Here is a 115343-nt window from a genome sequence, read left to right on the forward strand (position 1 = left end):
ACTGTGGTCACTGCGACATCTGTCTTCTAAAAAATGAAAGTGGCCTGCGGCAGTACGAGTTCGATGAAATAGAATCATGCATTCTTGAAATAGTGGGAGAAAATCGCCTTACTCCTGCGGAAATTGTACAGCAATTAAACCAAGAGCCTGAGAAAATAAGTATTGTAATCAAATATCTGTTAAACGAAGGAAGATTATTTATTGCAGACGGAATGATATATGCGAAGAAATAATTACCTTTATACTTTCATTCAGTTATTCACCTATAAAAAGACAACATCTTATGGCGAATTTTTTTAAGACTTTTTTCACTGGAACTAACCCAGAAACAGAAGAAGATAAAGCAAAAGAAAAGAAAAAAAACTTCGAGTTATTCAAATACGATGGAATGCGTGCTGAACGTATTGGAAACACAGATTATGCCATCAAGTGTTACCAACAAGCTCTTGACATTGAAGAAGATTTTGAAACTCTTGGTTATCTTGCAAAAGTCTACATTCAGCATAATGAACTGGAAGAGGCCATTAAACTGCTTCACCAAATGATCGGGATTGACTCTAAAGTTGCATCCACCTATCTTACTCTTGCCAATGTGTATTACCTTCTCGAAGATTATCGCAATACAATAGACAACTGTCTTCAGACAATTCAACTGGAAGAAAATAATATGCCTGCGTACCTGCTCCTTGCCAGGGGAAATCGGGGAGAGAAGGACTACATTAACGCCATTGCCCATCTGACAAAAGCAATCGCTCTAAAGAATGATTTCGCGGAAGCTTATCTATTGCGGGCAGAAGTTCTGAAAGAGATGAATATGTTTGCCGATGCTATGGAGGATGTTGAAAAGGTACTGAAACTTGTACCTGAAGAGGAATCAGCCTACCTGCTTCGCGGAAAACTGAAAGAGATGACTATGAAAACAGAAGAGGCAACTGCCGACTATAAGTATGTGATTGACCTGAATCCTTTCAACGAACAAGCGTACTTGTATCTGGGACAGCTGCTTATTTCCGAAAAGAAGTATGCAGAAGCCATTGAACATTTTGATGAAGCCATTGAACTAAAGGCAGATTTTAGTCAGGCATACCATGAACGCGGACGTGCCAAATTCCTGAATAACGACAAGGAAGGTTCATTGGAAGATATGAAAATAGCAATGGAATTGAACCCCAAGGCAGAAGAGAATCTGGAAGGACAATTTGATAATTTCTCGAACATTTATAAAGGGGCCTCTATTTTTTAGGGGAGTTTATCAAAACAAAAATCTGCTTATTTTGAAAAAAAATAGATAATATTGCTTGTTATTTCAATTAATGTAGTAATTTTGCTTCCGAATTAGAACAAAAGACAGATATGAAGTCATTTACTTATGCATACTTTTTCTTTTATTACTTTTACTTTAGCAACAAAGTAGAGCGGGAATTTGTATGTCTAAGTTAAAACATCAGATAAGATAAAACGAAAAATAACATCAGAATCCCGCTTCATCGAAGCGGGATTTTTTTTTAATAGGTATCGTCAACAATGAAAAAGATTGCTATACAAGGAACACTAGGTTCATTCCATGACATTGCAGCCCATAAACTCTTCCCCGGTGAGGAGATAGAGCTTAAATGCTGCGCCCATTTCAGGGATGTATTTGCAGCAGTGAAAGCAGACAGTCAGGCCCTTGGCCTGGTTGCTATCGAGAATACCATTGCCGGAAGTCTGCTGCAGAACTATGAATTACTGCGAAAGAGCCATTTACAGATTGTGGGTGAATATAAGTTACGAATCTCTCACTGCCTTGTATGCTTGCCCGACGAGGACTGGAATGATATTGTCGAGGTTAATTCCCACCCCATTGCACTGATGCAGTGCCAGGAATTCCTCAACAACCACCCCCGTTTCAAGGTTGTTGAAGCTGAAGATACAGCAAAGAGCGCGGAGATTATCCGGAAAGAGAATCTGAAAGGACATGCCGCCATCTGCTCCAAAGCCGCAGCCAAGCTCTATGGGATGAAGATACTTCAAGAAGGTATTGAGACAAACAAACACAATTTCACCCGTTTTCTTTTGGTTGCGGACCCCTGGATAGCCGATGACCTCCGAAAAGAGTTGAACATCAACAAATCTACCATTCTTTTCTCATTGCCTCACACCGAAGGAAGTCTTTCTCAGGTTCTCTCCATCCTTTCTTTCTACAACATCAATCTTACCAAAATACAATCATTACCCATCGTTGGCCGGGAATGGGAATATATGTTCTATGTAGATCTTACATTCAGCGATTACCTAAGGTATCGTCAGGCTATTGATGCCATTACCCCACTAACCAAAGAACTAAAAACACTAGGAGAATATGAAGAAGGAAAATCAAGTACCAAATTATAATATCGTTCCGGCCTCAAGATTGGCTGGTGTGAGCGAATACTACTTCTCACGAAAACTGAAAGAGGTAGCACAGATGAATGCGGAAGGAAAACAGGTTATCAATCTGGGCATCGGAAGTCCGGACCTTCCCCCTTCGGCGGAAACATTACAAACTATGTGCGAGCATACCATGCGCAAGGATACTCATGGCTACCAACCGTATGTAGGGATTCCCGAACTCAGGAAAAGTTTCGCAGAGTGGTACAAGAAATGGTACAACGTAGATTTGAATCCGGCTACGGAAATACAGCCATTAATAGGTTCGAAGGAGGGTATTCTCCATGTTACACTCGCTTTTGTCAACCAGGGAGATGCCGTTCTGGTACCCAATCCGGGTTATCCAACCTATACTTCACTAAGTACCTTGCTGGGTGCCGAAGTACGTCCATACAACCTCAAGGAAGAGAATGGGTGGATGCCCGACTTTGAAGAACTGGAAAAGATGGACCTGAACAACGTTAAGTTGATGTGGACCAATTACCCCAATATGCCGACTGGTGCCAATGCTTCGATGGAACTGTATGAGAAATTGGTAGCTTTTGCCCGTAAACACAACCTGGTAATTGTGAACGACAATCCATACAGCTTTATCCTGAACGACCATCCGCTGAGCATTCTTAGTGTACCGGGAGCCAAAGAGTGCTGCATTGAGTTCAACTCGATGAGCAAGAGCCACAACATGCCGGGATGGCGTGTGGGTATGCTGGCTTCCAACGAACAATTTATCCAGTGGGTATTAAAAGTAAAAAGCAATATCGACTCGGGCATGTTCCGTCCGTTGCAACTGGCGGCAGCCAAAGCATTGGGGTGCGACGCCACCTGGTATGCAGAAATGAATAGTGTTTACCGTCAACGTAGAAAACTGGCAGGCGAGATTATGAATGCCCTGGGATGTACTTATGATGAAAGTCAGGTAGGATTATTCCTTTGGGGAAAAGTACCTGAATCGTGCGAGAATGTGGAATCACTGACCGACAAAGTGCTTTACGAAGCGAATGTTTTCGTCACTCCTGGATTTATCTTCGGAAGCAACGGAGCCAGATACATCCGCATCTCTCTTTGTTGCAATGAAGATATGCTGGCAAAGGCATTGGAAAGAATCAAAAAAATGAATAAGTAAAAAACAAATAAATATAGTCAAGATGGAACTAGAATCTATTTTATTACCGGGTATGGAAGCAAAACGACCAATCGTAATTGCCGGTCCATGCAGTGCAGAGACAGAAGAACAAGTAATGGATACTGCTAAGCAGTTGGCAAACAAGGGCATTAAGATTTTCCGTGCAGGAATCTGGAAGCCACGCACTAAACCGGGAGGTTTCGAAGGAGTTGGTGTAGAAGGCCTTTCCTGGTTGAAAGAGGTAAAGAAAGAGACTGGTATGTATGTTTCTACAGAGGTTGCAACTGCCAAGCATGTATATGAAGCGTTGAAACAAAACATCGATATTCTATGGATAGGAGCGCGTACTTCAGCCAACCCCTTTGCCGTTCAGGAAATTGCTGATGCCTTGAAAGGCGTTGATATACCGGTATTGGTTAAAAACCCGGTTAATCCCGACCTTGACTTATGGATCGGAGCCCTGGAACGCATCAACAATGCAGGACTTAAACGCCTGGGTGCCATCCACCGCGGATTCAGTTCTTACGATAAGAAGATATACCGCAACCTTCCTCAATGGCACATTCCCATTGAACTGCGCCGTCGTATCCCAAATCTTCCTATTTTCTGTGACCCCAGCCACATCGGCGGGAAGCGTGAACTGATTGCCTCTCTGAGCCAACAGGCAATGGACCTGAACTTCGACGGGCTGATCATCGAATCACACTGCAACCCCGATGTTGCCCTTAGCGATGCCTCTCAACAAATAACCCCCGACGTCCTGGATTACATCCTGAATCTTCTGGTTATCCGTACTGAAACACAAAGCACCGAAAGTCTGGCAGAACTAAGAAGACAGATTGACGACTGCGACAATGCACTCATTGAGACGTTGGCAAAGAGAATGCGTGTGAGCCGTGAAATAGGAACGTTCAAAAAAGAGCATAACATGACAGTACTTCAGAGCGGACGTTACGATGAAATTCTATCCAAACGGGGAGCACAAGGTGCAGAGTTCGGAATGGATCCCGAATTTGTAAAAGCTGTGTTCGAGGCTATCCACGAGGAATCAGTACGTCAACAAATGGAAATAATCAACCAGTAAGAAACAACAAAAATGAGGATATTAATTCTTGGAGCCGGAAAGATGGGCTCTTTCTTTACAGATGTATTAAGTTTCCAACATGAAACAGCAGTATACGATGTTAATCCACAACAACTCAGGTTTGTGTACAACACCTATCGTTTCACTACGCTGGAAGAGATCAAGGAATTTGAACCCGAACTGGTTATCAATGCCGTTACCATCAAATATACGCTCGAAGCATTCAGACAGATTCTGCCTGTATTAACCAAAGATTGTATTTTAAGTGATATTACAAGCGTAAAGACCGGACTGAAAAAATTCTATCAGGAAAGTGGCTTCCGATATGTATCCACTCATCCCATGTTTGGCCCTACATTTGCCAGCCTCAACAACTTGTCAAGTGAGAGTGCCATCATCATCTCTGAAAGCGACCATCTGGGGAAAGTTTTTTTCAAAGATCTGTATAGCACACTTGGCCTCAACATCTTTGAATACACATTTGATGAACACGACGATACAGTAGCTTACTCACTCTCCATTCCGTTTGTTTCCACTTTCGTCTTTGCAGCCGTAATGAAACACCAGGAAGCCCCGGGAACCACCTTCAAGAAGCACATGGCCATAGCTAAAGGACTGATGAGCGAGGATGACTACCTGCTTCAGGAAATTCTTTTCAATCCTCGTACTCCTGCACAGGTTGAGAACATCCGCCGCGAGCTGAAAGAGATATTGGAAATTATCACTGCCAAAGATGCAGATCGTCTAAAGAAGTACCTCACTAAGATTCGTAAGAATATTCAGTAATCAAGAGTTTATAAAAGCCGGCATTTCTATACCCGATATAGATTTGCCGGCTTTTTTATTTTCTTAAGATTCGGTATAGTTCATTCGTTGTCTCGCCCGTGCCAAACAATCCTAATGAATTTTCAAATGTCACCATCTATAATGCACAAAACACTCATCCTACACTCATAAAATAGATTAATTATTATTAACAAAAATATTTCATTTCCTATTAATTCATCATTAAGTCATTATGAGTTTTAAAGAATGTGAATCATAGCAGAACTAAACATTATACCCAAATGTTTATATTTGACATGCATTTTTTCAATCAACGTTTATACCTATTTGACTATGAAAATTAAATTTACACTCACAGCTATTATTGCGTGGGTATCATTATTTACTTTCGGGCAAATAACAATACCTAAAAATGCAACTTTCGTAACACCGAAAGTTACGCAGCAATTAAAAGGATTGTATCAGACTAAGAACCTTAAAACCCTTAACCTCCTGTTCCCAGGAGAAAGAGTAACCTCTCAAGCTCCGGATCTGAAATCTTCAGCCGCCAAACAAAAGCTAGACAGCATAGTGAGCCACAAGTGGGATGCTACCAATCAGTGGGTTAAATATACCAAAGAAGAACATGCATATGATGACAATGGCAGATGGGTTACAGGGGTTTATTATAGCTGGAACAGTGATATCAATCGATGGGCAGAAGGCATTAAAGATGTATACACTTATAATGCCAACAACAAATGGGCTTCGAGTATTAACTACAACTGGAACACCAATACAAACCAGTGGGTTAATAATTCAAAAAATGAATATACCTACAATGCCAATGGTTATTGTACACAACTTCTCGCTTCTGAATGGAAAGCTTCCAGCAGTCAATGGGTCAACAACTCAAAAGATGAACTTACTTATAATAGCAATGGTTATTGGACACAAGGTATTGTTTCAGAATGGGATACGATAGCCAACCAGTGGGTTAATGGTTTAAAATACGAATGCGCCTACAATGTTTACAATAAAATCACTGAAATCATTGTTTATTATTGGAATGCAGAAACAAGCCAATGGACAAACTTCATGCTGTTTGAATTTATATATTATACTGCTGATGGAAAGTTAAAAGAAAGCAATGTTCATTTTTGGGGTGAACCAATCTATTCTGCTGAATGGTATCTGGTTACAAAAAATGAGTATACATACGACAGCAATGAAAGATTATTTACAGAGATCATCTCTGAATATAATATCGATATTATTTGGGGGTACGAATTGTCTAATAAATCGAAATATGAATATAGTTACGATGCCAATGGAAACAGAACTCAAAGCTTTGTTTCGAAATGGGATATTGACACCAGCAGTTGGTCCTCCTACTCAAAAGAAGTAAACAGTTACGACTTAGCATACAACTTCACCGATTTACTTTTACCTTCTGAATATTTTGTACTAACTATTCCTTCTTCAAATTTAACGCCAGACATTATAAACAAACCTCTTGAGGATATTGAATATCTTTGGAATAAGACATCCACAAATTGGGACAATAACACCAAAGACATTTACTATTATTCTGATTTGAATGGCAGTGGAATAAACGAAGTTACAACAGATAATCTCATTATTTATCCAAATCCTGTTTCTGAAGGATTCTACCTAAACCTTTCTGAGAAGAATATAAAAGTTTCAATTTATGATTTTAGTGGCAACCTTCTTTTCACAAAGCAACTATCCGGCAACGAATACATCAACGTAAGCACCCTTCCACATGGAATTTATATGATAAAAGTCACAACAGACAAAGGCATAATGACCAAGAAGTTTGTTAAGAAATAGCTCATACATTGACAATGTCAAAAAGTACGCCCCGTTAATCACTCACGTGATGGCGGGGCGTTAATCCTTTTCATTAAGGATCATTAATTAACTGTTCTATAAGGTAAGTTCTATGTTACCTGCTCAAAGGTAATACTATTTATTTATTGACAAATAATATTTTTAAAAGAATATTCATTTAATTTATATTAAATGCTTTAATTTCAGCAAATAAGCCAAGAATGAGATAAAATTTTATTTTCAGATGGAATTATTTTAAAGCAGATATTATTTTATTCAATGTTCAAAAGTTAGCTGCAACGGATAATATAATTGAATGATGGATCGTCAAATGAAGTAAATATATTAATAGGTAAATATTCAACGCACAAGCTGTCGGTGCTTTTGTCTTAGCTTCGTTTAAATTGGTATAAATTCTTAAAAATGAAATCTTTTGATACTATTTATTTTTCATATCCTTTTTTAAAAAAAATGAAGTAGAAATCTCAGAAAATGGACTTTTGCAGAAAAACGACATAAGATTTTGGATGAGAGACAATAAAATAAGGTAGAAGTAAATATTGACGCTTATTTAATACAGAAGCCAATTTGAGAGAGAGAGATTATTATAAAACGGCCAACCGGCTACAGCGGTAAGCAGATTAGAAGTCTATCGGCATCAGATTATCAAAGACATAAAGAGAAACTAACCAATTCATAGTGAAAAGTTAATCCAATTATGTACAAGACCAAGGTGAATCATCTACAAGATCGAAAGTAATCATGTACAAGATTGAGGGGCAATCTTGTACATGATTGAATTAGTTCAACCTTTTAAAAAGGTTAGTTCATGGTTACACATTCATTAAATATTGCTTGAAAGAAGCATAATCCTTCGCCAGAGGAACGCTCTTCTTCTCGCCATGCATAAAAGCTTGAAGTTTGGCAGGAATATTCACCTTCTCTCCTATTATTTTTTCCACCGTATCCAGGAACTTGGCCGGGTGGGCTGTTTCCAGGAACACGCCGGTTTCGCCCGGTTTCAGGTTCTCGGCAAGAGCACGGTATCCGCAGGCTCCATGAGGATCGAGCAGATAATGAGTTTTATTATATACCCACTGCACTGTTTCACTAATCTGCTCATCTGTATAAGTAGCTCCACTTATCTCCTTTACTATGGCTTCGTGGCTACCTCCGTATAGATCGAGTACACGTGCAAAGTTGCTTGGGTCGCCCACATCCATGGCATTGGCAATAGTCGCCACCGAAGGTTGTGGTTTATAGTCACCCGTTTTCAGGTACTGGAAGAAAATATCGTTCCGGTTGTTGGAGGCTATAAATCGGGTAACGGGCAAGCCCATCCGTTTGCCGAAGAGCCCGGCGGTGATGTTACCAAAGTTTCCGCTTGGCACGCAGAACACTGCATTGTTTGCCCTGCCCAGTTTTTTCAGTTGTGCATAGGCGTAGAAATAGTAGAACGATTGTGGCAGGAATCGTGCCACATTGATGGAGTTGGCCGAAGTCAGTGACAAGTGTTCGTTGAGCTCCTGGTCCATGAAGGCCGACTTAACCAGCGCCTGACAGTCGTCGAACGTTCCGTCCACTTCGAGAGCGGTGATGTTCTGTCCCAGTGTGGTAAATTGTTTCTCCTGTATTTCGCTCACTTTTCCTTTGGGGTATAGTACATATACATGAATGCCTTCCACGCCTAGGAATCCGTTGGCTACGGCACTTCCGGTATCACCCGAAGTGGCAACCAACACATTCACGTTTTTCTGCCCCTGCTTTTTGATAAAATAGCCCAGCAGACGGGCCATGAAGCGTCCGCCCACATCCTTGAAAGCCAGTGTGGGGCCGTGGAACAGCTCCAGCGAATAGATATTGGGGGAAACCTCAACCAGAGGAACATCGAAGCTGAGCGTGTCGTACACAATCTGTTTCAAAGTTTCGGCAGGGATATCTTCTCCAAAGAAGGCATCTGCCACCCGATATGAGATTTCCTGAAAACTCAGGTTCTCTATTTGATCAAAAAAGTCTTGTGGAAGCGGTTTGATTGACTCTGGCATAAAAAGTCCTTTATCAGACGCCAGACCTTTTACCACTGCTTCCTGTAAATCGGCAATAGGTGCCTTTTTATTAGTACTATAATATTTCATCGCATTAGTTTTAATCATGATTCAAGAATGCGTTAATAAATTCATTTTCTTTTAATAAACCGTAAGCCCCCTCTTTCACGGAGAATTCATCGTACGTTTGCACGGAATCGGGTTCAATACCCGGATACCAGATCAGGAAAGGAACCGGTTCGGCGGTATGGGTACGCAGTTCGCAAGGAGTAGGATGATCGGGCAATATGGCAATGGCCACCGGCTCATCCCAATTCTTCACTGCTTCGTAGATGGGTCCCACGGCACGGGCATCGAAATTCTCTATGGTTTTCAGCTTCAGTTCCACATCTCCCTCGTGGCCAGCCTCATCGCTAGCCTCGATATGCAGGTAAACAAAGTCGTCGGTACGAAGCGCTTCGAGTGCCGCCGCCACTTTATTCTCATAGTTGGTGTCGTAGAGTCCGGTTGCCCCTTCTACATCAATGCGGCGAAGACCGGCATAGTAGCCAATACCGTGAATCAGATCGACAGCCGATATTACTGCTCCCCTCTTGATGGAAGGGAAAGTTTCTGTAAGTGGTTCCATTTGTGGACGATAACCGCCTGACCATGGCCAGATACTGTTTGCGGGATCTTTTCCTTCTGCCATTCGTTTCAGGTTCAACGGATGATTGCGAAGCAATTCCTGGGATTTGAGAATCAATTCATTAATCAGGTCTGTCGTTTCCTGTGCTTCCGGTTGGGCAGCCTTTACAAGCAGCGGACGGAAAGGTTTCAACGGCACGTCGTGGGGTGGGGTGCAATCCAGATGTTTGTTTCCTCCCTTTATCACCAGTAGGTGGCGATAAGACACGCCTGTATGAAAGCTGACACGCTCGTCGCCCAGCTTCTCCTGCAGGAATCGAATCAGCACATCGGCATCTTCGGTGGTGATATGGCCGGCAGAATGATTCTTCAAGATATCTCCTTCAACACATACCAAGTTGCAGCGCATGGCCATCTCCCCCGGTTTTAGCTCTACACCGATGCTGGCAGCTTCCAGCGGGCCGCGACCTTCGTACACTTTTGGCAAATTATAGCCGAGTACCGACATGTTTGCCACCTCACTTCCGGGATGAAACCCCGGAGCTACTGTAATCAATTGGCCGGTTTTACCCATTTTTGCCAAAAGATCCATGTAAGGCGTCTTTGCATATTGCAAAAGCGTCTTATTTTCCAGTGAAGGAACCGGCCAGTCGGCCATCCCGTCACCTAATAAGATTATGTGTTTCATATTATCTTATGTTTGCGATGCTCATGATATCGGCAAATACTCCTGCCGCGGTTACACCTGCTCCTGCTCCATACCCTTGAATCATCATTGGATATTCGCAATATCGCTCGGTAGTGAGCAATATGATATTGTTGCTTCCTTCGAGTCCGTAGAAGGGATGACGGAAATCCACCTCCTGCAGTCCCACAGAGGCTTTTCCTTCCTCGAACCTGGCAACAAAACGCCAGTGTTTCTTTTCACTTTCCAACACCTTTCTTCTTGCTTCGAAATCAGCATCTAGTGAAGGAACTTTTTCCCAGAATTCCTCAAGGGTACCTTTAAAGAATTCGTCGGGGATAAAGAGATTCTTTTCCACATCGGTCTGCTCCAGTTTATACCCTGCCTCACGTGCCAGAATCACCAGCTTACGGATTACATCCTTTCCACTGAGATCGATGCGCGGGTCGGGTTCCGAATACCCCTCTTCCTTAGCCATCCGGATGGTACGACTAAAAGGGATGTCGGCACTGATCTTGTTAAAAATATAGTTCAGGGTACCGGATAGTACCGCTTCAATCTTCAGAATCTTATCACCGCTGTTTCTCAAGTCGTTAATAGTATTAATTATCGGCAGTCCAGCGCCCACATTTGTTTCGAACAGGAACTTCACGCCACGGTGACGGGCAATTTGTTTCAGTTCGAAATAGTCTTCATATCTGGAGGAAGCAGCTATCTTATTGGCAGCCACGACAGAAATATTGTGTGAAAGCAACTCTTTGTATATCGAAGCAACATCGGCACTCGCGGTGCAATCCACAAATACGGAGTTGAATATATTCATTCCAATTACCTCGTCACGAAGAATAGCTGGTGAATTGGGGATTCCTTTTGTTTTCAGATCTTCCCTGAAATTTGCCAGGTCGATCCCTTCCCGGCAGAAAAGAGCTCGTGTATGGTTGGAGATGCCTACCACATTCAGCTTCAATCCGTTTTGCTGCATCAGTTTCTGCTGCTGGCAACGGATTTGCTCAATAAGGCTTCCGCCCACCGTACCGACACCGCAAATGAATAGGTTCAGTACCTGGTACTCTGATAGAAAAAAAGAGTCGTGGATTACGTTGAGGGTTTTACGAAGGTACCGAGCATCTATCACAAAGGATATATTGGTCTCGGAAGCTCCTTGGGCACATGCTATCACATTGATGCCGTTGCGCCCCAGCGTTCCAAACAGCTTTCCGGCAATGCCAGGAGTGTGCTTCATGTTCTCACCCACAATAGCCACTGTTGCCAGTCCGCTTTCGGCTGTCACCCAACTAATTTCGCCCATTTCAATCTCTTTGGCAAACTCCTCGTTCAGCGCCTTGCATGCCAGTTCAGTATCTGCGGTTCTCACCCCGATTGAAGTATTATTCTCGGAAGAGGCTTGCGAAACCATAAATACGCTAATTCCGTTTTTTGCCAGTGCCTTAAAGATGCGATAGTTCACGCCAATAACACCTACCATACCCAAACCTTGCACAGTTATCAGGCTGGTATCATTGATGGAGGAGATTCCTTTGATGGCCTTACCACCGGCAGCCGACTTCTCTTTCACAATGATGGTTCCCGGAGCTGAAGGGTTGAAGGTGTTTTTAACAATGATAGGAATCTCTTTATGGCAGACCGGATAAATTGTTGGCGGATATACCACCTTGGCACCGAAGTTACACAACTCCATTGCTTCCACATAGCTCAGTTCGCTAATGGGATATGCGGCACTGATTACTTTTGGATCTGCTGTCATAAAACCATCCACATCCGTCCAGATTTCCAGAACGGAGGCGTCTAGAGCAGCCGCAATAATTGAAGCGGTATAGTCTGATCCCCCTCTGCCCAGATTGGTTACGTCACCGCTTACCTTATCCGAAGCAATAAAGCCACCGACTACAGATACCGGATGAATTGCATTAAATGTCTCTTTAATCAATGCATTTGTTAGCTCCTTGTCAAGGGTGTGCTTGTTGTGCTTAAACTCAGTTTTGATAAACTTCCGCGAATCGTACCATTTGGCACCGTCAATCAGCTCGGCCACTATTATGGATGACAATCGCTCGCCATAACTCACAATGGTATCGGCTGTTTTTGCTGAAAGGTCCTTAATCAAACTGATTCCCTGGAAAATATCCTTCAGTTCATCAAGAAGGGCACGTACCTGCCTTTGAAGAGCTACCTGACGTTCACCGCTCGGAATTACCTCTTTCACCATATTGACGTGACGCATCACAATTTCACGAAACTCCTTTTCGTACGACGGATCGCCTGCTGCGGCAATTTTCGAGGTATTAATCAATTGGTCGGTTATGCCTCCCAATGCTGATACTACCACAATGACGGGTACTTCTGACGACTCTACTATCTTCTTAACATTTAAAATGCTGTTCACGGAACCTACGGATGTTCCGCCGAATTTCATTACCTTCATGTTTATAATTTTAGGAACTCTCCACCTCACAAGGCAGGAGTTGATTGAATTTACTTATATAATAAGATTTGATTTTTGAAAATGCTTGCTGATTGCAAGCGTGATTCACGTAGAAACACAATAACTATCCCTTACCCCCAGGGGGTCATGGTACACATGGACGTGGTATGCGGATAGTAATTTACCATATCTGTATTTCTTCGTTAATTAGATGAGTTTCGCAAAAATACAAATTATTATTATCTATCTATCACTTTTTGAGAAAAATTTGTGATAAAAAGCAATATAATCTTCATTTTAGCCATCTTTTATCAAAAACAAGAATGTTTACCGACTGAAAATCAACAAATACTTTTCTATCATTTTGTTATATTTTTTAGAGAATATAACTATATTTGCGTCAAAAATATGGCAATTTTGAAAGGATGAAGCAAGAGAACACTTCCGTATTGATAATTTACACCGGTGGAACAATCGGCATGATTAAGAATGCCGAGACAGGGGCTTTGGAAAACTTTAATTTCGAACAACTGCAGAAACATGTTCCCGAACTTAAAAAGCTGGATTTCAATCTGGATTCCTGCCAGTTTGATCCCCCACGCGACTCTTCGGACATGGAACCGGAAGCATGGGCTGACCTGGTGCGGATTATCTATGAAAATTATGAAAAATACGACGGATTTGTAATTCTTCATGGCACCGACACCATGGCTTATAGCGCTTCCGCCCTCAGCTTTATGCTCGAGAATCTGAGCAAACCGGTTATCTTCACAGGTTCGCAACTACCCATCGGGATGCTTCGTACTGATGGAAAGGAAAACCTGATGACCAGCATTGAGATAGCTGCTGCCAAATACAGAGGCAAACCGCTGGTTCCGGAAGTATGCATCTTCTTTGAGAACCATTTGATGAGAGGAAACCGGACTTCTAAAATCAATGCAGAGAACTTCAATGCATTTAAGTCATACAACTATCCGCCACTAGCTGAAGCTGGTATACATATAAAATATGAACCGTCGCTGATACACCGATACACTAATGGCAAGCCGCTTACACCCCACCTGGTTCTAGACACCAATGTGGTGATTCTGAAACTATTTCCCGGTATTCAGGAAAGCACAGTGGAGGCAATGCTCTCTCTACCTGGACTGAAAGCAGTGGTACTAGAGACATATGGATCGGGTAATGCTCCAAGAAAACCTTGGTTTATCAAACAACTCATAGAAGCTACAAAGCGAGGCATAGTGATTGTTAATGTAACGCAATGTAGCGCTGGAAGTGTGGAAATGGATCGTTACGAAACAGGATTGCAACTATTACAGGCAGGAATCCTGAGCGGATATGACAGTACCACGGAATCGACCGTAACCAAACTGATGTTCCTGCTGGGACACGGATTGCCCCCTGAAGAGGTACGAAAAATGATGAAGATATCCATCGCCGGAGAAATTACCGTTAAATAATCTGTTTCTGAAAATTATTCGGTATTTTTGCAATTAATTGTAGCAGATAGAATTAATGGCAAAAGATAAAACCGTATATGTATGCTCCAACTGCGGGCAGGATTCACCGAAATGGGTAGGCAAATGCCCTTCCTGCGGTGAATGGAACACCTATGTGGAAGAAATTGTCCGCAAGGAGGTTACAAACAAACGTCCGGTATCAGGAATTGAGACCCCAAAAGCCAGGCCAGTATCTTTATGCGACATAACCACCTCCGAGGAGCCCCGCATAGACATGAAAGATGAGGAGCTGAACCGGGTATTGGGAGGCGGACTGGTGCCGGGCTCGCTGGTGCTTATTGGCGGTGAACCGGGAATTGGGAAATCAACCCTGGTGTTGCAGACGATACTTCGGATGAAAAACCGACGCATCCTCTATGTTTCGGGGGAAGAGAGCGCCCGACAGTTGAAACTCCGGGCCGACCGCATTCAGCAACACACCGCCGATTGCCTTATTGTCTGCGAAACATCCCTGGAACAGATTTATACTCATATAAAGAACACACAGCCCGAGCTGGTGATTATCGACTCTATCCAGACTATTTCAACCGAAAGTATTGAATCGTCACCCGGGAGCATTGCCCAGGTTAGGGAGTGCTCGGCTTCAATCCTGAAATTTGCCAAAGAGACTGGCACACCGGTAATACTGATTGGGCACATCAACAAGGAGGGTAGTATAGCCGGTCCTAAAGTACTGGAACACATTGTGGATACGGTACTGCAATTCGAAGGAGACCAGCATTACATGTACCGTATTCTGCGTTCTATCAAAAACCGCTTTGGAAGCACATCCGAACTGGGTATTTACGAAATGCGGCAGAATGGGTTACGCCAGGTGAGCAATCCGTCGGAACTACTTCTCTCGCAAGACCATGAAGGGATGAGCGGAATTGCCATTGCCTCAGCCATTGAAGGGGTGCGCCCTTTCCTGATAGAGACACAAGCACTTGTAAGCTCTGCTGCATACGGCATGCCGCAACGGTCGGCTACCGGATTTGATATCCGACGGATGAACATGCTGCTGGCAGTGCTCGAAAAAAGGGTAGGATTCAAACTGGCACAGAAAGATGTCTTTCTGAATATAGCTGGAGGACTGAAAGTTAACGACCCGGCAATCGATCTATCGGTAATCAGCGCCATTCTTTCTTCGAATATGGATACGGAGATTGAGCCAATGGTATGCCTGGCTGGTGAAGTGGGTCTTTCGGGAGAGATTCGTCCGGTGAACCGTATAGAACAACGTATTGGCGAAGCGGAAAAGCTGGGATTCAAACAGATGATTCTCCCCAGACACAACATGCAAGGACTGGACAAAAGCAAAATCAACATTGAATTGGTACCGGTCAGAAAGGTAGAAGAGGCTTTCCGTTGCCTGTTTGGATAATTAAAGAAATAAAGATGATACAAGAGATACAACTAAGGATATTACCCGAAATTGCTGCCAACGAGCAGCGACTAAAAGAATACATAGCTAAAGAGAAGGGAATTTCCCTGAAACAACTGAATGCTGTACGGATATTGAAACGCAGCATCGACGCACGGCAGCGGACGGTTTTCATCAACCTGAAAGTGCGCACCTATGTGAACGAGATGCCCGCCGATGACGAGTTTAACCACACCGAATATCAGAATGTGGAGAATGCTCCGCAGGTAATTGTGGTGGGAGCCGGCCCTGGAGGACTATTTGCGGCACTTAAGCTGATTGAGCTAGGCATAAAACCAATCGTGGTAGAACGTGGAAAGAACGTGCGTGACAGGAAAAAGGATATCGCCCTGATTTCTCGTGAACATATTGTTGATCCGGAATCAAACTACAGTTTCGGGGAGGGAGGTGCCGGTGCCTATTCGGACGGAAAGCTTTATACCCGAAGCAAGAAGCGGGGCAATACAGAGAAGATACTTAATGTATTCTGCCAGCATGGAGCAAGCACTTCGATTTTGGTTGATGCCCATCCTCACATTGGTACGGATAAACTTCCCAAAGTGATTGAAAACATGCGCAACACCATTCTGGAGTGCGGCGGAGAGGTGCACTTTGAAACAAGAATGGATGCATTGATTATTTCGAGTAACGAGGTGAAAGGAATAGAAACCAATACCGGGAAGAGCTTCTTGGGACCAGTAATTCTGGCTACCGGACACTCGGCCAGAGATGTGTATCGCTGGCTGAATGCCAATAATGTGGCCATCGAGGCGAAAGGAATTGCTGTGGGAGTTAGATTGGAACATCCGCAAATGCTGATTGATCAGATTCAGTACCACAACAAGAACGGGCGGGGCGACTATCTTCCGGCTGCAGAATACAGCTTTGTGACTCAGGTTGAAGGACGGGGAGTATACAGTTTCTGTATGTGTCCCGGCGGATTTGTGGTACCTGCAGCCAGTGCTCCCGAGCAAGTGGTAGTTAACGGCATGTCGCCCTCAAACCGAGGTTCCAAATGGAGCAACTCGGGCATGGTGGTTGAGATTCATCCCGAAGATTTTCCAGAATATGCCAAATACGGTCCGCTGGCTTTAATGGAGTTTCAGGAAGAGCTGGAACATCAGTGTTGGATTCAGGGAGGCATGCGCCAAACGGCACCAGCACAACGAATGGTGGATTTTACACGGGGAAAACTGGGGACTAACCTACCCGAATCTTCCTATAGCCCGGGGCTGATAAGTTCGCCTCTTCACTTCTGGATGCCTCCTTTTGTTGCAAAAAGACTTTCGCAAGGATTCCAGCAGTTTGGACGTACTTCGCATGGATTCCTGACCAACGAAGCTACCATGATTGGAGTGGAGACACGTACTTCATCACCGGTACGCATTATCCGCGATTCGGAATCACTACAGCATATCACGATGAAAGGATTGTTCCCCTGCGGAGAAGGAGCCGGATATGCGGGTGGCATCGTATCTGCCGGTATTGACGGAGAACGTTGTGCGGAAAGTGCGGCTAAATATATCAAAGCGGAATAATTAATTTACTTAATCGGACGAAAGAATATGGAGAACCTGGAGATTGCAATTATCGATGCCAATACACTAACCTGCATGGGATTGAAAAACCTGTTGGAAAAGCTGTTATCCGGAGCCATTATCCGTACATTCCCTGACTTCCCGGCATTTGCCGATGATACACCGGATATGTATACGCACTATTTCATCTCTTCGCAGACCTATATTCTTTACAATCCTTTTTTTTTGCCCCGTAAGGAGAAGACAGTGATTATGATGCACGGAGCAGGCACTCATACTTTCCCGGCCTCAAACCACATTGTTAACATCTTCCTGCCGGAACAAAAACTAACCGAGGAACTGATGAAATTCTTCTCCGACAATCCGGAAAACATGGAGAGACTACCGGCTGAAGAAGATTTATCGGCCCGGGAGATTGAGGTCCTGATTTTAATAGCCAAAGGACTGATTAACAAAGAAATAGCAGAAAAACTCAACATCAGCCTTACCACTGTAATATCACACCGGAAAAATATCACAGAAAAGCTTGGCATCAAATCAGTTTCCGGACTTACCATCTATGCCGTGATGAACGGATACATTTCACCGGACAGGATATAGATTCTCGGATTATTGATTTATGGCTCCGCAGGAAGGACACTCCCCTTTCTCCTTCATCAGTGCTCCGCACTTACCACATCTATATTTATAGGTCATCCGGCTATTAATCTTTTTTATCAGGACATAGAAGAACATGAACAGGCAGATATATCCCACATAAAAAGAAGTGGCAATAATAAAGAAAAAATAACAGAATATGCAGCAGACAGCCAACCCCAAGAGATAAAGGAGAGCCGATGATATGGAAAGCTGATGGAACAGCTCTTCCAGGGAGGCAAAGAAGACAATTATATAAGCCCAGACACTCAGAATGAATATACTCAGGATGAAGGGTACCTTGAAGGGATTCAAACTGGGGTTGAAATAAAAATGTTGCCAGGTGTCAGGTGCAAACATCTGCATGGTTTCGTAAATGGTTGCTGAAAATGCCAGTAAGAAGCAGAGCATCAATGGATATACGCTATTGATATCATTAAAATAGACTAATAGGAGTTTCTTTTTCCGATAAATTCGGAAAAGAAAGATAGCCAGCGCCAAGGCTACAACTGCAAGAGAGTAAGAGGCATGGGTATGGCTGAAGAGGAAGATTGATTGAGAACCGATATTGACCGGAACCAGCTGATTTACCACATCCGATTTATGAATCCACCCTTGTGTCTTTTGATCCCGGGCTACCTTTACCCAAACGGAATCAACCGTATCGGAGGGCTGTACCATAAACTCGGCCACCACCACCCGGTCGCCCTTGGAAATGGTTACAAACTTATCTTTAAAGGGCAGTTGGGCAAGCTTAACCGTATCCGACCAAACCTCAAAATTCTTGTTGAGCGTATAATGATACTTATAAAGATAGGAAAGAGAATCCTTGGTTTTCTGTGAAATCTCCTCTTTGTCGAGATCTGGATGTTTATACTCACAGGAATAAAAAAGCGTTGAACCAAAAAGGAACAGAAAAAAAACAAGACGATGCATACCGGAAAACAGTTTTTCCACTTGGAGAAACATCTTTAGTACGTTTCTTAATGATCTGTTCTGAAATAAATCCATCCCTCTCTCTTTCATAACTTTATTATTCGTTAATCACATTCATTTCACATTTTTTGCAATCGAATGACAAGCGGAACCTCTTCTCCTTGTAGGTCAGGTAGTAAGGTTCGGCATAGGGCGACTTTGCACCTTGATGGATAGGACAATAGCCCATGTTATAGCGGATACAGTACTTACAAAACATAACCGTGGCACCTTCCACCGGAGTTTTTTCAAAAGCAGGCTGTATTTCCTTCACTCCATGATCCCGATAAAATGTCTCAGCTTCAGCATTCATCACATTCCCCAGATAAGTGAGCTTTTTCAAAGGGAATGGATGGCTTGTGGGCTCTATTTTTTTATTCGAACGACGAAAATTAATTTTCCGGGTTTGAAGCAATTTTTCAACTGTCTCTCTTCTTAATTCGGCAAGAACCGAAGCCGGTATAAACCAGTTTTCACTAAAATCCACATCAATCCGAATTGCTTCGAAAGGAGTATTACCGAGTTTGCCCAACTGATTTCGTAGGTTTTCCTCCTGAGGGGTACGAGCCAGTTCTTTCTCTCGCGGAAGAGTGACGCTAACAGCGTTTCCATCCTCGTCTTTGGCCGAAAGGGTAAATCCAAAATTATTTTCCGACAGCGTAAATTCCGCAGCTATTTTTCGTTCTGCCGATTTACGTGCAAGCATCTTTTCGAACTCCTGATCAAAATTGCGGTAAAGTACCGTACGAGGTTTTACCTTTGGCATCTCCTGTGGAAAGAGCTTGTTGGTCTCCACCCGGTTGATACGAAATCCCGAAAGTTCCCCCTGCTCGTTGATAAAGCAGACACCATCGCCGTTGTTGAAAGACTTAACACCAGCTACAGTAAGATAGTTGCCTCGCAATTCCTTTACAGTACCCATCTCCTCGCCCAGTGATTTAGGCGTATCCATCGATGAGAGTTCCTTTGATCGGTTGAACAGAAAATAATTTGTAAATCCCCTGCTGAAACTTTTATTCAGCTGAGGATTAAATTCATATTTGCAATGTCCCGAAGAAGCTCGGGTATATTCTTCACGCCGTTCTATAATTTCATCCAATTTCTGGCGATAATAGGCGGTTACATTCTTAACATAAGAAACATCTTTTAGACGTCCTTCTATCTTTAAAGAAGAAACACCGGCATCCAGCAGTTCTTCCAGATGATCAGACTGATTCAGATCCTTGAGCGATAGAAGATGTTTGTTCCGTACAATCACCTTTCCGTTTGCATCAGTCAGATTAAACGGTAAACGACAAAACTGTGCGCATTCTCCCCTGTTGGCACTTCTTCCAAAGACAGCCTGACTTACATAGCACTGTCCGCTATAGCTTACACACAAAGCCCCGTGCACAAAAGCCTCCAGCGAAACATCACATGCTTCATGTATTTCCCGAATTTGTTTCAAAGAAAGTTCACGCGCCAGAACCACCTGCTCAAATCCGGCATCAGCCAGGAACTTCACCTTTTCAGGATTCCGGTTATCCATCTGTGTGCTGGCATGCAAGGCAATCGGGGGAAGATTCATGCGAGTAATCGCCATATCCTGCACAATCAGAGCATCCACTCCCACCCGATAAAGTTCCCAAATCATACTTTCGGTCTCTTTCAGTTCCTCATCATAAAGAATGGTATTTAGTGTTACATAAATACGGGCATTAAAAAGATGAGCATGTTCTACAAGCCGGGCTATATCTTCCAACGAATTACCGGCAGCAGACCGTGCACTGAACTTAGGCGCACCAATATAGACAGCATCAGCTCCATGGTTGATTGCCTCCAAACCACACTCCAGATTTTTTGCAGGCGACAGCAGTTCAATTTTACGTGGCTTTTTCATCGGATATCATCAATATTGTAAGGAGTTTCCTGGTACACAAAATAGTTCAGCCAGTTGGAAAACAACAAATTGGCATGTCCCCGCCAGCGAACCAAAGGAGTATTTTTAGGGTTGTCATCGCGATAGTAGTTACACGGCATTTCAATATCAAGTCCCTTTGCCAGGTCGCGTTTATACTCTTCATCAAGAGTTAACGGTGAATACTCCGAGTGACCGGTTACATAAAATTCGCGTCCATTCTTTCCCATTACCAAATACACTCCGGCATCGTCCGATTCAGAAAGAATCTCCAGTTCGGAAACTTTCTCGATATCCTCCTTACGAATTTCAGTATGGCGGCTGTGAGGCACATAAAAGATATCATCAAACCCACGGAAAATGGGGTTAAGAATATCATTCGGTGTATGAGCAAACACACCAAACATCTTTTTGTATAACGGATATTTGGGCACTCCGTAATGATGGTACAATCCGGCCTGTGCAGCCCAGCAAATATATAGCGTAGAGGTAACATGAGTTCGGGTCCAATCAAAGATTTCAGTTATCTCATCCCAATAATTAACCTCTTCATAATCCATTTGCTCCACCGGGGCACCGGTAATAATCATTCCATCGTATTTCTCCTTCTTCATTGTTTCAAAATCCTTGTAAAAAGTCATCATATGCTCTATCGGAGTATTCTTCGAAGTGTGACTTTTAAGTTTCATGAAAGAGACTTCCAGTTGAAGCGGCGTGTTGGACAACAGGCGGATTAAATCGGTTTCTGTGGTTATTTTCAGCGGCATCAGATTGAGAATCGCAATCTTCAGCGGACGAATATCCTGCTGACTTGCCCGGGAATTATCAATAACAAAGATATTCTCTTCCTTGAGCAACTCAATAGCTGGTAATTTATCAGGTAAATTTAACGGCATCTTTTCTTACTACTTTTTTGTATAACAGTTGCAAAAGTAATCAAATCTCAGCAATCTTATTCAGATCAACCAACTAATTAATCTAAACAGAATCTACAATTAACCTTTTATTAAAATGAAAATTGAATAGTCCACATAGAAAAAGAGGATGCCCAAACCATTTTAGACATCCTCTTTTATCATTTCTCTATCAAAGTTTATGTTGATATAGTTCTGCCATCACTTTATGATATCGACTTTCAAGTGTCATATAATTAAGATGAGCCCTGAAAATTGTAGCAGCGTCAACGCTATACTCAACAATGGAAATCTGCTTCTTACGCAGCGCCTCACTAAGCAAAGGCATTGATGTTTCCATTATAGACTGGTTGTACTCTTTCATGGAATTTCTCAACATCTGCGCATCTTTATAGAGCTGCAACAATCTTACCTCTGTCTGTTGGGAAAGGCTTTCCTTCTTGAGGTCTACATATACAGATTGTGCTTTAGCCTGTTTCACTTTGTTTTTATTCTCAAACAGAGGAAGAGAAAAGCCCACAATCATTCCGTTAAACTGTTGCCCCAATCCGGTGTTTCTTCGGTACCCCAACTCCAGCTTAGGCAACCACTGTGATTTGTTCACCGCAAGCTGCTGTTGCGCAACCTTTTGTTCTCTTTCCAACGAAAGAAGTTCTGCATTTCCTGACAGTGCTTCCTGCTTTAATGAGGCAAAATCGGTTATATTTTCCTCCGCAATATAGATTGTATCCGAAAACTCTACCGGGATATTCCCATTCAATGCCTGAAGTTCCAATAATTTTCCACGTCGCTGTGCTTCATTAAATTGATATTCTGTACGTGCATTCAGCTGTTCAAGCTGAATCTTGTTAGTTTCAAGGGCATTTGCATCTCCCAGTTCCAACCGTTGTTTATACAAATCAGCTATCTCATCTCCTAGTTTCAGCCATTTCTCGTAAAGAGCCTTCTGTTTGTTCAACAAAATCAGGTCCAGACAAATCTGTTTGGCCGAAAGAAGTATCTGTTGCCTGAGGCTTCCTTCCTGCCTGTCAAACACATCCCCTTTTAAACGGATTAGTTCGCTACGCCGACTGTAAAGAGTTGGAAAATCGAACTCCTGTGAAACATTCAGTTCGGAGGCTTTTCCCAAAGAAGAAGGTGAACCGAACTGGTAACTGTAGGAAACAGACGGATCAGAAAGGTTATTCTCTGTCTTTGCTTCCAGTTTTCGGGAAACGGTTAGCTGGCTTGAAGCCTTTAATTCCTTGTTATTCGCTTCAATGCTTTTAAGAATTCGCCCAATGCCGTCTGCCTGAGGTTTTGCTCCGGAAGCAGCAAGCAATAGCATAAAAAGAATCACTATTTTTTTCATAACTCTATTTCTTCTTTTTGTTCATACTCAAATAAACACCCGGAATGATGAACCCATTCAGGAAGGTGGACGTCAAAAGCCCTCCCAAAATCACCTTTGCCATCGGACTCTGTATTTCGTTACCAGGTAAATCACCATTCAACGCTAAAGGAATCAATGCCAGAGCCGAACAAAGTGCTGTCATCAAAATAGGATTTAACCGATCGAGAGATCCCTGAATAACACATTCGTGAAGAGAATGTCCCTGATCACGAAGATGGTTATAATGAGATATCAGCAACATTCCGTTTCTGGTTGCGATACCAAACAGGGAAATAAACCCAATGATTGCCGGGATACTTATCTCTCCTGTGGTTATCAACAGAGCAAAGACTCCTCCAATCAGGGCCAGAGGCAGGTTAATCAACACAATAGCCGATTGTCTTGCACTCTTAAATTCATGAAAGAGAATCAGGAAGATAACTACTACAGAGAGGATTGAAGTCAGCATTAGAATCCTTGAAGCAGCCTGCTCACTTTCAAACTGTCCGCCATACTCAACATGATAACCTTCCGGAAGTTTCACATTCTGATCGATTCGTTTCTGAATATCATTCACTACGCTGCGTAAGTCTCTTTCAGATACATTGGCCGATATCACGATTTTCCGTTTCACATTTTCACGGTTAATCGTATTTGGTCCCATGGACGAAGTAACTTCTGCTATATGTTCAAGCGGAATCTTAGTTCCATTGGCATCAATCATGAGTCCGCGTATCTTTTCCGCTTCATCTTTGTCATTATCTCTCACCTTCACCGTTAAATCAAAGGTCTTTCCTTCTTCATAAACCTGTGAAACAACCTCTCCTGCCAGGGAGACATTGATAAATTCCGAGAACTCGGGCAATGAGATTCCATACTTAGCCAACATCTCTCTTCTGGGAGTTATTTTTAGCTGTGGACGCTCAATCTGCTGTTCCACATTCAGGTCGGCAATACCCTTAACATCCTTTATTACAGATTTTATTTGATTCCCTATCCCGAACATTTTATTCAGGTCATCACCAAAAAGTTTGATCGCAATCTGTGCTTTACTTCCCGAAAGCATCGCATCAATACGGTGAGATATTGGTTGACCAATTTCAATATTCGTTCCCACAAGGGAAGAGAGTTTCTGACGAACATCAGCCACCACCTCTTCACGCGAGCGTTCCTTCAACTCGAACGGTGCCTCAATTTCTGAGACATTCACACCCAAGGCGTGTTCATCGAGCTCGGCTCGTCCGGTTTTACGAACAACAGTCTTTATCTCAGGAATCTTCATCAGCAGTTGCTCTGCCCTACGACCGATATTGTCCGATTCCTCAAGTGATATACCCGGTAGGCTACTTACATTGATGGTAAACGACCCTTCATTGAACGGCGGCAAAAAGCTTCTTCCCAAAGTGAAAGATAAGACAAAAGCCACAAGAAACAGTCCAAAGGTTCCACCTATCACCAATCGGTTATGATTCAATGACCAGTTCAATGCCCGTTCGTAGATTCCCTTCAGATACCTCGCTACAAAGGCTTCTTTAGGAATTCCGTCATTCTTCTCACGACCTAACAGATAGCTGCAAAGCACCGGAGTTAAAGTAAGGGCAACAATGGTAGAAGCTACCAACGATATAATGAAGGAGATACCCAGTGGTACAAGCATACGTCCTTCCATGCCTGAAAGGAAGAAGAGCGGCACGAAGCTGACAATTATTATCAACGTTGAGTTCAAAATCGGAGTACGCACCTCTTTTGAAGCCTCGAATACAACCGAGAATATTGTTTTCTGCTTATCCTTGCCCTTCATCCGGTTTTCCCTCAGCCGTTTATAGACATTCTCCACGTCTACAATCGCATCGTCAACCAGCGATCCAATAGCTATCGCCATTCCTCCCAGACTCATCGTATTGATGGTCAGCCCCATATAGTGCATTGTAAGAATGGTGACCAACAGAGAAAGAGGCAACGTAATCAACGAAATAAATGTTGTCCGCACATTGGCCAGGAAAAGAAGTAGCACAAGTACCACAAAAAAGGAGCCCTCGTACAATGATTTCTTCACATTGCCGATTGAACTGTCAATAAAGCGGGATTGACGGAAACTATCAGTGGAAACTTTCACATCGGCCGGCAGATTTTTCTGTAAATCTTTAACCGCAGCTTCCAGTTTTTCAGTCAAATCAATTGTACTGGTATTGGGTTGTTTAGTTACAGTAATCAGCACTGCCGGTTTCCCTTTCTCGGAGGCGACTCCAAGCTTGGGCTCTTTTCCTGATACACGAACGTCGGCAATGTCCTGTAAGAGCACCGGCATTTCACCATTCCTCTTTATCACGGCTTTTGAAAGTTCCTCAAGTTTAGACGTGGAAAGCACACCCCGCACAATATATTCATTTCCGTATTCATAAATCACCCCGCCGTTGGCATTTTGGTTCATGCCCCGGGTGGCGTTCATCACTTCATCAATCGTCACATTATAATGCTTCATTCTGGCTTGGTCCAACAATAGCTGGAATTCCTTGATATCACCACCCAGTACAGCCACTTGTGCCACACCTCCTGTAGAAAGAAGTCGTGGACGAATGGTCCAGTCAGCAATGGTTCTCAAATCAAGCATCGAAGTTGAATCGGCAGTTAAGCCAATAATCAGCATTTCTCCTAAAATAGAAGATTGTGGCCCCAGAGTGGGTTTTCCAACATTAGCCGGCAACGATTCACTTACGGCAGCCAGCTTTTCTGAAACAATCTGCCGGGCCAGATAAATATCCGTCCCCCAGTTAAACTCCACCTGAACTACAGAAAGACCTGTAGTCGAAGAAGAACGTACGCGGCGTACATCCGTCGCACCGTTCACTGCCGTCTCAACCGGAAAGGTAACCAGCCGCTCCACTTCTTCAGGAGCCATACCTTTTGCTTCGGTCATTACAACAACCGTTGGTGCATTCAAATCAGGAAAAACATCCACTTCCGTATGCAAAGCGGTATAAAAACCAGCCACAAGCAATATAACGGAAGCAAACAACACAACCATCCGGTTATGTAGGGAATAGTGTATTATTTTATTAAGCATGACACACCTCCCTCATTAATGTTCGTGTGAATGTGCGGGGATAGCACTACTGGCCGATGCTAGTTTTACCTGATAAGCTCCTTTCGTAACCACCCTATCACCCGGTTTAATACCAGAAAGAATCTCAACCTTTATACCATCATCAGCACCCAGCTTCACCTCTTGTTTTTTATAGCCCTCTTCATCCAGTTGCAAATAGACAAAGAAAAGTCCTCCTTCATCAGTCAGAGCCGTTCTGGGAACAGTCAAAACATTATTTTTAGGAGAAGATAACAAATAGACCTCTACAAAAGCTCCGGGTATAACCTCGCCTTTATTATCAAATTCAAAAGTAACCGGGATATAAAACGAAGTGGCATCAGAAGCCTTGCCAAAAGAAACAAGACGTCCGTTCAGCTCTTTCAATCCGTAAACTTTTTCATCGTATGGTGTTTTAAAATTGGCGGATGTAATCGTTTTTAAGGAAGAATAATGCTTTTCAGACAACTCAGCCCTCAGGAATAGCTTCTTATTCTGTGTCACACTTGCAATTTGCTGACCTACTGACACGTAATCCCCCTCTTTAACCAAAATCTTATTTACGAAGCCCGATATAGGAGATTTCACAGCTTGTCCATTCGCAGAATGATTCTTGCTTATCGCCTCAAATGTAAGACGAGCATTCTCATAATTTTCTTTTACCATATTAAATTCTCGTTCAGACACAATCCTGCTCTTCAACAATTCTTTCGAGCGGTCGTATTCTTGCTTCGCTATCTGGTAAGAGCTACGGGCTTTATTAATCGGATCGCCATCAACAATCTCTTTGGAGGAGATGGTAAGCAACGAAGTCCCTTTACTTACCTTCGCTCCTTCTGTGAGCAATGTTCTAAAGGAGACAATCCCTGCCGCAGTAGCTACCACAGTAGCCTCATCACCTTGTGCCGGCATCACCTGCCCGCTTGTTTTTATAACCTGACAGAAACTGGAAGGTTTAATCACTTGTACCTCCACCCCGGCCGCATCCGCCTTGACTTTGGGTAGTATTATTTCATCGGAATGCTTTTCAGCTCCTTCCTCTTTGTGTTCGCCATTTTGTTCTTCCTGTTCGTGTTCGTGCTCATGCCCTTTGGATGCAGAGTTCCCATTACAGCTACCTAATAGGAATGCACAAAGAGAGCACATAAGAAATATCTTTTTCATTATGCAATCTGTTTATAATTAATAAAGGAAATAAAAATGAAAGGGAGGTACGGATTAGCAGAGAGCTACCGCACTCATTGTTTAGATTACCGGAGGTGCACGAAGAGAAGCAAGGCGGTGAAATCCGGAACCATATAAAGGCTCCGAAAAACAGACTAACCGGTCTGAAATCTTTAATTTTGGAGGAAGTAACGCAACTTGTATATCCTCTAAGAAAAGAGTGAAAACCGGAAAATCTTGTAATTGTGTAATTGAATAGTTATGATGTTGAACAGAGAAGTGAAGTTTGGTAACGCAGTATCCTTCACAATCAGGATCTTCCTGATGATGCTCCGAACCAGGATTCTCATCATTCAAGAAACAAATCTCCTCACCATTATGGTGATGATGGGGCAACACCGGAACAATCAGCACCAACATGCTAACCAGTATTAACAACCAACTGATATGTCTTCTCTTTTCCATCCGTTTGTTTTAGAAATACAAAGATAATACAATATAAGTCTTCATTGCCGGAAAAAAGTTGAAATTAACCAAAATACTCATTAAAAAATCACTTTTGTACTCTACAATGAAAATATAGAACTACTTTCATGAAATAAAAAAGAGGTAAAAACCTGTCTATTGGGTTTCTACCTCTTAAATACTATATTAGGAAACAACTACTTTTTTACCAAATGGAGACTCTCTTTTCAACAGGAAGGAACATCGGATCTTTCTCTGTAATGTTGAAAGCCTTATACCAAGCATTGATGTGAGGAAGGGCTCCATCCACACGCCATTTACCCAATGAGTGAGGGTCAGACTTGGTTCTTGTCAAGATGGCTTCCGGGCGGATATTACCAGCCCATACTCCTGCATAAGCAAGGAAGAAGCGCTGTTCGGGAGTAAACCCATCAATAGTTGGCAGCGATGCATTTGCTGTAGCCTTTTTAAAGGCTTGGTAAGCAATCTGCAAACCACCATGATCGGCAATGTTCTCTCCAAGAGTAAATTTCCCGTTGGCATGAACACCTGGTGCCACCTCAATTTTATCGAAGAAATTAACCATTACAGCTGCTCTTTCATCAAAGTTTTTGGCATCTTCTGCAGTCCACCAGTCTTTCAGGTTACCATCCTTATCATATTGTCTGCCCGAATCATCAAATCCGTGTGTCATCTCATGACCAATAACCACTCCGATGGCTCCGTAATTAAACGCATCATCTGCATTCATATCAAAGAATGGGTATTGCAGGATTCCAGCCGGGAAGCAGATTTCATTTGTTGTAGGATTATAATATGCATTTACCGTTTGAGGAGTCATATGCCATTCATCTTTATCCACAGGTTTACCGGCTTTTGAAATGTTATATTCAGTTTCGAATTTGTTTGAACGTTCAATGTTTGCCCAGTAAGAGTCATTCTTTATCTGCAAACCAGAATAATCCCTCCACTTGTCAGGATATCCAATTTTTACATGAAATGCCGATAGCTTTTCAAGAGCTTTTGTCTTGGTAACATCGCTCATCCAAGGCAGATTCTGAATACGTTCACCCAAAGATTCCTGAAGGTTCTTCACCAGAGTCACCATTCTTTCCTTGGCAGCAGCGGGGAAGTATTTCTTCACATACATCTGTCCCACAGCTTCACCCAAAGAGCCATCCACAACTGCCACGGCACGTTTCCAGCGAGGTTTCATCTCTTTCACGCCATTCATGGTTTTGCTGTAGAAGTCAAAGTTAGCTTTATAGAAATCGTCGCTCAGGTAAGAAGCAGATGCATCAATCAGTTTCCACTGCAGATATGCAATCTGTTCTTTCATAGGAACAGTATTAATGATGTTCACCACTTCCTTCACCGAGGCAGGTTGACCCACATTGATGTCTTTCAACCCTTTCAGTCCGAAACCGGCAAAAAAGCCATCCCATCCAAACGACGGAAATTCCTTTTTAAGGGTAGCAATTGTCATCTTATTATAGTTTGCATGAGGGTCTCTCAGCTCAACCTTTGTACGAGCAGCCTTTGCCAAACGAGTTTCGATTGCCATTACCGAAGTCATAGCCTTCTGGGCATACACTTTATCGAATCCAGCCAGTTGGAACATCTTAACAATGTGCTGTTTGTATTTATCACGAATCTCTTTAGTCTTGGCATCATTATCAAGGTAATATTCCCTTTCGCCCATGCTGATACCGCTCTGATATGCATGCACCATATTCATGGAGCTGTTCATATCATCTGCGCCCACATACACACCAAAATAGGGATCTAATCCTATTTCACGCATATCTGCCAGCAAGGCGTAAATTCCGGATTTCCCTTTTAATGCGGCAATTTTTTTCAAATATGGTTTGATAGGAGCAGCTCCTTCTTTATTCAGCTTCTCGCTATCCATAGCGATATTGTACAAATCACCAATTTTCTGAGCCACCGTTCCTTGTTCATTCTTGGTTTTGGCAAGCTCTTCAATCAAGCCTTTCAGCTGTTCACGGTTATTTTCGGCCAGCTTATCAAAAGAGCCGAAACGCGAATATTCACCTGTCAACGGATTATTTTTCATCCAGCCTCCACAGGCATATTGATAAAAGCTGTTTCCAGGTAAGGTCGACTTATCAAGATTATTGAAATCAACTCCAGGAGTCAGCTGAGCTTTCAGTTCACAGTTCCATGTCGAACTCATCAGACAAAAAGCTACAAGTGGTAAATAATTCTTCAATCTCATATATTTTAAATTTAGTCATCAGCAATGATTTAATTGTTTGACGCAAAAGAATAGCAAAAAGTCACAGTTCAATTTCTAATTATGCAAAAAATATCCAGAAAAGTTTTATTCCCCTTTAGCTTCCTCCAATTCCATGGAAGCCACTTCCCATTCTTCGACCACACTATCAAGTTCCTGTTTCAGTTTCTGATGCTCTGCATAAAGCTCCATATCCGAGGCCCCTTCGGGTGTAGCCATTTTCTGCTCAACCCCTGTAATCTTCTCCTCCAGCTCCTCTATCTTATCTTCGCAATCACTAACCTGTTTCTCCAGTTTCCGAAGTTTTTTGTTGAGTTCCTTCTGCGCTTCGTAAGACAATTTGTTTTCCGAAGCAGCCTCAGCATCTTCTTTTTTTGTTGTAGGAGAAGCAGACAGAGACGGTTTGCTCTGCAATTCGTTAAGACTCTCCATCTTTTTCTTTTGAAGAAAATCATAAATACCTCCTAAATGCTCCTTCACCAGTCCGCCACCAAACTCATACACTTTAGTAACCAGACCATCAAGGAACTCCCTATCGTGCGATACAATAATCACTGTTCCGTCAAAATCGCGTATTGCATCTTTCAGCACATCTTTGGTACGCATGTCCAGGTGATTGGTCGGTTCATCCAGAATCAACAGATTCACCGGTTCCAGCAGAAGTTTTATCATAGCCAGACGGGTACGCTCCCCTCCCGAAAGCACCTTTACTTTCTTATCAGAAGCCTCTCCACCAAACATAAAGGCACCAAGAATATCACGAATTTTAGTGCGGATATCCCCTGTGGCAACATAATCAATCGTATCGAACACGGTAAGCGATTCATCGAGCATCTGAGCCTGATTCTGAGCAAAATAACCAATCTGCACATTATGCCCGATGGTCAGTTTCCCCTGATAGTCTATTTCTCCCATGATACATTTCACCAAGGTGGACTTACCTTCACCGTTCTTCCCAACAAAAGCCACCTTTTCTCCACGGTTGATTGTAAGATTCACATCGTGAAAAACAACATGGTCTCCATAACTTTTTACGAGGTCTTCCGCTATGACCGGATAATTCCCCGAACGCAATGAAGGCGGGAATTTAAGCCTCAGCGAAGAGTTATCCTCCTCGTCAACCTCAATCCGCTCAATCTTTTCAAGCTGTTTAATGCGGCTTTGTACCTGCACCGCTTTTGTAGCCTTGTAGCGGAACCGTTCCACAAAATCTTCCGTTTCCTGAATCTGCTTTTGCTGATTTTCATAAGCCCTAAGCTGTTGCTCCCTCCTCTCTTTACGGAGTTCAACAAAATGTGAGTATGAAACCTTATAGTCATATATCTTTCCACAGCTTATTTCAATAGTCCTATTGGTCACCGCATCAATAAACGCCCGGTCGTGAGAAACCAGCACCACTGCATTACAGCGGGTAGACAAAAAGTTCTCCAACCATTGTATGCTCTCAATATCGAGGTGGTTTGTCGGCTCATCAAGCAAAAGTACATCCGGTCTTCTGAGAAGCAGCTTAGCAAGTTCTATTCGCATACGCCATCCACCGCTGAACTCTGAAGTAGGACGCGAAAAGTCTTCACGACTAAAACCCAATCCTCCCAACGTTCTTTCAATTTCAGCTTGATAGTTGGTGCCCCCCATCATCAGGAAGCGTTCATTCTCATGAGTAAAGCGGTCTATCAACTTGTGATAGCCCTCCGATTCGTAATCAGTCCTGTCTGCCAGTTCCTGATTCATCCGCTCAATGCTTGCCTGAAGCTCAGAAATATGTTCAAAAGCCAGTTCCGCCTCTTCCATCACGGTATGCTTGTCGCTTAAAATCATTACCTGCGGAAGATACCCGATGGTTACATCTTTGGGAGCAGAGACCGTACCTGCCGTAGGAACCTGCAACCCTGCAAGAATCTTCAGCATGGTAGATTTACCCGCGCCGTTTTTCCCAACCAAAGCAATGCGGTCTTTCTTATTAATCACATACGATACGTCGTCAAAAAGCGCCCTTGCGTTAAACTCAACTTTTAATCCTTCTATTGAAACCATTTTCTGTTTGTTTCTTTTTTTACTAACATGCAAAGATACAACAAAAACGCGATTCACATTCAGCAAAACCAGTTTTGAAAAGTATAAAAACATGAATTATATACCAAAAAGAGAGAAATCTGGCCAGTATATTTGGATATTAAAAAGATTTCATATTAATTTGCGCATAACCTTGAAAGATGTGCAGATTATGCAATGATCTGAACCTTTCCAGGAAGTAACGAAGCACTGTAAGTGCTGCATTTTTAAAATGCGCTTTACAGTTATAGTTAAATAACAATAAACCTTAAAATATTATGAAGACATTTCAATTAATTCAAGTTCTCGGGCTTTCTGTGCTTATCGGAGCATTATACACAGTGGTAAAGTTAGCAGCAATGGTTTACAACAAACTCCGATTCTAATATTTCCGGGAATTATCAGCCTTCCTATTCAAACAAATAGAAATAAGGACAACAACGGCAAGATGCATTTCTTGCCGTTTGTTTTTTGCAAAAGATTCGCCACCCGGATCTTATTTTATTTCCATTTCAGATTATGAGGATATGAAAATAAATAGTTATTTTGCATCTGAATACCATTTCATAAGCACAGCATCAACAAACTAAGAATGCTAAATTTAGGAAAGAGCCAAATGACTACTGATACTCAATATAAAAGCAAGACCAGAAAACCGCTGACCATCACAATTATGGGAGGAGGAAACAGAGGAAAGACCTATGCAGAATACGCATTGAAATACCCTGATGAGCTGAAAGTTCTTGCAATTGTAGAACCCAATGAAATAAATCGGGAGTATTTCACTTCCCTCTACCAAATTCCCGAGCATCTCTCTTTTGCCGACGAAACCAGTTTTTTTGCACAGAAAAAACTTTCGGATGCTATATTCATTGCCACGCCCGATCATTGTCATTATTCACAGGCTATAAATGCCCTAAATAACGGCTACCATATACTGCTCGAGAAACCCATTGCGCAAAACCTTAATGAGTGTTATGACATTGCCGCCCTTGCCGAAAAGAAGAATCTGCTTGTCGGAGTCTGCCACGTTCTGCGATACAGTAAATGTTTCCAGAAAGTAAAACAACTGATAGAAAGCAAAGAGCTGGGAGAGATTATCAACATCATCCATTTCGAGCCCGTTGGACTGGAGCGGATGGCACATGCCTTTATCCGCGGACAGTGGCGTAAACAAGAAGATGCCGGACCCATTATCATCACCAAATCCTGTCACGATCTGGACTTAATCCAGGGATTGGTAGGCAAAAAATGTAAATCGATTGCTTCATACGGTGCGTTAAACTACTTTAAGCAAGAGAATGCCCCAAAAGGAAGCACGGACCGATGCATCAACGGATGCCTTGTGGAAGAGAGTTGCCCCTATTCCGCGGTAAAAATTTACCTGAAAGAGCGCAGCTGGCTTCGTAACTTTGCATTAACTGCAGACGAAAAAATCAACGAAGAGATAATCCGGAAAGAGCTGAAAGAAGGGCTTTACGGCAGATGTGTGTTTCATTGCGACAATACGGTTATTGATAGCCAGGTGGTATCCATGCTTTTCGAAGATAATGTAACGGCCAACTTCACCATGTCTGCCTTTACAAAGAAAGAGTTTCGCACTACCCGCATTCTGTTGACCAATGGCGAAATCTTTTCGGACGAGAAATCGATCACTTACTCCAACTTCCAGGAAGGGACCGAAAAAAGAATCCAGATAAACGAGACTTCCAAGCATGGCGGAGGAGACCATGTTATCATCAAATCGTTCATCAATGCCTGCCGGGAAAACAGCAAGGAGCTGCTACCTTCAAACATCGACGACTCAATCGAAGGGTTCAGAATGGCTATTATGGCTGAAGAAAGCAGGATAAAAAAGAAGATGATTGAATTATAGGTATTTACTGCCAAAAAAAAATTAAAAATCCACCAATATAACAGGCACAAGAAAGAGAGATAATCCATACTGACGTCATCACTATGGAAGTTTCTACCCAAAATGTTAGATGCAACCGGATAGGTATGAGAAGAATCTGTTGTAACCTTAAAGCACTTCGATAATTTGGTACGCAAACCCATTTTTTTCATATGGCGTGCCACCGTTGGTCTTGAAACAAAAGCGCCGTCTGCCTGAAGGTTCTTTGCAAGCCTGGTGCTGCCATTCGACCTTTAGCCCTGATATAGTAGGTTCGGATCTCTTCATTAAGTTTTTTATACTTGTGAGCATTAATCCCTTCTGGAATTGACAACTTTGAGCGGACACAGATTTAAGTTATCAATTCCATCTATCAAGAAATTTCTTGTCTCGATTAATTTTAGGATCTTTCTTTGAATATAAGATTTTGATAGTGTCCCCAATCATATAATAATCATCGTCGACACTTCCTGTATATGAACTACCCTTGATTTCAAAAGTATATGTACATTTGACTTTACCTTTACTTCCAACTTTTCGTACATCAGTAACAACAGCATTTGTTTCAACACCTTCATCTATTAAATAGTTGTTTTCAATGGTTTTTCTTATGCCTATTATAAAAACATTTACAAAAAAACACAAAGTTATAAACCATGTTATATTACTTTTAAAACTCCAATTATTTTTCTTCATCTCGTTATCATTTTATGGTCTATATTCGTGAGTATAATCGTATTCTGCCGGTTGTTCCTGACCTGTAATTCTGTACAATAACCTCATATCGAAGGGGTAATAACTTTTGGCTGACCTGCTACAATCATAAGACCATTCTGAATATTTTAAAATTTGCCACACACAGGGAAGTCAGGAAGCTCACACTCTGAAGCGGGCTTTTATTCATTAGTTACTATAAAGTCATTTTTTAATATACAATCCGTTTAAATTTAAAGCAGTGTAAATTTTATTGTGGGATTTATCTTCAATAAAAGCCATTTTTGTATTATTTACACTGTAACCCCTTATTCCTAAATTTGGAATAACCGCTTTACCAAACAGCGAATCAGGAGGAAAAACCGCTTTTAGATTTAAAATATAAGAATGACCTACTTTTATTTTTTCACAGTCAAAAACAGTTGTATTATCTGCATAGCTGATAATTTTGAATGTAGAATCATTACGTACTGCATAAATTGTGTAAAATGACTTTTCATTTTTAATCTTTTTTATTTTGTACAACGAGGTTGATTCTCTGTTAATCGAAAAATTATGGCTTCCTTGTGTCGCAGAACAAGCAACACATAAACCCATTATAAATAAAATTATTAAGTTTTTCATATTAGGTATCTTAAGGTAATGTTTGTATCACGCTTGACTTTTTATTTTTTACTCCAGTTTCTTTATTGGTATTTCCCAAATCATATGACCCATTAAATTCTGGGAGTAACCATTCCGAAGTAAAAAAGCAAACTAATATTAGAGAAAAAGTAATCATAATTATCCTTACTTTCTTTTTCATTTTCTTATCCTCCCAGTTCTGTGATATTCATCGCTATAACACTTGTACATCAGCGCGTTCCATTCCTTATGTGAGATCAGCTTTATTTAAAATAAGTCGCGCGTTATGTAATCCTCATTATCAAATCCTGCGTGGTAGTTACCTGCTTCACGTTCCGTTTCACCCCGCCGGCATCATACAGATACACTGTTGTGTTCCTTTGTATATTCCGGCCAATCTCCTTACTTTTACCCTCTTACTACTGAAGTTAAAGTGATTATTGATATGATAAAATTAAGTATTCCAATCATTGCAAAAATAGTTATTAAGTAATAATCCTGTTGAAAAAAAAGTAATAATATTAAAGCCATGATAGAAAATACAATAGAATATATAATCAAAGTAATTGAGTAAGTTATTCCAAATAGCTTACTCTGGAATTGATAACTTAACTCTGTGTCCGCGCTAAGTTATCAATTCCAAACCTTTTTTAATTGATTCTGTAATGACCTATTTTATTTTGTAAAATAATCAATCAGCATATGATTTTCTTATAATAAAACAACATACAAAATATTAACCAAAAATAAAATAGTGATGATAAACTAGTTATGTACTGTATTAAAAATCTAAATTCATCTTTTGATTTAATGGTTAAGATAGCCAAACTATCACTTTGCCATGTCAGCTTCCCTTTTTTAGGACGGTAATTAATTACAATAGTTCGTTATAAATTCGTTTGACTTAAAATATGTGTTATGCGGCAATAGCCGCAAACTCAATTAGTTCTTTGACAAGCTTGTCATTTAAGTTCTTGTTCGGTCTTATACCGGACAACGCAATAAATATTTGAAGCAGGAAAGCATTGTGCATCATGGTTTTAATAGACAACATTGAAAATGGTTTATCATTTCTGATAGCGTATGCTTTAGCTAAATTGACTGTCGCCAGAGAAGCATTAAAATTGAAATTCATTCTTTTTATGTTTCTGCTTTGACTATTGCATAGTCCAGTATACCCCTTGGCATCGCGAAATAGGTATGAGAAGCTTCACATAACCTATTCAAGCAATTGAAACAAAATTTCCCACTCAAATACTTCTTTGGGGAGAGCGTAAACGCAATCAAAACACAGATATGGGTAACACTTATTGCAAATTTACTCTTATCAGTCATAAAGAAGCGCATAAAACGGGAGTGGAGTTTCTCAAATCTTGTAACAATGATAAGGCAAACACTAATGTACTATATCAACATATATAGTTTTTGTGAGAATCCCGAAAAGGCTTGGTTGCAGATCATTAATCAGTCCAATTCACCCCCTCCTGAGCCATCTCTTTTTGATTAGGGGGCTTACTTTTTTTAGTAATGCCCGAACTGCCCTTAAAATAGGCAGATCGGGTCGACTATTTATACGCTTTACGTTTTTACCGGACAGCAATAATTTTCTTATCATCATCAATAATTATTTCTTACCAAAAACATTAATTAGAATTACTAATACTATCCAAAGCCCAATAATTACTAAACCAATTTTAAAAAAGAACCAAAATATTTTGGATAAACCGTATACAACGTCTGCTGTTCCATATATCAAATCCGAACAACTTGTAAACAATAATATCGATAATATTATTGGAATACATAATCTAACTTTATCAAAAAAAGGATATTTATTCATCTTTTTTTATTCATATATTCTACATCAACATCAAAAGTCTTGGAACCTTTAGGTCTTGTTACGTCAAAAGGACTATATATTACTTCATCAGGAAATTTATTGTTAAAATCAGAAGCATCATTAGGTAGCTTTGAATAAACAGAACTTGCCCTATTATAAAACTTGGTGTATTCATTGATATTAAAGACTCTATTTACTGTGAACCGTTTTTTTATTAGGTCTCGAGTCTTATAGAAATCATAAGAAAACAAACTCGTATTTGATTTATTCAAACTAAGCTGAGATGCAAAATCGTACGCAGTTGCATTAGGGTTATTTATTACAGCAACCATAATATCATTTGGTTTAGTTGGATTAAACGACGATTTTGATTGCCCAAACACAAATGTAGTCAATAATAACAGAGATAAAATTGCCATGTGTCTTTTCATAATATTTATAAGATTTAATTTTTTGGGAATATATAACAAAATTAACCTATTTACAAATATAATTAATATTTTCAACAACGCATCTTTTATAACATTTTTCACAAAACCTTTATAACGCATCAAGGAAAAATCAAAGAACTATAACATTTTGTACTTCTCAATAATTGTGTAACTAAATAATATACTTGACGGTTGTTTTGGATCTTTTTGACCGCAATCCTATCGGGCTGGGCTTGCAAACTTTTTCCGGATAAAAAGTTTGCAAGTCCGATGAATCAATTATCTTAAGATTCTATCTTTGGATATTATATGCAAACTAAACCAAGATGAGGAAGTTGAATTTTTCAAAGCAAGCACATTACCATCTGGAAGATAAAAAGAAGGAATATAGTAATCACGAAAGACACCATCAGGAAATTTAAATCTCACATTTTCTGGAACTGGAGTAAAGTTTTGTTTCAAAAAAATCATAGCATCATTTAATGAAAACATCTCATAAACATCGAAAACACATTCTTCATGGTTGCCAAAAACAGACTTACTATTTGTAATGGTAAAAGTTGATAAAAATGATTTTCTTTCAGCTTTTATATGAACTGCACCTCCGTCAATGTATTTAGTCACATTAAATCCGTGTTTTTTTCTTCTGTTATAAATTTCAGTTTCATTTATATTAAAACACGAGTCAAAATATTCTTTTTTAAGTTCAAATCGTTTACTAAATAATCCCATAATAATTTAAATTATTGTTTGTTAAATAAAAAAAATTACAGCTTTACTCCGCAACATATAATACTACCCATTTTCTGACCACAAATATATAAACTTAATTTAAATTTTCTCTTTTTTATTTGTTTTTTATTTTCAATATCTACACTAAAGTTTTATATAGATTCATGCAAGGCCGCGCAAAGCGCGTTCACCTTGGGCTCTCAGGAATCGGAATAAGCCTTTTTCTTTGGATTGAAAATAAAAAACTTACTATGCAGCCGAATAAATATCTACGGGAATATACCGTTCAACACCTTGATGGGCGCGCCTGTAATTGTAATAATCCATATATTGACGGATCCCCCGGTACAACTCAAGGCCATCGGAGCAGGGATTCAGATATATGTATTCCTGTTTGATTGTCCTCCAGAAACGTTCTATCCATATATTGTCCTTTGCTCGCCCTTTTCCACCCATGCTTGTTTGTATGCCGTTTTTCTGAAGCATCTCACACCAGTCAGCACACGTAAATTGAGAGCCTTGATCGGAATTGATTATCTCCGGCTTTCCATAACGTCTGATAGATACTTCTACCTGATTCAGACAAGCGCCTTTATCCAAGGTGTTTGAGAGAGACCAGCCAATTATATAACGACTGTAAACATCAATAATAGCAGTCAGGTACATAAACCCGTTTTTCATCGGAATATAAGATACATCAATGGACCAGACTTGGCTTGTTTTCGATATATTCAGCTTCCGAAGTAAATAAGGATGAATGTATTTTCTGGAACCCGGTTCATTATTGTCTTATACAATTTATATTTATTGCTCTATAATCACTGCTGTCCCGTTAAGATTCCCAAAGTGATAATTGGTTATCATCGGACTGCATTTTTAAGTTAGTATTATTGTTAAATAAATCATTTATAGATTCTCTCTCAAATAGAGTTAGCCCTATTGTCTGGGAAAATATGTAAAGATTTTCTTTTACTCCAAGGCTTTTCTTTGCAATTGCAAGTAATATGTAAGTGCATATAGCAATCCATATTTGGCAGTATACAGCATTACTTGTTGTTCCATAGAAAGTCTTAATGTGAAGGTGTTGTTTGATCCATTTAAAGCAAAATTCGATCTGAAACCGAGTTCTGTAAAGTTCAACAACATCTTTTCCCGAAAGAGTGGTATCTGTCGAGAAATAGATTTTATGGGATTTGCCGTTTTGAGTTTTTCGAATTACTATTCTTACTGCTTTATTCAGCGCTTTGGAATGAACAATTGCTGTATAGAATTCATCTTCCAGATCCATTTCTACTTTTTCAAATCGTGTAAGCTCAAGGTTCTTAAAATCAATTTTGCCGTCAAACTTTTTAGGTCTTCCTTTTTTACCGGTTCTCTCTGCTGTTGTGATGTACATCAGATTCGCATCATCTCTGAATCGGGAAATGAGAAGGAATCCCAAGCTGTCAAGTCCGTTCACAAATGTTGATTTGGCAAACCAAGCATCGGCTACAACATGTTTGGATTGGTTTAGAAGAATCTCTTTTTCTTTTTCTAAAGCGAAGAGATACCAGTCTACAAGCATCCAATTTGCTGTATGTAATGTGTTGGGATCAGGAGTCTGAACCGTATAAAGTAAAACACACTCATTTATATCTGCATCAATGAGCCCCACACCCAATATTTCTAAACCGCGCATAGCCTTGGCATTACAGCCTGACCAGAATCGCCCGATATATGGAGTCTTTTTCCCGCTTTTCGTGATAAAGTTGGGATCAATGGCAATTGCCTTACGGCTACCTGTAAGTATGTCTTTTGAGAGGATGCTGTTAAACTCGGCTCAATTGAAATCTTTAGTGAAATTCTGTCTGAAACGTTGTTCGCAGGACTCACTATACCTTCCTAATTGCAGGAAATTGATTTTATGAGGAATTATTATGTATAACATAAGCGTTTCGATTAAGAAGTCTTTAAAACTTTTGTTTAACTTTGCATCCATTCTCGAAAGAATATCTTTGCAGATATCCATATATTGGTTAAGTATGTTTGATTTCAATTGGTAATATTTACAGTGTCAGAACCATAAATTTACTAATAATCAGCTACTTAACCTTTTATTTTAACGACAACTTATCAACATAAATATTTGAGTTATAAACAGATATATAGTTTTTTACCGAACTATTGTTATTAGACGGCTAAATTAATAATATTATTATCAGTTTCATACTTTCTTTTGTATTCATTGGGTGACATGTCACCCAATGAATGGTGCGGACGACACTCATTATAGTCCTCCATCCACTTCTCGGTTATTTCCCTAACATCAGTTAGTGTTCTAAAGATATATGCATCTAACACCCCTCTTCGGTAACTACCGTTGAAACGCTCTACATAACTGTTTTGTGTAGGACATCCCGGTTGGGTATATTTGATCGTTATACTATTAGCTTTGCACCAATCCTGGAATTTATTTGAAATATACTCAGGACCATTATCACATCTTATTGCTTCAGGCTTTCCCTTAAGCCATATCACTTTCTCTAATATTCTTATAACACGTTCAGCCGGCATTGAGATTGATATCTCTTGAGCTATGGCAGAACGATCAAAATCATCCAATATATTCAATACACGAAACTTACGACCGCACTCCAAACTGTCACTTACAAAGTCCATTGACCAAGTTTGATTGGGAAGACCTGGCGTAACAAGAGGCTGCTTAACTCTTGCCGGTAATCGTTTCTTTAGCCTTGAGCGCTTATTAAACCTCATCAGTTTATAAACCCTATACACACGTTTATGATTCCACTTTTTGCCTTCCCGAAGCAATCTTGAATAGATTTTCCAGAATCCGTCGCCAAACTCTGAGGCTTCTCTAATGGAATCAATGACCTCATTATCATCCTTCTTTTCAGCATAATAGAAATACGAACGATGAATCGACATTAACCTGCATGCCCGAGTGATGCTGATATCGTAATCCGTTACTATTTCTGCTACAACCTCTTTCTTTACCTCGGGCTCTATAGCTTTTTTTCGATGACATCCTTTAGGATCTTATTGTCTAAAGCTAAATCAGCATACATCTGCTTTAGGCGCCGATTCTCTTCTTCAAGTTCTTTCAAGCGCTTAATATGGCTTGAATCCATGCCGCTGTACTTTGATCTCCAATTATGAAGAGTAGCACGAGATATACCATATTCACGACAGATAACATCAGCAGATAGACCACTATCAAGTTGATTGACTGCTTTTACGATTTCATTCTCATTGTGTTTTGACTTTTTCATCTTTTATTCCTCCTTGACAAATTTAATAAGATTTGTCTAATTTAAAACAGTCCGATTTAAAGGGAAGCACACAAACTCTGTGTCCGCGCTAAGTTATCAATTCCAAACCTTTTTTAATTGATTCTGTAATGACCTATTTTATTTTGTAAAATAATCAATCAGCATATGATTTTCTTATAATAAAACAACATACAAAATATTAACCAAAAATAAAATAGTGATGATAAACTAGTTATGTACTGTATTAAAAATCTAAATTCATCTTTTGATTTAATGGTTAAGATAGCCAAACTATCACTTTGCCAGTTCTGCATAAGTGCTTTTATTACAATTAAAAGAATAAAAACTAAAGCAACAAAAACAAATCGTATATTAATCTTTATATTCGTTAATCTATTCATACAAATAAATATGATTGCACTAAAAAAGATTGTTATAATCCCCCCTCCTATAAACAGCGAAGTTGGGGTTCCAATACAATTGGACAATATGATATATACTAATGACATAAAAATACTATAAACATTTTGCAATAATACAAAAGTTAAAGCCCCTTTAAAGAATTGAGTATTCATCATTTTTTCTTTAATTAATGGTTTGTTCTTTTTTATTTTAGGTGAGAAAATATTCATTCCTCATTTTTAAAGTCTTTTTCCCCATTCACTTTTCCTATTCGGCTTCCTGTAGCTAAATTAACACCTTCGCTTTCACCTCTTCCTGAAGCAAAAATATTTAAAATTTCTCTTGCAATAGATTTACAAATGCATTCTCCCTCATATCCACGAATATATCCTGATTCATATCCTAAATTATAGTTTGCATCACCAGGATAAGTAAATGATCTTTTTTCTGGTAATTCACTAAGTGGATACCCCAAAGTATTTAATCTTGTAGATGTTTCTGAATCATCAATAGCGCCTTCATTTTGATATTTTATAACTTCTTTTTTTAATAATATTATTTTACTATCCGGAATAACAATTATTGGGATTGATAACTTAGCGCGGACACAGAGCAAAGTTAACCATTCCATTAGCAATATAAAAAGGGAATCAGACACAGTTAGTTTTCTATCATTTGTTTTTTTTCTGATATTCAGAAACTTTTAATGCAATAAAGTTCACGCTGCGTTACAATTCAACTCATTTTGCACAACCGGATAAATTTGCTAGTCCACCAAGCTCTCACCTAGCGATGTGTTGTATATAACACTCTTCCAAAATAAATTATATCCTCATACTATTGTCAATAAATCAACTTCTCATAAGGCTGATTACGACACCAGTAATCAAACATTCTTGAATATCTATTCCATTTTAATAATTTCACGACCATAAGTTAAGCCTGACTCATTTTCTAAATAAGATGCTATATACTTAAGATATTTTATTTGCTCTTTTTCGGACAGTTTCAAATACTCAATGCATTCAATATATTCCTTTAAAACCCCAACAGGGTCAAAAGCCCCAACACTCTTAAATATAAATATTTTATTATCTTTATAAATAAAAATACATCTTGGGAAATGGGGGCCTTGACCTTGGAAAGAATATAACCCATCTTTGAAAACCAAATCTTTTCTATCTACGATATTCCAGACATTCCTACCTGCATTTACACTATCACAGTCAGTTATTAACTTATATGCATTCTCAAGTTTTAAGCTAATGCTATCAGGCACTTCCACCCTATGAAATGGATTATATTTTTTCTGTGCAATACTCTGACAATTAATTCCTAATAAGAATACAACCAGAAGAAAAAAAATGTCTTTCTTAATCATTAGTAAGTCCCCTTGTTTTGATCCTTGTTCTTTCATAATATTATTTCAATATAGGCATATCCCTTTTAACCCAACAGTTCCTAATTCTTCTTGTAGAGCTGCAATGCCATATTTACATATTCTTGAATACTAAATTGAATATTCAGTTAGATTTCTTATTATAAACCGTTTATAACAGAGCCCATAACTAAACACAAATATAGTTAGAGACTGATATCACCTTTTACAAAATAATATTTTTTCCCTTTTGTAATATAGTAATTATTGTCTGCTCCTTTTCCTTTTTCAAATTTAAAGGTCTGTTGTGGCTTATTGTCGTACTTTAATATCAATTCATTGCCACTTAATTTAAACGTTCCGTGCAAAACTTCTATTTCCTCTGTTTTAATATTGAAGTCATTAAAAACAAAGGTTCTGTCTTCATTAAACGTTATGTTTATATCAGCAGCGTGAGGTATAAACCATTCCCCAATCAAACATTGTTCTATTTTTGTATTTTTCGATTTGTCGCCTTTAATAGTATCATTTAACACAACGGCATATTTAATTTCATCTATATTTGTTCCTGCTTCACATTGCACAAAAGGAACAATGCATAAAACTGAGATGAACATTAAATTAAACTTACTCATAATCAAGCTATTTATAGATTGTATCATCATATAAACGATATTTATATATGTAATTGAATCATATTTGTTTGGATGAAATACCTACTTCGTACACATTGGAAACATTTCCATCAATTTAAAATTACTATTTTCAAAAGAATACAACCATTGTGAAAACATGTCTATGATTGCCATTTCTTCAACAATTTGTGGAATTTCTCCTTTTTTTAGCTTCCTAAAAGTAGGTATTCTATAAAACAAGCTGAGTTTGCTTTTGGTTACATTAAATAGAGCTGGAGGTATTTCACCGTATACAAAGCAGATATGTTTATTTACATAAAAACACCCTTTAGGATCTAAACTTACAAAACAAGAGCTGCTAGCTCCAGTTTCAAATTTGAGTACATATTTATCAGATGATTCATTAGGGAAATAAAATGAATCTGACATTATACGTACTGACATCATAAGGGTATCACTATAATAATCACATTTTTTCTCTGCCTCAAACATATCTATAATCAAATCATGTAATGCATTATTTTTACATTCCAATAAAGGTACAGATTTTTTCTTATAAATATATTTATCAAAGGTATCAGCCTTCAAACAATTAAGAAGAGAAAAGAACAAAATAAACATTGCTATTTTCTTCATTTCAGTACGATTTTAAAATTATTTACATTCATATCTCGTAACTTTAAAGTGTTCGTTTTTTCGGGGAGAGGTCAAACTGATATCCTATAGAATTAATACTATTTTACCGTCTTTTTGAATGTAGTAGTATTTTGTATATTTAGTTTCTTTTGATTCATATGTATTTGTTTCTTTAATAAGCTTGACATCTATGTACTTTGTATAGATAAGTTCAATTTTATCCGGCGAATATATTTTGGATTGGAATGTGTAATCTCTTGTGTCGCCATATCCACCGTTAACAAGAATTCTTGAAATTAATTTTCCGTCAAAAGTCATTGTTTCTAAGACAATTTCTCCTATCGTTTCGTTAATTTCTTCAGGTAAATAATGTCGACTATAAAAAATGAGCCAATAATTATCAAATTTCTTTTTGCCTCCAAAACAATATTCATAATCGTTATTAAATTCCCAGAAGGAATCATCTTTTGTTCTTAAATAAGTATCGTATTCAACTCTATTGATGTGCTTAGTTTTCAGATTACTCAAAAGAACAAAAAACTGCTCAGGTTCTAGTGGAAAACTCACATCAGTAAATTTATTGACGAATTGATTAAAATTGTCTTTATTCAATTGTTGCCCTTTCAATAAACATAAAGGCAATATCAACAATATGATAATAAGACTTCTATTTTTCATCTTGGTGGTCTTATATTTGTTATTACAATTGATTTCTTTAGAACTTTGCTACAACTTGTTAATGTTTTATCATTGAAAATATTGGCGCCTGCAACATACCCTGCTGCAATATTTCCTATATCTATTGCCGAACTATACGTTACTACTCCGGTGCATTTGTTCTCACCTATTGTCATTCATCAATTTTGCCCTATGCTTTCAATGGGTTTATCTGTTCCATTAGTCGTTCTGAAATCATATTTTTCTCCATTTCCATGATTAGCAATATAAAAAGGAAATCAGACACAGTTAGTTTTCTATCATTCCTTTTTTCTCTGATATTCAGAAACTTTTAATGCAATCAAATTCCCTAAATATAAACCAAGGATAAAGAAGTAGATAAAGCCATAAATAGCTGTAATCTCAATATCCAAACAATAAAGTCCCACTAAAAACAGGAAATACGCATAAAATATATTTAATAATATCTCTTTTGAATATTTGCAAAAATAATCTACAATTTGCTTCATTTATTTTTCCTCCTTAATATTTCTAGAATAATAATTATAACAACTAAAGTAGCTATAATTTTCCAAGAATTATTGCGAATTATAACTGGCAATTTATCTCTAAAAAACATATCAATGCTTACAGCTGCTATTGTTATGATATTGAGGATATTTCTTAATTTATCCATGGTATATGTGGTATATTTTATAAAAACTCAACTCATCCGTTCTGAACCTCGATTTCCTAATGGCTTTTGATAAATAATCGCCGATATAACTTGTTTTTGTTGAAACTCATAACGCAACTCATTATTTGAGCCGATGTAATCATCATAATCTAATTCTAAAAGTATGTAATATAAATTCATTTAATTTCAGCTTTTGTCGTTTATGTATTTTTTTTCAAGACCACTTATTGGTAATTAATTTGTTCGGATAATTTTCGAATAAGATATGCCCATAGATTTAAATTTATGGGAGAGGGGGTTGTTGGCATAAATATATGAAATTCGCCAAAACGCTCTTTATTATAAACTTTACGTGCAAGAATCATAAATATCACAACATTGATATTCATAAGGTAACCAATATCTATACAGTATGTTTTTATGAAACACTTCAATTTTCAACCAAGAATTACTAATATCTAGTACTTTAACAAGAAAACTTCCATATAATGTAATTTTAACATTATTGGATTTACGATCGGGCTTTTCATATATTATATAAATAGTATTACGTGGACGAAGGTAAATACCTGTATCTGTTATTTTCACCCATCCTCGGATCTGTTTTTTGTTATTATTTGTCGACGACGCAATTACGTTAATCATGCTATCTTTTTTTGATTTAAAATCAAACCAATAATAATTCTCCGCAATGGAATCATCTTCTATTTTAGCAATTATTTTTTCTTTAGTCCATGAATTGTATATATTTACAATTTTATTTGAACGAAAATTTAATAGAACAACTTTTTGTTTTTGAGCTATTTGTCCAGACAAATTCCCTATTAGTAACAAATATATTATAAATAAAAACAGTTTCTTCATAGTTGTTATATTGTTTTAAAAATTAGTGCAAACCAGCGTTAGCTCTCCTTTCCAAATAACCACTTTTTGAACCAATTGCCCTTTTGTTGATAAGCCAGACAAACTGTTAATAATTAAGTTTTTTGAACGATAAAGTTTCACGTTGATTTGAAACTTCGCTTATTTTGCACAACCGGATAAATTTGCTAGTCCACCAAGCTCTCACCTAGCGATATGTCGTATATAACACTCCTCCCAAATAAGCTAAATCCCCATATTCTTGTCTATAAACCAACTTCTCATAAGGCTGATTACGATACCAGTAATCAAACATTCTTGAATATCTATTCCAAATCTCTCTTTGATATCGGGACATTTTCCTTTCGTTATGGTAAATGCAAAACTGTTTATTTGTTGTTAGTGATTTAACATGCAAATCTGTCAGTTCTACCGATTTTACAATCACCGGTTTACTGATATCATTTAAAGGGTATTCAAACTTTAAAGCAACTCTAAATAAAATTCTCAAAGAATCTTGAATAAGAGTATCCTTTATGCACAATCGTTCTCTTTTATAATTTACACCTACTTTTACAGTATCAAAAAGTAACGGTACAAAATTCGTCGGTTTTTCCTGTGCAATACTCTGACAATTAATTCCTAATAAGAATACAACCAGAAGGGAAAAAATGCCTTTCTTAACCATTGGTAAGTCCCCTTGTTTTGATCCTTGTTCTTTCATAATATTATTTCAATATAGGCATATCCCTTTTAACCCAACAGTTCCTAATTCTTCTTGTAGAGCTGCAATGCCATATTTACATATTCTTGAATCCTAAATTGAAGATACATTTACAGTTCTTATTATAAACCGTTTATATCACAGCTCATTACTAAACACAAATATAAAAACATATTTTATCAATTTGTCTTTTATTTGTTTTTTATTTTCAATATAGCTTTAATGGTTTATGCAGATTAATGAAAGGTGGCACAAAACACTTTTGTCCCACCTTTCCAGGAACAAACATAATATTTACTTTGGGGTGGCAGAGGTGGCACTAAAAAAGGATGTATTACGGTTTCAGAAAATGAAAAATGAAAAATCTTCAAAAATACTTTTTTTCGTTTTAGGATTTACAGAAAGGTAAATAGGTCGTTTTCTCTGCCACCTCTGCCACCCATCATTATATACAACACTCATTATCAATGGGATATAATTTAGAAATAAAAGGTTCGGGGTGGCAGACAATTGCTTTCTCTCCCACCCAAAGCCTTGTTTTTGCACCACTTCCGGTAAGGAATAGTCTAAAAGGTGGTGTAGATGGTGTAGATAAAACGACTGTTTTTCAATTCTAGAAAATGAAAAATGAAAATTCTTCTAAAATACTTTTTTTCAAATATGATTTTCTGGAAACGTAATAAGCTTGTTTTTAGTGCACCATGTACACCACGTCATTTTATACAATACTGATAATCATTTTATTACATCACTCAAATAATGGTGCAGAGGAAATAACAGTTCCGGTAATATCACAAAAAGGGTCTTAATTGGATGGGTTCCGACGATAAAAGCGGATAAAAACAGCATACGGCTGCCTATTGTGGTGCTTTGAATTGTTCAGACTAACAGTTGACCTTTACAAATGCAGCACGCAATTGTCTGTTGTGGTGTGTTTTTCGATAGGACATGCCGATTCTGGATATGATAACGACGCACCACTCCCCTGTTACGGTAACTGTACCCGGCAAATCTAATTATGGAGTTGCCTCAGTACAATAGTTCTTTGTCCATGGAGAACTAATCAAAACAACCGGGAAAACTAACCAAAACAACGGCAAGAGTTAGCCCAATCTTGTACATGTTTCACCTCAATCTTGTACATGTTTGGGTTCAATCTTGTACATGATTACCCCCTAATCTTGTACATGATTGGGGTAATTGATGGTGTTGGCTGGGTTAATTCATTGTCTAGTTTCCCTAATCGCTGGTTCTGGGTTGTCTACTGTTGTTCTAAATTCTGTAATGGGTTGACTAATGAACTCTGAACCCTGATTTGGGTTGTCTTTAATATCTATAACGCAGATAACCAGCCACATATTACTACAAGGTTATTCTCCAGGGTTGAGAGGGTGGAGAGAAAACAAAGGTTTTTCAGTTTCAAAAAATGAAATTTGAAAATTCTTCAAAAAGAATTTTTTTCAAATATGAAATTCTGAAACCGAAAAAAGGACTATTTTACTCCACCCTCTCAACCCCCGCAGTTATGAAAATGACTTTATCCTGAGTCGTTCTTTCTTTTGTAAACAATTTTAGTGGCGGTAGTAGTTGAAATATTTACATCAAACAAAGCCAGAAGACTAAACAATTGAATATTAAGTCAATAACAATAGAGCAAAAACAAAAAAGCCGGTATTCGCTCAGCGAGGTTAGCCCCGGAGATAGCGGTAGCAACAAAACAAAAAAAAAACCGTGCCAAAAGTAGCTCCTTTTGACACGGCATATTATATTTTATTGGCTACTGTCCTATTAGAACAATTTTGCAGGATATTCACCTGCGTCAACCAGCGCCTGAATCTTATCAACAACAGACTGACGGTCTGCTGCATAAGTTACACCAAACCATTTTGAAGTAGTATCAAGAACCTTAACACGGGCAGTACCATTGTTAATCAGCTCATTAACCATCAACGGAATGAAGTATTCTGATTTCAGGTTATCCATGTTTGCTTTCAGGAATTCAATGAAGAAATCTTCTGAATACTGGAAATAGTCGGGAGTGAAGCCCCACATGTTCATAGAAACCGGAGTATTATCGTCGATAGTAACTGTTTCGCCGTTTTCGTCATTGAACTGAATCTTACCATCAATGCGTTCGATTGCTGTGCGTTCAACAACTGTAGTCAGGAACCCGTTTTCGTCTGTTGCACAAACGCCACGTGCCACGCTACCGCTTTCTGAAAGAGTATTACCTACACGGTAACCCACCATGCAGTAATCGTTCTTCTTGCCTTCCAGTTCTGCCAGAGCTTTGCCCAATACAGCGAAACTGTCTCTTCCATAGAAGTCGTCGGCATTGATTACGGCAAATGGTTCGTTGATTACACTCTTACCCATCAGCACTGCGTGGTTGGTTCCCCATGGTTTTTCTCTGCCTTCGGGGCATTTGAATCCGGCAGGAAGGTCGTTCAAATCCTGAAATACCACTTCAACCGGGATATGGTTTTCGTATTTTGAAATAATCTTTTCGCGGAAATCTTTCTCGAAACTTTCACGGATAACGAATACAAGTTTACCAAATCCACCGCGGATTGCATCGTAAATTGAATAGTCCATGATTGTTTCGCCGTTGGGGCCCAGTCCGTCTAACTGCTTCAAGCCACCATACCGACTGCCCATACCGGCAGCTAGTACAAATAATGTAGGTTTCATTTTTGTTAATATTTTAATGGTTTGTTATGTCTTTCGAGAATTCTACGCGACAAATTTACAAATAATCCCAAGAAAGTAGCAACAAACCAGTCAAATATCTCCCTATAATAAATTAAAATGGATAACCAATTGCCAGATGAAGCCCTAATCCGTCTTTGAATGTGGGTATATTATAATATCCTGTCCGGGAGGTTTCGTACGGAGCATGAAGACCGATTCCGGCATCCAGCCTGATAACCAAAAACGAGAGGTCGTAACGCAATCCGCAACCGGTTCCCAGGGCAATCTCCTTCCCAAGCCGGGATAGGGAAAGCTGACCGCCCGGACGTGCAGCATCAGGTTTTAGCAACCAGATGTTTCCGGCATCGAGGAAGAGAGCTCCGTTCAGATCTCCCAGTATGTTGAATCGGTATTCCAGATTGGCCTCCAGCTTAAATGTTCCGGTCTGGTCCATATACGAATAAACATTATCCGGATTGGGCCTGTAGCTGCCAGGCCCCAGAGAGCGAATGGTAAATGCTCGCAGACTATTTGCGCCGCCAATATAGAACTGCTCATTGTAGGGCGCCACTTTTGAATTTCCGTAAGCACAGAGAACGCCGCCCGACAAACGTCCGACCAATGACTGGCGAGCGCTGAGTTTATAGGTATATCTCACTTCGGAGGTGAGTTTCAAAAACTGGGCAAAGGGATTACCCAGAAGTTGCTTCTCCTGGTTGAAGCTCTTTCCGAACAATCTGTAAACGGCCGACAAAACGTTTCCGGCAGATGTTAAAGAGCTTTCCCACCAAAGATGATTCCGTTTACCTCTCACCCCTGCATCATCGTAGGTATAGGTATAGTTCATCGCCGGAACAAACTGATTCTTCAAACTGAGGTATAGAGCCGGATTGGCATTGGTAACAGAATCGAATCGCTGGGTGGTGTACTGAAGCACATTGAACGACAGCCGGAAAGGGGTTACTGAATGACGGCTTACCCTGGATGTCTGGAAATTATAGGTGGCGCTACCTCCGAAGGAGAGCAATTTGAAGAAACCGGCACGGTTTAACTGGTCTCCATTGAGCGAGAATGTGGTGGTGGCGGGATAGGTAAACTCTTTGTTGAGCATACCCGGCAACAGTATACGCGGAAGGGTGAGCGAAGTGGACGCCCCCAGCTCATACGAATTTATTACAGAACTATTCCCCTCGACCGAACCATTGGTTTGCCACTCATAACTTCCCTTGAGCCTCAGCGAAAGAAGCTCTCCTCCATGAAAGATATTCCGCCTAGAAATTGAGAATACAGCACCCGGCCCTGTCTGTCCGTTGGATTTGGTCGTTACGTTAAATTCCAGTTCTCCGTCAAGCGGCAAGTCGTAAGCTGCATTCATCCTCACATTGAGCCGGTTGTTTAAAGCGGTAGTATCCTGAGGGGTAAAGAGCAGCTCGGTAAACCTGAAGGTTCCCAGCTGGTTCATATTCTCCTGCAACTTCAACTGTCTGTGCTGTGAATACTTTTCACCCGATTGCAGACTGAACCGGTTATAGAGAACCTGCGGACGAACTCGGAGCTTGCCCTGGTAATAAATCAGCAAATCCTTATAAAGCAGTGAGTCGGTTGGAACCTCTCCGTCGTAACCATACAGCCACACGCTCCTATTGCCAATATTCCATGGACGAAGCGCCTCGGGCGGCAAGCCTGCTTTTGGAGTAACCTTCAGACTTACCCGGCCAGACTGTTTGGTGGTATCGGCAAGAAAGGTTATCAGCTCCGGACGGAAATAGTAGTAACCGGCGTTTCGCAACAGACCACTTAGACGCTGCCGCTCCTCTTCCAGTTTAAGAACGCTGAAATGGTCTCCCTTCCGAAGTATCTTATCTGCCAAACGAAGGTGAATCAAGCTGTCGGTCTTTGGGGAATAGGATGCATACATCACCGAATCCAACAAATAGGGCTGCTGCATATCGACGGTATATCTCAGTTTTGCCTGGCGTTTCTTCCCGGGAATCAACTCATAAGAGACCTGTCCGTTGAAGTACCCGTAATCTCTCAACAGATTTCGCGCCACCTTTATCCTGACTTCGGGGTTTACGGTCGATACCAATACCGGCTTGGTGGCAAAACGATTGAAGAGCCAATGCCCCAACCCTTTTTCATAGGACTGAAAAGCATTGTACATCCACAATCCGAATGGGAAAGGCGTGCGGATGGACGAGCTTCCAAGTAGAGCATTGTTGGGAGTCGCTTTCAATGCAGCCCCCACCTCCTCCAAAGCCTCATCACCAGCCGGAGAAATGTCCCGGTTCACAACCACCGTTTTCTTCATTCCCGTATAAAGGATTTCACCTTCCGATAAATGACGGGTGGTGGAACAGGCGGATAAGATGATGAACAACAGACAGATTATTTTTCTCATCGCGACTCCTTCTTTTGATTTTTATTTTTGAAAATGAACAGTTCGCCCAATTTGCGCATCTTCTTTCGAAGCACTACGCCGGCTCCCGTTTCAATAATCTCTCCTTCGAGCAGACTCTGATAGTTCTTGTCATAGAACAACCTTACATATCTGGTTCCGCTGGTATCCAACCTGTATTCCAGCGAAATATTATCTATAAACGACTGCTTTTCTTCGGCGGTTTCACCTGTCGATATCTTGCCTCCGATAATAATCCGTATGCGGTCGTTGTAGAATCTTCTGGCAAAACGGAATGAGTAATCGGTGCGGCGCCCCATACCCTGAGCCGAGCTTTCGTTGTACGTTTCCATTCCGAAAGTGATATCGACCTTTTTCAGAGCGCTGCCGGCTATACCGGCTATCTGCCCCTGCAGAAAACTATTCAGGGCACCTCCCATATTAATGCCTCCAGTGCTCGATGCTGCCATACTTCCGGGCATATACATACCCGAAACCAGCATTGTTATGGCTTGCTTGCTTCTCTCTTCGTCGGACATGGCCAAGAGCTGATTCTGCACAGCCATATCCTCGGGCGCTTCGAGGTCGAAAACCATTCCCAGGTTCTGCAACCTGTTTTTGATGGAGACCGAAACATCGAAATTCACCTGCCGACTTGTCTGGTTCTCATTCGTAACCGAAGCCCGGAGCCGTTCCACCGCCTTACAGTTTACAACAGGGTCCATCATGTTTCCCGACCATTCCACGTAACTTCCGTCTTTTATTACGAATGATTTAAGCGGAATCACCGGCAAGGTATACTTCAACAGGCCACCACTCATGGTGTATCGTCCATAAAGCAACATATCGCCTTGCGGAGTATAATGCAGCGAGAGGTCTCCTCCACCTTCCAGCTCCACCCTATCCTCACCATCGGGTGAGAGTTCGGCTTTTATCCTCACCGCCGGTTCCACCTGTACATTCAGAATCATATCCAAACCGCTAAGGGTGGCACTCTTCGGCTCTTTCTTCTGCACCTGGGCGGTATCTTCAAAGTTGACAAAGGTAACCATCTCGCCCAACCTGTCCTTAACAGCCAAAGGAGAATCCCGTAGAATATATGTTGCATCCGTGGTGCCAAGCAAACGCATATCGCCACGCATTACCAACGCGTCGAGCGGACCGCGTATCGTTGAATTGAGGTCTACAAATAGTTTTCCGTAAACCAACGATTGGTGAGTGCGACGGGAATTCATCAGTTGATAATTCCTGGTTGTCAGCTTCAAATCGGCCTTTACACTCTGCAGTTTTTTAAGGTCGACGCCTCCCGAAATTGTCAATGGGTTCTTTCCTACGGCATATATATGATAATCGTCAAATACAACCCGGTTATCTGTGACCGCTATTTTCTTATCATCGAGTTTGAGACGTGCTCCAGCCTGCACAATAAACACAGAAGCGGTATCGGCTTTTACCTCGCCGGCAATCTGGGGCGATTCCGTTGTTCCTTTAAAGGTGACCTCCCCGTTCAGGGCACCGGCAAAGCGAGCCAGGTCGTCGGGAACAAAAGCGTTGGCAATGCTCAGAGGCAAATCCTTGAGCCGGGCATGGATATCCATTGATTGCTGCTTTTCACTTCGATAGATACCTGCTGCTGTAATTACCTCTCTACCGTTATACCCCACCATGGCATCTACCTGGTGCTCATTTGTCTCTCCCGGGGTGTAAGTCGCTTTCAGATTCACATTCCCCACAAGCCGTTTGGCATACATCAGTTTGCTGATATCTGCATCGCCCTTCACCTGTAGGTGGCTCTCCTTCTGGAGATATTCCGCCTTGGCAGAAAGGATTCCTCCAATATCGGGCATATATGGTACTGAATTCACCACCTCCTTCAGATCGAGATTCCGGATTTCGGCCTGCAAATCTTGTTGTGCCTCCACATTTTCTACCGAATGTATAAAGAGTCCCATCCCGTTTTTGTCCTGTAATTCAAGATTTGCCGAGATACGTTTGTCATTGCCTATGAAGATATGATTGTCCCGGTTTAATGTAAACGAACGGAAAAGCAGGGTGGGCTTCTCCGGAAAGAGGTTAACCATCAGCCCCTCTTCCTGCAAATGTGCACGGACTCCCAGCAATGCCCCGGTCTCACCCTTGGCATTGAGATACCTGAGCATCAACTCGGCATTATCGTTCCGGATGATTCCATCTACGTAAGATTGAAATACATATTGCTTGTTCGAAGCATTATTGACAACCCCCGCATGGAGGTGTATACCCGCCGTATCTTGCCGGACAATGAGGCGAACCGTATCCAGTTTGATGCTATCTGCCATAACCGAGCGTACGGAGCCGACTCCATGCAACCCTTGGGCAGAAGAGGTGCCCATCCTGAGTTCCATCTCATGAAAGTAGATTTTAGACAGAGCCAGGTATCTTGCCAGCGGATTGGCATTCCCGGCGGAAAAGAGCAGACGAGTAGAAGGCATTGCTTCTCGAAGGGCTTTTTGATCGAGCCTTTTCTGCTGAATTTCTTTGGTCAACAGTTCTGAGAAGAGAGTGGCCTCTTTTACAAACTGATTCACAGAACCATCGCTTTCGAAGTACAATTCCATATCTCCCGACTTGAGATTGAGTGATGTGCCACTCTTTCCGGCCGAGCCTTTAAGGAAAGCGGTAACGGGTTCTTTAAGCGGATGGGGCAACAGCCCTAGGTGATACAAGTCTACATGATGGACATTTACTGCAAAATCACCTTCCAGCAGTTTCTTGTTCAAAAGCATGTTGAGTGTTGCATCCATTCCAAGAAACTTATGCTCGCTGGATAGCGCAACCTTGGCTTGGGAATTTAAAAGTTCCGCCTTTAGGGCAAGCCCCGAAAGGGAGGTGTTTCCATACTGTAATTGTTGCAAATCGATGGCAGCGTTTGCTTTTGTCTTGGGTGAGAAGATGTCGGTACCTTCTCCCTCTGCTTTGAATGAGGCTGTAAGGGCTGAAAGGGTTTTATCAGGCAGAAAGTGTTTCAGTTGCAAATTATTTACCCCCACACTGGCCATATAGGAATCGCGTTTTACATTGTACGCCCCATCTACTTTAACCTCTCCCTTATCATCTTTCAAAGTGACCCTGGAAAGGAACTGCTCTCCTTTCATCGCCACTTTCCCTTCCATCTGCATGCCCTGAGGAAGTCGTACAGGTCCATTGGGATAAGAACCTATCAAGGCAGTGAGGAAGTCGAGGTTCTGAGCATCAATGCAGAAAAGGAGCTGTCCCGAGCGGTTTACCCTATCGGTTACGTTTGCCAATCTTCCCTTGGAAGAAAAGGAGAATGCTCCCGGCAGATCGGCGGTAAGCTTTGAAATATTAATTTTCCCATTGTGCCCCTCAGCCATTCCACGAAGAGCAATTGCCCGGAAGGGGTAGCTCTTTGCCAGTTTCCCCGAAGATGCTCCGGTTAGCAGCAGCACATCCTGCTTGCCAATGTAGGCCTTGACTTCGGAGATAAAGCTCCCCTTGTTGATTTCTCGAAGCATCAGCCAATCGGCTTTGGCTGTTGCCCGGAGCTCGGAATGGGGGGTGTTCAGCTCCAGTCCGGTTACCTGCATGGCTCTATTATCGGCCTGAAGACGCCCCTTCATAGAGTCTATAGTGATGCCCGAGCGATCGGTCAGGGAAAGTTTGCGGACGATACCTGCCAGGTAACGACTCTGGTTCCTGAAGGAATCCACCGTAAATGAGATTCCACGTAATGCCAGATGTGTAGGATCGAATCCTCGGAACGGTTCCTTCTGGTTCGAATCGTAGTTGAACGTACCCTTGTTGACAATAATATGTTGCATGCGATACAAACTCCGGGGCAAGTCCACCAGTCCATTAGTAAGGAGCCCTTCACCGATGGAAGCAGACAGGTGTGTACTATCCAGCGGTTGTTCTAGATGGAAAGAGACGTTTTGTAGCTTCAGCCGACTAAGGTAGAATTTCCACCGGATAGGTTTGGATGGTTCTTTGGTTTTTGTTTCTGTAGTATCAAGAATCGAAAGCCTGACATCGGCATCTTTCAATGTGGCAGCAGATATCAGCATCTCTTCCCTGCTTATTCCAACCTTTTCCGATCGTAGAAAAAAACGGTCTAGCTTACCTTTCAGTCGAATCCCTTTAATCAGATGAGATGAGTTGAAGTCAACTTTACTCAGGGTAAAGCCTTCTACTTTTATCTCTCCCTGCAATAAGCGTTTCAGCCCTAAATCGACAATTGCCTTATCGGCTACCAACAATGTATCTTTTGATGAAATTACACTTACTCCGTGTACTGACAAGTCTAGCGGAAAAGAGAGGCTGATTCGGTCAATGGCAATCTGCATTCCCGTCTGTTTTGAAGCATACTTTACAAACTGCTTCTTAAGTTGATTCTGGACAGGAGGCAGATAAAGCAACACGATGAGTATTGCCAAAAGAATAAACGGTGATAGCAAAGCATAGCCCACCCTTTTCAGCCACTTTTTCGTCCGTCCTCCCATAATTATGAAATGTTCTATATCAAAGATAACATTTATTTCTGAATCTTGTTTGCCATACTGATTATGAATTCGTACAAATAATATATATTTGCTGTCAGAAAACTAACTTCTAAAGAAAAACATTATGTTACTATCTACAACAAACAGTATAGAGGGTAAAAACATTACCACGTACTATGGAATTGTTTCCGGAGAAACCATTATCGGTGCCAATATTTTCAAGGATATTTTTGCAGGTATACGCGACATTATCGGTGGTCGTTCCAACTCTTACGAGAAAGTGCTTCGTGAAGCTAAGGAGACCGCTCTCCGCGAAATGGCCGAAAATGCACAGCGAATGGGGGCTAATGCCGTAATCGGGGTTGACCTGGACTATGAAACGGTTGGCTCGAATGGTAGTATGCTGATGGTGACAGCCTGCGGAACGGCCGTTTTTTATCAATAAACAGAAAGTCTGGGCATTGAAAGAAAAAGGATAGGGCCGATATGATAAAAGGTTCTAATTATCGCCCTATCGTTTGGCTTAATTGTCTGAAAGTACTACTTTTGTCTCCAAATTAATCAGTTCATTCACATGAGAAAACATTTACTGATTACACTTTCGCTCCTCTTCGCAGGATTTATTTTAACGGGATTCGCCCAAAACAAAAAAGTAAATATGGAAAATCAGAAAGAAACAATGCTGTTGATACAGACAGATTTAGGGGACATAAAAATCAAACTCTACAATGAAACGCCTCAACACCGTGATAACTTCATCAAACTTGCCAAAGAAGGTTTTTATGATGGAACTCTTTTTCACCGTGTAATTAAAGATTTCATGATTCAGGGAGGTGACCCCGATTCCAGAAAGGCTGCAAAAGGCCAGATGCTTGGTTCGGGAGATGCCGGATATACAGTTCCAGCCGAGTTTGTTTACCCACAGCTGTTCCACAAAAAAGGAGCTCTTTCGGCCGCTCGTCAGGGAGACGAGGTGAACCCGAAAAAGGCTTCAAGCGGATGCCAGTTCTACATTGTTACCGGTAAGAAATACTCTGAAGGTCAGATCCTGAATATGGAACACCAAATGAACCATGGAAAAGTGGAACAGATTTTCAGTAACCTGGTAAGCAAGAACACTGCTAAGATTAAGAAGCTACGTATGGACCGCGACAAAGAGGGACTGTATGAATTGCAGGAAGAGCTGATTGCCGAAGCTAAAACAATAGCCGACACCATGCCCGACTTCAAGTTTACACCCGAACAGGTGAAAGCTTACACCACCGTTGGTGGTACTCCGCACCTGGACAACCAGTACACCGTATTTGGGGAGGTAGTGGAAGGTATGGAAGTGGTAGATTCCATACAGAAGGTAAAGACTAACCGCTCCGACCGCCCGGAAGAGGATATCAGAATGAAAGTCACAGTACTGGATTAATTAAGATGATTGAAGTAAACAGACGCACGCTCTCAAACGGACTTCGTTTGATTCATTCGGAAGATACCAGTACACAGATGGTTGCCATCAATGTACTGTACAATGTCGGGGCTAAGGACGAAGATGAGAATCATACCGGGTTTGCCCACCTCTTTGAACATCTGATGTTCGGAGGGTCGGTAAACATTCCCGATTATGATGCTCCGGTTCAGTTGGCCGGCGGAGAAAACAATGCATGGACCAACAACGATATCACCAACTATTACCTCACCCTGCCCAAACAAAACGCGGAAACAGGGTTCTGGTTGGAATCGGACCGTATGCTCAGCCTCGACTTTAACCCGAAAAGCCTGGATGTTCAGAGGCAGGTAGTGACAGAAGAGTTCAAACAACGAAATCTGAATCAGCCTTACGGTGATGTATCCCACCTGCTTCGTCCGCTGGCATACAAAGTACATTCATACCAATGGCCAACCATAGGAAAGGAGATATCGCATATCACCAATGCCACCCTTGAGGAAGTAAAAGATTTCTTCTTTCATTTCTATGCTCCCAATAATGCCATTCTTTGTGTTACGGGAAATATACCGTTTGAGGAGGCCATCCGGCTGGCCGAGAAGTGGTTTGGCCCGATTCCTGCCCGCGATGTTCGTGTGCGGAACCTTCCTTGTGAACCCAAACAGACGGAAGAGAGGCGACTCGAAGTGGAACGTCCTGTGCCGCTCGATGCTCTCTACATGGCTTTCCACATGAGCGAGCGCACACACCCCGACTACTATGCATTCGATATTCTGTCTGATGTGCTGAGCAACGGAAACTCCAGCCGATTTATTCAACACCTGGTGAAAGAGCGTCAGGTGTTTACCTCTGTCGATGCTTATATTTCAGGAAGTGTGGAACCGGGATTGTTCCAGATTGCCGGAAAGCCGGCACCGGGAGTATCTCTTGAACAGGCGGAAGCTGCTGTATGGGAAGAGCTTGAAGCTCTGAAAACCACTTTGGTGGAAGAGCAGGAGCTGGAGAAAGTTAAAAACAAATTTGAATCTGAACAAATTTTTAGTAATATCAACTATCTGAACGTGGCCACCAACCTGGCATTCTTTGAACTGATAAGCAAGGCGGAAGAACTTAACAATGAAGTAAGCAATTACCGTAAAGTTACCGCCGATCAGCTGAAAGAGGTAGCCGGACAGGCATTTGTTCGCGAGAACTGCTCTACGCTCTATTACAAAGCGCAGAAATAATCATGATCCAATTTATTTCAACATACAAGGAACACTACAAAGCGCTGTTCCGTTTAGGACTTCCCCTGGTTATAGGACAGCTGGGCATAATCATTCTGGGGTTTGCCGACACCATAATGGTGGGACACCACAGCACCATTGAGCTGGCTGCCGCCTCTTTTGTGAATAACCTCTTCACTTTGGCAATAATCTTCAGCACCGGGTTTTCTTACGGACTGACTCCCATTGTGGGAAGCCTTTTCGGGAAAGAGGATTCCTGTGGAGCGGGACAGGCGCTGAAGAACAGTCTTGCCGCCAACCTATTGGTGGCACTGATGCTGACGGTGGTTATGTTTGTGGTCTACCTCAACATTCACCGCTTTGGACAACCGGAAGAGTTGCTTCCCCTGATTCGTCCTTATTACTTGGTGCTATTGGCCTCACTGTTCTTTGTGCTTGTCTTTAATGCATTCAAACAGTTTGCAGATGGGATAACCGACACCCGGACCTCCATGTGGATTCTTTTGTGGGGTAATGCCTTCCACATCGTCCTCAACTATCTGCTGATTTATGGAATACTGGGACTACCCGAAATGGGATTGCTGGGAGCCGGAGTAAGTACATTGATTGCCCGGATTGTAATGCCGATAGCTTTTGCTTTTCTCTTTTTCAGAAGCAAACGATACATTCCATACCTGAATGGCTTTAAGCTGAATGGCTTTTCAAAAGAGTTATTTAGAAGACTCAACGCGTTGGGTTGGCCCTTGGCGTTTCAAATGGGAATGGAAACCGCCTCGTTTACCTTTAGCACCATCATGGTAGGGTGGCTAGGCAGCATTGCGTTGGCATCTCACCAGGTGATGCTCACCGTTTCGAGCCTCTGTTTTATGGTATATTACGGAATGGGGGCGGCAATTGCAGTCAGAGTAAGCAATTTCAAGGGAAAGAACGATATTGTGAATGTACGTCGTTCCGCCTATGCTGGCTTTCATATCATCCTGCTGATGGCAGTGATCTCAGCAGGTTCTATATTTCTTTTGCGTAACCATCTCGGACCAATCTTCACTGATAGCGAGGAGGTGAACGCCATGGTGATAACACTGATCTTTCCTTTCCTGCTATACCAGTTTGGCGACGGCGCACAAATAGCTTTTGCCAATGCACTGCGTGGAATTGCAGACGTAAAGCCGATGATGTACATTGCTTTCATCAGTTATTTCCTGATCTCTCTTCCGGCGGGCTATTTCTTTGGATTTACCCTGGACTGGGGTGTCAAAGGGGTTTGGATGGCCTTTCCGTTCGGGCTGACCAGCGCGGGCATCATGTTTTACCTGAGGTTCCGGAAGCGAACTTTGGCATAACCGGCTTCTTTGATAATAAAAAAGAGATGCAAGATAAAAAGAGACTTCCCATCCATTTTGCTCCGCTACAGGGCTTCACCGATGCGCCTTATCGCAATGCGCACGAATCCATATTTGGCGGCATAGAGACCTACTATACCCCTTTTGTCAGGTTGGAAAAGGGAGAGTTTCGCAACAAAGAGCTGCGGGAAATTGAGCCAGAAAACAATACTGTTCAGCACCTGGTTCCTCAGTTAATAGCAGCCACCCCTGATGAGCTGCGAAAAATTGTCGCCCTCTTCCTCGATAAAGGGTACACGGAGACAGACATCAACCTGGGTTGCCCCTTCCCAATGCTGGCACGTCGTCACAAAGGTTCAGGTATTCTTCCTTATCCAAAAGAGGTAGAGGAGCTGCTAAATACCATACTGGAATTTCCCGATATGAAATTCTCCGTCAAGATGCGTCTGGGATGGGAAAGCCCGGAAGAGTGCCTCGCCCTGCTTCCAATACTGAACAACCTTCCGCTGCGACAAATTACCCTCCATGCTCGTGTAGGAAAACAACAGTATAAGGGAACAACAGACAGGAACGCATTCGAGACGTTTTATAACGAATGCAAGCATACGCTTCTATATAATGGAGATATCGCTTCAATTGAGGATATAGACAGGCTCTTAAATCGTTTTCCTAATCTTTCGGGAGTGATGATAGGCAGAGGTCTGCTGGCCAATCCGGCACTTGCATCGGAATACCTGAAAGGGGAAAAGCTTTCCCGTAGCGAAATGCTTGAAAAGGTGCGGGCATTTCACACTCTGCTGCTCAATCATTACGAGGCACACCTGCAGGGGAACGACCAGTTGGTGACAAAGATGAAGAGTATCTGGGAGTATCTGTTACCTGAGATGGATAAGAAGCTAAAGAAGAAAATTCTAAAAAGCACCAAACTGGAAACATACAGAACGGCTGTTTCAGAAGGATTAAAGTAAATACAAGCCATACAGCTCTTTTTCAGAGATGTGGCGAACCAACTAAAAAGGCTGTTACAAAAGAAATATCTCTTGTAGCAGCCTTCTCTGTTATTTCAAAACCGTAAGAAAGATTATCCTATCATCTCGAATCCCTTCCATAAATTATCTTCGGGCACCGGAGCCTCCAACTCGATCCGTTCCTTGGAAACCGGATGAATAAAGGAGACATAACGGGAATGAAGACAGATACTTCCATCGGGATTTGAACGAGGCGAGCCATATTTCAGGTCTCCCTTGATGGGACATCCCATTTTTGCCAACTGACAACGAATCTGATGGTGCCTTCCGGTTTTCAGGTTCACCTCAAGCAGGTAATAATTCTGAGAATGGCCAATCAGCTTATAATCCAGAATGGCTTTCTTTGAATTAGGCACCTCTTTGTCGTATGCATAACTCTTGTTCTGTTTCTCGTTACGCACCAAATAATGAACCAGCTCACCTTCGGGTTCTTTTGGACAGTTCTTTACAATGGCCCAATATGTTTTTTTCACTTCGCTGTTCTTGAACATCTCGTTCAGTCGAGGGAGTGCTTTACTGGTCTTTGCAAAAAGAACAATTCCGCTTACAGGGCGATCCAGCCGGTGAACAACTCCCAGAAAAACATTTCCGGGTTTATTGTATTTCTCCTTCAGATACTGTTTTACAATCTCTGACAAGGGGGTATCGCCCGTTTTATCTCCCTGAACTATCTCGGAACTTGTCTTGTTGACAACAATGATATGATTATCTTCGTAAATTACGGTCATTCCTTTTCTTACATATTCATACCGCCACAGCAGTGAATTACTTGTCCGCTTACATAAGAAGACAAATCAGATGCTAAGAAAGTAGCAACATTGGCCACATCTTCCGGAGTACCTCCACGGCGCAAAGGAATATTTTTAGCCCACTCTTTCTTAACTTCTTCAGTTAAGGCAGCAGTCATATCAGTAATAATGAATCCAGGAGCAATTGCATTGGCACGAACACCACGAGAACCTAATTCCTTAGCAATTGATTTTGCCAAACCAATCATACCAGCTTTAGAAGCTGAGTAGTTACATTGACCAGCATTTCCTGAAACACCAACTACAGAAGCCATGTTGATGATGCTTCCGGCTTTTTGTTTCATCATAACAGGAGTAACTGCGTGAATAAAGTTGAACGCTGATTTCAGGTTAACGTTAATAACCATATCCCACTGTTGTTCAGTCATACGCATCATTAATCCGTCACGAGTAATACCGGCATTATTAACCAGAATATCTACACGGCCAAAGTCCTTTACAATCTCAGCAACCACGTTGGCTGTATCTTCAAAATTTGCGGCATTAGAAGCATATCCCTTAGCTTTTACACCTAGTGCTTCAATTTCTTTTTCTGTATTCTTAGCATTTTCATCAATAACAAGATCGGTGAATGCAACATTTGCTCCTTCAGAAGCAAACTTCAAAGCTATTGCTTTACCGATACCACGAGCAGCTCCGGTTACAATGGCTGTTTTTCCATCTAATAATCCCATACTAAAATTAATTTAAAATCATTTATTTATTTACTGATCTCTTTTCTACACAATGCATTATAAACAATCTTTGTGACGTACCTCTTACGGGTTGCAGGATCCAGGTTGTGTCCCAGACGTCCACGAATATAAGGTACCTCCACCCCTTTTACACAATAATGGATAATATTTGCAGTGATATCTACATCGTCAATCTGAAAAACCCCTTTCTCTTTACCTTCAGTAAGTACACTTCTGAAAAGTGCCACTTCTTTGGCATCAAAACGTTTTCGAACCTTCTCTACGCGCCAGATATCGCGAAAGAAATTTGCCCGCAGGGTTCCATTGCGATAAACAACCTCCTTCACTGCATCAAGGCGGGTATATATTAGCTCCATCAATTTCTGGTCGGGTGAAATGTTACGCTCGGCGACTTCCTTCATCGTGTCTGAAAGCATATCCAGCTCAGACTCTACCACAGCAGAGTATATCTCTTCCTTATTTTTGAAATAAGTATAAAGAGTACGCCGTCCTTTTTTGGAAGCAATGGCTATATCATTCATCGTAGTGTTTTCCACTCCCATTTTGGCAAAGAGCTGACGGGCAACATCTACTAGTTTTATTCTGGTTTTTGAAATAGTCATAGGCATTAAACCTGCACATTATTGTTTTATTTGAGCAAAAGTAATTTATTTCTTCTTATTACACAAGAAAAGAAGTCTATAATTAATAAGAAGCATTATTTAACAATCGATATACACACCTATCATTAAGCAAGTTAAAGTTATATTTCGTGAATAATTTACGATTGGACTCATAAAATATTTTGTTTTATTAAATAAAAGCTATACTTTTGTACTCAGAAAACATCGCGGAGTGGAGCAGTGGTAGCTCGTTGGGCTCATAACCCAAAGGTCGTTCGTTCGAATCGGGCCTCCGCAACAAAGAAAGAGCTTTCTTATTTCGAGACAGCTCTTTTATTTTACCCTCTATTTCTAAAGAATTACTTAGATTGAAGTCTGGTAAAAAAGTCAATTGCACAAACTCCTAAGCACATGACAGCATTGCATAACATCAACTTCAGACAATGCTAAAAAAGAATCTTATAGTAACCTCTCTCAGATTCTTGCAAATAAGTAATAGCCTATAAAAAACAGGCTCTTACATAATCTGCACTCTCTGCAACAGTTCTTTTGCCCATTTAAGCTCATTGGACACCCAGTTTAAATCGTCTGTATTATTGGCCTGCGACTGGAAATCGGCGAGATGACCGATGTAGTTCTGGAGTGCATCAGCGGCCTTTGCCTGCTTTTTTAGGCGCATCAATATCAGAATTTCCTGTTTATCAGCATTAAGATTGGGGACTTCGGTCATGGATTTAGCTTGTTGAATAAAGGCAAGGCTTTCCATATTCTTTTCATCCGTATTATACATCCCCATATATGCTTTAGCAAGAAGTATATAATCATCTTCTGTTGCTACTTTCTGATCTATATTTTTCTGTACCAGGGCTGCTGCATCGGCATAACGCTTGCCATCCATCTCAATAATGGCATTAAATGTATTGACTCCGGAGACAGCTTTCTGAAATGAATGGCTATCAAACTTATTCCATTCACCAAGCCGCTTGATGCGCTTATCAAACTCTGCATAAGTACCATATTTAGAGAGAGTGTAATAATCCTTGTGATCAATAAAATAGCGTTTAATCTTATTAAGGGCGGAAGGCAAAGCTGTAGGATCAAGTTTCTTCATTGCAAGAAATTCCATTGCACAACGATCTGCAGCCTGTTCCTGCGAACGACTATAGGTCATCCCCATCCGCTTGGCCATTTTGTCGACTATGGCAGCTGATACAAGCGCCACAGCAACAGTGGCAGTTCCGGGAACATAATATTCATTTTTACGCATCAGATATTCCTCTCCGGCTTCCAGTACACCGGCAGCTACACTTCCCCAAAAAGCAGCAGCTTTAGCGCGAGAGATCTCTTTATTTACATTTATTAAAGAGTGATCCAACACATGATGAGCAACCTCTGAAGCCATTACGGCCATCAGCTCCTCTTCCGAATCTAATATGGATAATAGTCCGGTAGTAACAATCAGCGTTCCGTCGGGCTGCATATAGCTATCTGGGGTTGGTGATTTCAAAATGTATACTCTTAAATTCTCTGATTTTTTGGTGTTAAATTTCTGATAAATCACAGATGCAAAAACCGAGCTGACATAATCTTCAATATATGAATCCTCAAATAGCAAACGAGAATTATTGAGCTTACGGATATAATCTGATGCTTCGTCATTCAGCTCTTGTCGGAGATCATACTGATAGCCTTTATCTGCAAGCATTTCGTACACCTCATTCTGTAAAGCCTTACATTCCCAGAAAGACTGGTTGTCGACTGGTTCCAGATTTAATTTTCTGAATTGACTAAAAGGAACGCTTATCAATTTGTCATTAATTGCAATGCCGACACAATAATCCTCCTGTTCTTGCCATCGTGCAAGTTTTGCAAAATTGCACAATCTGATAGGAGTTCCTGCTTTATACCCTTCATAATCTTCTTTTAATGTGCCACAGATATTGAACGGAAAACTTTTCATAACTTTTTGTGCACTTGCTCCGCATATGCTCAAACTCAAAAAACAGAATACCAGAAAGAATTTTTTCATAACATACTGGTTTAGTTAAACTTTAAGGAATAATAAACGACAAGAAAAACATTATATCATTATAAATAAATTTCAGACAAAAGGATCATTTATTCCGAACATGTTTCTAGTAGCAATTTACAACATTATATTTATACAAATGAATTATATATAAGTTAAATCCAGATTTTTATGATTATTTATAAAAAAAGAAAAATAAAAAGGAATTAAAAACCAGTGACATCTGTTTTACAAACTGAAAAAACGAATCAATACATCAACAGATAAAATAATCAACTGACAAGACTTATATTTATAAATAAAAACCCAATAATTATTTTTAATTGTTATTGACTTGCTCACCTCTCATGCTTAGACATTTACATCTAGCCAAACACAAACTTACACATCAACAAACAATGATATAACCATTATTAACTATAATAAACTGCAGAAAAATTTGCAATATTAAAAAAAAGCAGTACCTTTGCACTCGAAACATCGCGGAGTGGAGCAGTGGTAGCTCGTTGGGCTCATAACCCAAAGGTCGTTCGTTCGAATCGAGCCTCCGCAACTAAAGGGAAAAGAGGATATCTGAAAAGGTATCCTCTTTTTTTGTTTCTGTTTTTTATAATTGTGACAGAAAGAGAACCAGGTTCTCTTTCTGTCACAATTATAAGAATGCCAGGAACGCATCCGAACGTCCTCAAATGTTTTATATTTCAGAGCGTTAAAATTTAATGCTCACCTTATCAGATTCAAGTGATACATTTAGAGTCGCTCCTTTTCTCTTGCCCAACCAGGTCATCTTCCTGCATTCTGATTTCGGAAGAAATATCTGATGATTACCACCTCCGGTTAGGTTCTCTTCATTGATCTTACAATTATCAATTTTCCAGTTATACAGACAGTCCAAATCAAGATTAAAAGTTTTAATTGTACTTCTCAGGAGATTGATATCCGGATAATTTCCTGCAACATTCAACCGTTCTATCCGACAGGAGTCGATAGTCGCCTGGGAGTGAGAGGCGTAAACGCTTGCTTCGTGAAGTGTTACACCCTTTAGCAAAATATTAAATTTCCCAATTTCATTGTGAAGAAATATACGGGAAGCCGAATCTGTATAGAGATAAAAATCCGGGAAGAATGTGCGAGAATGTTTTTTAGAAAACAATGCTTCTGCCTTCTTATTCTTTAAATCAAACCGAAGAACAAGAGTGTCACCTTTGACCTGTCTGGTTATCAGAGAAGCAAATTCAACCGGAAAATAAAATTTCCCTTTTTCGGTTAGATTTCTACAAGGAAGTACATTGAGCTGACCTACAATACGACCAGAATTCCCCACGTTGTTATCCACCAATTTCAGCACTTTGCATGTGGCCACATTAATAGAATCAAACTTTCCGGCAAAATGAGAATCTGGTCCGGTCTGGCAAAATTCTCTTTCTGGTTCAAAGTTCTTAAGATAAAAGACAAATATTACCGAAAAGAGCAATAACGATAATACTAAACCAAATAATATAATTGTTGTGCGTCTCATTTTTTTAACTGTTTTGTTTCTTACTAAACTCAAGATACATAGCCTCCAATTCCGTAAACGGGATTCCGAGCGTATAAATCTGACGAAAAAACCATTCGATATCATCTTTCAGGAAACGTTCCTTACGGATGGCAAGAATCATTTTTTTTGCACCTGGAGAGACAAAATAACCGATTCCTCGCTTGTTATAGATAATTCCCTGTGACTGAAGATGATCAAAAGAACGCATGATTGTATTTGCATTAACTTCTACAATAGAAGCATACTCACGCACCGAAGGTATTCTTTCCTCTTCAGCATATTGTCCCAGAATAATCTCATCACAAATTCTGTCGGCAATTTGTAGATATATGGCTTTGTTCTCTTTAAAGTTCATAATTAAATTCTATTTATGATTTCTGACTCTTTGAAACGAAAATAGGCTAATGCCCAGTTAAAAAGAGTAAAACAAGAAAAGAAAACGATGCTGTATCTCCATATATGCGAATCATCAAAACAATTAAGGAAGGAATTCGATTTTAGTACAAAATCATTCATACCGTCTGCATAGAGAAGATCAATAAATGCACTATTTATAAGCAGGAATATCAAATAAATTGCCAGACCTAATCCAATAGTCTTTATAAAAGGTTTCTTATACCAAAGAATACTTCCTATTATAAAAAGCGATTGAAAAAAAAGATATATAGAAAACATCCCCCAGATCGGCCACCAATCCGGCACACCGTTTTGAACTACAAACAAACTTAGATCTGACGGAAGGATTTTGAATCCCGGATAAAAAACAGTAAAAACAGCAACACGTGTATAGTCACCTAATTTAAAAACCACAAAGATAGCAACAAGATATAAAAGTACTATCTGAATGAAACCTGAAAGGAATTTCTCGAATGAGGTAGCGGGCGTCATCAGAAAAGAGATACGTGTGATCTTGCTCTGCATTTTACTGAACATATTAGACCCCCAGAAACAACCTAATGCCCAGAACAGCCCTAAAGCAAATGAAATATATTTCGTGCCTGCAATAATGATATTACTTCTCCCGAAATGCATCATTGAATCGCAATCTGATTTGCATATAAAACAGAAGATTACAGTCAACAAAACAAAAAGGGTCACAAAATGAAGAAGCAGTGTTTTCCAGTTCTCAAGAATGTCCTTCCGAAAAAGGAAACAGAACCGCTTAAAACTAAAAAAATTATTTTGCATCATGGCTAACCTATTTTATTATTGAAATATTGAAATATTGATTTATTTGAGCATAATTATTTAAAATAGCATTAAAAAGCAGCTCTAGGTTTATTGCAGATTCTTCCTGGTCTTTATTATGCAAAATCATACTTTTTCCTTGTATCGAAGGTGAAACGTAAAGAGCTTCATCAGCCATTTCATCACTGCTAATCTCAACAAACAAAAGTTTCTGGCAAATATGAGATACAGATTCATTAAGCAACACTTTATTCTGATCTAGGATAATCACATGATCCAGTAGATTATCAACATCTTTCACCTGATGAGTGGAAATTACAATTGTTTTATCGTCACTCATACCCATAGCAATAAACTTTCTGAACTGGCTTTTAGCAGGGATATCCAAACCATTGGTCGGTTCATCCATTAGCAGTAGCGAAGTATTTGTTGCAAGAGCAAAACTCATATACACTTTCTTTTTCTGCCCCATCGAAAGAGCACCAAGGTTAACATCCATATCCAGCTCAAAACACTCAAGATATTTATGGAGATCGTCCATACTAAAACGGGGATAGAATGTTTTGTTATATTCAACATAATTCCTGAAAGAGATGGAGGGCAAATCGAACTCCTCAGGAACAATATACATATCACAGAGAGTGATCGGTAGCCTTCGAGTAACATCTATCTTATTAAAGCATATTCTGCCTTTCTGAGACACTAAAAGGCCTGTCATTAAATAAAGAAGGGTTGATTTACCTACCCCGTTCTTTCCTAATAACCCGTAAACCTTCCCTTTCTCGAAGGAAAGTGAAAAGTCTTGAAATAGTTTGTTCTTTGAATTTCTATATCCGAAAGAAAGCTCCTCTATTGTTACCATTTTATTTTGAATAAATTGTTTATACATTCACTTTTAATGCTTTGAAGTTTATTGTATATTAATAATAACTGATCACTTTTAGGATTATCCCAAAAATAGAGGTAATATGACAGTTACAAGAATGATAATTAAAACAACGATGATCATATGATGTTTATTTATGGATTTAAAGCTTCAGAAAATAATTGCTGTATATGAATAATGAATCTCAAAATATCGTATAAGGCATATTTAGTGTACTATGATTGTGATACACTACAAAAGTAGAAAAAAAATATAATATACCAAGCTTTTACCTGAAATATTATAAATATTCGGGCAAATAAATAAATCACAGTTGATTTATATATAAAGGTATTAGAATCGCATAAAACAGAAAATAAAACAGGATGTACAAAATAAGCAAATTATAAAGCATTAGAAAAGTGAGAAATAAAGTATTTCCATTAGTTAACGGAGATATAAAACACAAATATTCTGACAATTATCATGCAACAGACCAAGCAGATATTGATAATTTATAAACATCAAGCTACATGAAGGAAAATGAGATATCTAATACATCTTAGAAAAAAAGATTCGCAATTAATCAATGTATATTTTGTAGAGACAAGAACTGTATTTTTATGAAAAGTAGTTATCTAAACAGACAATCCTATAATGCTACGAACAAATGAAAGAGGAGAAAACAAGAAGCTAAAAGAATGAGAGGTAATATCATTTTTACGAATAAGAGAAAAGAGTTAAAGGCAGAACAAATGTCCTGCCTTATATAAATATATCATCGATAAAAGTTATCTCTTTTTAGATTTCCCACCACTTAAGCCTTCAAGTGCCTTAGTAGCAGTTGGATTGCTAGGATCAATCTTCAGAATCTTATTCCAATATTCTTTGGATTTATCATAGTCAGCATTACTCTTATTCTTTTCACCTGAAATCAAATACCAGTAACCAAGATAACTATAACATTCAACCAACACAGGGTTATAACGTTCGTCAGCTTTAGACAAACAGATTTCAACAGTTTTTTCGTAATATGGTTTTGCTATACCTTTAGTAGTTTCTGGATCCAGAGCAGCATTTGCTCTTGCTCTCCAGCATACACCGCGATAGTTATCAGGTTCTAATTCAGCAACTTTTGCAAAAAGGCTGTCAGCTTTTACAAGAGCTGCAGTTTTTGAAGCAGCTGTTGCCGCTACTTGAGAATTGCCAAAATTATAATATTTCTTACCTAACTCAATCAATTGATCAGGAGTCTGTTTTGACAGAGTGTTTACATAAGATTCATAAGTTTGAATTGCTCCCAACTGATCACCTGACTTCTCATAAAGATCAGAAATGGTTGTCAAAAGATTAGTTTTTGTAGAATCTACTTCAATAGCTTTTTTGAATGAAGCAATAGCTTCAGGATATTTCTTCTGCTCAGCAAGCAAAGCCCCATTATAGGTGTAATCGAAGTAAGAGAATTGAGCGTTTTTAGATTTGTTAAAGAAAAGATCTGCAGCAACAGCTGCTTCATCAAAACGCTTCAACTCTATATAGTTATACATAGCAAAACGGTTGAAAGCAGGGTCAGTAGAATTTAGTTTCAAACCGATTTGTGCTATTTCAAGAGATTTTGCATAATTCTTATTTAAGAAAAGAGTCATAGCATACTGCTTTAAATCGTCAGAATCGTAGTTTCCTGAAGCAATATAATCTCCATATGATGCAGATGCTTTATCAAAATCATTCTTTGAATAATAAAGGTCTGCTAATTCTTTATTAGCTAGAGAGAATCCTGGCTCTTGAACTTTCAAGCGTTCCAACATCTCCACTGCTAATGCTGTATTTACATCACGATACGCACGAGCATATTTAATGTATGCTTCACGACAATTTGCATCGAAATAAATAGCTTGTTGATACATACTGCAAGCCTGACCAGCATCCTTTTTAGCTTCGAAAATATCACCGGCTAAAACAAATACCGGAGCGTATTTTCTTGTGATATTCTGTGCTCTTGTCAAATAATCATTTGCTGCGACAAGTTCACCGTTTTCAAGATAAGCGCGACCTGCTTCGAGAATAAGGTCAACATTTTTCTTGTTTTTTCCTTTCAACACATTATCAATGGCTTCTTTAGCCTGTGTTGGATTTGATTTAATCTGTAACTTTGCTAACCCGATGTTATTCAAAGCACTCATTGCATCGAATGACAATCCTTTGTTATAATAGTATAAGGCAGAGTCCTTTTTAGATTCCCCAAAATATACATTCCCTAAGAAATAACAAGTTTCAGCAGAGTTAGTATTTGACTTTAACTCTTGAAAAAGGAGTGACTTAGCTTGCTTAGGGAAACCAGCTTTAAAAAAAGAAATACCTTCGCTATCCTTCGCTTGAATTGGAGACAAATTTAATACTAAACTTGCCAAAAAAAGGATTGAAGAAAAAAGAAAGTTACATTTCATCACATTGATATTTTAAATCATTAATTAAAATTAATCTTTAACATTTACAATACGGAGCGGTTGCGTTGCAGGAACCAAACCAGATCTCAAAATTATCCTTTGACCGCGATCGGATCCAATAAAATTGGCAAACCCAGTTGATAAGCCCATTCTGGGATCATTCAACAGCATATACACAGTGCGTATAAAAGGATAATTACCTAATGCAATGTAGGCTTGATAAGGTTTATAGCTATTTGCAGAGGTGGCTTCGTTTTCTTCGCTAACAGCCATTACTCTTACATCAGTTTTGAAAGTCAAATTTGTGGTATCACTTCTAACTCCTAACCAATTAACACCAATCACCCCAATTGCATTTTCCGTTTTTGACACATAATCAAAGACTTGCAAATTTGTTTTTTGAGCATAGATTCCTTTTTTAGCAAAAGGTTTACCCTTACAAATTGAATCTTTTGCAAAACGGACAGTGCTTGAGTTTGAATTATCAAAAACAATTTGAATATTACCCAATTTTGATTTAGGGTAAATTTCGTTCCACTTGGTAATCTTACCAGTTAAAATTTTCCTTACCTGATCAACAGTTATCAGTGTATCAGGATTTTGATTATTAACAATTAACCCAACCCCATCATAAGCCATGATTACTTCTCTAGGAACGAATTTCCGGCTTGTGAAGGATTCCATTTCATCTGAAGATAGTCTGCGGGTGGAAATAACCAACCGCACACTATCTTTTAATAATTTATTTATTGCATCAACCTCGCTACAATAGGTAGGCTTTATATGAACCTCCTGATTAAATCCTTCAAACACTGCACGTTCCTCTTCAATTATAGGTTTAAACCCTTCATCAACAGCAATCGGAATAGTTCCTGATGTTAATGTATCAGTCCACCCATCTTTTGGCTTACTTTCCTTACATGAACAAAGAAGCAAAAGAGACAATATCAACAATAGTTTGAAAGATTTCATTTTTATTGCAGTTTAAAGGTAATTGGCACTACATAATAAACAGGAACGTTCACACCATTTTGTTTTCCAGGAATCCAGTTCGGAAGAGAACGGATCACGCGAAGCGCTTCCTTATCACAATATGGATCTAATGAACGCATTACCTGAGCATCTTTAACAGCACCTGTTTTTGAAACAACGAATCGGATATATACCTTACCTTGAACACCATTTTCCTGAGAAATTGTAGGATACTTCAAGTGATCAAAGATGTATTTCAACAATTCAGTTTCACCACCAGGGAACTGAGGCATCTGTTCTACAGCAGTATAAGGTTTTTCTTCGACCTCCTCAACTGGAGCCTGAGTTACAACTTGTTTAATTTCAGCAATATCCTTGCCATGAACTTCGTCGTTACCTTTTACGTCAGCAATAGAAATAGTTACCTTTGACTCTTGCAATTGTTCCTGACTCTTCATCTGATCTTCATCTCTAACTTCTTCGTCTTTCGCAATTTTTGGAGCAACGAATTTGATAGAGCTCTTTAAAGGAGGAGGAGGAGGAGCAATTGGTTCAACCTTGTTTAATTTTTTGTCTTTTACCTCGGCTTCGTCCAACTTTGACAGCTGGGTAACCTCAGTCATTTTTTCTTCCTGTTTAGGCGTGGCTAATTTGATTAATTCAGGTACAGCTACAATGAAGATGGTCAAAGCGACAATAATCAGCATAGACCAGTTATGTCTCTTCGGAGCATCCATACGCATTTTATATGCGCCGTATCCTCTATTTCTTCCTTGAAATATTAAGTCACACCATTCTTCAGAAGCTAAATTTATTTTTGCCATTTTACTTTCTTATTTTAGTGTTTAACTTAATTTTTAACTGCACTTGCACCACCAGTCTTAGCAGCTAACAAAGCTTTTTCGCCATCTGTGATTGGAACAATTACATACTTACTTATACTGCAAATCTGCATTTCATCAAGAGCATCAACAAGATTTTTGTATGTTGATTTATCTGTTGCTTTAATAATTACTGTTGGAGAATCCTTTGAATCCTTCGCTTCAGAAGCCTTCTTTATATATTCTTCCTGAGTAATCTTTAAATCGGCTTTTTGTTTCTTCAGATCATTGATTTTAGCAACTACTTCGCTGTTTTTCTTTATTAACATCTCTCTTATACCAGTAGGAGCATAAGAAGTTTCTTGCAGCAAAGATTGATCACCCGCTTTAAACATACCAAGATAATAGTAAACCTTATTATTTTCATCCAAGATTAAAGTTACGGCTTGAGATTCCTTTACTTTAGTCGTTTGATCATCCGCAACTTTATCATTTGTTGGCATACTGATCTCCATCGTTTGAGGTTTACTCAAAGATGTACAAAGCATGAAGAAGGTAATAAGCAACATGTTCATATCCACCATCGGCGTAAAGTCGACGCGGGTCTTGATTTTTTTCTGTTTGCCTTTTTTCCCTTTTCCGCTATCTTTTTGTTCTACTTCAGCACTCATATCTCATCTATTTTTTTTCGCCTTCACCAGCTTTCAAAGAAGTGATCAGATTATATCTGTTTTCTTTGATGTCTTGAAGTGAGTTCATAACATTCTTAATTACAGAATAAGGAGTATTCTGGTCAGCCTTAATAGCAATTCTTAGATCTGGATTAGCTGTTTTTGCAGCTTTCACCCATTCTTTGAATTGATTGTCAACGCTATCTGTAGGTATACCTTCATTCTTCAGGGCTTCATCCTGTTCTCTTTCTGGTAAGTCTAAGAAAGCGCTCATTTTTTTCATCGGAACACCGAATGTGGTGTTTTTTCTGAAATTCGCAATTTGTTTGGGTGTAAACTTCACACCATATTGCCCGCCCAGAGCTACAAGAGCAGTCTCCATATCATCAGGTTTATCCAGAGCCATAAATACTTTTCCTTCTGGATTTATGAGTATAGAGAGAATATTCTTTTCTGGGATCTTAATTTCAGAAACAGACCCAGGTGTCGTTACTTTTACTGGTTCCTTTTTTACGAAGGTTGAAGTCAACATAAAGAAGGTCAAGAGCAATACAGTAACGTCACTCATCGCTGTCATATCGATGAACGTGTCCTTTTTTGCAACTTTTACTTTAGCCATAAGTCTTTTCTACTTTATTAATTAATTTACCGCTTATTAGTGAGATGCAGCAAATGTCTGTACAATAGAGAAACCTACTTCGTCAAGGCTAAATGTTAATTTGTCGATTTTGTTTGAATAGTAGTTGTAAGAGATAACAGCTAATGCACCTGTAGCAATACCGCAAGCAGTATTAATCAACGCTTCAGAAATACCTTGAGACAATGCAGTAGAGTCAGCACCACCACCAGCAGACAAAGCAGCAAATGAACGGATCATACCGATTACAGTACCAAGAAGACCGAACAATGTACCTAATGTTGTAATAGAAGCAATGATAGGAAGGTTTTCAGTCATCATTGGCATTTCAAGAGCTGTTGCTTCTTCAAGTTCTTTCTGGATAGCTAATAACTTCTGTTCTTTAGTCAAAGTTGTATCTTTTTCCATTTCAGCATATTTGATCAAAGTAGCACCAACTACATTTGCAACTGAACCTCTTTGTTTGTCACAAATTTCTTGAGCACCTTTAAGATCGCCTTTTTCCAAAGCAGCTTTGATGTTTGCAACGAACTTAGTCAAAGAACCTTTACCGTAAGCACTTTTAATAGCAATGAAACGCTCAACGCTCAATGACAATACTGTAAACAACATTGTTAAGATAATTGGCACGATAACACCACCTTTGTACATTGTACCTAAAAGTTTACCAGGAAGAGGGTGATTATTTGGGTCACCATTTACAAAGTTATCAGGATTACCTAATACGAACTGGTAGAAACAAACAGCAATAATTAAACAAGCAAGGATAACAAGGCCTGCATTTTTAATACCTTTGATAGACGTTTTCTTAGATTTTTTTTGAGTAGTTTCCATAATAGTTTTTTTTAAACAATTTATTTTTAGAAATTAATAATTCAAATTTTAAGTTCTGCATTAACTCCGTACGTCCAAGGGCTATGAAAAATAAGAAGTAACAGAACTACGGGCTTGCCTATTACCACTAACCATTTCTTACCTTATTTAACCTTTCAATAGATTCCATTATTAGGAGAATAAGCGTATATTTTTCAAAGTATTCCTAACAAGACCTACAATCCGGATATAAAACGTGCAACAAAAATAAGAACAAAATTGTTACTACGGTGTATTTTTACAATTTTTAATCAGTTTTTTTTAGAGGATTAATAGTTTTAATACTACAATCAATAGAAAACAATAGATTATTCTTTAAATATGTAATCACAAAAACCTATATAACAACACATTAAAGATAAAATATTCGATATTTCAACCACATCGCATTTTTTAAAATAAATATCACTAAAAACGGGCTTTTTTGCTAAAATTAATAAATTATAATCTATTTATCAACTTAAACTATAGCATTTAGGAACCAAATTCCTCATAAAAGCACCCATCATGAAAATTCAATCTTAGAATTTACGAAAAGGATACAATAATAATTCATTTCAATCAAATACCTTATTTCTATCTTTTCTCAACCTTTCATTTACAAATATAACTAAAATAATGCATTCAAGCACTATTCAGACGGTTGTTATTAATAGAATAAATATCGAAAATTAATTAGATTAATTATCTTAATGTTCATATCGTCTATCAATTCTGCAAAAATATATATCAACATTAATATTTTTACAAACACAATATATACTCATTCAGAAATCGCTAAATATCAGCGAGAAATTAATTTCATTTTTATTCGTCTTCTACACAAATAACGATTCTCGACTATAAACAATGAACGACAAGATTATTTATATTCTGTTTTTTGATTTTATTTTCAAAACGCATAAAATCAACAGAATGTATTATATAAATCTCAGCCACTTAAATGGCATACAGAACAGTCTGACCTCCTCTGGAAAAGAGATTCAAAGAATGAAATTAGCAAATTTGAATATTTTAAAAATTATTTTTCTTGATGTATTAATATTTCATGCAATATAAAATAGCCTAATATTTCAGCTCTTATGAAATTAAATCTAATAAACAGCTCAATGTACTTATACACACCAATTGGTAACTAATAAAGGATAATGATTTCTAATGCACAGAGACTTGACTAATGCTTAGAATAGGCTCATTTTCTAGTGTGTCAGTATTGATTTTAGGATACCTCGGACATCCCCGTGTTTTGGCTCTTGTACGGCTATTGTACCGCCATCCGGCGCATGCGGTTATGACATCAAAAAAAGTCCCGACCATGTTTCCATGACCGGGACTCGGATAAAACGGCGGCTACCTACTCTCCCACTGTTACGCAGTACCATCGGCGTGATCAGGCTTAACTTCTCTGTTCGGAATGGGAAGAGGTGGAACCCTGATGCTATAGCCACCTTAATATTTTTATATATGAATATAATCCATATTAAGATAACACAATGCAAAAGCAATAAAGAAGCTCTTTTATCGATAAAAGAGCAAAACATATAGCCAACCATACAAAGGCTCGAAGAAAGTGTACGGGCAATTAGTACTGCTCGGCTTTGACATTACTGTCTTTACACCTGCAGCCTATCAACGTTGTCGTCTTCAACGACCCTAAGAAATCTAATCTTGTGGCTGGCTTCGTACTTAGATGCTTTCAGCACTTATCCAATCCCGACTTAGATACCCGGCGATGCACCTGGCGGCACAACCGGTAAACCAGCGGTCAGTCCAACACGGTCCTCTCGTACTAGTGTCAGAGCCACGCAAATTTCATACGCCCACGATAGATAGAGACCGAACTGTCTCACGACGTTCTGAACCCAGCTCGCGTGCCACTTTAATGGGCGAACAGCCCAACCCTTGGGACCTTCTCCAGCCCCAGGATGTGACGAGCCGACATCGAGGTGCCAAACCGCTCCGTCGATATGAGCTCTTGGGAGCGATCAGCCTGTTATCCCCGGAGTACCTTTTATCCTTTGAGCGATGTCCCTTCCATACGGAAACACCGGATCACTATGCTCTAGTTTCCTACCTGATCGACTTGTCGGTCTCCCAGTCAAGCACCCTTATGCCATTACACTCTGCGGACGGTTACCAATCGTCCTGAGGGTACCTTTAGAAGCCTCCGTTACACTTTTGGAGGCGACCACCCCAGTCAAACTACCCACCAAACAGTGTCCTCGTAACCACGAGTTAGAACTCAAATAATCAAAGGGCCGTATTTCAACAGCGGCTCCACAAACACTGGCGTGCCTGCTTCAAAGCCTCCGGCCTATCCTACACATCAATTACCCAAATTCAATGTTAAGCTATAGTAAAGGTTCACGGGGTCTTTTCGTCCCATCGCGGGTAATCGGCATCTTCACCGATACTACAATTTCACTGAGCTCACGGTTGAGACAGTGTCCAGATCATTACACCATTCGTGCAGGTCGGAACTTACCCGACAAGGAATTTCGCTACCTTAGGACCGTTATAGTTACGGCCGCCGTTTACTGGGGCTTCAATTCAACGCTTCTCTTGCGATGACATCTCCTCTTAACCTTCCAGCACCGGGCAGGTGTCAGGCTATATACGTGATCTTTCAATTTTGCATAGCCCTGTGTTTTTGTTAAACAGTTGCCTGGACCTATTCTCTGCGCCCTCATTGCTGAGGGACCCTTTATCCCGAAGTTACAGGGTCAATTTGCCTAGTTCCTTAACCGTGATTCACTCAAGCGCCTTAGTATATTCAACCCGACTACGTGTGTCCGTTTACGGTACGGGTACCTTAAGGATTAAGTTTAGCGGATTTTCTCGGGAGTATGCTTACATGCACTATCCAATCACCACAAGGGCTCTCGGTACTATCAGGTTCGACTAGTCTTCCGGATTTGCCTGGAAATCTAATATCTACACCCTTCAACCAGCTATTCCGTCAGCTGGCGGCACTGTCACGCCTCCGTCTCCACGTCACTCCTTAAGGTAGTAAGGGAATATTAACCCTTTCTGCCATCGGCTTCGCCATTCGGCTACACCTTAGGACCCGACTAACCCTGATCCGATTAGCGTTGATCAGGAAACCTTAGTCTTTCGGCGAGGGGGTTTCTCACCCCCTTTATCGTTACTTATACCTACATTTGCTTTTCCACACGCTCCAGCAGAGCTCACGCTCCACATTCAACGCTGAGTGGAATGCTCCCCTACCAACCATTACTGGTTCCATAGCTTCGGTAAATTGCTTATGCCCGATTATTATCCACGCCAAACTCCTCGACTAGTGAGCTGTTACGCACTCTTTAAATGAATGGCTGCTTCCAAGCCAACATCCTAGCTGTCTTAGCAATCTGACTTCGTTAGTTCAACTGAGCAATTATTTCGGGACCTTAGCTGATGGTCTGGATTCTTCTCCTCTCGGGCACGGACCTTAGCACCCATGCCCTCACTCCTGATATTAAACTAATGCGCATTCGGAGTTTATCAAGACTTGATAGGCGGCGAAGCCCTCGCATCTTATCAGTCGCTCTACCTCACATTAGTAATTATCAAGGCTGCACCTAAATGCATTTCGGGGAGTACGAGCTATCTCCAAGTTTGATTAGCCTTTCACCCCCACCCACAGTTCATCCGGAAGCTTTTCAACGCTTATCGGTTCGGTCCTCCAGTTAGTGTTACCTAACCTTCAACCTGACCATGGGTAGATCACTTGGTTTCGCGTCTACTACCACTGACTAAAAACGCCCTATTAAGACTCGCTTTCGCTTCGGCTGCAAAACTTAGTTTCTTAACCTTGCCAGTGACAGTAACTCGTAGGTTCATTATGCAAAAGGCACGCCGTCACAGCTAAAAGCTGCTCCGACCGCTTGTAGGCGCATGGTTTCAGGGACTATTTCACTCTTCTATTCGAAGTGCTTTTCACCTTTCCTTCACAGTACTGGTTCACTATCGGTCTCTCGGGAGTATTTAGCCTTACCGGATGGTCCCGGCAGATTCACGCAGAATTCCTCGTGCTCCGCGCTACTCAGGATACCACTATGGTATACATTAGATTCATGTACGCAACTATCATGCTCTATGGTGACACTTTCCAGAGTCTTCCATTCTCTAATGTAAGTCCAACAACGTGGTCCTACAACCCCATAAATGCCGTAACATCTATGGTTTGGGCTAATCCGCGTTCGCTCGCCACTACTTACGGAATCATTCATTTATTTTCTTCTCCTACAGGTACTAAGATGTTTCAGTTCCCTGCGTTCGCCTCCATCTATGATGGATAATATCCCTTCAGGATATTGGGTTGTCCCATTCGGAAATCTTCGGATCAATGGTTATTTGCACCTACCCGAAGCTTATCGCAGCTTATCACGTCCTTCATCGCCTCCGAGAGCCAAGGCATCCGCCATGCGCCCTTGCTTACTTTCTTCAAACAAACCGGCATTCACATTGCTGATCATGCCGCGTATGGTTCGATATATACTTTCAGCTCTTTTTTTCTCAAAAAAGTTACTTCTTTATTTGCTTTTGTACATCATGTCAAAGATCTTGTCGAGAAATGAATCTCTTTTGTGGAGAATAACGGATTCGAACCGTTGACCCCCTGCGTGCAAGGCAGGTGCTCTAGCCAGCTGAGCTAATCCCCCGAAATCATTCAGAAGCTTTCCGCTGTGGTGCTTCCTCATTATTCGTAGTCCCAGGCAGAGTTGAACTGCCGACCTCTACATTATCAGTGTAGCGCTCTAACCAACTGAGCTATAGGACTGTCGTTCAAAACCGCCTGCCTTTCGGCCCGGCTTCTTTCTTTATCTCTTAAAATCTATATTTTAAATTAAACAATATACCGTAGTACAAGAAATCCAAACCAAGAACGGAATCGCTCCAGAAAGGAGGTGTTCCAGCCGCACCTTCCGGTACGGCTACCTTGTTACGACTTAGCCCCAGTCACCAGTTTTACCCTAGGACGCTCCTTGCGGTTACGTACTTCAGGTACCCCCGGCTCCCATGGCTTGACGGGCGGTGTGTACAAGGCCCGGGAACGTATTCACCGCGCCGTGGCTGATGCGCGATTACTAGCGAATCCAGCTTCATGGAGTCGGGTTGCAGACTCCAATCCGAACTGAGAAGGGTTTTGGAGATTAGCATCCTGTTGCCAGGTAGCGACCTTCTGTACCCTCCATTGTAACACGTGTGTAGCCCCGGACGTAAGGGCCGTGCTGATTTGACGTCATCCCCACCTTCCTCACATCTTACGACGGCAGTCTCAATAGAGTCCTCAGCATGACCTGTTAGTAACTATCGATAAGGGTTGCGCTCGTTATGGCACTTAAGCCGACACCTCACGGCACGAGCTGACGACAACCATGCAGCACCTTCACAGATGCCATTGCTGGCTATGATGTTTCCACCATATTCATCTGCAATTTAAGCCCGGGTAAGGTTCCTCGCGTATCATCGAATTAAACCACATGTTCCTCCGCTTGTGCGGGCCCCCGTCAATTCCTTTGAGTTTCACCGTTGCCGGCGTACTCCCCAGGTGGAATACTTAATGCTTTCGCTTGGCCGCTTACTGTATATCGCAAACAGCGAGTATTCATCGTTTACTGTGTGGACTACCAGGGTATCTAATCCTGTTTGATACCCACACTTTCGTGCATCAGCGTCAGTTGTACCCCGGTAAGCTGCCTTCGCAATCGGAGTTCTTCGTGATATCTAAGCATTTCACCGCTACACCACGAATTCCGCCTACCTTATGTACACTCAAGAAAAACAGTATCAACTGCAATTTTACGGTTGAGCCGCAAACTTTCACAGGCTGACTTATCTTTCCGCCTACGCACCCTTTAAACCCAATAAATCCGGATAACGCTCGGATCCTCCGTATTACCGCGGCTGCTGGCACGGAGTTAGCCGATCCTTATTCATAGCATACATACAAAAACCCACACGTGGGTCACTTTATTCTGCTATAAAAGAAGTTTACAATCCATAGGACCTTCATCCTTCACGCTACTTGGCTGGTTCAGGCTCGCGCCCATTGACCAATATTCCTCACTGCTGCCTCCCGTAGGAGTTTGGTCCGTGTCTCAGTACCAATGTGGGGGACCTTCCTCTCAGAACCCCTATCCATCGAAGACTTGGTGAGCCGTTACCTCACCAACTATCTAATGGAACGCATCCCCATCCATAACCGATAAATCTTTAACTTAATTAGGATGCCCTAATAAAGTACCATCAGGTATTAATCTTTCTTTCGAAAGGCTATCCCTGAGTTATGGGAAGGTTGGATACGTGTTACTCACCCGTGCGCCGGTCGTCAGCGGTATTGCTACCCTGCTACCCCTCGACTTGCATGTGTTAAGCCTGTAGCTAGCGTTCATCCTGAGCCAGGATCAAACTCTTCATTGTAAAAGTTTCTTTTTAATTCTGTTCAGGATTCCGATTCTTATTTTAATATCTCATCCTATAAGGAGGGATATTGACGGTTTGAATCTTTTTTACTAAAATATCTCGATTAACATCGAAACATTATAGCTCTTGTACTACTTGTATTGTTTATATCTAAATCTTTTCAAAGAACGATCAAAATTGTGCTTGATTGTTAAGCGGATGCAAAGGTAGAGGTTTTATTTCTTACCTCCAAATCTTTTCTGAATTATTTTTTTTAAATCCTTTCAGCCAAGCTTCGGAATAAAGCAACCGTTATCAGCATGTCATTTATCAAGGCTTTGTTTCTCTTGCAAAGCGGGTGCAAAAGTAGACCTTTTCAACTTACCAAACAAATTTAAAACACTCTTTTTCCTCAAAAAGTTTCAGGCAAAATGTTAATCAACTGGTTCTCAATTGTGTTATATAACATAATTTTTTCAGTGTAGGAAAATAGGGAGAACAAGGCATTACCTTATTGTATTACGCGCGCGTGAAGGGATGAGAACCGGGCGATAATATGAGAACAAGAACTAGTTTTTTATTGTGAGCGTGTGTGGGAGTTTTCGCTAAAGAACAATACAAATGGGGTTTATATTATGCGCAAATGTGGAAAGAAAGTTCAAAGTGATAGCCACCTTTACCTACGTCAAGCTTGTTATATTATGCGCACGTGTGGAAAGAAAGTTTGTCGATTATAGGCAGGAGGTAGTAATTATGGCTGTATTCTGTTCTATTCAGGAACTAAGTAAGTCTTGAGTTATCCGGTGGTATTAATAGAATAAAAGCAATGGCAAAGGATTGGGGTGGCACAATTGGCAAGGAGCAAAATGCAAAGCGGAGGTGAAATAGATGGGTTTACCAATGGTTGCTGGAAGGGACTGTTATATTTGGGCTTATTATTGGGCATGGGGAATGAAACCAAGTTAAAACATGCAGCATCTACAGAATGAGTAGAATAGAACAAGAGAGACACTTCTATTATCACAAGAAAACAAGATGAATGTTGTTTTAAAGGATACTTTTCGTAATTTTGCATACATTTCCATAAAATAATGATTGATCAAGCTACCATAGACAGAATATTAGATGCCGCTCAAATTGTCGACGTCGTTTCAGAGTTCGTCACTTTACGAAAGCGAGGGGTGAACTATGTAGGTCTTTGTCCGTTTCATAACGAGAAAACACCTTCATTCAGCGTTTCCCCATCAAAAGGTCTATGTAAATGTTTCAGCTGTGGAAAAGGCGGGAATGCTGTGCATTTCATTATGGAACATGAGCAACTTTCCTACTATGAAGCATTAAAGTTTCTCGCAAAGAAGTACAACATTGAAATAAAGGAAAGGGAACTGAGTCAGGAAGAAAAAATGGCCCAGAATAACAGGGAAAGCATGTTTATTGTCAACAACTTTGCCCGCGATTATTTTCAAGACATCTTGTTCAACCATATTGATGGAAAATCAATAGGGATGGCCTATTTCCGACAAAGAGGATTCCGCGACGATATTATAAAGAGATTTCAACTTGGTTTCAGCACAGATGCGCGTGACGCTTTGGCACAAGAAGCAACTAAAAAAGGATATAAAAAAGATTTCCTACTCAAAACAGGCCTTTGCTATGAACGTGATGACAAATCATTGAGCGACCGTTTTAGAGGCCGGGTTATATTTCCGGTACATACCCTATCAGGTAAAGTAGTTGCATTTGGTGGAAGAATATTGAATGCGGACAAAAAGATTGCGAAATATGTTAATTCGCCGGAATCAGAAATATATCACAAAAGCAGTGAGTTGTACGGTATCTATTTCGCCAAACAGGCTATTGTGAAACAGGACCGTTGTTTCCTTGTAGAAGGTTATACAGACGTAATTTCCATGCATCAGTCGGGCGTTGAAAATGTAGTATCCTCATCAGGCACATCCCTTACATCGGGACAGATCCGATTAATTCATCGTTTCACCAATAACATAACGGTGATTTACGACGGGGATATGGCAGGTATTAAAGCTTCAATCCGCGGTATTGACATGCTTTTGGAAGAAGGCATGAATATTAAAGTTGTTCTGCTACCCGACGGAGACGACCCCGATTCTTTTGCACGTAAACACAATGCAACCGATTTTCAGGCATATATTTCGGCCAATGAGGTAGATTTCATTCGCTTTAAAACAAATATCCTGATTGATGAAGCCGGGAAAGACCCAATTAAACGAGCTGAATTAATCACGGACATTGTAAAGAGCATCTCAGTAATTCCGGAGGCAATTGTCCGTTCTGTATATATTAGGGAATGCAGTCAGCTTCTGCGGGTTGAAGAAAAATTGCTGCAGATGGAAATGGGGAAATTGATCGAGAAGCAAAAGGAAAAAGCGAATAAACCGGCTGGTAATGACGTCGCTACTCCCAACATTCCGGAAGAGCTAATTCCCGACGAAGCATATCATTCGTTCATTCCTGATGAAGGTAAAGAAAACAGCGAGTTTTATAAAAATGAACGTCTAATCATGCAAATTTTGATTAGATATGGAGAAAGGATTATGTGCAACATCACTAACGAGGAAGGCGAAGAAGTTCCCATCACAGTGATAGAATATATAATCAATGATCTGAAACAAGATGAACTGAACCTGCATAATCCAATTCATAGAAGAATTCTATCAGAGGCAGGAAATCATTTCAAGGATGAAAGCTTCTGCTGTGAAAGATATTTTATTGCCCATTCAGACTCTGCCATCAGTCAACTGGCAGCAGAGCTGTCCAGCGACCGTTATCAGCTGAGCAAATATCACACAAAAGGGCAACACATCGTGACTGATGAAGAGCGTTTGCATGAACTGGTTCCAACGCTAATGACTAATTTTAAGAATGCCATTGTTGAAGAAGAGTTCAAACATATCATGCGCGCTTTACAAGATCCTGAGAATGCAAAATCCGAAGAAAATTATACCGAGATCATGAAACGATGTATCCAGGTGCAACGCATTCGTGATATTATGGCAAAAAGACTAGGAGATCGGGTTGTTCTCCCTAAATAGAACAGATTTATTTATGAGTTATAAGATTCATAAACTCCTCTCTTGTAGAAGCCTGCTTAAATCCTCCTGAAAAGTCGGAAGTTGTAGTAATTGCATTTTGTTTTTCAACTCCACGCATCTGCATACACATATGCTTTGCTTCAACAACAACCATTACACCTAATGGATTCAATGCCTGTTGAATACATTCTTTAATTTGAAGTGTCATTCGCTCCTGTACCTGTAAACGGTGAGAAAAGATATCTACTACACGGGCAATTTTGCTCAATCCGGTGATATAACCATTGGGAATATAGGCAACATGAACTTTTCCATAAAAAGGGAGCATGTGGTGTTCGCAAAGGGAAAAGAAATCAATATCCTTCACAATTACCATCTGATGATAATCTTCCTTAAATTTAGCCGAAAGTAATACTTCATTTGGATCTTCTTCATATCCTCTTGTTAATGTAAGCATTGCCTTTGCCACACGTTCCGGAGTTTTCTGCAATCCTTCACGGTTTACATCCTCTCCTAATAATTTGATAATATTCTGATAGTTTTTCTTTAATTCTTCAATCTGAAGATTTAAAGCTTCTTCTTTATTAATCATTTATAAAGGTATAATAATTTGTGTTTTAACAATAGACGCCTCCGAAAAAGCCTCAAATTGCTTCATTTTTCTCATCATGGCATATGCTTCTTCGATTGTTTTGTAATCGCCTACCTGACAGAGCCAGCGAGGAGATCTAAAAACAGTGTATACAGGCAGTTCGGGGAATAGGCCTTTTACCTGTTCTTCCATTTGGTAAGCTGCACTTTTTGAGTTGCGCGAGTCACCTCCTGCATAAACCTGAATTCGATATCCCGGTTCCTTTAAAACTTTTGTATCAGCAATATTACCTTTATTCGAATGCTTTGTCCCTATTAAAGACTCTAAACGCTTGTCCTGATGAATGGTAACCACTCCAGTACCCGGTTCCTGCCTTTCAAGGCTTTTAATAATATTGTCCTGACCATATATCTTTCCAGATGCTATAAAGCCAAGTAACAACACTATATATAAAGGTTTTATTCTCATGACTAAAAATGAATAAAAGTGGAAAAAGAGTTTTTTTCTCTTTTCCCACTTAATGGTTAATTATGCATTAAAAGCATCAATGATACCTTTGAAATCAGCAGCTTTCAATGAAGCACCACCGATAAGACCTCCGTCTACGTCCGGATTAGCGAACAATTCTTTTGCATTAGAAGCTTTACAGCTACCACCATAAAGGATAGATGTATTGTCTGCTATTTCCTGACCATATTTTTCAACGATAGTAGAACGAATATAAGCATGAATTTCCTGAGCTTGTTCAGCTGTAGCTGTTTTACCTGTGCCAATAGCCCAAACTGGTTCGTAAGCCAAAACAATTTTAGAGAAATCTTCAACTGATAAATCATACAAAGAACCAGCCAATTGAGAATAAACTACTTCATTTTGTTTTCCAGCTTCACGTTCTTCCAAAACTTCACCGATACAGAAGATAGGAGTTAATCCATTAGCTAAAGCTAATTTTACTTTTTCTTTCAGGATTTCTGCAGTTTCGTGATAGTAAGCACGGCGTTCTGAGTGACCTAGAATTACATATTTAGCACCTGTAGATGCAACCATAGCAGCTGAAACCTCACCTGTGTATGCGCCTGATTCTTTATCAGCACAGTTCTGAGCAGCAACGCCAATCATATTTGTATCGATAGCGGCAGCTACAGAAGCAAGGTGAATAAAAGGAGTACCAATAACTACATCACAGTTAGGTTTTTCCTTTGCCAAGATTTCATTCAACTCATTTGCCAATGCCATACCTTCAGCAAGGGTCATGTTCATTTTCCAGTTACCTGCAACAATGTTTTTTCTCATTTTTTTATTTATTAAAGGGTTAATTAAATTCCTTTTTTTCTTCTTATCTAAACGTTTTACAACCAGGATATCCACCCCTAACACAAATAAAAGGGGAATTACAAACCATAATACAACCAATAATATGGTATGCCTGTCATCAACATACTTAAGTTTTCCAACCTCCAGCTTATCTAGTTTACCGGAAAGAGCATACTCATCCGGTAGATTAGAATGATGCCATTTATTTAGAATGACTCCATTTTTAAGTAGTAGCAATCCCGGATTTGAACGGATAATAGTCTTTAACGTAATATCATCGGTAAAGCAAAACGGATACTCAGCTCCGGTTTTACCTCTCCATTGTTCAATCTGTGTATCACGTGAAGAGGTAAGACAATAAAAGGCATATCCATTTTCTACACTATAATCATAGATTTCATTGATTAGATCAATATCATTATCATCAGCCTTCTCAATCCGATGAGCAATCAGCAGAAAAGTATACCCCTTATCGTTGAGTATTTTTTCAGTGATATCATCCCCGGTTTTCATCTCATTAATAGAAAAATCGTGAATCGAAGGCTCATATCCTTTTTCCTTAAGTACGCTTCTTGAATCAATAAAATTCCACGTACTATCGGGATAATTCTCTAATGTAAACTCTTTCCTGACACCATTTTTCTCCAAAATAAAAAAGTTCTCATAAATGCTTCTCTTTGCATCCTTCGGGATTTCCATCTCTTTAGGAATACTAACCCCTATCTTGTAAGGTAGAAAATCCAGAATTGGCAAATTCCGGTAACAGTAGATTGAGAGGATTAGTCCAAAAGCAACTGTATACAAAGCAATCAACCACTGCATTTTCTCACTGACAAATCGTATAATCCGTTCTTTCCAGGCAAGACAAGAGAATGCAGCGACGAATAAAACAACATTCTTAAAGAAAGTCTGCCAATTGGTCAGAACCAACGCTTCACCAAAGCAGCCACAGTCAGAAACCGGATTTTTTATTGCCAGATATAACGTAAGCGGAGTCATAAAGAGCATCAACAAAAACGTCAGGATAGTGGTGCTCTTTTTACGAATTCCCAGAAAGAAAAAAACTCCCATCGAGAATTCAAAAACAGAAAGAAAAACTGCGAGTGTAAGAGGCAGAAAATCGGGTAAAGAAGAACCTATTCCGAAGGCCTTGGCATAATCTTGTATTTTATAGGTAGAGCCAAGCGGGTCTACCGCTTTCACGAATCCCGAGAAAACAAGCACTGTGCCAAGGAGAAACCGACAAAGGTTTATCCATATATCCAGTATTCTATTTTGCAGCTTCTTCGTCTCCAAATTCAATTTTAATCAGACCAAACACCGAATAATTAATCATATCCATATAATTGGCATCTATACCTTCTGATACCAACGTTTTTCCGGATAAACATTCTATCTGTTTTGTCCTGTAAATCTTCATCAGGATGAGATCTGTGTAGGAAGAGATTCTCATTGTTCTCCAAGCCTCATCATAATCATGATTTTTAGCCATCATCAGTTCTAAAGCAGATTTTGCGTACTTATCATAAAGGTTTATCGCCTCCTCTTCACTGATATCTGCAGACTCTGCATATCCTAATTCCAATTGAATAAGACCAATGATTCCATAATTCACTATTGCAATGAACTCAGATTTTATCCCTTCATCAACCAATGAGACTCCTTTTGTTTCAATAGAACGAATCCGGTTGGCTTTAATAAAAATCTGATCGGTTACAGAAGATGGTCGCAATATTCGCCATGCAGGTCCGTAATCGTGCAGTTTCTTTGAAAACAAATCACGACATAAGGCAATAACATGTTCAAATTGTTGTTTGGTATCTTTCATTTCGTTATAAATTGAGTGCAAAGTTAACAAATAATTAAGAAAAAAGAGGAAGAGGATGCTCTAAATTATATTAAAGCATCCCCTTCCTCCGAATATCATTTATAAGTTATGAGCAACGTAATACCTGGCCTGGTTTCAGTTTAGATCTTTTAGACAATCCATTCATCTGACACAGTTTGCTTACACTGACACCTCTCATCTTTGCAATTCTTGCAAGAGTGTCACCCCTGCGAACCTTATGATACTTAATAACCTTATCTGCATTACCATCAGAAGAAGCTAAAGCAGACGAACCAGTCCGATCATATTTGCCTGATCTTCTGAATGTATAAGTATCTGATACGATATCTTGGTTCGGGAAGTCAAACATTAAGGCGGGATTGATAGCAATTCCAAGGAAGCGCGTTTCAAAATGAAGGTGAGAACCAGTAGAATGTCCAGTGTTACCTCCTAAACCAATTATTTCTCCAGCCTTAACCATCTGGTCGGGATCAACTAATTGTTTGGAGAGGTGTCCGTACACTGTTTCCAGTCCGTTTGGATGACGGATTACAATATATTTACCATAACCTCTTCCTTCATATTTTACCACACGTACTTTACCGTCAAACGCAGCGCGGATTGTATCCCCGATTTCTACTTTTAAATCAAGACCATTGTGCATTCTCCTCCATCGTGGCCCGAAAGGCGAAGTAATTCTTCTGCTTGGAGTAGGCATACAAAACCCTCTCAAATCAAAGGTAAAATTTTCAGGAATAATAGTGTTTCTTCCATAAGCATGCACATACTCATTATCCCAATTAGGATACAAGCTGAAAGAAGGATAAGCAGTTTGTTCTGCTCTGATCTGCCTTTGTAACGCTAAAGAATCAACACTTTTTAATTTTCTGTCAATAGGAGCCTGACGCGCAATAAGGTCCTGAGAAAATGAACTCAGGCTTACCATTGCCGCGGCGGCTACTAACATCGTTTTAACACAAATAAAATTCATCAGTACTATTTTTCGATTAAAACTCATCGCAAGCATACAAATAGTCAAATGTTGCTTGTTTATACTCAAAGAGTTCATCGGGTTTAAAAAATCTGTTTAACTCTGCTTCTGCAGTTTCAGGTGAATCGGATGCATGAACTATATTTTCTTGGAAGCTCATGCTAAAATCACCTCTGATAGTCCCTGGAGCAGCTAATCGACCATTAGTTGGGCCAGCCAACGAACGAACCACTTGAATCGCATCTACCCCCTCGTAACAACATACGATAACAGGAGCTGTCATCATGGAATCTTTCACACGCTGAAAGAATGGTTTGTCACTCAGATGAGAATAATGCTCACTTAGGATCTTATCAGTCAGTTGAATCATCTTCATTCCTGCCAAGCGGAGACCTTTCCGCTCAAAACGTCTGGTTATTTCACCGACCAACCCTCTTTGAAGAGTGCAAGGTTTTAAAATTACCAGTGTTTTTTCCATGCAGTATAATGATTTTTTTAAATGTTCAACTCTGTTTTTTCTTCCAATATTCTCAAAGATAGCATTTTTACGGGAAGTACAACAAGCATATTAACTATTTTTTAGGATTTAACTTGAGCAATCATTAAGGAATTATTCAGGAAACCCCTATGAATAAGTAATATCAGGAGCAAACATGTTTTTCAACATACTTTTGTATTTTAACTGTATAATAAATACATTTTCAACTGATAGATGCCCAGTTTACTTTTGTTTTGCGTAAACTTTTAAGTTGCCTCCATAACACTTCATTCTCTGGTGCAGTTCCTTGAGGATCGCTCTCTACAATTTCCTGAGCAACGTTACGTACATACTGCAAAAGCTGACCATCCCGGGCTAAATCTGCAATCTTCAGATCAAATGCTATTCCACTTTGTTGGGTACCTTCAAGATCACCAGGCCCCCTGAGCTTAAGATCTGCCTCTGCTATTTCGAATCCGTCATTTGTACGAACCATTATCTCTAAACGTTTACGTGTATCTTCGGACAATTTGTAATTTGTCACCAGAATGCAGTAAGACTGGTCAGCTCCTCTACCGACTCTTCCTCGTAACTGATGTAGCTGAGAAAGTCCAAATCGTTCAGCATTTTCAATGACCATAACCGAAGCATTAGGAACATTTACCCCAACTTCAATTACTGTTGTTGCAACCATTATATGAGTATCCCCGATTACAAAGCTTTGCATCTCAGCATCTTTTTCTGCAGGCTTCATTTTACCATGTAATTTGCTAACTTTATATTGAGGAAAAGCCTCACAAACATGCAGATATCCCTCTTCGAGATTCTTTAGGTCGATTTTCTCACTCTCTTTGATAAGCGGGTAAACTATATAAATTTGTCGACCTTCAGTAATCTGCTTCCGAATGGAAGCATACAGACTCTCTCTTCTGTTATCAAACTGATGCATGGTGGCAATTGGCTTACGCCCCGGAGGAAGTTCATCAATTACCGAAACATCCAGATCACCATAAAGAGTCATCGCCAGCGTGCGAGGGATTGGAGTAGCTGTCATCACCAACACATGAGGGGGATACATACTTTTTTTCCATAATTTAGCTCTCTGAGCCACTCCAAACCTATGCTGTTCATCAATTACCACCAGACCCAGCTTGGAAAAGTTCACATTATCTTCAATAACGGCATGGGTACCTATTAATATATGTATATCACCGGTAACCAGATCACTCAGAATTTTCTCTCGTTTTTTCCCTTTGACAGAACCCGTCAACAGTTCAACCCGAACATCAAGCCCAAAAAGAAGTTCTTTTATTGTTTCCGTATGCTGGTTGGCAAGAATTTCTGTAGGTGCCATCAAACAAGCCTGATACCCATTATCAATGGCAATAAGCATACTCATTAGTGCAACTAAAGTTTTTCCACTTCCCACATCCCCTTGCAGCAACCTATTCATCTGCTTCCCGCAACCTATATCATTACGTATTTCCTTCATAACTCGTTTCTGAGCCCCGGTGAGTTCAAAAGGGAGATTATTAAAATAAAAATCATTAAACGACTTTCCCACATGTTCGAACACATACCCCCGGTACTTTTGCTGCCGTTCTTTGGAATACCTTAATATATTGAGCTGCACATAAAAGAGTTCTTCAAATTTCAACCGCAATTGGGCTTTCCGTAACAGTTCCGGATTTTTAGGAAAATGAATATTTCGCAAGGCATCCGTCAGAGACATCAGATGATTTTTCGAAATAATTGATGGGCTTAATGTTTCCGGTATTGGAGACTGAATTTGCATGAATGCAGCCTCAACCAGTTTCTGCAAAGCATTTGAGTTCAAAAAACTTCGTTTCATCCTTTCGGTAGTATTATAGTACGGCTGTAATCCCATCGACGAAAGAGTGAGATCTGCGGCATTATCAATATCGGGATGCGCTATATTGATTCGACCACCGTAAAGAGTTGGCTTACCAAATACAATATACTCCTCGCGCACCTTATATTTATTTGTGATGTATTTAATTCCCTGAAACCAAACAAGATCCACCACTCCCGTGCCATCCGAGAAATGAGCTACCAGCCTTCTTTGGCGCCCCTCACCAAAAGTTTCAAAACTCAGGATCTGTCCTTTAAGCTGAATGTATGGCATTGCGCCATCTATCTCATGCACATAATAAAGCCTGCTACGATCCACATATTTGTATGGGAAATAGTAGAGCAAATCATGGTAGGAGAATATTTCAAGCTCCTTGTTCAGAATTGAAGCCTTATTAGGCCCAACCCCCGATAAATATTTAATATCTCGAGTCGTTAAATCAAACATTCGCTAAAGCATTAGCAATTATCATATCAAACGGAGTGGTAATCTTAATATTTTCCCTGTTTCCGGGTACCAACGTCACCTTTTCACCCAATGCCTCAACGACCGAAGCATCATCAGTAAAAAGAGGAGAATATTCTTGCCTATAAGCCTGTTTTAAAAGTTCTGCAATAAAAACCTGGGGAGTCTGCACTAGTTTATAGTTATTCCGATCTACTGTTACACTCTGCTCACCATCTACCCTCCGGACAGTTTCCACGACATCAATTACTGGTATCACAGCCTTCATTTTTGAGGCTGAGTCATAACAACAGGCAATCACCTCCTGAGAAACAAACGGACGAACCCCATCGTGTACCCCAATCAAACCATCGTCATCGGCTAATAAGAGACCGTTTTTCACCGAATGAAAACGCGTTTCTCCCCCATCTGCAAGCCGATAAGGCAATTCGAAGCAATATTCACAGCATAACTGTGACCAGTAAGCCTGTTGTTCGTGGGGCAAAACAAGAATCAATATCATTTCCGGATCAAAACGATGGAAAGCTTCCAGCGTGAGCATCAATACAGGTTTACCATTAACTGGAAGAAACTGTTTTGGGATTTCTCCACCCATACGCAAGCCTCTCCCACCTGCCACGACTATTAGCTGTTTTTTCATCTTTACTCCACTTTTATTATGTTCACTCATACAAATATAGCGCCTTTGCATCAAAATTCACAATACTTTTCAACTCAATTAAAAAACAAATCTCCCACTCTTTATCCATTGCATAATGAATAATAAAGAGTGAGAGAAAGCCTTTAGGCTCAAAAACGCCTAATTTCTGACAAGCATTCCTTTTGCCAATTCAGTCATTTTATCTTTTCCAAGGAAGAAATCAACTATTTCCAGCCCAAAAGTCATTGCTGCAGCAGGTCCTTCGGCTGTAATAAAAAGCCCATCTTTCACTACAGGTTTACTACGGTCAATTTGAGCGCCTTCCAGAAATTTTTCGAATCCTGGGTAACAAGTCGCTTTCTTTCCTTTCAGCAAGCCTAAGTTTCCATAAACCAAAGGTGCAGCGCAAATAGCAGCCAAAGGTTTGTTGGATTTTGCATGTTCTAGAATAAGACTACGTAAGCCTTTATGTGCATCCAGGCCTGAGGCACCTGGCATTCCACCAGGAAGAACCAACATTGCAGCATCAGCGAAATCTGCTTTTTCAAAAGTGGTGTCTGCTACCACAGGAATGGCATGAGCTCCTTGAACTGTCTTCTCTCCAGTTACTGATACAAGTTTAGTTTTAATACCAGCACGGCGTAACACATCTGCTACAGAGATGGCTTCAATCTCTTCAAAACCTTCAGCTAAAAATAGATAAACTGTTCCCATACTTTCTCTTATTTGAGTTTAAAATAATAAGTGATTGTTCCAGTCTGATTATTCAATCCGCTCACAACATTAAAGCGAGCTTTCTTAGCAGCCTCTTCAGCAGCTCTACGCAATGCCGGATTGGTTGTATTAGTCATTTTATTAATACTTGTTCTAATTACACGACCTTCGGGATTTACGACTATTGTTATAACAACACGACCTTCTTCACGCACATTATAATTGGGACGCGGCAATCCACCCGGCCCCAACGACCGACCATCAAGATCAAATGAACCATTGCCCGAACCATTTCCTGTACCATAACCGGTTCCCGATCCAGTACCTCTTCCGGTTTCAGAATTACCTCTTGATCCGTCACCTGTTCCTGTGCCTGTTGTTCCGGCACCATTTCCACCTAAAGATTTAGCCCGTCCAAACGCACTTGAAGCCAGCCTGTTTGCCGCAGCAGCAGAAGCTTTTTCAGTTTTTGCTGTTTCATCTTCTTCTGGGAGCCGCTGAACAATTTTAATATTATCCGACTTTGCATTTTTGTTTACTCTATCGGAACTTCCTATCGGAAGAGCCTCTCCTTTAATTACAGGAGCTGCACCGGGTTTCTCTTTCGTAAATTTCCTTTGCTTTGGCTCACCTCCTCCTTTTTTTGCAGCTTCTCCATATTTTTTTTCAGGTTTTTCTGCGGGAAGTGGTTTTTCCAGTGTAGAAATTGTGGAAACCTCGACAACTACTTCTTTCGTTTTAGGAGCCGCAATCTCACCTAATTTCATCAGACTAAAACCGGCCAGCACAACAACAAGAGTAATAAAGAGCGACTGATTATATCGTCTAGGAGATTCAAGACGAATCTGGTAAGCCCCATATTCCTTATTTTTATTCTGGAATATGATATCACACCATTCTCTAGAAGTTAAATTATTCTTTGCCATTTCAACACTTTTTAATCTCCTGCCAATAAGCAGCAAGTATTTACAAATCTCAACGAAGGCAATCTTTATATGCCCGAATTGTTTTTTCCAATCCCAGATAAAGAGCATCACTAATCAGAGCGTGCCCTATAGAAACTTCATCAAGCCATGGAATATTTTTATAAAGATAATTGAGATTCTGCAAATTCAAATCATGTCCGGCATTCAATCCCAGCCCTAAGCGGCGAGCCGTTTTTGCAGCCTCTATAAAGGGAGCAATTGCCAACTCCGGTTCTTTTGGGAAAAGAGTAGCATATGGCTCTGTATAGAGTTCTACCCGGTCCGCACCAGCTTTGGCGGCATATTCCACCATTTCATTATCTGCAGCCACAAATACCGATGTACGTATTCCGGCTTTTGCAAATAAATCGAGCACTTCTGTAAGAAATTCCAGATTTCTTTTAGTATCCCATCCAGCATTAGAGGTGATTTGGGAAGGTTCATCTGGCACCAAGGTCACCTGATGCGGTTTAACCTGTAAAACCAACTCGATAAATTCAGGAGAAGGATATCCCTCAATATTGAACTCCGTTCTCAACAATGGACGCATCTCATATACGTCGGCACGGCGGATATGTCTTTCATCTGGCCGCGGATGAACAGTTATTCCATCAGCTCCAAAAGATTCACAGTCTAACGCTACTTTCGTCACATTTGGAGTATCCCCTCCTCTTGCGTTACGAATAGTTGCCACTTTGTTGATGTTTACACTTAGCTTTGTCATAATTACTTTTTATATAAGAGAATCCACTCTGCTATTTTCCTGTAATGAATGAAAAAAAATAGCTTTGCATAGTTACAAAATAAAAAAGATTCCCCAAATTTGCATTTAGCGGTACTAACTGCAAAAGTAATAGGATTTACCGAATACAGAGCATTTTGTATCCAAAAGAATCATAAAAAGTAACTACTTTAAAATACGGTATAATGAAATTCGCAATTTTTGGAAACTGCTTTCAGGCAAAAAAATCGCTACACGCCGAGAACTTGTTTACTATACTAAGACAACATGGAGCAGAAATCTATGTAGACTGGGAGTTTTATGAGTTTCTGACTAATGACCTTAACTTTACTCCAAAAGTAAGTGGTTTAATTGGGAATGACGATTTTAAAGCAGATATGGTTATCAGCATTGGCGGTGACGGTACCTTTCTTAAAGCTGCCAGCCGAGTTGGAAGAAAAAACATCCCAATACTTGGAATCAATACAGGAAGATTAGGATTCCTGGCAGATATCTCTCCTGAAGAGATGGGTGCTACGTTTGATGAAATCCATAAAGGACAATATAAGATTGAGGACAGAAGTGTTCTGGAGTTAGTCAGTACGCTGAATGAGATAAAAGGATACCCCTTTGCCTTGAACGAGATTGCCATTCTTAAACGAGATAGTTCATCCATGATTTCCATTCACACATCAATAAATGGAGCTTATCTAAATACCTACCAGGCGGATGGACTGGTAATTTCTACCCCTACTGGTTCAACCGCTTATTCTCTTAGCGTTGGAGGCCCAATTATCGTACCTCACTCAAACACCATAGCTATTACCCCTGTTGCGCCACACAGTCTCAACATTCGTCCAATTGTGATTAGGGACGACTGGAAACTAACCCTTGATGTGGAAAGCCGCAGCCATAATTTTCTGGTAGCAATTGACGGGCGAAGTGAATCATGTAGCGAAGACTGCCAACTGACCATCCGAAAAGCAGACTATACTACTAAGGTTGTAAAACGATACAACCATGTCTTCTTTGACACCCTCCGCACAAAAATGATGTGGGGAATTGATAACAGGTCCAAGTAGAGTCTATATTCTTAGACCTAAAAAGAGGCTATCCGATAGCAAAAAATTCTATAAACAAGGCTTGACTATAAAAAACAACCTCAGCGACACCCGAAGAAAAAGGCATAAAAAAGGGGTTATCCGATTTGGACAACCCCTTTTTACATATGAAGGAGTTTATTAGATTGCTTTCATTTCTGTCAAAACATCGTTTGTTTTGCGAACTGCCGCTGCGCTCTTTTCGAAAAGCTCTTTTTCTTCAGCATTCAATTCAAGTTCAACAATCTTTTCAACGCCATTACGACCGATGATTGCAGGAACACCGATACAGATATCATTCTGACCATATTCGCCTTCCAATGCAACACAAGAAGGAATCATCTTCTTTTGGTTTTTGATGATAGCCTCAGCAACATATGCTCCAGCAGCACCTGGTGCATACCAAGCAGAAGTACCAAGAAGACCTGTCAAAGTAGCTCCACCTACCATTGTAGACTTAACAACTTCGTCAATTTGTTCTGCGCTCAAGAAGTTGCTAACAGGAAGACCTTTGTATGTAGCGAAACGAGCCAAAGGAATCATTGTTGTATCGCCGTGACCACCAATTACCATACCTTCAACTTCATTGGCATTGCAACCGATAGCCTGAGACAAGAAATATTTGAAACGTGAGCTATCCAATGCTCCACCCATACCAATAATTCTGTTCTTTGGCAATCCAAGAGATTTCAAAGAAAGATAAGTCATTGTATCCATTGGGTTTGAAATAACCACGATAATTGCGTCTGGAGAATATTTCAGGATGTTACCAGCTACTGACTTAACGATACCAGCATTAACACCAATAAGCTCTTCACGAGTCATACCTGGCTTACGAGGAATACCTGAAGTAATTACAACAACATCTGAATTGGCTGTTTGAGCATAGTCATTGGTGCATCCAACAATTGTTGTATCGAAACCCAACAATTGAGCAGTTTGCATCATATCCATTGCTTTACCTTCAGAAACACCTTCTTTAACATCAAGCATTACTACTTCGTCAGCCACTTCATTAAAGGCCAAGACATTTGCACATGTAGCTCCTACGTTACCTGCGCCTACTACGGTTACTTTTGACATATTATTATATTTTTTTGAAAAGTTGATAAAATCAATATTTTTCTATTGCGGCACAAATTTACTATCTTATTCTTAATTAAAGAAAAATTTCCAGAATAAAATTAGTTAATAACGCATAAGTATCTGTTAATATAAAAACAATTAATCTTATTGCTATTCAATATTAAAAATACTACTTTTGCAGCGCTTAATAAATAACCACATAGATAGAAAGATATGAATAAGAAAACCACATGGATAGTGGCCGTTATCACTACTATTTTAATTATTGCTATCGCAGGGATTACATACATGTTTCTTCGCTCTGAAAAAGAGAAAAAAGAGCTGGTACAGAATTTTGAGCTAGATAAGAAAGATCTGGAAAATGAATATACCGGATTTGCGAAACAATACGATGAATTAAAATTCATCACATCAAACGATTCTCTATCAACTCTGTTGACTGAGGAACAGGCAAAAGTGCAGCGCCTGCTGGAAGAGCTACGCTCAGTCAAAGCTACAAATGCTTCAGAAATAAGGAGATTAAAGAAAGAACTGGCATTGCTCCGTAAAGTAATGATTGGATACGTAAATCAGATAGATTCACTAAATAAGTTAAACAAGGAGCTTACTACAGAAAATATTGCTGTAAAAGAGAAATATAAGAATGCGACTCAACAAATCAGCAGCTTGTCTGAAGAAAAACAAAATCTTCATAATAAAGTTGCTCTGGCAGCACAGCTTGATGCGACCAATATTTCCTTGTTGGCTAAAAACAAGAAAGGGAAGCAGGCTAAAAAAGTGAAAGATATTACAAAATTACAGATTGGGTTCACTATTGTTAAAAATATCACAGCAGAAACAGGAAACAAGACCATCTATATACGAATTACCAAACCAGATAACGATGTGCTTACCAAAAATGGCGGTGGAACTTTCAGTTACGAGAACAGAGCGTTGACATACTCAATTAAAAAATACATTGAATACACAGGCGAAGAACAAGCCGTAACTGTTTTCTGGGATGTAGAAGAGTTTTTATATGCTGGTAGCTATGGCATTGATATCTTTGCCGATGGCACCCTTATTGGCTCGAAGAAATTTACTCTTGAATAAGTCAAAGGATTCCGTCTACTCATAAAAAAATAAAAAAAGTATTTTTCATTTTGCCGATTCAATGAATCGGCTTACTTTTGTATCGTTGTTTATGCAATTATTGTTTGCCACACTAACTGTCAAATAAATAATTGTGATAATAAGTAACGAACTATATCGTATTATTTTTATATTTACGGGTAAAAGATTGAATCACAATGAAAAGAATACTTAGTTTTATTTTGTTGCTAAGAGTTGTCATCCCCTTAAATGCGCAACAAGTCTTAAGTCTGGATAGTTGTCGTTCACTAGCACTAGCCAATAACAAAGAACTTAAGATTGGGAATGAAAAGATTAAAGCAGCTTATTATGAGAGGAAGGCTGCATTTACGAATTATCTTCCTAATTTATCGGCTACAGGCTCTTATATGCGAAATGAGAAAAACATGTCGTTATTGGGAGAGAATAAATTTCTCCCGATAGGCTCTCTAATGGCTAATGGAACCTTTGGATATACTCCTGGTGCCGGCCAAGTACAGGAAATTAAGCTTCCCAATGGACAATGGGTACCTACGGATGCTAACGGAACACCTTTTGATCCGACTAAGAATCCAGAGAAATTGGTTTGGAAACAATATACAACCATTCCAAAGAGTGAATTCGAATTCGACACAAAAAATGTGTATGCCGGAGCCATCATGCTAACTCAACCTATATATATGGGAGGTAAAATCAGAGCATATAATAAGATAACAAGATATGCTGAAGAACTGGCTAAGTCACAACAAAAAACAGGAATGCAGGAAGTCATTCTAAATACAGACCAAGCTTACTGGCAAGTTGTATCGTTGGTAAACAAGAAAAAACTTGCTGAAGGATATCTTGAACTACTTAAAAAGCTGGAAAGCGATGTAGATAAAATGATTGCTGAAGGTGTAGCAACTAAAGCAGATGGACTTTCTGTAAAGGTTAAGGTGAACGAAGCAGAAATGACACTGACTAAGGTGGAAGACGGCCTAAGTCTTAGCCGGATGCTGCTCTGCCAGATTTGCGGAATTGATTTATCAACACCCATACAATTAGCAGACGAGACTATCACGAACTTACCAGTAAATACTACCACTCCCAGTACAAACATGGAGATGGCATTCAACAATCGCCCGGAATTGAAAAGTCTGGAACTGGCAACCAATATATATAATCAGAAAATAAATGTTACCAAGTCGGAGTTTTTACCATCAATAGCCTTAACAGGAAATTATCTGGTAAGCAATCCTTCTCTTTTCAATGGATTCGAAAACAAGTTCCGTGGACAATGGAGCGTGGGGGTCTTTGTTAAAATACCAATCTGGCATTGGGGTGAAGGCATTTATAAGGTAAAAGCAGCAAAAGCCGAGGCTAAAGTTGCACAGTTCCAACTAGAGGATGCAAAAGAAAAGATTGAACTACAAGTTAACCAGTCTGCCTTCAAAGTGAATGAAGCTGCGAAGAAACTTGCCATGACAGAGAAAAACATGGAAAAAGCAGAAGAGAATCTACGTTATGCCAAACTGGGATTCGAAGAAGGGGTAATTGCTCCGAGTAATGTACTGGAAGCACATACAGCTTGGTTATCGGCTCAATCAGAGAGAATAGATGCACAAATCGATGTTAAACTCACAGAGATTTATTTAAAGAAATCCTTGGGAACATTAAGTAAATGATACAAAAAGAGAAATAATATGGGATCACAAAAATCACAAAACAGCAATATGCTGCTGGCATTCATCACCCTGCTGGGGGTCATTGCAATCGTTGCTATAGTGGGTTTCTTTATGTTGAGGAAAGGACCGGAAATTATTCAAGGGCAAGCTGAGGTTACTGAATACAGGGTATCGAGTAAAGTTCCCGGAAGAATTCTGGAGTTCAGGGTAAAAGAGGGAGATATTGTAAAAGCCGGCGATACATTGGCAATACTTGAAGCTCCTGAGGTAACAGCAAAGATGATGCAGGCACAAGCAGCCGAATCGGCAGCACAGGCACAAAACCAGAAGGCCATTAAGGGAGCTCGTGCAGAGCAGATACAAACAGCCTATGAAATGTGGCAAAAAGCTAAAGCCGGAGTAGAGATATCCGAGAAATCATACAAGAGAGTCAAAAATCTTTTTGAACAAGGTGTAATGTCTGCACAAAAAATGGATGAAGCAACTGCACAACGCGATGCCGCGATTGCAACAGAAAAAGCAGCTTTAGCACAATACACCATGGCAAAAAATGGAGCAGAACGTGAAGATAAGTTAGCTGCTTCAGCAATGGTCGACAGAGCAAAAGGTGCTGTCGCCGAAGTGGAATCATATATAAAAGAGACAGTTCTTATAGCTCAAATGGGGGGAGAAGTAACGGAAATCTTCCCGGAAATAGGCGAACTGGTAGGTACTGGTGCCCCAATCATGAATGTAGCAAAAATGGATGATATGTGGATTACATTCAACGTTCGCGAAGATCTATTGAAAGGGCTGACCGTCGGTAGCGAGTTTACTGCAATTATCCCTGCTATGGATAGCAAAGAAGTTAAACTGAAAGTATACTTCATGAAAGACCTGGGAACATATGCAGCCTGGAAAGCGACCAAAACAACCGGACAATTCGATTTAAAGACATTTGAAGTACGGGCTACTCCTCTCGCCAAGATAGAAAATCTTCGCCCGGGTATGTCTGTGATTCTTAAAAAATAATGATGATGACAGGTAGTCAGAACAAATATATATATCTGTGGCAAGTCATAAAGCGTGAATGCAGTCGACTGGTCTCACGTCCGCTATATCTGTTTTCTATGGTGATAGCTCCGCTGTTCTGCTATATTTTCTTCACCACATTAATGGGAGCGGGACTTCCGACAAACCTACCCATTGGTGCGGTAGATCTTGATAACTCTACAACTTCCCGTTCTATATTAAGAAATCTCGATGCCCTGGAACAGTCGGAAATTGTGAGTAGGTACGAGAGTTTTGACGAAGCTAGAATTGCCATGCAAAAAGGAGAGATCTACGGATTTTTCTACATCCCCGAAAAGATGTCAGCCAAAGCAATCAGTGGTCGCCAGCCTAAAATATCTTTTTATACCAACAACTCTTATCTGATAGCAGGTTCATTGCTGTTTAAAGACATGAAAATGATGTCAGAACTTGCCGGAGGAGCTGTTAGCCGCGCAACGCTATATGCTAAAGGAGCTACTGAAAAACAGGCGATGGCCATTTTGCAACCAATAGTAATAGATACCCATCCACTGAACAACCCATGGTTGAATTATTCGGTTTATTTGTGCAATACGCTTGTTCCTGGAATACTCATGATCATGATTTTCATGACAACAGTCTATTCCATTGGAGTTGAAATTAAAGATCGCACTGCCAGAGAATGGTTAAGGACAGGAAATAACTCTATCTACATTTCATTGGCAGGTAAACTGCTCCCACAAACGTTTGTCTTTTTTATTATGAGCAGTTTCTACAACGCTTACCTGTACGGCTATCTTCATTTCCCTTGCAACAGCGGAATATTGCCAATGATCCTAGCCTCACTGTTATTGGTACTTGCCTCACAAGCCTGCGGGGTTGTAATGATTGGCGTACTCCCTACATTACGTTTGGGACTAAGTTTTGCCTCTCTATGGGGGGTTATTTCATTCTCCATCTCCGGATTCACATTCCCGGTAATGGCCATGCACCCCGTACTGCAAGCATTATCAAATCTGTTTCCGTTAAGGCATTACTTTCTGATTTATGTGGACCAGGCATTAAATGGCTACAGCATGGCATACTCATGGACCAACTACATAGCTTTACTGCTTTTTATTATGTTGCCATTCACAATTGTGCACCGTTTAAAAAGTGCTTTAATCTATTATAAATATGTACCCTAATGAAGGAAGCAACTTTTAAAGATAAAGTATCTCAAGGTTTCCAAGACCTGTTTTACATCTGGAAAAGAGAGTTTAAAACAACATTCAGGGATCAGGGAGTATTAATCTTCTTCATCCTCGTACCATTGATGTATCCTTTAATATATGGTTTTATTTATACCAATGAAGTAGTACGCGAAGTACCTGTGGTAGTTGTTGACAATTCGCATTCTTCCTTAAGCCGTGAATTTCTACGAAAAGTAGATGCCACAGCCGATGTGAAGATAACAACTTATTGCAGCAATATGGAAGAAGCCAAATTGCTGATGAAAGAAAGAGAGGCATACGGGCTAATCTATGTTCCCACTCATTTCAGTGACGATATAGCACTTGGGAAACAGACTCAGGTTAGCATCTACTGCGATATGAGCGGACTGCTATACTATAAAAGTATTTTAATGTCGACCACGGCTGTATCTTTGGATATGAACAAGCAGATAAAAATTTGCCGTGCTGGAAACACAACCAATCGACAGGATGAAATCACAGCTCAGCCAATTGAGTATCAGGATGTGGCTCTATTTAATCCACAAAACGGATTCGCGGCATTTCTTATTCCTGCTGTTCTGATTCTATTGATTCAGCAAACTCTGTTGCTTGGAATCGGACTCTCGGCCGGAACCGCCCGCGAACATAACCGTTTCAGAGACCTGGTTCCTATCAACCGCCATTACAACGGTACCCTGAGAATTGTATTTGGAAAAGGATTGAGCTATTTTATGGTTTATGCCATTGTTTCAGTCTATGTGCTTTGTGTGGTTCCCCGCATATTCAACCTTAATCAGCTAGCGCTTCCACATACATTGATGATGTTCATGCTTCCTTACCTAAGCGCATGCATCTTTTTTGCAATGACCGCATCAATAGCCATTCGAAACAGAGAAACGTGTATGCTGATATTTGTATTCACATCACTGCCCTTGCTGTTTATCTCTGGCATATCCTGGCCGGGAGCTGCTATTCCTGCTTTCTGGAAATACCTGTCATATCTGTTCCCATCCACCTTTGGAATAAACGGATTTGTTAGAATCAATAATATGGGTGCCACTCTAAATGAAGTCGCTGCGGAATATCAAGCTCTTTGGTTGCAGGCAGGATTTTATTTTCTGACTACCTGCCTTGTTTATCGCTGGCAAATCATGAACAGCCGGAAACATGTGGTAGAAAAATACAAAGAGATGAAAGCCAAACTAGAAGCTGCACCTAAAGAAACTAAAGATTAAGAACACTTTGAGGATACTATCAACAATAAAATCCCGGAACCATTTTGTCCCGGGATTTTATTTCATGTAAACATCAGGAGTGTCAGATATAATATTTATATTTGCCGATTATTATTATATTATACCCAATGAAAGAATTTATCCGCATCTTAAAAAGATTTGTTCCGCCTTACAAGAAGTTTTTAATACTTAATATCTTTTTTAATATCCTTTCTGCTATACTCAACATTTTTTCATTTTCGCTTATCATCCCAATCCTGCAAATTCTCTTTAAATTGAGTAATCAGGTTTATAAATTTATTCCCTGGGATTCGAGCATGAGTTTCAAGAATATCGCTATAAACAATTTCTATTATTATGTTTCCGATATGATAAAAGTATATGGAGGAAGCAAAACCCTTCTTATACTTGGACTTTTCCTTGCCTTGATGACCTTCCTTAAAACCGGGGCCTATATTCTCTCATTTGCAACTATCATCCCTATCCGTACAGGGGTTGTAAGAGACATCCGCACCCAGTTTTATAAAAAAATGCTAAGCCTGCCACTGAGCTTCTTTTCTGAAGAACGAAAAGGGGACATTATGGCCCGAATGAGCGGTGACGTGCAGGAAGTTGAAACTTCCATCATGAGTTCACTGGACATGCTGTTCAAAAACCCTATCCTGATCATTATGTATTTCGTTACATTAATCGCAATCAGCTGGGAATTGACTCTGTTTACAATAGCCGTTTTGCCCGGAATGGGCTGGCTGATGGGAACCATCGGGAAAAAGCTGAAAAAGAAATCATTATTGGCGCAAACTCAATGGAGCGATATGATGTCTCAAATGGAAGAGACATTAGGTGGTCTGCGAATCATCAAGGCCTTTAACGCAGAAGCTAAAATGAATAAGCGTTTTACAAGCTGCAATGATGAATACCGCCACACTATCAGTCGGGTAAACACACGCCAGCAGATGTCTGGTCCAATGAGTGAATTCCTGGGTACCACATTGATTGTAATCGTACTTTGGTTTGGGGGAACACTGATTTTGAGAAATAGTTCATCCATAGACGCCCCATCATTCATTTTCTATCTGGTCATGCTTTATAGTATCATTAATCCATTGAAAGAATTCTCAAAAGCAGGCTATTCCATCATAAAGGGACTGGCATCAATGGAACGTATCGATAAAATCCTGCAGGCAGAGAACACAATGAAAATCTCAGAAAATCCTATTCCAATCAAGGATTTAAAAGAGAAAATTGTATTTAAGGATGTCTCATTCAAATATGAAACCACCCCTGTGCTTAAACACATCAACCTTTCTATTCCGAAAGGAAAGACAGTGGCTTTGGTAGGACAGTCAGGATCAGGGAAATCTACATTGGTCGACCTCCTGCCCCGCTTTTACGATGTAACTGAAGGTGAAATCCTGATAGATGGCGTCAATGTGAAAGATGCCACACTTCAAGACTTACGCAGTATCATGGGTAATGTAAATCAGGAGGCGATCCTCTTTAATGACACATTCTATAATAACATTGCCTTCGGTGTGGACAACGCTACCATGGAGCAGGTAATCGAAGCTGCCAAGATAGCCAATGCACACGAATTCATTGTGGCAAGTGAAAAAGGATATGATACAAATATCGGCGACCGTGGAGGTAAACTTTCAGGCGGACAGCGTCAGCGCATCAGTATTGCCCGTGCTATCCTGAAGAATCCTCCAATCCTGATTCTGGACGAAGCGACTTCTGCACTCGATACAGAATCAGAACGTATGGTTCAGGATGCGCTCGATAACCTGATGAAAAACCGCACAACGATTGCTATTGCACACCGGTTATCCACTATTAGGAACGCGGATGAAATCTGCGTACTTCACGAAGGTGAAATTGTGGAACGAGGAAAGCATGAAGAGCTTATTGAACTGGATGGCTATTATAAAAGACTGTGCGACATGCAAGGGTTTTAACATAACAGATACAACCTATACAATCTCTTATGAAACCATTTTGATTTCATAAGAGATTTTTTTATAAAACTACCTCAAGAGTAAAGCATAGTACTTCAATCTATTTGAATAGTTTACAGTCAATTATTACTTTGCTATACGCCCTATTTATCTTTCAACAAAAACATTGTAATTTCATATACTCAACATTCAAGAGAATAGCAATATATTTTTCAGAATTAACATTATTTACATCATAACCAAGACACAATCTACGACATATTCGTATATTTGCGACTTTATCGTAATATATTAATAGTTATATAAAAGTAAACATAGAAAGAAAAGAGATAATGATCCTAGTTTTGAAATATGTATTATATTATATCTAATATTCTGTAGCAAAGTTTTCAAATCTATTTACTCCGTCTTCCTATATTACATCTGTAGTAAAAAATTCAAAAGAAATGGGCCCTGTTTCTAAAAATTAGTTAATAACACATTTGTCACAAAAGATGATTGTTAACATATCGGAATAAAAGAGCCTAATCACAGCTAGGTAGTGATTAATCGTTAGTTTTGAACGTCAAACATGAAAAACATAATTATGAAGAAATCTTTGCTATCACTTACATTTCTATTATTGTGTATCTCATCAATAATAGCACAAACACCAAGCAAGACTACTACCTACACTATTAAAGGTACACTTCTTGACTCATTAACCAAAACAGGTGAACCATTTTCCACAATCCGGATAAGTAAAAAAGGGAGACCAAACAATCCGATAAAAGTACTTGTAACAGATACGAACGGAAAATTCAAGGATAAAATTTCCGGAGAAGGCACTCATATAATTACTTTTGCCTCTGTTGGAAAAGCAAGCGTTTCTAAGGAATTCACTATAAAACCAGGAGAAGAAACTATTGATTTGGGAATAATTTATATAAAAGATGCCGCTCACGAACTTAAAGGTGTCGAAGTTGTTGCTCAAAAACTTCTGGTCAAATCGGAAATCGATAAACTGGCATACAGTGTTGAGGACGACCCAGACTCCAAAACCAATAACGTAATTGAGATGTTACGCAAAGTCCCGATGGTAACGGTTGATGCCGAAGATAAGATTCAGGTAAAAGGAAGCAGTAACTTTAAGATTCATGTAAACGGCAAGCCCAATAACATGATGAGCAACAATCCTACAGAAGTATTGAAAAGCATGCCAGCTAGCTCCATCAAATCAATTGAGGTAATTACCAACCCTGGTGCAAAGTATGACGCCGAAGGGATAACAGGTATTCTTAATATTATTACTGTAGGAAGTATGAAAGGTTATACGGCAACTGTTAATACTGGTGTATCCAGCAATGGATATAATGCAGGCGCTTATGCCACAGTGAAAGCAGGCAAATTTACCACAACCGGAAACTATTACTTCGGACACCACCAATCTCCCGGCGATGCAAAAGGATACAGCGAACGTGAAGATTACACAAATGAAACAAATCGGTTCCTGACAAGTAATTCAAGCAATAAATACAAAGGAAACTACGGCTCCGGAAGCATGGAGGCTAGTTACGAAATAGACACCTTACGGTTGTTAACATTCTCAGGAAGCATCTATAATGGAAATAATTCAAACAATAATGATGCGGAAACGGAGATGAGGACTATCAAGCATGAGCCTGTATACAGTTATAACAACAGCGGTAATTACAAAAACGATTATAAATATATCGATGCCAACATTGACTACCAACGTTCTTTCAAAAAGAAAAAAGAAGAGCTCCTGACCTTTTCTTACAGATTGAGCACTTCTCCTAGGTCAAGTGACAACTATACATATTATACGAACATCAACAATTACCCGTTCCCTCTTAAGAATACTTATACCACAGACGACCCCACAACGTACGAACATACATTCCAGGGAGACTACACCAACCCTATCGCAAAGAACCAAACCATTGAGATGGGAGCAAAATACATTATTAGAGATAGTAAGAGTAATAGCAAATATTATACTGCCGATCCAGGTGAATCTACTTACGAAGAAGATAAGAGTCATAGCAGCAAATACGATCAACTGCAGGACATACTGGCTGCTTACGCCGGATACAATCTTAAATGGAAAAAATTTGGGTTCAAAACCGGTTTACGCTATGAATATACATTTATGGATGTTAAATACCACAATGGAGAAGGGGATGATTTCAGCGCTCATTTCAGCGATTTAGTCCCATCGGCAAATCTTTCGTATAAACTAAGCGAATCACAGACTTTGAAAGCATCTTATAACATGCGTATCAGCCGTCCCGGAATCTGGTACCTGAATCCTTTTGTGAATGATACTGACCCTACTAATATCCGTTATGGTAATCCGGATCTTAAAAGTGAGAAGAGTCATTCGTTCGATTTGAACTACGGTCGTTTTTCTCAGAAATTCAACCTCAATCTTTCATTAAGCCACACCTTTGTAAACAACAGCATTGAGCAATATTCGTTCATGAAAGATGGTGTTCAAAATAACACATTCGAAAACATTGGGAAATGGGCCACTACCAGTTTATCATCTTATATCAACTGGAATTTTACTCCTAAAACCCGTTTATATATGAACGGTTCAGTCTCTTACCAGAAGTTTAACAGCGAAAAGATGGATGTTTCTAAGGATGGTTTCAACTTTTATGTGGGAGGCGGACTTCAGCAATCACTACCCTGGGATATGCGTATCAGTCTGAATGGCGGAGGAAGTGGTTCTCGTGTCAGTCTTCAGGGCAAAGGGTCCGGGTACAATTATTACAGCATGAATCTGAATAAGACATTCCTGAATAAGAGACTTACAATTTCTACGTACGCCACCAACCCGTTCAGCAAATACCGCAAATACAACTCAACCACAGAGACTCTTCAGTTCCGTTCTTTTTATGAGTACCAGTATCCAAGCAGAAGTTTCGGACTCAATATCAGCTATCGCATTGGAAAACTTGAAGCCAGTGTAAAGAAAGCAGCACGTACAATTCAGAACAACGATGTGAAAAGCGGGGGAGGCAGCGGAGGAGAAGGGAAATAACTCCTGCAGGATGTAGAATGAATTTCAAAAACGATATCTGAAATCCGTTATTTCTATTTATTAGTGCCCGGTAATTTTTCAATCATGAAATTTACCGGGCACTAATTGTTTTTGTCCAACTAATAGCATACAGCCGATTATTGGGGGGGGCTGTCATTGTTCTTCTACTCTTTCCAAATTCCATTTTTAAAGAGCTGAAACCACTTTTCAATATCATCGTCACTGCGTAAAGCCAACTTCAAGAAGACCTCTCTGGCAAATTCAATCGGAGCAACTCCGCAGGCAGTAATAATATTTTGGTCGGTAACAGCAAGCTGGTTCACATAGTTTGCTTCTCCAGTATATTTAGGTGCAACCCATTTAAGATACCCCAAATCATTGCTTGTATGTTTAAGGTTGTCCAATAATCCATGTTTGCCAAGATATGCAGTTGCAGCACAGATGGCCGCTATTGTTTTTCCTTTTGAAATCAGTTCTTTTACCAATTGGTCTATCTCGCTATTTTCGTCCGATTCCCAAGCCGTACCGCCGGGAAGAATCAACATATCAACTTCATCTGCATTTACCATACCAAAAGAGATGCTGGGTACTACCTGCATGCCCCCCATTGAGCAAACACTGTCCCCATCTTTTGAGAAGTAAACCAAATCGAAACCTTCGCATTTATTTATCTCAGGAGTGAGATATGCAATTTCCCAATCAGAGAAGCCATTGAAAAGAAATACGAATATCTTTTTATTCATGATTATGACTTTATAAATTCTCCATCTATCCAATAAGTGGCACTAATTGGTGTAAATTTCAAGACGCAATATTCAGGGTCTTCAACTCCACCGGGAAAGTGCTCAGACATCCACTCACTCCAAAGCGAACGTTTTATTGCTTCATCGGTTACAATCACCACTTCACCTGTATATACAATGCTGTTGCCACCCTCTACAATCGATAGCCCAGCCTTCGGGTTAGCTCTGAAATGTGCCGTTTTCTCCGAACTTGTACCCGTAGCAACATATATTGCACCGAACTCCGCTTTTAGTTTCACCATTGGTACAGGACGCGGATACCCTTTTTCATTGATTGAGGCAAGTGTAATGATTTGCACATTGTCAATCATTTGTGCTGCTTTTTCTTGAATTGTCATAGCATTAAATTTTATATGCAAATATATAGTTTTTCAAATCATTAGTACACAATAAAAACACTTATCATAACCTTTTAATCGGCTGATAATCTGGATTTAACTTTTTATGCGAAACATTCTCGCGAAAAAGGATAAAAGCCTCCTGAAAGTAGTCTGACCGTAAACACCCTATAAGTTGAATTCAAAAAAGTAACACAAGTCACGCAAGTCACGCAGGAACGGCATTATAACCCTTACAATCAAAGCGTTAACAGGTGCGTGACTTTTGAAAAACCACGACATTGCTTACGCAGAAGTCACGCACTTGACAAACAATTGAATCCTCATAAGTAAGCTAAATACAAAAGCAACTAATTATTACTGAGTATATTAAATGGTTGTTTCCCAATATTTTTTATCACAGAAACTCAACAGTCGACAAACGTCCGGCAGCAAAGGCGAGACCACCAACTCCGGTGGGCGATAATTAGGAATTAATGCAATTATGATATTTTTTTCACAGGCCAATAAAATCTCTGTACATCCGGGTGGAGGAGGTACGTATACCCGGGTGTACCCCCTACCTCCATCCGGGTGTACAGGCAGCCTTGATCGGGGTGTACAGAACATTTCTATTGCATATTCTTTTTTTCTGATGTTGACCACTGTTCTACTGTCCTCGTTTTCTATTTTTATAGCCAAAATCTTCTTTCTTTCAGAAGGAATGCCCTAACTTGTTTTGTTCAGGATCCGATTATTCTTATTCGTATAACAGCCTGCACCAGAATTTGGGAGGGGAAAACTCAAAAGCCCGTCAAAGGGGTGCGTGACTTTATGCAAAAAGCGCGTGACTTTTTTGAAAAGTCACGCGCTTTTATTTCGCTGATTATAAATATATTAAGCACATTTTGCGCGATTTGCGTGACTTGTGCTACTTTATTTTTTTATTTATATGGAGAAGCGAGAAAACCGAGAGGATTCATAAGTAGGCTTACTTATGAAGCTCCACAATTTTGGTTGGAGCAAGCTCTTCATTCCTCTTATTAACCTGTTGTACCATATTCTCCGCCAGCTCCAGAAAAGCCTTTCCGGTGATGGAATCTTCATTCAGAGCCACTGGCACTCCGCTGTCTCCTCCTTCACAAATGCTTTGAACGATTGGAATCTGACCAAGTAAAGGGACATTTACCTCTTCAGAGAGTTTTTTACATCCCTCTTTACCGAACAGATAATATTTATTCTCCGGTAGTTCGGCTGGAGTAAACCAAGCCATATTCTCCACTAATCCCAGGATAGGAACATTCACCTTGTCATTAGTAAACATATTGATTCCTTTGCGGGCATCGGCCAATGCTACAGCCTGCGGAGTACTTACCACAATTGCACCGGTAAGAGCAACCGACTGAACAATAGTCAGGTGAATATCGCTGGTACCTGGAGGCAGGTCAATGAGGAAATAATCCAGTTCTCCCCAGTTGGCATCAGCAATCAGCTGCTTCAAGGCGTTGCTGGCCATACCACCCCGCCACACGGTTGCCTGGTCGGGATCAACAAAGAAACCGATGGATAAAAGTTTAACACCATATTTTTCAATCGGAATAATCAGGTCTCTTCCTTCTATTTTCTCCAGATATGGACGTGCATCCTCTACCTGAAACATTTTTGGCATGGAAGGTCCAAAGATATCGGCATCGAGCAAGCCTACCTTGTAGCCCAGCTTTGCCAAAGAAACGGCAAGATTGGCGGAAACGGTCGACTTACCTACCCCTCCCTTACCGGAAGATACAGCAATGATGTTCTTAACCTGAGGTAGGAGTTTACCTACTTCGGGACGAGGAGCCTGTTTGGCTTTCACATCGATATTTCCTACAATCTCCACATCTTTGCTTACATAAGTAAGGATGGCAGCCTCAGCCGATTTAACCAGTGATTTAATAAACGGGTCGGTCGGCTTTTCAAAAATCAAAGAGAAGGAAACTTTCATTCCTTCAATCCGGATATTATCATCCACCATACCGGCAGAAACAATATCCTTTCCCGTACCGGGATAACGCACCTTGCTAAGTGCGTCGAGTATAAGTTTTGGATAAAGTGTCATTTTATTCTTCTTCAAAAGTTAAAGTTGTTTTTTTACCACTCCGCTTGCTGCGGTTGTAACTACGATAGGTATCAAGTTCAATTTCCTGTTCCGGCTCTTTCAGAGCACCATCCTGAGGAAGTGTAAACTTGAGGTACTTAATATTCAGTCCTCTCTCCAGCCATTGCTGCTCATAATAGGTCTGAATATTCAGAATTTCATCCACCAGCCCTGAATGATAAAGATCCTCGGTTGCAAATAGAACCGGAAACTTGTTTTCCTCTACCATATAGGTAGTATAGGTGTACATAAAATTGCTATCGGTCTTCAGATGAATAATTCCATCGGGTACCAGGAATTTACGATAGCGTTCCATGAAATAAGTGGAAGTAAGCCGCTTGGTAGCTTTCTTCATCTGCGGATCAGAGAAAGTAAGCCATATTTCACTTACTTCATTCTTATCAAAAAAGCGGTCTATAATTTCAATATTCGTACGAAGAAACGCCACATTTTTAAGTCCCTCATTCAATGATTCAGTAGCTCCGCTCCACATACGAGAGCCTTTAATATCCACTGCTATGAAGTTCTTATCCGGGAACATACGTCCCAGCCCCACAGTATATTCTCCACGTCCGCATCCCAGTTCAATAACAATAGGGTTGTCATTCTTAAAGAACTCTTTTCCCCATTTCCCTTTCATTTCAAAAGGAACATTATCCATTACTGAATATGGATATTCGAATACGTGCGGATAGCTCTGCATATCTGCAAATTTCTGTAATTTATTTTTTCCCATTCAATCTTTATTTTATCTCTTCTACCCAACCTGTGTAACTGTAAAATACACGGGTACTGAATTCCTGATGAAAGCGTGCATAATTGTCTATTCCGGTACAATGGCAGATTCCCAATCTTCTGGGCAGCTTTCTTCCCAGGTAGGTGCTTATCACATTAAATTTATCTTCACCGGCGTTGTTGATATGAAAACCTCCCATCACCAAATTAAAAGTACGATCAGGAAAAGCTTCCTGAGCACTTCGAAGGATATTTGTAATTCCCCGGTGCGAGCATGAACTCAACACCGAAAGCGATTTCGCGTCCGGTATCACTAAAGCCAGTTCGTCTTCAAATGTATCGGGTACGATATTCTCATTGACCACGGTAAAGAAGTGCTCAAAATGAGTGTCTGTCTTATCTGTTATTTTAATCTGAGGAAGCACATACATCCCCGGTATAATCTCTGTTATGGTATCTACCAACCAAAGGCGGTTCTCATCTATTTTTCCGGCATATTGGAAGCCATTTTCCCGCACATCCTTGTATTTTTTCTGAAAAACCTCTTTTTTACAAACCACTTTCGCCTTAGGGTTCAGTTCCAGAAACTGCCTGATTCCTCCCGAATGGTCGCTATGCCCATGAGATAATACCAGATAATCCACCTTACTCAGATCAATCCCAAGAAAACGGGCATTCCGGATAAACAAGTCTGTTGATCCAGTATCAAAAAGAACTTTCTTTTCTCCGCTTTCAATTAACAGAGAAAGTCCGTGTTCTGCCTGTAATTCCCGGTAATAAACAACATTGTCTACGAGCGTAGTGATTTTATAACCCATATTTACGATTTATAATTATCTATTTATATTTCATTATACTAAAGAAGAGAGGGATATATTACCTTATAGCTAAAAACCATTCAAGATAACATATCCCTTTATTCTTTTCAATGAAAAACCTTTAATCTCTTTCCGGTTTTTGTGATTACCTTTTCTGAAAATTATTCCACAATTGTAATCCAGCCGTATGTATCAGGCTCATCTCCATACTGAATTGCACGAAGTTTGTTGTATAACTTAGTACAAACAGGACCTGGTTTGCCATCTTTTGAAATTACATATGATTTGTCGTTTTCCACGTCATCAATGCGTTCAATTGGACTGATTACAGCTGCAGTTCCACAAGCACCTGCTTCTTCGAATGTAGATAATTCTTCTTCAGGAACCGGGCGACGTTCAACTTTCAGGCCCATACTTTCTGCCAGCACCATGAGACTTTTATTGGTGATGGATGGAAGAACTGAAGATGACAATGGA

General features: G+C 40.0%; 88 protein-coding genes, 4 tRNA genes, 3 rRNA genes and 2 pseudogenes (2 of these 97 only partly in view). 30 read left to right on the plus strand and 67 right to left on the minus strand.

The features are described 5' to 3' along the window. The 7 genes from ABWU87_RS09520 to ABWU87_RS09550 form a co-directional block, all read left to right on the plus strand. Nucleotides 1-233, plus strand: partial view of a RecQ family ATP-dependent DNA helicase gene (locus tag ABWU87_RS09520; protein ID WP_353330216.1) — the end only. The gene continues 1672 nt to the left of window position 1, outside the view; only the last 233 of its 1905 coding nucleotides appear in the window; the start codon falls outside the window, past its left edge; the stop codon is at nt 231-233. A gap of 50 nt (nt 234-283) precedes the next feature. Next, on the plus strand, nt 284-1243 hold the full coding sequence (locus ABWU87_RS09525) for a tetratricopeptide repeat protein (RefSeq protein WP_353330218.1): 960 nt from the start codon (nt 284-286) through the stop codon (nt 1241-1243). Nucleotides 1244-1524: 281 nt separating this feature from the next. Beyond that, entirely contained in the window at nt 1525-2373 is an 849-nt protein-coding gene (locus ABWU87_RS09530) for a prephenate dehydratase (RefSeq protein ID WP_353330220.1), read from the plus strand. Next, on the plus strand, nt 2342-3532 hold the full coding sequence (locus ABWU87_RS09535; RefSeq protein ID WP_353330222.1) for a pyridoxal phosphate-dependent aminotransferase: 1191 nt from the start codon (nt 2342-2344) through the stop codon (nt 3530-3532). Before ABWU87_RS09530 ends, ABWU87_RS09535 begins: the two co-directional genes overlap by 32 nt. A gap of 22 nt (nt 3533-3554) precedes the next feature. Further along, nucleotides 3555-4616 (plus strand): bifunctional 3-deoxy-7-phosphoheptulonate synthase/chorismate mutase type II, encoded by a 1062-nt coding sequence (locus ABWU87_RS09540; protein ID WP_353330224.1) that lies wholly within the window; start codon nt 3555-3557, stop codon nt 4614-4616. Between the two features lie 12 nt (nt 4617-4628). Then, the gene (locus ABWU87_RS09545; protein ID WP_353330226.1) at nt 4629-5402 is read left to right on the plus strand and encodes a prephenate dehydrogenase; all 774 of its coding nucleotides are present in this window, start codon (nt 4629-4631) and stop codon (nt 5400-5402) included. Between the two features lie 333 nt (nt 5403-5735). Next, the gene (locus ABWU87_RS09550; protein WP_353330228.1) at nt 5736-7235 is read left to right on the plus strand and encodes a T9SS type A sorting domain-containing protein; all 1500 of its coding nucleotides are present in this window, start codon (nt 5736-5738) and stop codon (nt 7233-7235) included. 833 nt (nt 7236-8068) lie between these two features. On the opposite strand, the gene thrC is transcribed toward ABWU87_RS09550, so the two are convergent. The 3 genes from thrC to thrA are packed head-to-tail and all read right to left on the minus strand — an operon-like array spanning nt 8069 to nt 13035. Then, complete coding sequence (gene thrC, locus ABWU87_RS09555; protein WP_353330230.1) at nt 8069-9370, minus strand: threonine synthase; 1302 nt, start codon at nt 9368-9370, stop codon at nt 8069-8071. Between the two features lie 10 nt (nt 9371-9380). Continuing rightward, a complete protein-coding gene (locus tag ABWU87_RS09560; protein ID WP_353330232.1) occupies nt 9381-10595 on the minus strand; it encodes a cofactor-independent phosphoglycerate mutase in 1215 nt (404 codons plus the stop codon). Between the two features lies 1 nt (nt 10596). After that, a complete protein-coding gene (thrA, locus tag ABWU87_RS09565; protein ID WP_353330234.1) occupies nt 10597-13035 on the minus strand; it encodes a bifunctional aspartate kinase/homoserine dehydrogenase I in 2439 nt (812 codons plus the stop codon). A gap of 425 nt (nt 13036-13460) precedes the next feature. Between thrA and ABWU87_RS09570 the strand changes: the two genes are divergently transcribed. The 4 genes from ABWU87_RS09570 to ABWU87_RS09585 are packed head-to-tail and all read left to right on the plus strand — an operon-like array spanning nt 13461 to nt 18098. Beyond that, a complete protein-coding gene (locus ABWU87_RS09570) occupies nt 13461-14498 on the plus strand; it encodes an asparaginase (RefSeq protein ID WP_353330236.1) in 1038 nt (345 codons plus the stop codon). 55 nt (nt 14499-14553) lie between these two features. Further along, nucleotides 14554-15921 carry a DNA repair protein RadA gene (gene radA, locus ABWU87_RS09575; RefSeq protein ID WP_353330238.1) on the plus strand — a complete coding sequence of 456 codons (1368 nt, stop codon included), beginning with the start codon at nt 14554-14556 and terminating at the stop codon, nt 15919-15921. A 14-nt stretch (nt 15922-15935) separates the two neighbouring features. Then, nucleotides 15936-17498 (plus strand): NAD(P)/FAD-dependent oxidoreductase, encoded by a 1563-nt coding sequence (locus ABWU87_RS09580; protein WP_353330240.1) that lies wholly within the window; start codon nt 15936-15938, stop codon nt 17496-17498. Between the two features lie 27 nt (nt 17499-17525). Continuing rightward, nucleotides 17526-18098, plus strand: coding sequence for a response regulator transcription factor (locus ABWU87_RS09585; protein ID WP_353330242.1), 573 nt, complete (start codon nt 17526-17528; stop codon nt 18096-18098). Between the two features lie 9 nt (nt 18099-18107). On the opposite strand, the gene ABWU87_RS09590 is transcribed toward ABWU87_RS09585, so the two are convergent. From ABWU87_RS09590 to abc-f, 9 genes are all read right to left on the minus strand, one after another. Further along, nucleotides 18108-19145: a hypothetical protein gene (locus tag ABWU87_RS09590; protein WP_434533922.1), complete on the minus strand. Its 1038-nt coding sequence runs from the start codon at nt 19143-19145 to the stop codon at nt 18108-18110. 22 nt (nt 19146-19167) lie between these two features. After that, the gene (locus ABWU87_RS09595) at nt 19168-20988 is read right to left on the minus strand and encodes a peptidase U32 family protein (protein ID WP_353330246.1); all 1821 of its coding nucleotides are present in this window, start codon (nt 20986-20988) and stop codon (nt 19168-19170) included. Then, complete coding sequence (gene metA, locus ABWU87_RS09600) at nt 20985-21902, minus strand: homoserine O-acetyltransferase MetA (RefSeq protein ID WP_353330248.1); 918 nt, start codon at nt 21900-21902, stop codon at nt 20985-20987. The genes ABWU87_RS09595 and metA overlap by 4 nt, the downstream gene beginning before the upstream one ends. A 190-nt stretch (nt 21903-22092) precedes the next feature. Beyond that, nucleotides 22093-23271, minus strand: a complete 1179-nt coding sequence (locus ABWU87_RS09605; RefSeq protein ID WP_353330250.1) for a TolC family protein — start codon at nt 23269-23271, stop codon at nt 22093-22095. Between the two features lie 4 nt (nt 23272-23275). Next, nucleotides 23276-26356, minus strand: coding sequence for an efflux RND transporter permease subunit (locus tag ABWU87_RS09610; protein ID WP_353330251.1), 3081 nt, complete (start codon nt 26354-26356; stop codon nt 23276-23278). A 15-nt stretch (nt 26357-26371) separates the two neighbouring features. Further along, on the minus strand, nt 26372-27538 hold the full coding sequence (locus tag ABWU87_RS09615; protein ID WP_353330253.1) for an efflux RND transporter periplasmic adaptor subunit: 1167 nt from the start codon (nt 27536-27538) through the stop codon (nt 26372-26374). Between the two features lie 81 nt (nt 27539-27619). Then, nucleotides 27620-28003, minus strand: a complete 384-nt coding sequence (locus ABWU87_RS09620; RefSeq protein ID WP_353330255.1) for a DUF6769 family protein — start codon at nt 28001-28003, stop codon at nt 27620-27622. Nucleotides 28004-28208: 205 nt separating this feature from the next. Further along, nucleotides 28209-30242 (minus strand): M13 family metallopeptidase, encoded by a 2034-nt coding sequence (locus tag ABWU87_RS09625; RefSeq protein WP_353330257.1) that lies wholly within the window; start codon nt 30240-30242, stop codon nt 28209-28211. A 105-nt stretch (nt 30243-30347) separates the two neighbouring features. Further along, a complete protein-coding gene (gene abc-f / locus ABWU87_RS09630) occupies nt 30348-32294 on the minus strand; it encodes a ribosomal protection-like ABC-F family protein (protein WP_353330259.1) in 1947 nt (648 codons plus the stop codon). Between the two features lie 610 nt (nt 32295-32904). On the opposite strand from abc-f, the gene ABWU87_RS09635 reads away from it, so the two are divergent. Beyond that, complete coding sequence (locus ABWU87_RS09635; protein ID WP_353330261.1) at nt 32905-34188, plus strand: Gfo/Idh/MocA family protein; 1284 nt, start codon at nt 32905-32907, stop codon at nt 34186-34188. A gap of 378 nt (nt 34189-34566) precedes the next feature. Here ABWU87_RS09635 and ABWU87_RS09640 read toward each other — a convergent pair whose 3' ends face one another. From ABWU87_RS09640 to ABWU87_RS09715, 15 genes and pseudogenes are all read right to left on the minus strand, one after another. Then, complete coding sequence (locus ABWU87_RS09640; RefSeq protein WP_353330262.1) at nt 34567-34902, minus strand: hypothetical protein; 336 nt, start codon at nt 34900-34902, stop codon at nt 34567-34569. A gap of 222 nt (nt 34903-35124) precedes the next feature. After that, on the minus strand, nt 35125-35544 hold the full coding sequence (locus tag ABWU87_RS09645) for a hypothetical protein (protein ID WP_353330263.1): 420 nt from the start codon (nt 35542-35544) through the stop codon (nt 35125-35127). A gap of 916 nt (nt 35545-36460) precedes the next feature. After that, nucleotides 36461-36679 (minus strand): hypothetical protein, encoded by a 219-nt coding sequence (locus tag ABWU87_RS09650; RefSeq protein WP_353330264.1) that lies wholly within the window; start codon nt 36677-36679, stop codon nt 36461-36463. 701 nt (nt 36680-37380) lie between these two features. Further along, complete coding sequence (locus ABWU87_RS09660; RefSeq protein ID WP_353330266.1) at nt 37381-37815, minus strand: hypothetical protein; 435 nt, start codon at nt 37813-37815, stop codon at nt 37381-37383. Nucleotides 37816-38094: 279 nt separating this feature from the next. After that, on the minus strand, nt 38095-38547 hold the full coding sequence (locus tag ABWU87_RS09665; protein ID WP_353330267.1) for a hypothetical protein: 453 nt from the start codon (nt 38545-38547) through the stop codon (nt 38095-38097). Between the two features lie 249 nt (nt 38548-38796). Beyond that, nucleotides 38797-39315 (minus strand): annotated as a pseudogene (locus tag ABWU87_RS09670) (IS3 family transposase); the annotation flags it as partial. Nucleotides 39316-39379: 64 nt separating this feature from the next. Further along, nucleotides 39380-40225: a transposase gene (locus tag ABWU87_RS09675; protein WP_353330268.1), complete on the minus strand. Its 846-nt coding sequence runs from the start codon at nt 40223-40225 to the stop codon at nt 39380-39382. Between the two features lie 491 nt (nt 40226-40716). Next, nucleotides 40717-41819: pseudogene (locus ABWU87_RS09680) on the minus strand (IS3 family transposase). 628 nt (nt 41820-42447) lie between these two features. Beyond that, a complete protein-coding gene (locus ABWU87_RS09685) occupies nt 42448-42852 on the minus strand; it encodes a hypothetical protein (RefSeq protein WP_353330270.1) in 405 nt (134 codons plus the stop codon). A gap of 273 nt (nt 42853-43125) precedes the next feature. Further along, nucleotides 43126-43638, minus strand: a complete 513-nt coding sequence (locus ABWU87_RS09690; RefSeq protein WP_353330272.1) for a hypothetical protein — start codon at nt 43636-43638, stop codon at nt 43126-43128. Between the two features lie 167 nt (nt 43639-43805). Then, nucleotides 43806-44234 carry a hypothetical protein gene (locus tag ABWU87_RS09695; RefSeq protein WP_353330274.1) on the minus strand — a complete coding sequence of 143 codons (429 nt, stop codon included), beginning with the start codon at nt 44232-44234 and terminating at the stop codon, nt 43806-43808. A gap of 81 nt (nt 44235-44315) precedes the next feature. Further along, nucleotides 44316-44870, minus strand: a complete 555-nt coding sequence (locus tag ABWU87_RS09700) for a hypothetical protein (RefSeq protein WP_353330276.1) — start codon at nt 44868-44870, stop codon at nt 44316-44318. Nucleotides 44871-44954: 84 nt separating this feature from the next. Next, complete coding sequence (locus ABWU87_RS09705) at nt 44955-45548, minus strand: hypothetical protein (protein ID WP_353330278.1); 594 nt, start codon at nt 45546-45548, stop codon at nt 44955-44957. Between the two features lie 1024 nt (nt 45549-46572). Then, complete coding sequence (locus ABWU87_RS09710; protein WP_353330280.1) at nt 46573-47088, minus strand: hypothetical protein; 516 nt, start codon at nt 47086-47088, stop codon at nt 46573-46575. 205 nt (nt 47089-47293) lie between these two features. Next, nucleotides 47294-47809: a hypothetical protein gene (locus ABWU87_RS09715; protein ID WP_353330281.1), complete on the minus strand. Its 516-nt coding sequence runs from the start codon at nt 47807-47809 to the stop codon at nt 47294-47296. 467 nt (nt 47810-48276) lie between these two features. Between ABWU87_RS09715 and ABWU87_RS09720 the strand changes: the two genes are divergently transcribed. Further along, the gene (locus ABWU87_RS09720; RefSeq protein WP_353330282.1) at nt 48277-48426 is read left to right on the plus strand and encodes a hypothetical protein; all 150 of its coding nucleotides are present in this window, start codon (nt 48277-48279) and stop codon (nt 48424-48426) included. Nucleotides 48427-49597: 1171 nt separating this feature from the next. Here ABWU87_RS09720 and ABWU87_RS09725 read toward each other — a convergent pair. The 3 genes from ABWU87_RS09725 to ABWU87_RS09735 form a co-directional block, all read right to left on the minus strand. Beyond that, nucleotides 49598-50500 (minus strand): nucleotidyltransferase, encoded by a 903-nt coding sequence (locus ABWU87_RS09725; protein ID WP_353330284.1) that lies wholly within the window; start codon nt 50498-50500, stop codon nt 49598-49600. A gap of 112 nt (nt 50501-50612) precedes the next feature. Further along, nucleotides 50613-52901 (minus strand): BamA/TamA family outer membrane protein, encoded by a 2289-nt coding sequence (locus tag ABWU87_RS09730; protein WP_353330286.1) that lies wholly within the window; start codon nt 52899-52901, stop codon nt 50613-50615. Next, nucleotides 52898-57397 carry a translocation/assembly module TamB domain-containing protein gene (locus ABWU87_RS09735; RefSeq protein WP_353330288.1) on the minus strand — a complete coding sequence of 1500 codons (4500 nt, stop codon included), beginning with the start codon at nt 57395-57397 and terminating at the stop codon, nt 52898-52900. The genes ABWU87_RS09730 and ABWU87_RS09735 overlap by 4 nt, the downstream gene beginning before the upstream one ends. A 124-nt stretch (nt 57398-57521) precedes the next feature. On the opposite strand from ABWU87_RS09735, the gene ABWU87_RS09740 reads away from it, so the two are divergent. The 5 genes from ABWU87_RS09740 (at nt 57522) to ABWU87_RS09760 (ending at nt 62366) form a co-directional block, all read left to right on the plus strand. Then, nucleotides 57522-57842, plus strand: a complete 321-nt coding sequence (locus ABWU87_RS09740; protein WP_353330289.1) for a heavy metal-binding domain-containing protein — start codon at nt 57522-57524, stop codon at nt 57840-57842. A 129-nt stretch (nt 57843-57971) separates the two neighbouring features. Further along, nucleotides 57972-58814 carry a peptidylprolyl isomerase gene (locus tag ABWU87_RS09745; RefSeq protein ID WP_353330290.1) on the plus strand — a complete coding sequence of 281 codons (843 nt, stop codon included), beginning with the start codon at nt 57972-57974 and terminating at the stop codon, nt 58812-58814. Between the two features lie 5 nt (nt 58815-58819). Continuing rightward, complete coding sequence (locus ABWU87_RS09750; RefSeq protein WP_353330292.1) at nt 58820-60058, plus strand: M16 family metallopeptidase; 1239 nt, start codon at nt 58820-58822, stop codon at nt 60056-60058. A 2-nt stretch (nt 60059-60060) separates the two neighbouring features. Continuing rightward, nucleotides 60061-61398 (plus strand): MATE family efflux transporter, encoded by a 1338-nt coding sequence (locus tag ABWU87_RS09755; RefSeq protein WP_353330294.1) that lies wholly within the window; start codon nt 60061-60063, stop codon nt 61396-61398. Between the two features lie 26 nt (nt 61399-61424). Further along, the gene (locus tag ABWU87_RS09760) at nt 61425-62366 is read left to right on the plus strand and encodes a tRNA-dihydrouridine synthase family protein (RefSeq protein WP_353330296.1); all 942 of its coding nucleotides are present in this window, start codon (nt 61425-61427) and stop codon (nt 62364-62366) included. A 113-nt stretch (nt 62367-62479) separates the two neighbouring features. Here the strand turns inward: ABWU87_RS09760 and ABWU87_RS09765 are convergent, their stop codons facing one another. The 3 genes from ABWU87_RS09765 to ABWU87_RS09775 are packed head-to-tail and all read right to left on the minus strand — an operon-like array spanning nt 62480 to nt 64532. Then, complete coding sequence (locus ABWU87_RS09765; RefSeq protein ID WP_353330298.1) at nt 62480-63154, minus strand: RluA family pseudouridine synthase; 675 nt, start codon at nt 63152-63154, stop codon at nt 62480-62482. 8 nt (nt 63155-63162) lie between these two features. Then, entirely contained in the window at nt 63163-63909 is a 747-nt protein-coding gene (fabG, locus tag ABWU87_RS09770; RefSeq protein WP_353330300.1) for a 3-oxoacyl-[acyl-carrier-protein] reductase, read from the minus strand. Between the two features lie 26 nt (nt 63910-63935). After that, nucleotides 63936-64532 carry a TetR/AcrR family transcriptional regulator gene (locus ABWU87_RS09775; protein ID WP_353330302.1) on the minus strand — a complete coding sequence of 199 codons (597 nt, stop codon included), beginning with the start codon at nt 64530-64532 and terminating at the stop codon, nt 63936-63938. Nucleotides 64533-64758: 226 nt separating this feature from the next. On the opposite strand from ABWU87_RS09775, the gene ABWU87_RS09780 reads away from it, so the two are divergent. After that, nucleotides 64759-64830 (plus strand) — tRNA-Met (locus ABWU87_RS09780). Nucleotides 64831-65049: 219 nt separating this feature from the next. Here ABWU87_RS09780 and ABWU87_RS09785 read toward each other — a convergent pair. After that, on the minus strand, nt 65050-66561 hold the full coding sequence (locus tag ABWU87_RS09785; protein ID WP_353330304.1) for a M48 family metalloprotease: 1512 nt from the start codon (nt 66559-66561) through the stop codon (nt 65050-65052). A gap of 481 nt (nt 66562-67042) precedes the next feature. Between ABWU87_RS09785 and ABWU87_RS09790 the strand changes: the two genes are divergently transcribed. Further along, nucleotides 67043-67114, plus strand: a tRNA-Met gene (locus ABWU87_RS09790). Nucleotides 67115-67270: 156 nt separating this feature from the next. Here ABWU87_RS09790 and ABWU87_RS09795 read toward each other — a convergent pair. From ABWU87_RS09795 to ABWU87_RS09865, 15 genes are all read right to left on the minus strand, one after another. Further along, nucleotides 67271-68080 carry a hypothetical protein gene (locus ABWU87_RS09795; protein ID WP_353330306.1) on the minus strand — a complete coding sequence of 270 codons (810 nt, stop codon included), beginning with the start codon at nt 68078-68080 and terminating at the stop codon, nt 67271-67273. 4 nt (nt 68081-68084) lie between these two features. Next, nucleotides 68085-68456 carry a GntR family transcriptional regulator gene (locus ABWU87_RS09800; RefSeq protein ID WP_353330308.1) on the minus strand — a complete coding sequence of 124 codons (372 nt, stop codon included), beginning with the start codon at nt 68454-68456 and terminating at the stop codon, nt 68085-68087. A gap of 2 nt (nt 68457-68458) precedes the next feature. Then, complete coding sequence (locus tag ABWU87_RS09805; RefSeq protein ID WP_353330310.1) at nt 68459-69292, minus strand: hypothetical protein; 834 nt, start codon at nt 69290-69292, stop codon at nt 68459-68461. Nucleotides 69293-69299: 7 nt separating this feature from the next. Continuing rightward, nucleotides 69300-70151, minus strand: a complete 852-nt coding sequence (locus ABWU87_RS09810; RefSeq protein WP_353330312.1) for an ABC transporter ATP-binding protein — start codon at nt 70149-70151, stop codon at nt 69300-69302. 794 nt (nt 70152-70945) lie between these two features. Next, entirely contained in the window at nt 70946-72601 is a 1656-nt protein-coding gene (locus tag ABWU87_RS09815) for a tetratricopeptide repeat protein (protein ID WP_353330313.1), read from the minus strand. A gap of 30 nt (nt 72602-72631) precedes the next feature. Further along, the gene (locus ABWU87_RS09820) at nt 72632-73579 is read right to left on the minus strand and encodes a PstS family phosphate ABC transporter substrate-binding protein (protein ID WP_434533923.1); all 948 of its coding nucleotides are present in this window, start codon (nt 73577-73579) and stop codon (nt 72632-72634) included. Then, nucleotides 73576-74397: an energy transducer TonB gene (locus ABWU87_RS09825; RefSeq protein WP_353330315.1), complete on the minus strand. Its 822-nt coding sequence runs from the start codon at nt 74395-74397 to the stop codon at nt 73576-73578. Before ABWU87_RS09825 ends, ABWU87_RS09820 begins: the two co-directional genes overlap by 4 nt. Before the next feature lie 26 nt (nt 74398-74423). Continuing rightward, entirely contained in the window at nt 74424-75065 is a 642-nt protein-coding gene (locus ABWU87_RS09830; RefSeq protein ID WP_353330316.1) for an ExbD/TolR family protein, read from the minus strand. 7 nt (nt 75066-75072) lie between these two features. Then, complete coding sequence (locus ABWU87_RS09835) at nt 75073-75684, minus strand: ExbD/TolR family protein (RefSeq protein ID WP_353330317.1); 612 nt, start codon at nt 75682-75684, stop codon at nt 75073-75075. A 36-nt stretch (nt 75685-75720) separates the two neighbouring features. Beyond that, complete coding sequence (locus tag ABWU87_RS09840; RefSeq protein WP_353330319.1) at nt 75721-76536, minus strand: MotA/TolQ/ExbB proton channel family protein; 816 nt, start codon at nt 76534-76536, stop codon at nt 75721-75723. Nucleotides 76537-77916: 1380 nt separating this feature from the next. After that, nucleotides 77917-78027, minus strand: a 5S ribosomal RNA gene (gene rrf / locus ABWU87_RS09845). Between the two features lie 110 nt (nt 78028-78137). After that, nucleotides 78138-81019: ribosomal RNA gene (locus ABWU87_RS09850) — 23S ribosomal RNA — on the minus strand. Nucleotides 81020-81162: 143 nt separating this feature from the next. Then, nucleotides 81163-81236 (minus strand) — tRNA-Ala (locus ABWU87_RS09855). 45 nt (nt 81237-81281) lie between these two features. Next, a tRNA-Ile gene (locus tag ABWU87_RS09860) sits at nt 81282-81355 on the minus strand. A gap of 120 nt (nt 81356-81475) precedes the next feature. Then, nucleotides 81476-82998: ribosomal RNA gene (locus ABWU87_RS09865) — 16S ribosomal RNA — on the minus strand. The 16S, 23S and 5S rRNA genes sit together here with 2 tRNA genes alongside, the layout of an rRNA operon. A gap of 603 nt (nt 82999-83601) precedes the next feature. Between ABWU87_RS09865 and ABWU87_RS09870 the strand changes: the two genes are divergently transcribed. Together ABWU87_RS09870 and dnaG are read left to right on the plus strand one after the other, a co-directional pair. Beyond that, the gene (locus ABWU87_RS09870; protein ID WP_353330321.1) at nt 83602-83775 is read left to right on the plus strand and encodes a hypothetical protein; all 174 of its coding nucleotides are present in this window, start codon (nt 83602-83604) and stop codon (nt 83773-83775) included. A 296-nt stretch (nt 83776-84071) separates the two neighbouring features. After that, nucleotides 84072-86051 carry a DNA primase gene (gene dnaG / locus ABWU87_RS09875; protein ID WP_353330324.1) on the plus strand — a complete coding sequence of 660 codons (1980 nt, stop codon included), beginning with the start codon at nt 84072-84074 and terminating at the stop codon, nt 86049-86051. Between the two features lie 7 nt (nt 86052-86058). Here dnaG and folE read toward each other — a convergent pair whose 3' ends face one another. From folE to ABWU87_RS09930, 11 genes are all read right to left on the minus strand, one after another. Further along, nucleotides 86059-86643: a GTP cyclohydrolase I FolE gene (gene folE, locus ABWU87_RS09880; protein WP_353330326.1), complete on the minus strand. Its 585-nt coding sequence runs from the start codon at nt 86641-86643 to the stop codon at nt 86059-86061. Continuing rightward, complete coding sequence (locus ABWU87_RS09885) at nt 86644-87105, minus strand: SPOR domain-containing protein (protein WP_353334449.1); 462 nt, start codon at nt 87103-87105, stop codon at nt 86644-86646. A gap of 66 nt (nt 87106-87171) precedes the next feature. Continuing rightward, entirely contained in the window at nt 87172-89250 is a 2079-nt protein-coding gene (locus tag ABWU87_RS09890; protein ID WP_353330328.1) for a BT_3928 family protein, read from the minus strand. Further along, nucleotides 89225-89782 (minus strand): DUF1599 domain-containing protein, encoded by a 558-nt coding sequence (locus tag ABWU87_RS09895; protein ID WP_353330330.1) that lies wholly within the window; start codon nt 89780-89782, stop codon nt 89225-89227. The genes ABWU87_RS09890 and ABWU87_RS09895 overlap by 26 nt, the downstream gene beginning before the upstream one ends. A 106-nt stretch (nt 89783-89888) precedes the next feature. Continuing rightward, nucleotides 89889-90773: a M23 family metallopeptidase gene (locus ABWU87_RS09900; RefSeq protein WP_353330332.1), complete on the minus strand. Its 885-nt coding sequence runs from the start codon at nt 90771-90773 to the stop codon at nt 89889-89891. A gap of 16 nt (nt 90774-90789) precedes the next feature. Beyond that, nucleotides 90790-91251 carry a nucleoside-diphosphate kinase gene (gene ndk / locus ABWU87_RS09905; RefSeq protein ID WP_353330334.1) on the minus strand — a complete coding sequence of 154 codons (462 nt, stop codon included), beginning with the start codon at nt 91249-91251 and terminating at the stop codon, nt 90790-90792. 223 nt (nt 91252-91474) lie between these two features. Beyond that, nucleotides 91475-93571 carry an ATP-dependent DNA helicase RecG gene (recG, locus tag ABWU87_RS09910; protein WP_353330336.1) on the minus strand — a complete coding sequence of 699 codons (2097 nt, stop codon included), beginning with the start codon at nt 93569-93571 and terminating at the stop codon, nt 91475-91477. Beyond that, nucleotides 93564-94229, minus strand: coding sequence for a 2-C-methyl-D-erythritol 4-phosphate cytidylyltransferase (locus tag ABWU87_RS09915; RefSeq protein WP_353330338.1), 666 nt, complete (start codon nt 94227-94229; stop codon nt 93564-93566). The genes recG and ABWU87_RS09915 overlap by 8 nt, the downstream gene beginning before the upstream one ends. Before the next feature lie 159 nt (nt 94230-94388). After that, nucleotides 94389-94943, minus strand: a complete 555-nt coding sequence (locus ABWU87_RS09920) for a DJ-1 family glyoxalase III (RefSeq protein ID WP_353330340.1) — start codon at nt 94941-94943, stop codon at nt 94389-94391. An 8-nt stretch (nt 94944-94951) separates the two neighbouring features. Next, on the minus strand, nt 94952-95869 hold the full coding sequence (locus tag ABWU87_RS09925; protein WP_353330342.1) for a TonB family protein: 918 nt from the start codon (nt 95867-95869) through the stop codon (nt 94952-94954). A 49-nt stretch (nt 95870-95918) separates the two neighbouring features. Further along, a complete protein-coding gene (locus tag ABWU87_RS09930; RefSeq protein ID WP_353330344.1) occupies nt 95919-96632 on the minus strand; it encodes a pyridoxine 5'-phosphate synthase in 714 nt (237 codons plus the stop codon). Nucleotides 96633-96835: 203 nt separating this feature from the next. Here ABWU87_RS09930 and ABWU87_RS09935 point away from each other — a divergent pair, with 203 nt between their 5' ends. Beyond that, nucleotides 96836-97711 (plus strand): NAD kinase, encoded by an 876-nt coding sequence (locus ABWU87_RS09935; protein ID WP_353330346.1) that lies wholly within the window; start codon nt 96836-96838, stop codon nt 97709-97711. 159 nt (nt 97712-97870) lie between these two features. On the opposite strand, the gene mdh is transcribed toward ABWU87_RS09935, so the two are convergent. After that, the gene (mdh, locus tag ABWU87_RS09940; protein WP_353330348.1) at nt 97871-98812 is read right to left on the minus strand and encodes a malate dehydrogenase; all 942 of its coding nucleotides are present in this window, start codon (nt 98810-98812) and stop codon (nt 97871-97873) included. Nucleotides 98813-99028: 216 nt separating this feature from the next. On the opposite strand from mdh, the gene ABWU87_RS09945 reads away from it, so the two are divergent. The 7 genes from ABWU87_RS09945 to ABWU87_RS09975 all read left to right on the plus strand — a co-directional run bounded on the left by ABWU87_RS09945 (nt 99029) and on the right by ABWU87_RS09975 (nt 110056). Beyond that, the gene (locus ABWU87_RS09945; RefSeq protein WP_353330350.1) at nt 99029-99907 is read left to right on the plus strand and encodes a hypothetical protein; all 879 of its coding nucleotides are present in this window, start codon (nt 99029-99031) and stop codon (nt 99905-99907) included. A 197-nt stretch (nt 99908-100104) separates the two neighbouring features. After that, entirely contained in the window at nt 100105-101589 is a 1485-nt protein-coding gene (locus tag ABWU87_RS09950; RefSeq protein WP_353330352.1) for a TolC family protein, read from the plus strand. An 18-nt stretch (nt 101590-101607) separates the two neighbouring features. Further along, nucleotides 101608-102600 carry an HlyD family secretion protein gene (locus ABWU87_RS09955; protein ID WP_353330354.1) on the plus strand — a complete coding sequence of 331 codons (993 nt, stop codon included), beginning with the start codon at nt 101608-101610 and terminating at the stop codon, nt 102598-102600. Between the two features lie 5 nt (nt 102601-102605). After that, nucleotides 102606-103787 carry an ABC transporter permease gene (locus ABWU87_RS09960; protein WP_353334450.1) on the plus strand — a complete coding sequence of 394 codons (1182 nt, stop codon included), beginning with the start codon at nt 102606-102608 and terminating at the stop codon, nt 103785-103787. After that, on the plus strand, nt 103787-105049 hold the full coding sequence (locus ABWU87_RS09965) for an ABC transporter permease (RefSeq protein WP_353330356.1): 1263 nt from the start codon (nt 103787-103789) through the stop codon (nt 105047-105049). Before ABWU87_RS09960 ends, ABWU87_RS09965 begins: the two co-directional genes overlap by 1 nt. 128 nt (nt 105050-105177) lie before the next feature. Further along, complete coding sequence (locus ABWU87_RS09970; protein WP_353330358.1) at nt 105178-107007, plus strand: ABC transporter ATP-binding protein; 1830 nt, start codon at nt 105178-105180, stop codon at nt 107005-107007. Nucleotides 107008-107593: 586 nt separating this feature from the next. Next, nucleotides 107594-110056: an outer membrane beta-barrel family protein gene (locus tag ABWU87_RS09975; protein ID WP_353330360.1), complete on the plus strand. Its 2463-nt coding sequence runs from the start codon at nt 107594-107596 to the stop codon at nt 110054-110056. A gap of 164 nt (nt 110057-110220) precedes the next feature. On the opposite strand, the gene ABWU87_RS09980 is transcribed toward ABWU87_RS09975, so the two are convergent. From ABWU87_RS09980 to ABWU87_RS10005, 6 genes are all read right to left on the minus strand, one after another. Continuing rightward, on the minus strand, nt 110221-110799 hold the full coding sequence (locus tag ABWU87_RS09980) for a DJ-1/PfpI family protein (RefSeq protein WP_353330362.1): 579 nt from the start codon (nt 110797-110799) through the stop codon (nt 110221-110223). A 2-nt stretch (nt 110800-110801) separates the two neighbouring features. Then, nucleotides 110802-111197: a pyridoxamine 5'-phosphate oxidase family protein gene (locus tag ABWU87_RS09985; protein ID WP_353330364.1), complete on the minus strand. Its 396-nt coding sequence runs from the start codon at nt 111195-111197 to the stop codon at nt 110802-110804. A 970-nt stretch (nt 111198-112167) separates the two neighbouring features. Then, a complete protein-coding gene (locus ABWU87_RS09990; RefSeq protein WP_353334451.1) occupies nt 112168-113274 on the minus strand; it encodes an Mrp/NBP35 family ATP-binding protein in 1107 nt (368 codons plus the stop codon). Between the two features lies 1 nt (nt 113275). Then, nucleotides 113276-114049 (minus strand): tRNA (guanosine(46)-N7)-methyltransferase TrmB, encoded by a 774-nt coding sequence (trmB, locus tag ABWU87_RS09995; RefSeq protein WP_353330366.1) that lies wholly within the window; start codon nt 114047-114049, stop codon nt 113276-113278. Nucleotides 114050-114056: 7 nt separating this feature from the next. Further along, nucleotides 114057-114866 carry an MBL fold metallo-hydrolase gene (locus ABWU87_RS10000; RefSeq protein ID WP_353330368.1) on the minus strand — a complete coding sequence of 270 codons (810 nt, stop codon included), beginning with the start codon at nt 114864-114866 and terminating at the stop codon, nt 114057-114059. Between the two features lie 161 nt (nt 114867-115027). Continuing rightward, nucleotides 115028-115343, minus strand: partial view of a branched-chain amino acid aminotransferase gene (locus tag ABWU87_RS10005; RefSeq protein ID WP_353334452.1) — the 3' end only. Its footprint extends 707 nt past the window's final position; 316 of the gene's 1023 nt are visible here — the last part of the coding sequence; its start codon lies beyond the right edge, outside the window — the gene reads right to left on this strand; the stop codon is at nt 115028-115030.

This window comes from Bacteroides sedimenti (assembly GCF_040365225.1).
Taxonomy (GTDB): Bacteria; Bacteroidota; Bacteroidia; order Bacteroidales; family Bacteroidaceae; genus Bacteroides; species Bacteroides sedimenti.

Bases quoted from the DNA above. Each gene is read 5' to 3' on its own strand.
- ABWU87_RS09525 (WP_353330218.1), top strand. From the start codon at position 284: ATGGCGAATTTTTTTAAGACTTTTTTCACTGGAACTAACCCAGAAACA.
- ABWU87_RS09530 (WP_353330220.1), top strand. From the start codon at position 1,525: ATGAAAAAGATTGCTATACAAGGAACACTAGGTTCATTCCATGACATT.
- ABWU87_RS09535 (WP_353330222.1), top strand. From the start codon at position 2,342: ATGAAGAAGGAAAATCAAGTACCAAATTATAATATCGTTCCGGCCTCA.
- ABWU87_RS09540 (WP_353330224.1), top strand. From the start codon at position 3,555: ATGGAACTAGAATCTATTTTATTACCGGGTATGGAAGCAAAACGACCA.
- ABWU87_RS09545 (WP_353330226.1), top strand. From the start codon at position 4,629: ATGAGGATATTAATTCTTGGAGCCGGAAAGATGGGCTCTTTCTTTACA.
- ABWU87_RS09550 (WP_353330228.1), top strand. From the start codon at position 5,736: ATGAAAATTAAATTTACACTCACAGCTATTATTGCGTGGGTATCATTA.
- thrC (WP_353330230.1), bottom strand. From the start codon at position 9,370: ATGAAATATTATAGTACTAATAAAAAGGCACCTATTGCCGATTTACAG.
- ABWU87_RS09560 (WP_353330232.1), bottom strand. From the start codon at position 10,595: ATGAAACACATAATCTTATTAGGTGACGGGATGGCCGACTGGCCGGTT.
- thrA (WP_353330234.1), bottom strand. From the start codon at position 13,035: ATGAAGGTAATGAAATTCGGCGGAACATCCGTAGGTTCCGTGAACAGC.
- ABWU87_RS09570 (WP_353330236.1), top strand. From the start codon at position 13,461: ATGAAGCAAGAGAACACTTCCGTATTGATAATTTACACCGGTGGAACA.
- radA (WP_353330238.1), top strand. From the start codon at position 14,554: ATGGCAAAAGATAAAACCGTATATGTATGCTCCAACTGCGGGCAGGAT.
- ABWU87_RS09580 (WP_353330240.1), top strand. From the start codon at position 15,936: ATGATACAAGAGATACAACTAAGGATATTACCCGAAATTGCTGCCAAC.
- ABWU87_RS09585 (WP_353330242.1), top strand. From the start codon at position 17,526: ATGGAGAACCTGGAGATTGCAATTATCGATGCCAATACACTAACCTGC.
- ABWU87_RS09590 (WP_434533922.1), bottom strand. From the start codon at position 19,145: ATGGATTTATTTCAGAACAGATCATTAAGAAACGTACTAAAGATGTTT.
- ABWU87_RS09595 (WP_353330246.1), bottom strand. From the start codon at position 20,988: ATGAAAAAGCCACGTAAAATTGAACTGCTGTCGCCTGCAAAAAATCTG.
- metA (WP_353330248.1), bottom strand. From the start codon at position 21,902: ATGCCGTTAAATTTACCTGATAAATTACCAGCTATTGAGTTGCTCAAG.
- ABWU87_RS09605 (WP_353330250.1), bottom strand. From the start codon at position 23,271: ATGAAAAAAATAGTGATTCTTTTTATGCTATTGCTTGCTGCTTCCGGA.
- ABWU87_RS09610 (WP_353330251.1), bottom strand. From the start codon at position 26,356: ATGCTTAATAAAATAATACACTATTCCCTACATAACCGGATGGTTGTG.
- ABWU87_RS09615 (WP_353330253.1), bottom strand. From the start codon at position 27,538: ATGAAAAAGATATTTCTTATGTGCTCTCTTTGTGCATTCCTATTAGGT.
- ABWU87_RS09620 (WP_353330255.1), bottom strand. From the start codon at position 28,003: ATGGAAAAGAGAAGACATATCAGTTGGTTGTTAATACTGGTTAGCATG.
- ABWU87_RS09625 (WP_353330257.1), bottom strand. From the start codon at position 30,242: ATGAGATTGAAGAATTATTTACCACTTGTAGCTTTTTGTCTGATGAGT.
- abc-f (WP_353330259.1), bottom strand. From the start codon at position 32,294: ATGGTTTCAATAGAAGGATTAAAAGTTGAGTTTAACGCAAGGGCGCTT.
- ABWU87_RS09635 (WP_353330261.1), top strand. From the start codon at position 32,905: ATGCTAAATTTAGGAAAGAGCCAAATGACTACTGATACTCAATATAAA.
- ABWU87_RS09640 (WP_353330262.1), bottom strand. From the start codon at position 34,902: ATGAAGAAAAATAATTGGAGTTTTAAAAGTAATATAACATGGTTTATA.
- ABWU87_RS09645 (WP_353330263.1), bottom strand. From the start codon at position 35,544: ATGAAAAACTTAATAATTTTATTTATAATGGGTTTATGTGTTGCTTGT.
- ABWU87_RS09650 (WP_353330264.1), bottom strand. From the start codon at position 36,679: ATGAATTTCAATTTTAATGCTTCTCTGGCGACAGTCAATTTAGCTAAA.
- ABWU87_RS09660 (WP_353330266.1), bottom strand. From the start codon at position 37,815: ATGAAAAGACACATGGCAATTTTATCTCTGTTATTATTGACTACATTT.
- ABWU87_RS09665 (WP_353330267.1), bottom strand. From the start codon at position 38,547: ATGGGATTATTTAGTAAACGATTTGAACTTAAAAAAGAATATTTTGAC.
- ABWU87_RS09675 (WP_353330268.1), bottom strand. From the start codon at position 40,225: ATGCGCGGTTTAGAAATATTGGGTGTGGGGCTCATTGATGCAGATATA.
- ABWU87_RS09685 (WP_353330270.1), bottom strand. From the start codon at position 42,852: ATGGAATGGTTAACTTTGCTCTGTGTCCGCGCTAAGTTATCAATCCCA.
- ABWU87_RS09690 (WP_353330272.1), bottom strand. From the start codon at position 43,638: ATGAAAGAACAAGGATCAAAACAAGGGGACTTACTAATGATTAAGAAA.
- ABWU87_RS09695 (WP_353330274.1), bottom strand. From the start codon at position 44,234: ATGAGTAAGTTTAATTTAATGTTCATCTCAGTTTTATGCATTGTTCCT.
- ABWU87_RS09700 (WP_353330276.1), bottom strand. From the start codon at position 44,870: ATGAAGAAAATAGCAATGTTTATTTTGTTCTTTTCTCTTCTTAATTGT.
- ABWU87_RS09705 (WP_353330278.1), bottom strand. From the start codon at position 45,548: ATGAAAAATAGAAGTCTTATTATCATATTGTTGATATTGCCTTTATGT.
- ABWU87_RS09710 (WP_353330280.1), bottom strand. From the start codon at position 47,088: ATGAAGAAACTGTTTTTATTTATAATATATTTGTTACTAATAGGGAAT.
- ABWU87_RS09715 (WP_353330281.1), bottom strand. From the start codon at position 47,809: ATGAAAGAACAAGGATCAAAACAAGGGGACTTACCAATGGTTAAGAAA.
- ABWU87_RS09720 (WP_353330282.1), top strand. From the start codon at position 48,277: ATGGGATATAATTTAGAAATAAAAGGTTCGGGGTGGCAGACAATTGCT.
- ABWU87_RS09725 (WP_353330284.1), bottom strand. From the start codon at position 50,500: ATGAAACCTACATTATTTGTACTAGCTGCCGGTATGGGCAGTCGGTAT.
- ABWU87_RS09730 (WP_353330286.1), bottom strand. From the start codon at position 52,901: ATGAGAAAAATAATCTGTCTGTTGTTCATCATCTTATCCGCCTGTTCC.
- ABWU87_RS09735 (WP_353330288.1), bottom strand. From the start codon at position 57,397: ATGGGAGGACGGACGAAAAAGTGGCTGAAAAGGGTGGGCTATGCTTTG.
- ABWU87_RS09740 (WP_353330289.1), top strand. From the start codon at position 57,522: ATGTTACTATCTACAACAAACAGTATAGAGGGTAAAAACATTACCACG.
- ABWU87_RS09745 (WP_353330290.1), top strand. From the start codon at position 57,972: ATGAGAAAACATTTACTGATTACACTTTCGCTCCTCTTCGCAGGATTT.
- ABWU87_RS09750 (WP_353330292.1), top strand. From the start codon at position 58,820: ATGATTGAAGTAAACAGACGCACGCTCTCAAACGGACTTCGTTTGATT.
- ABWU87_RS09755 (WP_353330294.1), top strand. From the start codon at position 60,061: ATGATCCAATTTATTTCAACATACAAGGAACACTACAAAGCGCTGTTC.
- ABWU87_RS09760 (WP_353330296.1), top strand. From the start codon at position 61,425: ATGCAAGATAAAAAGAGACTTCCCATCCATTTTGCTCCGCTACAGGGC.
- ABWU87_RS09765 (WP_353330298.1), bottom strand. From the start codon at position 63,154: ATGACCGTAATTTACGAAGATAATCATATCATTGTTGTCAACAAGACA.
- fabG (WP_353330300.1), bottom strand. From the start codon at position 63,909: ATGGGATTATTAGATGGAAAAACAGCCATTGTAACCGGAGCTGCTCGT.
- ABWU87_RS09775 (WP_353330302.1), bottom strand. From the start codon at position 64,532: ATGACTATTTCAAAAACCAGAATAAAACTAGTAGATGTTGCCCGTCAG.
- ABWU87_RS09785 (WP_353330304.1), bottom strand. From the start codon at position 66,561: ATGAAAAAATTCTTTCTGGTATTCTGTTTTTTGAGTTTGAGCATATGC.
- ABWU87_RS09795 (WP_353330306.1), bottom strand. From the start codon at position 68,080: ATGAGACGCACAACAATTATATTATTTGGTTTAGTATTATCGTTATTG.
- ABWU87_RS09800 (WP_353330308.1), bottom strand. From the start codon at position 68,456: ATGAACTTTAAAGAGAACAAAGCCATATATCTACAAATTGCCGACAGA.
- ABWU87_RS09805 (WP_353330310.1), bottom strand. From the start codon at position 69,292: ATGATGCAAAATAATTTTTTTAGTTTTAAGCGGTTCTGTTTCCTTTTT.
- ABWU87_RS09810 (WP_353330312.1), bottom strand. From the start codon at position 70,151: ATGGTAACAATAGAGGAGCTTTCTTTCGGATATAGAAATTCAAAGAAC.
- ABWU87_RS09815 (WP_353330313.1), bottom strand. From the start codon at position 72,601: ATGAAATGTAACTTTCTTTTTTCTTCAATCCTTTTTTTGGCAAGTTTA.
- ABWU87_RS09825 (WP_353330315.1), bottom strand. From the start codon at position 74,397: ATGGCAAAAATAAATTTAGCTTCTGAAGAATGGTGTGACTTAATATTT.
- ABWU87_RS09830 (WP_353330316.1), bottom strand. From the start codon at position 75,065: ATGAGTGCTGAAGTAGAACAAAAAGATAGCGGAAAAGGGAAAAAAGGC.
- ABWU87_RS09835 (WP_353330317.1), bottom strand. From the start codon at position 75,684: ATGGCTAAAGTAAAAGTTGCAAAAAAGGACACGTTCATCGATATGACA.
- ABWU87_RS09840 (WP_353330319.1), bottom strand. From the start codon at position 76,536: ATGGAAACTACTCAAAAAAAATCTAAGAAAACGTCTATCAAAGGTATT.
- ABWU87_RS09870 (WP_353330321.1), top strand. From the start codon at position 83,602: ATGGGGTTTATATTATGCGCAAATGTGGAAAGAAAGTTCAAAGTGATA.
- dnaG (WP_353330324.1), top strand. From the start codon at position 84,072: ATGATTGATCAAGCTACCATAGACAGAATATTAGATGCCGCTCAAATT.
- folE (WP_353330326.1), bottom strand. From the start codon at position 86,643: ATGATTAATAAAGAAGAAGCTTTAAATCTTCAGATTGAAGAATTAAAG.
- ABWU87_RS09895 (WP_353330330.1), bottom strand. From the start codon at position 89,782: ATGAAAGATACCAAACAACAATTTGAACATGTTATTGCCTTATGTCGT.
- ABWU87_RS09900 (WP_353330332.1), bottom strand. From the start codon at position 90,773: ATGAATTTTATTTGTGTTAAAACGATGTTAGTAGCCGCCGCGGCAATG.
- ndk (WP_353330334.1), bottom strand. From the start codon at position 91,251: ATGGAAAAAACACTGGTAATTTTAAAACCTTGCACTCTTCAAAGAGGG.
- recG (WP_353330336.1), bottom strand. From the start codon at position 93,571: ATGTTTGATTTAACGACTCGAGATATTAAATATTTATCGGGGGTTGGG.
- ABWU87_RS09915 (WP_353330338.1), bottom strand. From the start codon at position 94,229: ATGAAAAAACAGCTAATAGTCGTGGCAGGTGGGAGAGGCTTGCGTATG.
- ABWU87_RS09920 (WP_353330340.1), bottom strand. From the start codon at position 94,943: ATGGGAACAGTTTATCTATTTTTAGCTGAAGGTTTTGAAGAGATTGAA.
- ABWU87_RS09925 (WP_353330342.1), bottom strand. From the start codon at position 95,869: ATGGCAAAGAATAATTTAACTTCTAGAGAATGGTGTGATATCATATTC.
- ABWU87_RS09930 (WP_353330344.1), bottom strand. From the start codon at position 96,632: ATGACAAAGCTAAGTGTAAACATCAACAAAGTGGCAACTATTCGTAAC.
- ABWU87_RS09935 (WP_353330346.1), top strand. From the start codon at position 96,836: ATGAAATTCGCAATTTTTGGAAACTGCTTTCAGGCAAAAAAATCGCTA.
- mdh (WP_353330348.1), bottom strand. From the start codon at position 98,812: ATGTCAAAAGTAACCGTAGTAGGCGCAGGTAACGTAGGAGCTACATGT.
- ABWU87_RS09945 (WP_353330350.1), top strand. From the start codon at position 99,029: ATGAATAAGAAAACCACATGGATAGTGGCCGTTATCACTACTATTTTA.
- ABWU87_RS09950 (WP_353330352.1), top strand. From the start codon at position 100,105: ATGAAAAGAATACTTAGTTTTATTTTGTTGCTAAGAGTTGTCATCCCC.
- ABWU87_RS09955 (WP_353330354.1), top strand. From the start codon at position 101,608: ATGGGATCACAAAAATCACAAAACAGCAATATGCTGCTGGCATTCATC.
- ABWU87_RS09960 (WP_353334450.1), top strand. From the start codon at position 102,606: ATGACAGGTAGTCAGAACAAATATATATATCTGTGGCAAGTCATAAAG.
- ABWU87_RS09965 (WP_353330356.1), top strand. From the start codon at position 103,787: ATGAAGGAAGCAACTTTTAAAGATAAAGTATCTCAAGGTTTCCAAGAC.
- ABWU87_RS09970 (WP_353330358.1), top strand. From the start codon at position 105,178: ATGAAAGAATTTATCCGCATCTTAAAAAGATTTGTTCCGCCTTACAAG.
- ABWU87_RS09975 (WP_353330360.1), top strand. From the start codon at position 107,594: ATGAAGAAATCTTTGCTATCACTTACATTTCTATTATTGTGTATCTCA.
- ABWU87_RS09980 (WP_353330362.1), bottom strand. From the start codon at position 110,799: ATGAATAAAAAGATATTCGTATTTCTTTTCAATGGCTTCTCTGATTGG.
- ABWU87_RS09985 (WP_353330364.1), bottom strand. From the start codon at position 111,197: ATGACAATTCAAGAAAAAGCAGCACAAATGATTGACAATGTGCAAATC.
- ABWU87_RS09990 (WP_353334451.1), bottom strand. From the start codon at position 113,274: ATGACACTTTATCCAAAACTTATACTCGACGCACTTAGCAAGGTGCGT.
- trmB (WP_353330366.1), bottom strand. From the start codon at position 114,049: ATGGGAAAAAATAAATTACAGAAATTTGCAGATATGCAGAGCTATCCG.
- ABWU87_RS10000 (WP_353330368.1), bottom strand. From the start codon at position 114,866: ATGGGTTATAAAATCACTACGCTCGTAGACAATGTTGTTTATTACCGG.